The organism is Tenacibaculum sp. 47A_GOM-205m (genome assembly GCF_000518405.1).
Lineage (GTDB): Bacteria > Bacteroidota > Bacteroidia > Flavobacteriales > Flavobacteriaceae > Polaribacter > Polaribacter lutimaris.
In genome coordinates this window covers 57,672-173,014 of the sequence record NZ_JADN01000003.1, presented here as the reverse complement: position 1 = coordinate 173,014, position 115,343 = coordinate 57,672, and the positions used below count along the sequence as shown (strand labels likewise).

Genomic DNA, 115,343 nt, shown 5'->3' with positions numbered 1-115,343 from the left:
ATTGATTCTTGCAACCATAAAGAAGTCACCTTTATTCCTTTTGTATTGCTCGTGTTAAGCTCTTTTTCTATATAAACCTCCAAATTCTTAAGATCTACTTTTAAGTTCTTATTAAAAAGATTGTTCGTCTTTGGATATCCTGTTGCTTTACTCCATTCTTTAGAGTCAATAAAATACCCTGTCTTTCTCTTAAAAGAAATACTCTTACTCAAAGACAACCTTAAATAGATTTGAGAATTACTAGATTTTCCCTGTAGAATAAACTTAATCTTTGCCATATCGTTTTTCAACAAAGATAACAATATTTAGTCAGCATTTAGTCAGCCATTCATTTATTCTATTTTATCTTATTTAATAAATAAGTAAACAAAAAGCACCAAAAACCCCGTATTTATTAGTATTAATGTTTTTCAATAATAAAATAGAATTAAATAAAACAAAGTATTGTAGTCTCGGCGTCTCCACTTTTAATCCTTACAAACCCAGTGTTTGTAAGGGTTTTTATTTTTAAACCATAATAACCCATTTCTTCACTATCAATACAGTTAAAACTATTTTAATTCAACATATGCTTTCTTCCATTTTTTTTAACGTTTCCTCTTCTTACCTTAAATGAATTATTAAGTATTTTTACAAACTGATTGTTTAATTAGTGAAGTTCTTAAACAGGCACCTTAACCTTGTTCAGTTTTTAAAGACAATTTTCTAACTAAAAAATCAACCTAATTTTTTATTATTCAAATTATATTATGAAAAAAACAAGCCTTTTTTTAATTGCTTTTTTAATCTTACTTCCTGCTTCATTATTTGCCAATGAAGGAATGTGGTTTTTAATGCATATCAAACGTTTAAACGAACGTGATATGCAAAAAATGGGACTTCAGTTAACAGCTGAGGAAATTTACAGCATTAACAACCAAAGCCTTAAAGATGCTATCGTTCAATTTAACGGTGGTTGTACTGCTAGTATTATTTCAGATAACGGTTTAGTACTTACAAACCACCACTGTGGTTATGATGCTATTGCAGAATTATCTTCAGAAGAGCAAAATCACCTTAAAAACGGTTATTGGGCTAAAACATTAAAAGACGAACTTAAACCAGAAAGTCTTTTTGTAAGGTTCTTTGTTAGAATGGATGATGTTTCAGAACGTATCCTATCTAAAGTAAACGATTCTATGACAGAAAAAGAACGTGAAGCTACTATTAACAAAGAAATTGCTAAAATCGAAAAAGAAAACAACGAAGGTGGTAAATACACAGTTTCTGTACGTTCTTTTTTCCAAGGTAATGAATATTACTATTTTGTTTACGAAGATTATAAAGATGTACGATTAGTAGGTACACCTTCTGATAAAGTTGGTAAATATGGTGGAGATACAGACAACTGGGAGTGGCCTCGTCACACAGGAGATTTTTCTTTATTTAGAGTGTATGCCGATGCTAAAGGAAATCCTGCTGAGTATTCTGAAAACAACGTACCATTAAAAGCAAAATACCACTTACCTGTAAATATTAAAGGGGTAAAAGAAAATGATTTTGCAATGATTTTAGGATATCCTGGTAGAACAAACCGTTGGATGCCAGCTGAAGGAATCGAGCAAAACGTAAACTACGCATATCCTGCTTGGGTAGAAGGATCTAAACTTAGTATGGATGTGATGAAGAAATATATGGATGAAGATGCATCTATCAACTTAATGTATGCTTCTCAATATGCTAGAATTGCCAACTATTGGAAGAACAGACAAGGTATGATTGACGCTTTAACAGCTCATAAAACTGCCGAAACTAAACGTAAAGTTGAAAAGAAATTTGACAAATGGGCTAACAAAAAGTCTAACAAAGCTACTTACGGAAATGTTGTTACTAACATTAACAATTACTACAGCTTAACCAACAACAAGGCAAAACACGACAACTACTTAATGTTATTATTACGTTCTAGTAAATTCGCTGTTTTACCATATCAAATTGGTAAAGGATTAGAATCTTATATTAATGCTAACGAAGCTGCTCGTAAGAATTTAATGCCTAGATTGAATGCTTTTATAGAAAGTAGTTACACAAACTACCATTTACCTTTAGAGAAAGAAATTTTAGCTGAGCAACTTAAGTTATATGCAGCTAAAGCAAATTACGAATTGCCTGAGATTGTAGCTAAAATCGCTAAAGATGGAGACATTAATGATTATGTAAATTCTATTTTCGAATTAAGTATTTTTACATCTAAAGAACGTGCAACAGCTTTCTTAAAATACCCAAATAAAGAATTGTTAGCTAACGACCCATTATATATCTTATCTTCTCAATTATTAGGTAAATATAGAGAGCAACCTGAAAACTTAATACAACCTTTAAACGATTACCAAAAGTCATTTAGATTATTAGTAGATGGTTTACGTAAGTCTGGTTTAAGTAATATTAAATATCCAGACGCTAACTCTACTTTACGTTTAACTTACGGAAAAGTAAGAGCATTACCTAAAGACCCTAGTAACGATGCTAGCATTAACAACTACACAACGTTAAAAGGAATGGTAAAAAAATACAAGCCAAACGATAGCGAATTTGATTTATCTAAAGATATGTTAGACATCTATGAGAAAAAAGATTACGGAAGATACGCTAACAGTAAAGGTGAATTACCTGTTAACTTCTTGTCTGATAATGATATTACAGGAGGAAATTCTGGTTCACCAGTTTTAAACGGAAAAGGTGAATTAATCGGTTTAGCATTTGATGGTAACATTGAAGCAATGGCTGGCGATGTTATTTTCGATTCTAACTTACAACGTACCATTAATGTGGATATTAGATATGTACTTTGGTTAATCGACAAATATGCCGGTGCTAAACGTATTGTAGACGAATTATCTATTGTAGAATAATTTAAATTATTATTAAAAATAATAAGAACCGCAACCAAATTGGTTGCGGTTTTTATATTCTATTAGATTGCAACTAACTTTCTTTTTTCTGAAAAAAGTTTTCACTCTGTCATTTCATTAATAATCTCTAACGCTTCAAGCCCAATATTACGTGCTTTAATTTGATTATTAAAATCTAATTCTTTCCATAAAGAAATAGGCAACTTTTTTGCTTCTTTACTTAAAGCCTCTAACTTATTAAACACTTCTTTATTTTCAATTATGTTTTTTTGCTTTAGTACTAATTCTAATCCTATTGAAACATCATTTATCAAGTAATAATCCCTTAAATCTGTATTTTCAACTGATAGCTTTGAAATAATAATCTTCATGTTAAATATTTTTAAAATTCATAAAAGACAAATAACTAAAGAACTTACTTCTTAAAATAGGACACTAAATTAACCCTAAGGAAAATATCTTTTTATTTATAGAATAGCTTACTATATGGCACTCCTACAACAAAAAACGCAACCAAATTGGTTGCGTTTTTTCTATTTTATATAGTTTTAAAACTATTCTTCTTTAAACAATTGCTCTTTATAAGCTGCTTTTTGCACTTGAGCTCTTTTAGTTACAGAAGGTTTAGTGTATTGTTTTCTCTCTCTCAACTCTTGTAAAACTTTTACATCTCTAAACTTACGTTTATAACGTTTTAAGGCTCTGTCAATATTTTCACCTTCTTTTACAACTATTCTTAACATATGATGTGATTTTAATTATTAGACATTTTAATTTTAAATCATACAAATTATCTCACAGTACTACACAATGCAGCCTGTGATTTTATACGATATTATTTTAGATTAAAAATTCTATTGAAAATGCTTTATAAAGCAACTGAAGACTAAAAAACTGAAGTAAAAACAGATAGATAGTACAAAGACTCGTAGATTTTCTCCTGAAAAAGGAATAGAACATTAATACCCTACAAAGGTAGGGTTTCTTTATCGGCTCTACAAGAATTCCGAGTTCTAATTCTATTTTGATAAAAAAGGCGTTATTATTTCTGATTACTATTACTTAGTACCCTATCCAATACATTTGTTTATATTTAAATAAGTCAACCCCTTATACAAAAAAGCTTTACTTAAAGGGTAAAAGCTTATGTATAGTTCGAGAATCGAATAGTTTTTTTCGATGAAACATAAAAAAAGCTGTATCAAGAAGTTTATAAATTATATTCTCAATACGTTTTTATTCCGTTTCATTCCACAAAAAACACTCAAATTAATTATAACTAACTTATCATGAATTATATTAAAACCAAAACAAGCTGTATAGTTATCCCCCGTAAATTAAATTTTATAAATTATTTTTTAACTTTTGATAAATACTTTCTATAAACATACTTAGTCGGTGTAAAAACTGTAAATTTATACTTGTTTTCAATCTGATTTGATTTTTTGTTATTTGAAATCACAGACACCTGAATAATATTTTCTGTTTTTTTATTGACATATATTTTCTCTAATATATTTTCTGTTTTTATCTTGGTCTCAACCAAAATAAAGTCAGGGTATTTCAAATCACTATTTAATTCCTTAAAATAATCTTCCTTTATATTTTCCACGAATACCGTGTTCGTTTTTTTGGACACAATAAATCCTGCAACGACATCTTTTTTATTAACAAACGAAATGGTATCTGTTTTGCTATTTGTTTTAGCACGGAGGAAAGAGAATTGATTTCCATACATGTACTCTTGAAACTCTTCTAAATTTAACTGGTTTAACTTAATCAGGTTTTCGAGCTTAAGATTTTGTGCATGTCCCTTTGTAAAAGATAAAATGCAAAGAAAAAATAGTAAGATTAAATACTTGTATTTCATCATAATTAGTCTGTTAAACGGTTTAGTCTAAGTTTCAGTTTAGTTATTAATTTATAAAAACAATGACCACAAAACTTAGCTATTTGTAGCCATTGAATTCACATCTTCTCAGTAAAAGTTAATTCTTTGTAGATCGTTCATAACTGAACCCTCCTCCATTATCATATATAGACCAAGCTGTAAATTTAATATCTATGTAAATATTATCAGTTATTAAATGAACAACCAAATCTTGATTCACTATACTATCCGGGTACGGGTAACTATTTTTCATGTCTTCCCAGTATTGAAAAGTTAAGCTCCCAATATCTGCTGTTGTTCCAATTGCCCATTGAGTATCTGATGGAGGGTTTAAAGCCCTAGTATAATAATCTTCTACCGCAATATTAAAAATACCATGATAATCTGCTCTAGTAATCCAAACATTGTCAGTTATCCTATCTTGGTTTGCTTCTTGTGTCCAGTCAGCATTATCTTCTTTTGTAAAAGTAATTTTACTCCCCTGCCAAACGGTATTAGGATTTAGAGTGGCATTTGTATCATCAATATCATCTGAATTAGAAACGAAGTTTTCTGGCTGAGTACATGATAATTGAGTTACTTCAGAGTTCCCAAAGCCATCTTTGTCACTATCCTCATACCAAACAGACTCAATACAAGAGTCATCACTATTACTGCATGAACTAACGGTAAAGACTATTACTAGTATTGCTAGTATTTTAATTTTCGTCATTTTTATAAATTTAATTGATTCAGCTTAATCTAATTTTCGATCTTTAAGTTTTGTTTTTTAACTTTAGTAAAAAATAAATAGCAAAAAAAACAGTAAGACTAAGCACTTCTATTTCATCATAATTAATTTGAAAAAAGAGCTAAAATCTCATTTGTTATTTTAGCTCTTTTAAGTTTAATAAGTAAAAGACTACTTTTTATTTGGATTATGCTTTAAGTTGTTCTCCATATCAAGATACTCATCATCGCTTTTCAATTTATAACCTTTTACACGAGCTGTAACAAAAAACCTTTTACGTTTTTGATCAACCATAAATACAGGATTCAACACACCATCTGCTCCACTTTTTATAGCTGCCTTTTCTGCTTCCATAAAAGCAGCCTCTTTTAATTGATCTACTGTGTATTTTTTAAACCTTTTCTTGTTCACCACAGTTCCTGTAAATGGTTTCTCAATCAAACTATAATCACTTCTTTTTAACTTTGAATCTACTCGTTGAGTTTGAGAATTAATTCCAGTTTGATATGGTGTCACACTACCACAAGAACCTAACATAGTCGTTGCTAAAATCAGTATTGTTAATCTTAGAAGTACTTTTGTTTTCATCATTTTTTTAATAATTAGTTTGTTAAACATTTTTTAAGAATTGAATTTTGTTAAATTATACATGAATAAATACAAATGTTTTTTGTTTGAATTTATAGGTTCAAATGTACAGGTGTTTCATTATTTCCCTTTGGTAAAAATCATGCAAAAACTTGGTGTTTTTTACGCATTCTTCAATTAAAAAAAACCATAAAACAATAAATACCAGACACATAAAAAAAACAGACTTGATAAGTTTAAAAACTTATCAGGTCTAAAATTTTGTAAAATTAATACGCTAAATGATGTGTTTTATCTTTTTACCGAAGAAGGCGAAAAGCCAAAATGTTTTTTGAAAACCTTACTAAAATAAACTGAATCTTTAAACCCGACTTCCCAAGTAACATCTGCTACACTCTCACCGTTTTTCAATAGTTCAACAGCCTTTTCTAAACGAATATTACGGATGAAGTCGGCAGGAGTTTTTCCTGTGATAGTTTTAAGCTTTCGAGTAAGCTGACTTACTGACAGAAATACGTCTTCTGCCAAAACATTTACCCCAAACTGTAAATTGGAAATATTTTTTTCTACTGATTGTGTTATATCATCTACAAATTTTCTATCTCTGCTATTCAATTCTGAAGTTTCTTCTGCCGTAGGAATAGTATTTCCTTCAAATTTTTTACGGAGCAATTCTTTAAAACTCAAAATATTTCTTACACGGAGCTTTAGCTCGTTCAGTGAAAAAGGTTTAGTCAAATAATCGTCAGCTCCTGTTTCCAAGCCAATAAGTTTATCTTTTTGTTCTGCTTTTGCAGTCAATAACATAATTGGAATATGAGAAGTAACCACATTACTTTTTAGTGTTTCACACAATTCAAAACCATCTGTGTCAGGCATCATAACATCACTGATAATCAAATCGGGTAATAATTCTTGTGCTAACCTAATTCCGTCTTTACCATTTGACGCTTCTAAATAACAGTATTCATCTCCTAGATTTTGAACTATGAAGCTCCTTAATTCAGATTGATCTTCCACAACAAGCACCAAAGGAAGCTCTGTACCTCCTTCTTCATCATTAGTAATATTGTTTTCTTCTTTAATTGGAAACGCAATATTTTGAGGAGTTGATGCTGTACTTTCGACATCTTCAGCCTCTGAACTTTCTAGCCAAAAAGTAAAAACACAACCTCTTTCGGAAGGAGATTCTACCATAACATCACCTCCGTGCAGCATTACCAACTCTTTAACCAAAGCTAGTCCGATACCTGAACCAGCATAAGCACGTTGTCCTGGTTCATCCACTTGATAAAAGCGATCAAAAATTTTAGGTAAATGTTCCGCTGAAATACCTTTTCCTGTATCAGAAATACTTACAAACAACTTGTCATCCTTATAATCTATAGTAGCCTTTACGCTTCCTCCATAAGGCGTATATTTTATAGCATTAGAAATTAAATTAGTTATAACAACAGCTAAAGCTTCTGGTGAGTAGACAAACGAGGTTTCAATCAAAGTTTTTGCTCTTTCGGTTTGTTGCAGTATAAGCGAAATTCCGTGTTGTTCTGCATACGAATGAAAAGATTGTACCAACATACTTACTTCGTTCAGTACATTTCCTTTTTTGTATTTCAACTTATATTGTCCGCTTTCCATTTTCGAGAGGTCAAGCAACTGATTGATTAAAGTAAGAAGCCTTTTTCCGTTTTGTTCCATTTCATCAAAATGAGAAAAATCTTCTTTCCGCCCGTTTTCTTTTAATACTTCTAGGTGTCCGTTAATTAAAGTAAGCGGTGTTCTAAACTCATGTGAAATATTTGTCAAAAAACGAGATTTAAACTGCTCGGTTTCCTTAATAGTTTCCACCTCTCTACGTTGCAATTCCAGGTTCTGTTTCTCTACTTTTATTTTTTTATTTCTCAACCTGAAAGAATAAACGCTAAAAAAGGCTAACACTACCATAACCCCTAAACCTGCATACGCTACGTTGCGCTGTAGTTTTTTAGTTTTAAGTTCTGCTTGGATAACTGCAGTCTTTTTCTCGTATTCGTACCTTATAGATGCTTGTAGACTTTTCTTTTCGTTTTCTTTGTTAATTAAGCTGTCGCGATATACAATGAACTGCTTGTGGTTTTCGTAAGCATTTTTATAATTACCTAGGGCGCTATCTGCTAATGTAAAATTGTAATAAACGTCTCTGATAAGACTATTCATTCCTATTTCTCTAGCAAGAGTTAAGGCTTTTTCGAGGTGTTGATTAGCAGAAGCCAGTTGGTTTAATTCTATTTTAACAAGCCCAATATTATTATTAGCTCGTGCTATTCCCGATTTATCCCCTATTTCTTCACTTATTTTTAAAAATTTAAAATAATTTTCCATTGCTTCGGGGTACTTACCTTGCTCTTTATAAATAACTCCAATGTTATTATAGGCACCTGCTATTTCCTGCTTAATACCCAGTTCTTCTTTTATTTTTAAAGATTTTAATTGATTCTTCAAAGCTTCAGAGTACTTACCTTGAAGTTGATAAACATTCCCGATGTTATTGTAAGACATCCCTATTCCATGTTTATTCCCTATTTCTTCATACATTTTCAAGGCTGCAAAGTAATTTTTTAGTGCTTCTGGATACTTACCTTGATTTTTATAAATAATCCCAATGTTATTGTAAGCATTAACAATTCCTTTTTTATGTCCGAGTTCTTCAAATCTTTTTAAGCATTCAAAATAACTTTTTATAGCTTCAGGATAGTTCCCTCTATACATATTAGTAATCCCGATGTGGTTATATAAATTTGCTATCCCCCATTTATCATCAATTTCTTTAGATATTTTTAAGCCTTCGAAATAATTTTCTAGAGCTTCCGGGTACTCGCCTTTGTACACATTAGCAATCCCAATGATATTGTAAGCATTTACTTCATCAATTTTAAAACCTAGCTTTTTTGATATTTTTTTTGCTTTTTGAGCATAGCTTATCGCTGAATCTAATTGCATTTCCCTTACCAAAAGATGAGCAAGTGTGTTCATTCTGATTACTGTCAGACTATCTGAAAAAGATTGTTTATCAAGAATAGCCGTAAGCGAGTCTATCTTTTTTTGTTGAATCTGACTTTTTTCTTGCGCAAAGAGTGTAAGGTTGATTAAAAAAGTAAAAAATAATATACTATAACGAATGGTGTAGGAGCTAAACATAGTTAATCTTTTTCAAAAGACTAAATTAAATAAAAAACTAGTTGAAAGAAAGGTAATATAAAGGCTTGTCGATTTTTTTTTGAAATAGGGATAAAAGATTAACGCGCCTGAAAATCAAGGTTTATTTATCCGCTCTATAGGGTTGTAGAGGCTTCTTTTTCGATAAAATAAAAACGCTACCATTTGGTAGCGTCTTCTTATTAAATTGTTTCTCCTAATTCTTTTAGTTTAGAAGTATTTTCTGCGAGCATTAACTCGTCTATAATTTTCTGAATATCTCCATTTACAATGTTTGATAAATCGTATAAGGTCAATCCAATTCTATGATCGGTTACACGTCCTTGAGGGTAGTTATACGTTCTAATTTTTGCAGAACGGTCTCCTGAAGTTACCATCGAACCACGTTTTGCAGCATCTGCTTCCTGCTTCTTCGCCAACTCCATATCGTATAAACGAGAACGTAATACCTTAAACGCTTTCTCTTTGTTTTTATGCTGCGACTTTTGATCTTGACATTGCGCCACTAACCCAGTGGGAATATGCGTTAAACGTACTGCTGAATACGTAGTGTTTACCGACTGACCTCCTGGTCCTGATGAACAGAAGAAATCGATACGTACATCTTTAGGGTTGATCTCTACATCAAACTCTTCTGCTTCTGGGAATACCATACAGGTTGCTGCTGATGTATGTACACGTCCTTGAGTTTCTGTTTGTGGTACACGTTGCACACGGTGTACACCTGCTTCAAACTTTAACGTTCCGTATACATCTTCTCCTGTAACTTCAAACTGAATTTCTTTAAATCCACCATTAGTTCCTTCAGAAAAATCTACCGTAGAAACTTTCCACCCTTTACTTTCACAGTATTTGGTGTACATTCTAAACAAATCACCTGCAAAAATACTCGCTTCATCTCCACCAGTACCCGCACGTAATTCTACTACAGCGTTTTTAGAATCTTCTGGATCTTTTGGAATTAATAAAAACTTAATCTCTTCTTCCAATTCAGGAATACGAGTTTTTGCTTCATCCATTTCCATTTTCGCCATTTCAACCATTTCTGCATCCGAACCGTCTGCTATAATTTCTTTGGCTTCTTCTATATTGTTTAATAAAGTTTCATACTCGTTTGCTTTTTTTACAACCTTTCCTAAATCTTTATATTCCTTATTTAATTGTACATAACGTTTCTGATCAGAAATAACATCTGGTTGGATGATTAAGTCTGAAACCTCATCATAACGTTGTTTAACTATCTGTAATTTATCTAGCATAGTATCTTTTCTTGGGGTGCGAATTTACGATTTTTTATCTAATTTTATTCATATCTTTAGTTCATTAAGTCTTTTGTTATGCGAATTTTAATCTTATTTTTTATTTGTACACTACTTTTTTCTTGTCAGCAAGAAAAGAAAATCACAAAACCTACTTGGTTGTTTGGTAAATGGGAACGTGTTCATAACGAAGCTGATAAAAGGACTTACGAGTTTTGGGAAAATGATTTTTCTGGAATTGGTTTTTCCTTACAAAAAAACGATACTGTATTTAAAGAGATCTTACACATCATTACTAAAAACGATTCGTTGTTTTTACAAGTAACTGGTGTAAATGAAAATCCTACTTTATTTGCCTTTACACAACAAACAGATACTTCTTTTACTGCGGAAAATAAACTGAATGAATTCCCTACTTCTATCCATTACTGGAAAGAGAATGGTCAACTAAAAGCTACCGTAGCTAACGATGAGTTTTCTATTGATTTTGTTTTTGATAAAATGAAATAAAAAAATCCTCAGATTTCTCTAAGGATTCTATATTACTTTTATCTTGTTGAATTAATATTCAAAAGTTCCATATTCACTTTTAATAGTTAATTGCTTTTTATCAGACGCCTCTACTCTACCAACAACTTGTGCGTTTACATTAAATGATTTTGAAATAGCAATGATATCTTCTGCTACTTCTGGAGATACATATAATTCCATTCTGTGACCACAATTAAAAACTTGATACATTTCTTTCCAATCTGTTTTTGATTGTTCTTGTATTAGTTTGAATAATGGTGGAATTGGAAACATATTATCTTTTACAATATGTAAGTTATCTACAAAATGTAAAATTTTTGTTTGTGCTCCTCCTGAACAGTGAATCATTCCATGCACATCTTCAGAAGAATATTTTGATAAAATTTCTTTAATAATAGGTGCATACGTTCTTGTTGGTGACAACACTAACTTACCCGCATCAATTGGTGAATCTGCTACCTCATCTGTTAGTTTTGTATTTCCTGAATACACTAAATCTGACGGTACAGATGCATCAAAACTTTCTGGGTATTTCTCTGCTAAATATTTATGAAACACATCATGACGTGCAGAAGTTAATCCATTACTTCCCATACCCCCATTGTATTCTTTCTCGTAAGTAGCTTGTCCGAAAGACTCTAAACCAACAATTACGTCTCCTTCTTTGATATTTGCATTATCAATTACATCAGCACGTTTTATACGAGCAGTTACTGTAGAATCAACGATTATTGTGCGAACTAAATCTCCTACATCGGCAGTTTCACCTCCTGTTGAATGAATCGTTACTCCGAATCCTTTTAACTCATTAATTAACTCTTCTGTTCCGTTAATAATTGCTGATAAAACTTCTCCTGGAATATTGCTTTTATTACGTCCGATTGTAGATGACAACATAATGTTATCTGTAGCACCTACACATAATAAATCATCAATATTCATGATTAAAGCATCTTGAGCAATACCTTTCCATACAGAAATATCTCCTGTCTCTTTCCAGTACATGTAAGCTAAAGACGATTTTGTTCCTGCACCATCAGCATGCATTATTAAACAGTAATCATCATCATTTGTTAAGTAATCAGGAACTATTTTACAAAAAGCTTTTGGAAATAATCCTTTATTAATATTCTTGATTGCGTTGTGTACATCTTCTTTAGATGCCGATACTCCGCGTTGTGCGTAGCGTTTAGATACTTCGTTACTCATGTGTTGTGTTGTTGTTGCCGCGAAATTACTTTAAAAACAGGAAACTATCAAAGTAAATATTGTTTTTTACTTCGTCTTTCATACAATACGGTATCTCTCCACACTCCATCTAATTCTGCTATTTTTTCTCGATAACCTATCTTTCGAAAGCCATATTTAACATGTAGTTTAACACTTGCTTCGTTTTCGGGAAATAAACTTGAATATAACGTCCAAATACCATTGTTTTCTGAAGATTTTACAACAGCATCCATCAATAAACTTCCTATACCTTTTCCTAATACTCCTAACTTCACATAAACACTTACTTCTGCTACTCCTCTATATTCAAATCTTGTTGATACTGGGGCTATAGCACACCAACCTAATACCTTGTTATCCTCAATAGCTATAAACCGAGTATGTTGATGATGTGAGGTGTTCCATTCCTCCCAACTAGGAACTTTTGTTCTAAACGTAGCATTTTTTGTAGCGATACCTTCTTTATAAATTTCAGCTACTTCCTTCCAATGATTTTGAGTAAGTTTAACTACCTCTATCATATTATTTACCTTAAACTATTTAGTTCAATGTTTTTTTAAAGCATATACTTGATTCTACAACTTTATAAGGGCCATAGTTTGGTATAACATCATATTCATTTTTCTTATACAAATGTACCGCTGGCTGCATGGTTTTACTAGTTTCTAAAACAACAGAGCTAAACTTCTCTTCTCTTGCCCATTCTTCCAGTTCTTTTAAAATCAAGGTTGCTATATTTTTTCCTCTGTATATTGGTTTAACGTACATACGTTTAACCTCAACAGTTCTATTATCAATTCGCTTAAAAGCACCACAACCTGCCGCTACCTTGTTTATGTAACACACCACTACATACTGTAGTTTATCTATCGTGTTAAATTCCTTAAAAAAAGTATTTTGATCGCCGTTAATTCCTGAGAGGTATTCGTCTAGTTCTTTTACTAGACGAATAAAACTCTCGTGAGTGGAATTTAACCTTTCTAAACTTATTTTATCACTCATTACCTAGTAAACAATAACTCTCTATACTTAGTTAAAGGCCAAAGGTTATCATCAACCATTAACTCTAACTTATCACAGTGATAACGAATTTCGTCAAAATAAGGTTTTACTTTGTTACAATATGCATCTGCATTTTTCTGCCCTTCCAGCTTATTGGCTTTTTTGCGTTCTTCAATCATATCTTCAACTTTTGAATTTATTTCAGCAATATGAAGCGATATTTTTTGAATTAAATCGATTTGCTCATTGGCATATTTTTCAAAATTATTTCCAAAAATCTCTTTCAATCCTCTTACATTTTCTATCAACGTATTTTGGTATTGAATAGCTGTTGGTATAATATGATTTCTAGCGATATCACCCAATACTCTACTTTCTATTTGAATCTTTTTTGAATACTCTTCTAATTCAATTTCATGTCGTGCTTCAACTTCTACTTTATTCATTACTCCCATTTCTTCGAAAAGTGAAATTGCTTTCTTAGAAATTTTTGCTTTTAAAGCTTCTGGAGTTGTTTTATTATTTGATAAACCTCTCTTTTTTGCTTCTTTTTCCCAAGCTTCTCCATACCCATCTCCTTCAAATCGAATACTTTTTGATGCTTTAATATATTCTCTTAACACATTAAATATCGCCTCATCTTTTTTAAGTTTCTTTGTATCAATTAACTTATCAACCTCTTCTTTAAATTCATTTAATTGTCTAGCTATAATCGTATTTAGTACTGTCATAGGTCCTGCACAGTTAGACCATGAACCTACAGCACGTAACTCAAACTTGTTTCCTGTAAAGGCAAAAGGTGAAGTTCTATTTCTATCTGTATTATCTAATAAGATTTCAGGAATCTTACCTACAATATTTAGTTTTAGATCTGTTTTTTCTTCTGGTGATAATTTTCCTTTGGTAACGTTCTCTAATTCATCCAATACCTCAGATAATTGTGAACCTATGAAAACTGATATGATTGCTGGTGGCGCTTCATTTGCCCCTAAACGATGATCGTTACTTGCACTTGCTATAGACGCCCTTATTAATTCTTCATAATCATGAACCGCTTTAATGGTATTTACAAAAAAGGTTAAGAATTGTAAATTCTTCATTGGAGTTTTTCCCGGACTTAATAAATTAACTCCTGTATTGGTAGATAAACTCCAGTTGTTATGCTTTCCTGAACCATTAATTCCTGCGAACGGCTTTTCATGGAATAACACTTTAAATTTATGACGTTGCGATACTTTTTCCATGACATCCATTAATAATGAATTATGGTCTACCGCTAAATTGGCTTCTTCAAAAATTGGTGCTAATTCAAACTGATTCGGCGCTACCTCGTTATGACGCGTTTTAACTGGAACACCTAACAGCATACATTCATGTTCTAAATCACGCATAAAGTTCAATACTCTTGTAGGTATTGATCCAAAATAATGATCATCTAACTGCTGACCTTTTGCCGGAGCATGTCCTAGCAATGCTCTTCCTGTCATCATGATATCAGGGCGTGCCGCTGCTAATGCCGTATCAATTAAAAAGTATTCTTGTTCCCAACCTAAGGTTGCGTTTACTTTTGTTACATTCTTATCAAAATACTTACACACTGCTGTAGCAGCAGTATCTACAGCTTGTAACGCTCTTAATAATGGTGCTTTATTATCTAACGCTTCACCTGTATATGCTACAAAAACTGTTGGAATGCATAAGGTAGTACCATAAATAAATGCTGGTGATGTTGGATCCCATGCCGTATAACCACGTGCTTCAAAAGTATTTCGGATTCCTCCATTTGGAAAACTAGAGGCATCTGGCTCTTGTTGCACTAACTGACCTCCTCCAAACTTTTCCATCGCACCTCCATCAATAGTTTCAAAAAATGCATCGTGTTTTTCTGCCGTAGATCCTGTTAATGGTTGAAACCAATGTGTATAATGTGTTGCTCCTTTAGATAAGGCCCAATCTTTCATACTTACTGCAATTTGATCTGCAGTTGTTCTATCTATCTTCGTCCCAAACTCAATTGCATCCATAACACTTTGGTAAGCTTCTTTTGTCATATGTTGACGCATCGCTTGTTCGTTAAATACGTTTTTGCCAAACAATTCCGAACGACGTTCTTTTTCTTCTAAAACGATAGGTTTTCTATGTAAAACCTCTTGTAATGCACTGAATCTTAAAACTGACATATATAATAAGGTATAAAAGTTAAACATTTCAAAAATACATAATTTTTTATCTTCAAAACACATACCCCTAAAAAAACAGGGGTCAAATTAACTTAAAGTTAATTTTAAACAATAATACCCCTAAAAATTTTGCTCTAATAAAAAAAATACTCACTTTTGCATCGTATTTAATTCCATAACAACACAAAAACAAAAATCATGAGTAAATCAAAATTAGAATACATTTGGTTAGATGGTCATGAACCAACTCAAAACATGCGTAGTAAAACTAAAGTTGAAGAAAACTTTAGCGGTAAATTAGAAGATTGCTCTATGTGGTCTTTTGACGGAAGTTCTACTGAGCAAGCATCAGGAGGAGCCTCTGACTGTTTATTAAAACCTGTTGCTATTTATCCTGATCCTGCGAGAGAAAATGGATACTTAGTAATGGCTGAAGTTTTAAATGCTGATGGAACTCCACACGCATCTAACGCTCGTGCTACTATTGACGACGACAACAATGATTTTTGGTTTGGTTTTGAACAAGAGTATTTCTTAATGGACACTAAAACTGATTTACCTTTAGGATTCCCACGTGGTGGATTCCCTGGACCTCAAGGAAAATATTACTGTTCTGTAGGTGGAAGATACACTTGGGGAAGAGATTTTGTTGAAGAGCACGCTGATTTATGTATCAAAGCAGGATTAAATTTCGAAGGAATTAATCAAGAGGTTGCTCCAGGACAATGGGAGTTCCAATTATTCGCGAAAGGAGCTAAAAAAGCTGGGGATGAAATTTGGGTAGCTCGTTATTTATTAGATCGTTTAACTGAAAAGTACGGTTACTACATTGAATACCATCCAAAACCAATTAAAGGAGACTGGAACGGTTCTGGTATGCACGCTAACTTCTCTAACACTACTTTAAGAACTTGTGGTTCTAAAGAAACTTATGAAGCTATTTGTGAAGCATTCAGACCTGTTGCTGAAAAGCATATTGATGTTTATGGAGCTTATAACGATGAGCGTTTAACTGGATTACATGAAACTGCTCACGTATCTGATTTCAGTTATGGAGTTTCTGATAGAGGTGCTTCAATCCGTATTCCTATTATCACAGTTGAAAAAGGATGGAAAGGTTGGTTAGAAGACAGAAGACCTGCTTCAAATGCTGATCCATATAAAGTAGCTGGAAGAATTATCAAGACTGTAAAAAGTGCTAAGATATAATTAACATACACCAACAACACAACTAACTAAAAAAAGCCGCTTAAAAGCGGCTTTTTTATGTCTTGATTTTATCTTTATGAGATTGTTAGATATACAAAAATGATGTAAGAAGCCAACAATAAAACTCCATCTCTCCACCCTAAACGTAATCCTTTAGGAATAAACACTAACGGTAATATTGCAAACGAAACACCTAACATCCAATAAATATCATTATTAATTAAACTATAAGCATCTGGTTTTACTTCTATTGGAGTAATCATTGCCGTAATTCCTAATACAGCTAAAATATTAAACACATTAGACCCTACTAGGTTACCCAATGATATTGCTTTTTCTTTCTTTAATACTGCAATAATTGATGCAGCTAACTCAGGAACACTGGTTCCTACCGAAACAACTGTAACTCCAATAATCGCATCACTCACTCCAAAATGTTGTGCCATAGCTACCGAACCATTAATCAATAATTCTGAACCACCCCATAATCCTACTCCTCCAATAGCTAAAAACAACACTATTTTATACAATGGTAAATCCTCATCATCTTCAGGCATTTCATCAACAACTGCTTGCTTTTGAAAACGTAAAAGGTAAATTAAAAAAACTATAAGTGTTGTAAACAGAATCACTCCTTCATAAAATTGAATTGTTTTATCATTTACAATAAAAAAATACAACATAATAGAAGCAATCATCATCACTGGCCAATCAGTCTTGTAAAAACTTTTTTCTACATCAATTGATGATAGTATTACTGTTATACCTAATACTAAACCTAGGTTAGCTATATTAGACCCAATTACATTTCCTACAGCTAATCCTGTAGCTCCATCTAAAGCTGACTTTATACTTACTATTAATTCTGGTGCTGAAGTAGCAAAAGACACTACCGTCATACCTATTACAATTTTTGGTATATTTAGTTTTAGCGACAAACCTACCGCTGCTTTCAACAGCCAATTTCCTCCTAAAACCAACAATGTTAAACCAATAATAATGTATAGAATGCTCATAAAATATTTTTTGGGCGAAGATAAGATTTTTAGCAAGCAAATATGAAAACAAATTCAGCTACTACCTCTAAGAAAAATGTTAATTAACAGTCTTTTTTAATCGTTTAGTTTTTGAGCTATAAACCTTATACCCTGTGATTAATAAAATTAAAGGTACCAAACCTGATATGAACACTAAGACCCTACCTAATACCCCAACTATTTCTCCTATATGTATTGGATAAAACTGAGCTGCTATCCTATTATTATTTGGATCAAAATCAAAACTTGATAACGTTCGTAACTTACCTTGTTGATTTAGCTCCATTTCTTTTGTTCTTCTAAATCCTGATTTGATAAATCGATCTTTTATATATCTTAGTTTATAAACTCCTAAACTGTCTTTTGGATAATAAATAGCTCTTAATACATATTTCCCTTCGGTTTGTAATACTGCCTCTTCCAAGGAAAAAATCTTATCTTGTTTAGCTTCATCATCCAAGATTGTTTTATCTGAACCATTAAAAATAGATAAAGCTGATTTATAGGTTTTATGATACGTGAAGTAACCTCCTGTAAATGCAATTATCATTAATGGCAGCAAAAAATAAATTCCGAATACTTTATGTAAATTGAAATGAAAACGTTTCTTTTTAGGTTTCCACTTCATCGTAAATCCTTTTGATAGATTATTTTTATATGCTTTCCACCACATATAAACCCCTGTTGTTAACAAGAAGAAACAGAATAACAAAGCACTTGTGCCTATAATATACTTACCTATTGTAGGTATTCCTAATGTACGGTGTAACTTCAGAAGTATTTCAAAAAACTGTATTGACACCGATTTTTCACCTAAAAAAACTCTTGTTTTCGGGTGATAATACAATGTTTTTCCGTTTTTATAATTTATTGAAATTGTTTGCTGCTCTCTGTAAGGCAAAAAAACTTTATTTACTTTTCCTTCATTCTGCGCAGCTAAAAAATACGCAGAATTTAAAATTGTTTTTTCTTTTATTTTAGAAAAATCTTCAACCTTTAATAATTTGGAATTCAATAATGAAGTTATTTCAGGTTGCCAAACATACAATGATCCCGTTAAGCCTGAAAATGATGCAATAATCCCACAGCTAAGACCCAGCCATAGGTGTATTTTCCAAATTATTTTATGTATCTGCTGCAATTGATATCTTTTATTTTTAAAACCCAGAGTCTAAAATAAAATAGACACTGGGTTTATAATTTTGCAAATGTAAGATGTTATTAACTCTCTTAGAAGTTATACAATACACTTAATTTAGCGTTTGTTCCTTCACCTGTACCAGTAAAAGTTCTTAAAGGTGCTGCCCATTGTGATCTTGCTGGTAAATAATATTCGTTTAACAAGTTATTTACCGCTAATGAAACTGATATATTTTCTTGCAGTTTATAGTTCATAGACCAATTAAGTAAAGTGTATCCTTCTACTGGAAATTGTGTATGTCTAAACGTATAATTATCGTTTGTATCTAAATACGGATTAAAACGACTTCTATTTCCTAAATTAGTCATTCGTAAAGAGGTACTTATTTTGGTTGTTGGTAACCATGTTACATAAGCCGTTAACTTAGGTGCTGAAATAACATCTCCTCCTAAATAAGTTAAGTTGTTTTCATCCCCCACGTTGTGAGTAACACCTTCAACGTAAGAATAAGATGTTCCTACTTGTAATTTATTATCAAAAGCAGTATAGTCAATTGCTACTTCTCCACCATAAATATTCTGTGGCTTTTTTGATGGCACAAAAGAATTTATATTTTCATCAAATACAACCCCTGTTCCTAAATTAGAAACACTGTAATATCCTACAGCCTCTAATCTAAAGTTTTTGAACTTTGATAAAAACCCGAACTCATAATTTTTAGTTACAGCTGGTTCTAATTGAATATCTTCAATATTATCAGCCGTTGCAGAACGTAAAACAGAACCTAAATCAGCAATTGAGAAACCTTGAGAGTAGCTTACATAAGGAATAAACTCTTGATGTTTAATATACCTAACACCAGCATTGAAAGCTAAATTATCAAACCCTATTTCTCCTCCCTTTACTGCCACAGACGAATTAAAATTACCGTCTCCTAAAGGTGAATATGGTAAGGTATTATAATCATCTATTGTAAGATTCATATCGTCATATCTTAACCCTACCTTTAAAACCCATTCATCGTTAAATTTAATTGTAGATTGTACGTATTGTGCCCAACTAAACATATCAATATTTGGCACCCATAATCTACCATCTAACAATCCTTGATTGGTTTTATCTTTTAACAAATCCAAACCATAGGTTAATGTGATTTCAGTTGATTCACTTGGAGTAAGTGTAGTGTTAAAATTTGGTCTTAAACCATACTTTTCTGCATTAATTACTGATTGACCTCCATTTTCAAATTTGTCTGAATAAAAGAATATGTTTTTTGTTTTTTGATAATACACATCAGCTGTAAAATCTGTTGTTCCATCAAAAATATTATTTAAGTTATATTTTAAATTACCATTATACAATTTAGACCCTGTTGGTTCTTCTCCTTCAATAGATCCTTCAACACCATAACCAGGTTTCAAGGTATAATCTCCATTCTCATTATATACTTCAAAAGATCCTGGAACAGGTATAAAAGGTGTGTCTTGTAAAGAATTATATAAATTTCCTCCAATACTTATTTTTTGCCTATCAGATATTTCATACTCTAATTTAGCTAAAGCAGTATAAATTCTTGTATTATCCAACCCATAAGTAGGAAGTATAACTTTACCATTTGCATCATACTTATTTCCTGTTTCCTCATAACTTCCACTTACATAATAGTTGAATTTATCTATTTTTCCACGCAGTGATTGATAAGCTCCAAATCCAAGAGCATCTTTGGTTTTTGCCAAATTAGAAGTTCCCCAAATATTGGTAGTTCCTTCAATTTTTTTACTTGCATTTGGCTTCTTGGTAATATAATTTATAAAACCTCCATTTCCTCCATTTCCAAAAATAGACGTTGCTCCTTTAATAACCTCTACTCGACTAATATCGTTAGGACTTACCGATTTTATTCCTAATTGACCATTACGTAACGGAGTAGATTGCGGAACACCATCAATCATCACCAACAAAGAACGACCACGTAATGTTTGTCCCCAGTTAGAAAAAGTTCCTGTAGATACTGCTAAACCAGGAACTGTAAATTCTAATATTTCATTAATATTGGTTGTTGAATTTGATAAATCTACTAACTGTTTTTGGTTGACAACAGTTATTGATGCTGGTATCTCTGAGAGATATTCTGAACGCCTACTAGCTGAAACAACAACTTCGTTTAAACTCTCTTCATTTTCTTTTAGTACTTGTACTATCTCAACTGTACTATTTTGAGTAAATGTTATCTCTTTTGTTATAGTTTGAAATCCTACCATACTAAATGTTACCTTCCAAACACCTTCTTTAATATCTGTTAATAATAAGTTACCGTTAGAATCAGAAGTTGTTCCTTTTTGAAGATCTGATATAAATACATTCGCTCCATAAATTGGTTGACCTTGCTCATCTTTTATCTGCCCTTTTAAACTAGATTGAGCAAACAGCCCAGAGGTTAATAATAACGTAGTTATAAACACGTAAATTCTCATTAGTTTTTATTTAGATTTAATTTAAATTGCAAATATATCTTCTCTGAATTTATTAGCAAACATTAATTAAAAAAACTTACTTCTAACCTGAAACAAAAAAATCAAACCACTAAAAATGAGGTAAAAAAAAGAGCTTATTTCCTTTACTTTTCAAACTAACATAAAAAACACCCTTTAAAACATTACTACTTAAAACAACAAGTAAGCTTTTTAATTACAAATAAAAACCTTGTTAAAGATTTTATAGTTACATATTAAAACCATAATAACTTTTTCAACTTCAATTATATATTTAAATTAATTAAATCCTATCTAAAAATTTGGTAAGCATATTCTCCTTGCTATATATTCATAAAACAATTCCGGAATTGATAAAGAATTATCAACTAAAAAATATTAAAATTTAAATGATTACAATCGCATTAAAACTAATACTCTTAACAATTAAAATTGCTTACTTACTATTAGACTTGATTTTTTAATCTTTATTATTATTTGCAAAACAATGTCATTTTGAGCGAAGTAAAGTAAGCTTCGCTCATCATAACTAATAATTTTTCGTTATTTTTGATATAGAATCAACAACTAATGAAAAAAAGCATTTTTAAGTTATTAGCTAAACTAAACAAAGCGCTATTACCCTCTTTTACTAAAAAAGAGCTGGATGTTACCAAAGCCTCAAAATTTCAATTAGCAATTATTGGATGGCGAGCTTATATTACAATAAATTCGTTGGATTAAAAATTTACCATTATGAACATGCATATTAAAGTTTTCTCAGGATCTCAAATCTTTGCAAACAGATTAAGTCAATTACTTGATGAAATTGAAGTTCCCTATTTAGTAAAAGATAACAAAGAAGCTGGAAGAGTTGCTGGTTTTGGAACTTTAGGTAATTCTGTTGACGTATATATCTATGAATCAGACCTTGAAAAAGCTCAAAACACTATCGACGATTTTAAACAAGAAATAGAAGCTGACAAATAATTGAAAAAGGTTGAAAAAAAATTATTTTTTTGCTTTAGATTTTAAAAAACATTCTTATATTTGCACCCGCAAAAAGGCCTCGTAGCATAACTGAATAGTGCACTTGATTACGGCTCAAGAGGTTGCAGGTTTGAATCCTGCCGAGGTCACAAAAAAACCCTTTAAAACATTGATTTTAAAGGGTTTTTACTTTTTTAGGCGGCAATATTGGTGGCAGTCAGATCAATTTATTTAAAAAACACTTCCATAATAATAAATGAATCATTGTCTATAGGCTCTCTTTTGTACTCATTAATATCAGAACCAGACCCAACCCTCCATATATCTATATCTCTATACCTGATTGCCATCAACATCGAAACTAACGTAAAAGGTTTAGGCCCTAAAGGCGCTATGATAATACTATATTCATTCTTTAGCAAATAATACAATGAAGTTAACTCTCTCTCTAAGAACCTTAAATCGTTAATAGGAAAACTTATTACATTTTCACTCCTGTTCAATAAAGCTAAATTATTTTCTTTTATTTTTTTAGTAAACCTTTGATCAAGAGCTGGTTCAGAATAAAAAATATAATATTCTTTAGGATCCAAATGCTCTATAATACCTTCAGCTTTACTTTGTTCATAACCCAAACAAACAATCAAAGCTTTTGGTTTATCTGTCGGTACAATATATTTACCTGGTAAAGGGGCTATTTCAGTATTTGATTTTGGAGGTTTTGGTTCATTATACTTTGAAGGTGTATATACAAAATAAACCTTAATAGAGTTAAAATCAGTTCTTTTTTTCTTCAAGTAGAGTATAACAGTATAATACCATGATTTTGTCATGCAAGAATAATCAACCACCATTACAAACTCATCTAAACAACTACCTCCCAACTCCTTATCCAACAAACCAGACACCTGTTGATGCCCTTCTATAATTACACTTTCAAACCCTTCTTTTTCCAATTCAATACAATTTCTTTCATAAGAAAGAGAAACTGTCTTTAATATTTTATTTTTTTTATTTATTTTTTCATAAGCTGTTAAGACTCTATCTTCATGATTACTAGCCAACAAGAACAAATCAATTTTTTCTCCTATCAGTTCTTCAACTTCAAGTTGTTTTCCATACTTTATATTCATTTTCTCTCCTAATTAAATAATGAAACCTGTTTAGTAGAATCATTTTCCTCCAAACAATCACTTAACTTTACAGGATTGTAACTTCTAAGAGGTAAATTATACAATATATAAAACAAGTAAGACAATTTAAATCTCTTACCTCTTACTTCAAAATCAAAAGAGTTATCATTTGAATCTAACAATATAAAAGCTCCTTGAGATACTCCTTTATTAATTAACTCTATCAAACTTTCATGAACTTTCCTTTCATCTTCATCTACAATAAATGTACCTCTAGGATCCATTTTAAAATCTCCTCCTAAAATTTCATTTTTAAAATACTCCCCAATTCTATCTATAATCTTAACCATATTTACATTGCTATTACCTACAGGAATATTAGCAATTACATTCTTAAATCTCTTAGACGCATTTAACAATTCATTATATTGATCTTCTTTACTGATCTTTGAATCAATTTCATTTCTTTTAGAAATTAGCTGACTAATTATACCTATTAACCACCTTGGATTACCATCACAAACCTTGGAGATAACTTCATATCCATGAAAGAGATCTATAGATTTTTTTCTACTCCTGTACTTTGGATGTTTGTTTATATTACTTAAAAGAAAAAATTCTCTGAAATAGACTATCGGCTTTATTTTTCTAAACAAAGTGTCTTTTTGGCCTTTCAACAATGGAACTGGATTAACCAAATCTACTCTCTTATCCTTTAAAAATAACATAAAGGACTCATCTTTATCAATTAGATTCAATAATTTTTTATGAAAAGCACTTCCTTTAACATAGGAGTTTTGAGACTTATTATATATCTCATTACTTCCTAAAACCTCTTTAACATCAAGATCTCCTCCTAAAAAAGAATTTATTATTTTTTTTGAAAAATCTTCAGAGTCTGCTGATGCCCACATCTTTATCATATCAACATCATTTCCAGATGTAGGACTATATTCTCCCTTAAATAACTTTTCAATTTTAGACGGTAAAATTGGACTAGCGCTCAGCTTATATAGTATGTATTGCGTCCTACTTCTCAAAGAAGCAAACAATTTCTCTTGCAACCAAATAGGCGCGAATTCCAGTTCATCAAAACATAGAGCCCATTTCTTAACTCCTTCTATATTATAAATCCTTTCAAACTTTGGTATAATCAGCTCTAATGAAGACTCAAATGCTAAGTTGAAAAAGTCTGGGTAAGGAATTTCATCTTCTGGTTTAAAGTTAAATATTACGTCTTGAATAAATTGATTTACAGTATCTATTCTCTCATTTAACGCCTCCCTTATAAACTTTATTTTAGGCACTACATAATCTAACTTCCAAGCTTTAATTAAAGCAACTGACAATTCAACTTCTTTTCTCTCATCATAATCATTTATTTCCGTGCTTATAATATTTATAAAAGTATCACACAATGAAATAAAAACATTACTATTCACTGAAAAATGAGAAATCCTATCAGCAAAGTTTCCATACCTCTCCAACTGTGCTCCATAAGTTTGATTTTTAACATTCCAATAAATATCTGTTGACACATATATTCCATAAAAAGGAATAGTACTTCTAATATTGGAAGACAAAGGATCATTCTCCCAAGAATACAAAGCTGGAATTGTTAACATTTTCATTAAAGTTGTTTTCCCACAACCTCTAGCTCCCAATATAATTGAATGATTATTTTGTACTAATCTTTGAAAATTATTAGAATATATAAATGTTTTAGCTACATCACTTGGAGCTAAATGTCTAGCATTATAAGTATTATGAAATGACTCTTTCATTCTCCTAATTTGATTTAGTATTAAACAAATACTCTGGTGATAAAGATATATTAGAACTTAAAATAATTCCTTTATCATTTAACAACTTCTCCAACTCCCTAGCTTCGCTTGGCACCAAAAATTGAACCCCTGGAACAACCTTGATCAAATCCTCCCATTTCATCATCTTTTCCTTTTCTAAATAGTTTTCAATTTCGCTAACCAGATTTACTATCTCTCCTTTAAAACCAAATCCCGTATATGCATCAAACCCACCTTCATCTCTCATCATACTCCAACCGCTTCTAGGCATAAAAGTCCATGTTTTTACCTTCCCTAAAGCTCCATTCCCATCTTCCTTTATAACATCTATTATATGGAAATTATTTCTTTTTCCTGTCCAACTTAAATTACTTGTTGAAGAAAAACTTCCTGATGATAATACAGGTAATTTATATGTGGTCTCATAACAGCTATGATACCTAAGAAGTGGATCATGTTTATGTCCATGTACAAACAAATCAAATCTATGCTTCCCTAAGATTTCAAGCAATCTATCTGCATTACTTATTTTATCATACTCCCCTAAACTTAGTCTTGAATGATCAATTGGATGATGGTGGGACATAACAATTGATATTTTTTCCTCTTTCACCTTATCCATGTATTGATCAACATAATCAATCAAATCATCATCTACTCTTCCTCCAATGGCTGATTCTCTATTATAATGAAAATGAGAACTATTAATTACCAAAACCCTGTAATCCTCTTTTTCAACAAAAACACAACCTCTAGACCAAAAAACATCTCTATAATCTGAATCTTTAATAGGAAAACCTTTTTTTATCCCTTTTGCTAACTCTATACTATAACTAGAGTTAATCCCATAAACATCTACATCATGATTACCAATTGTTGCAATAATTTCATTAGAATTTAATGCATTATTTATCTCTAGAGAAAAATCCCAACCAGATATAAACCCTTGCTTATCTGACTTATTTGTAAAGTCCCCAGGACAAAGAGTTAAACACACTTCTAACTCATTACTTTCAATTAATTGAATTAAACTTTCAACTGGATGGTCATTTGCAGGAGTTCTCAACATATCCGTTTTTAAATAGGAGTCATCCATTACTCCCCCTTTATTATCTTTACTTTGACTATGATGACAATGTAAATCACTAATTATAGCAATCTTAATTTTTTTTACACCCATATGATAAACTTACAATGGTCGAGTATTATAAATTATTACCTCATTATACATTCCTCTTGTTTTATTTCTTCCCCCAACTTGACTATACCTAGACAATGTATCTATTCTTCCCACTCCATTATACAAGTCTCTTATAGACTCATGACTAGCGTTCGTTAAAATAAAATATGCTCCTAAGTTTGATATCTCCTCTATGAATTTTTTCAATTCAACTTGATCTTCCCATGAAAAAAGTTTTTGATTATATTCTATAAACCCATTATTCTCATGTGCAACAGTATAAGGTGGGTCTATAAAAACTAAGTCACCCTCTTTTATTTCACCTAATCTTGATTTATAATCAGAACAAATTAATTGTACTGATTGTAAAGAATCACTCACTTCTCTCAATCTCTTTTCGGTAACAATGTCTACATTTTTCCTTCTTCCATATGGTACATTATACTCACCTTTAGAATTTACTCTATATATACCATTAAATGAACATCTATTCAAATAGATAAACTTTGCTGCCCTTGTATGAGGTCTTAATAATTTAGATTTTCTAACCTTGTAATACTCTTCTTCAGAATTTTTAAATTTTTTAAGTGTATTGAGAACTAAATCTAAATTATCTCTAATCTCCTTGTAAGTTTCAATTAATTCAAAATTTATATCAGACAAAAAAACCTTCCCCTTAGGATTTAAATAAAAAAAGACAGAACCTCCCCCTAAGAAGCATTCATGATAACTATTATATTTTTCCGGAAGATAGTTTTTAAATTCATCGCGAACCAACCAAGACTTTGAACCAGTCCATCTTAAAAAAGGCTTACCCCTTGAAGTTTCATTTTTTAAAACAGTATTTGATTTCGACATATTTTATAAAGTATGATCAAAGATATAAAAACTACATAAATGTTACCATAAATAATATTTTTAGTTATTTTTCTAAAAACACTAAAAATTCACCCTATAATTACCAAATTATGATAAAATAGCTTTTAATTTGACATAAGTTTATTAAACAAAACTCATTATCAAACAAATCAAAAATGGACAACATTGCTAAATCAATAATAGACGCCTCTAAAGAAAAAATTAGAAACCCTTTTTTGGGAGCTTTCATGTTCACTTTTGTTATATATAACTGGAAAAAAGTAGCTGTTTTTATTCTTTCCAATAAAGATATTGAAGATAGAATTTCAATTATAATTAAAGACTATAACTTTTTTATCAATTTTATAATCCCCTTAGCTATTTCAATAGTTTTAATATTTGCATTTCAAGTCCTAAACCTTTTGATTGAAAAGTATTCTTCTAAAATAAAAAAAGAAAGGAAAAATATTCTTTTAGATCTTCTAAAGCACGAATTGGAGAGAAAAAAAGCAATAGCTAACCTTGAAGGAGAAATCATAGCCATTAAAACACACAATCAAGAAATGAAAAACCTCATTGAGAATGTAAACAGTTTAGAAGGCAAAGTTAATTTACTTGAAAATGAAAAAAAAGAAACTCAAAAAGTAATATCCCAAAAAGATAACACATATAAAAACACCCTAAGAGTCAATGAGCTTCTTACTGGAGAAATAAAAGAACACAAAAGTAGAAATCAAGAAAACTTTAAATATATTAATGAGTATTTTCATTTTAGAAATTCTAGTTATTTTAATGATTTCTTAAAAATGGCTATAACCATTTTAAACAGCGGAACTCTCCCAGAAAATAAAAAATCAATTGAGTATTTTTCAAACAACAATTATATAATAGAAACAAAAAAAGGTTATGAATTCACGCATAAAGGAGAATATTTTTATGACATATACTTGCACGAAAAATTATACTCTTCCAATTAGAAAATAACTATTTTTAATTATATTTGAGTATCTCCAAACACTTTTTGGAGGTACTTTTTCTTTTTCATAGCAATTTACCCACTCTTTGAGTGGGTTTTTAGTTTTAGTCATTTTAGATTTTATTCACTTTCTCTTTTAAATTAAGTTAACGAAGTGAAACAAGCAAAGACTTGAGATAAGGAACGGATGTGACTTAGCGTTGGTTTTGCGAAGCATGAACGAGATAACTCAATTTAAAAATTGACACTATCACTAAGTTTGTTTTTATATAACAAAAAGAAAACCCCAGCACTTGCTGGGGTTTTAGAATTATAAATCATACCAATCAACCGAAGCCTTTTTTTCTGTTCTGACTCCATTAGAGTCAATAAAAATAAATTTTACCTCTCCTTTCTGAGGCTGCACGCCTCCTTGTTGGGTAATAGCAAACCTACCTTCCCTAAAAGTTCCCATATCTAACACTTCACCTGGACCAATAATTTTTCCTGTATTATATTCTGTCAAACTTGTTGATCCTAGACCACTTGTCTCATAATAAAACTTATATGTTAAGGCTTGATTTTGTACTTCAGGCGGGATAATATTAAAACTTGATGATAAATCAAATTGATAAAAATTAGAAAGATCATTAGAACCCAATGTAACTTCAAATTCTGTTGGTAAAGACTCAAAATTGACTACTACCTTCTTCATTACTCCATTTGAAGCTTCAATCTCAAATTCAATCGGGTTATCATTTATTTCAAATGCTTTATATTCCATAGAGAAACGTCCTCCATGAGTATTATAAACACTCCCATTCATAAAAGAGTCACTCCCTCTCACTAGCTTCCCTTGCTGACCTCTGAAAGTTAATTTATAATTTAAGGCTTCCGTACCATTTGATAATATTTCGAAATCAAATCGAGTTAGCTCATTTACATAGTTTTTACTTTTAGAAGGATAAACCTTAAACTCAAAATTTGTCTTTTTAACTAAAAAATTAACTGCCACTTCATGTTCTTTACCATTTGAAGCTTTTACTAAAAAAGTTAAACTAAAGTCCCCTGCCTCTTTGGCTTTAAAAATTGTAGAGATCTTACCTTCAGGTAAATTATTAAGCAACTCACCTTCTTTAAGTTCATTGCCTCCAATCAATAAATTACCAGATAGAGAACTTCTAATATATTTAAATTCATAAGCTAAATTTTGCTCCAACTCATTTGCAAGTTTTTTAATATTAAAATCAATAGCTACATCTTCTTTAAAATAAACTTCATTAGCTGATTTTGTCACGATGACTTGAAAATCATTTAAACCAACTATTTTGTAGGAGATTAATTTTTCTACTTCTAAATCGCTATCATTTTTTACAACTACCTTTACTTCGTTTGATTCTAGTTCTTCAGCTATATAAACAATTTCTGTCTCTAAAGATTTCAACTCATATTCCTCTCCTGGTATTAAGGTTAAACCATCCATCTTATATAAACCTTTCCCTTTATTTAGTTTGTAAGAAAAGTAATATTTTGTTCCTTTTACGATTCGCTCTGGATTTATTTTAATAGAAGTTTTTATTTGTTCGCCTATGCGGCTAATTTCTTTTTGTTCTGTGGTAATATCAAAATCAAAATTGTCTTTGACTATTACATCTAAACCACTATCACATGATATGAACATTATTATTAATAAGGTGTATAAAAGATTTTTCATAATTATTTTTTTTAAAAGATTACATATTTTAAACCTAGACCAATCATAAATTTAGACTTGCCAACTTCACTGTTTGCATGATAAAAATGAGTATATCTTCCTAGCAAATGAAATCTATTAGATATGAATAAATCTGCTTGTACAGCTCCAAAACCCCCATAAATAGCACCTCCTTTACTTGTTATTAAAGCTCCGTTAGGCAGCTCGTTATTTCCATTATTTATACTTTCTTTTCCTAAAACCCCTCCAATTCCCACATAAGTACACACTAAACCATTTAAAGTTGATAAAGGCTCTATTCTCTTAAAGTAACCTAGATTTACACTGTGTACATTTACATTGACATTGTATTCTGTTTTTCTTTCCTTAAGGTAACCTGAATACACACTTGCTTCAAGGAAGTCGTATTTTATATCGTTAAACGAATAGGAAAAACCAAAGAGTGTAGCTATTCCGTCATCTGTGTACCCCACAAATCCAGCGAGATTTTTTTGACTTTGTGCATTTGAAACTGGGATGTAGAGTATGAGAATTAATCCCAAGAGTATTATTTTTCTTAATTTATATGACATTTCTATAATATTTTTAATTAATGTTAAATTTGTTGAGTAAGATGGTAAGTACCAGTTACCATCTTACATGACATTTCTTAATGTTGGGTAGGACGTTATCTAATAACTCCTACCTTTTTTCTTCTTACTATTTATTCATTGGCTATTATATTTCTATATTAAATTTACTCATAATCTGTTGTTTAACCCTTGTAAAATCTCTGTTTTTAGGGGTTTTGCTTTTCTCTCCCTATCAACAGGCGATTTGCTAAAACTTTATAAAATCATCGTCTTCAGAAGTTTTTACTGAGGTTGGTTCTAACAAAATAGATTTAGCCTCTTCAATTATTTTTCGGTAGTTTTTTTGCACATCTTCTTCAGAAGCTTTGAACTCAAATTCTAAATCTGTAGCTTCAATATCTTCATCTACTAAAAATTTGGTTTTAAGAAGTTCTTTTTTATTTCCTTCAGCTATAAATCCATAAAACTCTCCTGGTTCTAAATTCATTATATCTGTACTTTTTACTCGATCTCTTTCCTGTATGGTTTCTGACATATTCTCACTGGAAGAGTTTACATGTTTTCCAAAGAAATCTGAATCATGGAAAGAATCACCTTTGCTTTTTGTTTGGTATTTTTTATCAGCTCTACCAAACATTTGAGTTATCATTCTAGCAGTATTATTATTGACAGTTCTTCCAAAAAATTGATTTCCCATGTTACTTAGGATAACTTGAGCTTTGTCATTTTTATACCTATCGACAAGCTGACTAAAATCTTGCGCCCCATAAACAGTAGCTACTTTATTACTACGTGCGGTTGCTGGTATCTGTTCAAAATTTGGAATGTATAATGTAGGTGCCTCATCCAAAACAATAATAGATTTATGCTTATTAGGCTGATTCATTTGCTTAGCTGCTACAGAGATAATTAAAGAAATGATTGGGGCATAAGTTTCGGATAGTGTACTTTCATTACCAATACACACAAACTTAGGATCGTTAGGATTATTAATATCTAAATCAATGTCATTTCCTGATAACACCCAGAAAATATCTGGAGTATTAATTTTTGATAGATTTGCTTGTAAAGTACTTACTACTCCCGCTACCTGTTTTGACGCATTGTTTTTGATTGCTTGATTCAAACTTGCTACCAATCCTGCTGTTTCAATGTTTTCTGCTATTTTTTCTAAAAGAATATTGATATCACTATACAGAACCAAAGAAATAATATGTGGTAACGTACAAAACCGAGGATATTCCTTTTTGAGATACCAAATAATCCCTGTAAGAACACTTTTTGCATCAATCATAAAGTAATTCTCATTCTTAATATTGCTAGGGGAAAGATTATAAAGCAATGTCTGAGAATACTCATGTGCATAGGCTGTTTTAACCATTAAATTTGGGTTTAATGGATTTATCCTCACACTTTTTCGAGCTTCTTTAAAATCTACGAAATAAGGCTTAACATTTGATTGATTTCTTAATATTTGACTAATCGTGAAGCTTGATAATTCAGGACTTTTAAAGTCATACAACAAACCTGTGAATCCTTTTTTTGCAGCCTGTTTTAATATAGGATATATCAAACTAACACTTTTTCCTGATCCGGCTCCTCCTTGTACAAAAACACCTCTAAAAGCGTTGTTCAATATTACATTTCCTTCTTCTGTTAAAAACACAAATGCATCATCACTTATTTTGTACTCTTCTTCTTTTTCTCCTACCTTCTTATTTTTCTTATTAGGTTTAGTAGAGAACATTTTAAACAAAGTATATCCAAGAATATACACAGGTACTGTGATGGTAAATGGAATTATCATTGCAGGAACAAATGCTATTACAACTCCTATCATAAAAGGAAGCTTAGCTTGTTTCTGTAAGAATATGGCGTAAATTCCAGTAGTTATAAAGATATTTATCACTCTATAAAACCCTAGCCAGTAAACATATTCGTTAATAAATTGATTCATGTTAATATGATATTTGATTATTATTTTGCTTCTCTTTTTGTTGTTTTTCTGTTTCTATACGTTTTCTTAGTTCTTGTTTTTCTTGAAATGTTCCATTTTTCAAAGTTCTTACTACCTCAAACTTTTCTTCAATGTCTCTTGTGTAATCAAACTTTTCATCAAATGATTTCTCATTGAGAAGTTTATAGTTACTTCTGTCAAAACCTCCCTTGACTGACCTTGAGTTTAACACGAGGTTTTTACTATTCCTAGCATTAGCTAAAGGACTTAAACTAACACGGTAGTCTTTATGCATTCTTGAAATAGTTATATGAACATGACTATTTAAACCACCTTTTAATTCTCCACTTTTGGATAATCCTTTCTTTACTTCTTCGTCATATCCTTTATATCTTCTTTGATGCTCTACTTTAGCATGCCAGACAATATCATCTTTCGCTATCTCTTTATTGAAATTACTAGCGTAATTTTCCATAGCCTCTTTGGTATATTCTCTAAGAAGTTTGTTGTATTCTTGATATTCTTTCTGAGTTAGCTCTTTAACTTCAGATATATCTTTACCTGAAACTATCTTTGCCAAGTGTTTTAATTCTTTGCTACTAAAGTTTAAAGTGACTGTGAAGTATTTATCTTGAGCTTTTTTCAACCCTTTTCCTTTAGCATTTTCATCAATCATACTTATTGCATTTACCGTAGATATTTTATCTTCATATTGATTAAAAAAGAAGTTCTGTTTCTCAGGAATTCCATCTTTTATATACTCTGAATTTTCCTTGTTCAAGTAAAAACCATATTTAGAAGAACTTCCTTTATTGTTGTCTGACGTTTTATGAATGATTGTTACAGGCATTTGACTTTTTAAGATTGCTCTTTTATCTTTTGAAAAATTTTATTTAAATTCTGAATCAACTTTTCAAATAACTCTTTTGTCATATCCCCATTATCTTGAATTTGCTGTCTCATCGGATAAAGTATATCAGCTTCTTGTGTTTTAAAGAATGAAACAATTCGACGATCAATCACCTTTATCATTTCTGTGGTACTTTTTCCTTTAATAATTCTTGGATCAGTACCCGTCTTTTTGAAAAACAAAATCATTTCTTCTGTAAAACCTCCAATACTTCTATTGTGATCTGACGCTAATTTTTTTAATTCTTTATGACCTCTTTCAGAAATTACTATGCTTTTTTTCATCATTAAAACTTTATCCAAAAGTCAAGATTTTTAGCCGTGAAGATTTTGCACTTTGAAGAGAAGTGCAATTTTAGAATTATAAGTAACTAGATATTAAACTTTTGCAAAACAAGTTGTTTTGATATTAAGTGCAACAGGTTTTATAAAACTTAACACTAACAATCAAGTAGTTAGCCACACCTTTATATCTTTTTTATAATTGGTTATAATTTTTAAAAACCTAGACAAGTCAGGCGTAGCCTTCAAGCTCGATGCAATCGCGAGCGGGAAAATCATCGCGCAGCGTGATTCCCGCTCGCTATTCTTTGAAAAAGAATAATCTTCGACAAGTGAAATTTTATTTATACTATTGTAAGAGATATAGCAACCTAACAATTAAAATATTTTTATGGTTTATGAAAATGTCTTGGCTGGTTCTTTTATTTACGCTCTAGGAGCTTTAGCAGGAAAAACGGCAGAACCCAATGAGATTATAAAAGATAGTGTTAATTTTTTTCAGCAAACTCCAAGCGATCAAAAGTTATCAGATCTTCTAGCTAATTGGAAAGGGAATAACTTTTTAATCGAATTTAAAAGGACTATCAAGGACGTTAATAGAGAAATGGAGAAAAATCAAAAAGTAAAATTAATTTCTGAACTAAAAAAAAATAACAAGCTTTTAATCAACTCTAAGAAATGTCATTTTATTTGTTATGGCCTCTATAAACCAGCATCAGATAACAAAATTACAACTGACATTTGTTTTAACTTTTACTTAGACGCTTTCTCAAAAAACATCAACAAAGGCGTAAATTGCAACAATTTTATAAGTACTATATTAAACGGAAAATTAGGTATATCGGATCAAAAGGAATTTAATGAATATCTTAATTTTTTACTAGAAATAGAAGAGTCGGAGAACCTAAATTCAGGTTCTTTTGTAAATAAAAAACAAAAACCAATAAAAGGTATTTTGACTAGTATTACTAACGATGGTAAAATTATATTCATTGAATATTCAGGATACAGAAACTTAATCCTACAATTGAACCAAAAACATAACTTACTTCAATCTTTATCAATACAAAACAATAAAGAAATATCAGCTGTAAAACACAAAGTAAGAACTAAAGGAAAAGGACCCTCCTTGTCCTAAAACAGAGAACCCACAACCTCATTAAACAACATAACTTTCACACATCAAAAACCTAAACAGGCAAAATATTCACAACTCTAACCAATGCGGCAACTTTTCCACACCGAAAAAACATCTCTATTTTACTTTTCTTGTTTTCAATTTTTCGTTCAGAATTCACTTTTTGAAACCAAAATCACTTAAAAATCTACTAACTTGTAATATTATTGTAGGTTAACCTTATTGTACTCGCTCTACAGCCCTTTGATATCAATGGTTACAGGAAATAAATCACACTAATTTACTACTAAAAAAAGTTGAATTCACACCAATTTACTACTAAAATCACACTAATCTACCACTAAGCCACTTTATTTCACACTCTAAAAATCAGAAGTGTGATTACATTTTATAAAAAACGGTGCATCTTTTCCACACCGTTTAAAAACCCTAATTACTAACTCCTAACTCAGGAAGAATTACAAATCTTAATAAGTTATAAATATCTGCTTTACTCTTTTTAGCAGAAGTAAAATCATCATCCAATCTACAAAATCGGTTGTAAGCCTTATTAATATAACCTCTCTTAGCTATCTCCTCTGTAAAAATAAAAGCAGAGTTATCTTTGTTGTTAGGGAAGAAAAGCAATAAAAATCTATAGACATAATTATACTCTTGTTCGTTCACAGTTATCTCTATATCATTCTCTAAATGTTTATTTCTGTGTATTTTAATATTTATATAATCATAACTCCTCCCACCTCTCTTCTCTAAAGAATAATTAAAATATAAATCTGCTTTTTCTTTTAGTTCTCTCTTTGCAACCTCTAAAACTTTGTTTCGTAAGTGAGCTATCTGCTTATACTTATCCTCAACCTGCAAATAAACCCTAAAGGATATTAAATCACTATTAAACCCTCCTCTATCTACCCATCTACAACACAATTCATAAAGTATTTTAGAGTGTATAGAATTAAGGTTTAATGCTATATTTTTTTGAATAGCTGTAAACCCTCCTCCGATATAACAAAAGAAAACACATGCAGTTGATGGAATTACTAACGTTATATATTTAGACCTTACTTCGTATTCTAACGCCCCAACTATAAAGGATAAGTTTTTCCTAACCTTATTCTCTTTTGGTATTACTAAATCAAACTCAACTGGTTTTGTCGCCAAGGATTTAACCGCCTTCCTAATATTGGAGTAGTTTTTATTTTTATCAAGCTTACTGAGTTCTAGAGTAATTTTTTGCTCTTTATACACTTCAAATGGATCTTTAGACTTAACCTCCTGAAGTTTCTCTATAATATGATAAATTATATTTTTTTCAATACAAGTATATCGGAACTTTGCTGTAGAAACATGATTAGGTTGTATTATAAAATGACCTGTTTTAGAGCGAGTCATAACACAACCTATTTACCCGCTTTAATTAACTTTCTGTTCTTTCTTGCGACATCAAGAAGCTCTTTTTTTGAATAAAAAATTGCTCTACTTCCTGGCACTTGGTAAAAAGGCACTAGGCTTTTCTTTTTCCAGCTAATCAAACTAGTTACTGAAATTCCTAAAAATTTAGCCGCTTCTTTTTGAGTCAACCTATCTTCTTCAGGCGTATTATTGAAATCACTTACTACTTCTGTTTTCCTAATTTCATTTAGAATTAATCTAACAGCTCTTACTAAATCTTCTTTATTATGTGTGTAGAAAAGTACGTTTGACATATTTAAACTTTTTTAAATTCAACTTGTGTTTACACTGGCTAAATTCAGTTTAAATACGTCTCTTAAATTTGCACCTAAGTTTTGAGTGCAACTAACTTTTATTTTTTTATCTAGCTTACTATAGAGCTAGAAGGTTTATTTTTTTTCGACAAGTGCAATTTTACATCATAACAAGCTTTGCTATTCTCATATTTTTTCAACACCTCTTCATTAGAATAGAAAACTGTACTAATTAAGTTCTGCCTTTTGTTAGCCTTTCCTGCTTCTATTTCATCAGAAAACATAAAGTAATTATCTTTTTTAACCTCTCCTTTTAAAGTTCTGATTCCAAAACCTAAATCTTCATTTTTATTTAAAAACTGTGACAGTATTGTAATTGCATCTGTTTGATTATTTAAAATATACCCCGAATAAGAAAGAAACACAAAAAACTTAACAAAATCTACTCTATTTGCCTTGTTCTTTTTTCCTTTTAAAAAGACAAATTCTTCGTTATTAAATGAATTTACATCTCCTTTTAAAACATAATCAATAAACCCTTTAATTAAATCATTTAAATTCTCTGGAAAATCTATATTCATAGACCTTAATAGTTCCGTCAAACCTTTAAGTAAAACGGTTTTATTACTCTCATTAGATAATATTATTTTTAATTCATTGTTTTGCCTATACTTAAATTTAGCATCTAATTCCTCTATATTAATTTCATTTAAAAATTTTATATATTCCGAAATATTTTTTCTTTCGCTTATATTATACCCCATCACACTACCCCCTTCTTTTTCTATTAAATAAGTACTATCTTCAACCCTAGCATTATATACTTCAGAACTTTTAAAAGGCTTTTCTATGATTACTTTTAGCTTTAACAATGTATTAATCATCTGTTGCCTAATCAATTCACCACTATAACCTTTTCCATTGATGTTTTCAAGCACAGAATCTTTCCATCCTTCAAACCCACTTAAAAAAGGAGAAACTAAAAACAAACTCTCATCCTTGACAAAATAAGAATTATTATGATCTGGTCTCAAAATAATCTTATTCTCTATAATTGAATCACAAAGATTTTGTATTTCAATTGAAATATATCTTCGAAAAGCATCAATATCAACCATCTCGAAAAAATCAAATTGATACTTTATTATTTCAACCAAAGAAACCAATTCCTCTGATTCAAATTCAGAAAAAAGTACAGTTTTAGCTTTAAATTTTTCACCCAACAAAAACACCTCCCTCTCTACTATTTCCATATTCTTTCTATACCTACTCAATACTTTTTCTTTGAAAACAATTAATTTCAGCAACAACTTTGACTCTTCAAACTCTTTCCTCCTATTTTTAAAAAAAATCTCTCTTATGTTCTTAAAATCAGAAAATTTACTATACTGCACACAACAAGCATCCTCTCTTTCCAACACAAAAACTCTTGTATCATATTCAATCAAAAAAAGCAAATAAATTAACTCTTCTTTTTCATTACTTTCATCTATTTTTTTTAACTCAGGTAACACTTTAGCTAATAAATGAATGTATTGATAAAAAGTTAAGCTCCTTAACAATCTTTTTATTCTCTTTTTCTCACTTATATCTATATCATACTTAAAGAAGTTAATTAGTTCTTTTATCTCATAAGTTTTTAAATCAAAGCTTTTCATTTTTATTATTTTAACTTATCCCAAGTATTATCCATTTCTTGTTTCTTAAAGTCTTCTGCAATTTTTACATAACGCCTAAAGGATTCTTCCTTTTTATGCCCTGTAATGTTACGCACAACCATTTCTTTCATTCCAAGAATAAGAGAATTCGTCACAAACGTTTTTCGAGCTGTATGCGTCGTTATAAGTTCATGTTTAGGAACTGTCTTATCAATTCTCTTTTTACCTACAAATCTTGTTGTAGAAGTTGGCGTATTAATTCCAGCTAGCTCACAACATTCTTTTATGTACTTATTCATTTTCTCTCTGGAGATAACTGGAAGAGGTTCATAGATTGTCTCCTTATATTTATCTAGAATTTCTTTAGCAAAGCGATTCAAAGGTATTTTATGATCTATCGTTTTTGTCTTTTGAATATTCAACTTTATATAATCATCAAAAACATGAGAAGAGTTTAGCTGCTTTAAATCTGAATATCGAAGACCACTAAAGCAACCAAAGCAATAAGTATCTTTTGTGTGCTCTAACCTTGGAGATTCAAATTCATGCTTGTAGAGCTGCATTAATTCTTCCATTGTTAGATAAACTACTTCTATTTCCTGTTCTGGAGCTTTAAATTTTTGATATGCTATATTTTCATGATATCCTCTATCAAAAGACCAATTCATAAAAGTCTTTAATACTGAAACCAACTTAGCGAAGTAGTTATTTAACGTATTTCTTTCTTCAAAGGCATAATCTCTAAAATCCTCAAAAAAATCAATCGTTATATTATCGAAATGAAGCCTGAAGTTTTTAGCTTCAGAAAAATCTTTATAAAAATTAAGTGCAGTTCTATAACGTCTAAGAGTTCCATCTGTTTTAATATTCTTGCCTTTCTCTATAAACTCTTCAAAGCAATCAACAAAATCATGAGTCAAGTTTACTTCTAACCCTGAATTAAGCTTATCTAAAACAAACTCTTTTGTAGGCTCAATGTTATTCAACATCAAATACCTAAAAATGCTTTTTACAACCCCCTCTTGCTCATCTAACTTCTTATTGTACTCTACATGATAATTATATTCTTCCGATTTCGTAGACGGCTTTATTCGTTGGTCTTTTGCCTTCCAATGCTTTTCTTTTACTCTTACGTCTTTTACGTCCTTCCTTACCCTTTCTCCTTTAAACGTAATCGTCATTAAAACTGGCATAAATCCACTTTTGTTAACCTTATTCTTTCTTAAACTAAATGAAACTTGCATTCTTATTTAACTATGTTTAAACGGATTAAATTGGTGTCATTTATGGTGTCAAATTTTAAACAAAAACTAATAAAAGTTAATTTAACAAGACAACACTAATCCCAAATATAGTAATAAAGAGAGAGTTAAGTAAGTAAAATTTTAATTAAAAATAAATGTACTCCTGCCGAGGTCACAAAAAAACCCTGTTAGATTTCTAACAGGGTTTTGTTTTTATATTACATCATAAACGTTTTAAGATTAAAATCACAGAGTTTTACTAACTTATCAATATTTCTTTATCTTAAAACATGTAATCTCACCTTTCTTAAACTAACTTAAGTTTTAACTTTACGAGGAGTAATACCTTTGGTTTATAAAATTTAAAACCATGAAACAAAGACTAAACATTCAAGAATTAGAACCTAATGCTTACAAAGCTATCTTAGAAATTTTTAAATATCTTGAAACAACATCCCTTTCAAAAAACATTAAGAACCTTATAAAAATAAGAAGTTCTCAAATTAATTCTTGTGCTTATTGTATAGAAATACACACTACTGAAGCTTTAAAAAATGGTGAGAAACAAAACAGAATTTTTGCTTTAAGCGCTTGGAAAGAATCTCCTTTATTTTCTGAAAAAGAAAAAGCCTTGTTAACGGCTACTGATGAAATAACACAAGTAAGTAATAATGGATTAACAGAAGATACTTTTCAGAAGCTTAAAAGTTACTTTAGCCACAATGAAATAGCACAAATTATTATACAAATAGGAGAAATTAATATTTGGAATCGTATTGCAGTATCTACACTAATGTTTCATCACCCATCATAAAAGTTTACAATAACATTTTACCTAAATTTCCAATAAAGCTATTCTGTTTGAGTAGCTTTATTTGTTATCTCTCATTATGCCCTTTACCTTTAAACATTTTAGGTATAGATTTTTCAATTCTTGACAAACGTGTTTTTGATTGTTCTGCTTAAGAAAAATACAATAAATAACTTTTTTGTCTTCCTGGTGTTAATGCTTCAAAAACTGATTTTACATTTGAGTTTCTTTCTAGAATTTCTTTAAACTCACCTACAATTTCAAATTCTGAAGTTTTCTTAGTTTTTACTTTTAAACCTGCTTTTTCAACTTCTATTGCTTCGAAAACATAGGCTTTAATAGTTGATGCTAAATCAACAACCTCTTCTGGTTTAGTAAACCTAATTTGACGAGCAGATTGTACATTTTCTGTTTGTTGAATTAAAATTCCGTCAGTATCTTTTAACAAAGCTCCTTTATAAAAAAGTAATGCACAATAATCTTTAAAACCATGAATTAACACAATGTTCTTTCCTTGAAAAGTGTAACAAGGATGCTTCCATTTAAAGTCTTCTTCAAGACCACTGTCCAAACAAATTTGACGTAGCAATATTGTTTCTTCTTTCCATTTTTTTATATTTCTATATACTTATCTACTTTTTCCATTGCAACTTTATTTGTGTTCACTTTAAATATATAACTTCATTTAAAGTTATTAATTTTCTTAAAAGTATGATAAAACAAAAAAAGTGTAACGATTTTAAAATTTCGTTACACTTTTTTAAAAATTAGTGATTAGACGTTTCGTCTGCTTTTACCTCACCTTTTAAACTCATTTCCATATTGTGATCGTATTGACAACATCCTGGTAAGTTCCCATAAGCTTCTTCACTACTAGCTACTTTATCAGTATCGTAACCAGATGCTGCAATTGCGTTATGAATAGCATCTAAATTAGTCTTAGAATCATCAAACGATACGTTGATTTGCTTTCTTAATTTATCCCATTCTGCCGATGCTACTCCATCAACACCATTTACTGCCTTTTCAATTGTGTTTTTACACATTCCACAGTTACCTCTTACTCCAAAAGTTGCGTCAGTCATTGCTACTTCTTTAGTAGTTTGCTCTGTTTGTACTTCTTTTGTTTCTGTTTCTTTTTTAGCTTCGTTTTTACAACTTACTAAACCAATAGTAGCCAACATAGCTACTCCTAAGATTGCTCTTTTCATTTTGAATTGATATTTAATTATTATTAATTGTTTCTTTTACTTCACCACATTTTAGCATCATATCACCAAAATACGGATTTAACACTTGTTTTTCTTTACTTAACCAATAAGCTCCTTTATCACTATCTGCCATAGGACAGTACTGTTTATAAGCCACCTCATTAATCCCGAAAGATTGTACTGCCACAATAAAATGTTCTGACAATACTTTAAAATACTTTCGTTGTGTATCTACATCTGTTGTTTTTGCTATTTCTATGTTACTTGACTTTAATGCGGGAATTAATTGCATCCACTGTTTGTGAGCTTCTTCGTTAGTTAACAACTTCATATCAACTAATGTTAACTCTTTTTGTAAGTTTTCTGCACTTGTTTTGGCTGCATTTGCATCAGTTTTTACTAAAGCGTCTTTTAAACCTATATATCCATCATAAGCTTTTTGTAATTGCTCTTTAAATGCTTTAGGAGTACTAAAAGATTCTATAATTTCTTTTGTATGATTCATCATTGACTTTTTTCCTTGCAATTGTGCTGAAGCGTCTATGGTAAATATTCCATTCGTAACAATTTCTTCTCCTGACTTTAACCCTTTTTCCACTTGATAGTTGTCTCCTGCTTTTCCACCTAATACTACTTCTCGCATTTCAAAAACTGGTTTACTTTCATCGGGTTTTACATATACAACTGAACGCTTTCCTGTCCATAATACTGCTGTTGCAGGAATACTTAATTGTTCCTTTGTCTGTTTCTCTGTAGCTTCCACTTTTCCTGTAACAAACATGGCTGGTTTAAACTTCCCTTTACTATTGTTTAGTACAGCACGCATAGTTACTGTTCGAGTTTCTTGATTTAACACAGGGTTTATAAACGAAACTTTTGCTTTGAAAGTTTCATTAGGATAGGCATTTGTAGTAATTGATATGTCTTGACCTACTTTAAAGTTACTGATTTGATTTTCATACACATCAAAATTTGCCCATACTGAATTCAAATTGGCTATTTTTAGTAATGCTTGTCCCTGACTTACATAATCACCTTGCTCAACTAGTTTTTCAGATACTGTACCAGAAACCGTAGCATATACAGGAAAGTTTTCTTTTACTTTTCCTGTTTTTTCTATTTGATTGATTTGATTTTCAGAAAGCTTCCATAGTTTCAATTTATTTCTAACTGCATTGTACAATGCTGGTTGACTTTCTTTTACTGAAGCTGCTGTTAACAATTCTTGTTGTGCTTTTACCAATTCTGGAGAATATACCGTTGCTAACAACTGACCTTTTCTTATTTTCTCTCCTGTAAAATTCACGTTTAAACGTTCTATCCTTCCTGCAAAATAGCTTACCTGCACTGCATTTGATTTTTCGTTTTCTGCTATTTTTCCGGATAATGTAATTGTATTATCTGTACTTATAGCATTACCAATCACAGTTGTTTGTACATTAGCCAATGCCATTGCATTTTTAGTCAATTTAAACTGATTTGCAGCTAGTCCTTCAGCTCCTGCTTCCGCAGGGATTAAATCCATTCCACAAATAGGACAATCCCCAGGTTCTGGTTGCATAATTTGTGGATGCATAGAACAGGTCCACATTTTATTTCCTTCTGCTACTTCACTTGCATGGTCATGACTTCCTCCTTGTGAAGAACCTCCAAAGAGTAACCATCCTAACGCTACCCCAACAATTAAAATTACTATATAAACTATATATTTTTTCATCTGTTTATTTTATTAAATAATTAATAATGGTACTTTGTGTGTAATAAGTTACTTCTGATGTAATCATGTTTGTTTGAAACTTTAATTGTAACTCTTGAATATCTAACACATCGTTAAAATCGATTGTACCTGTCTCGTAACTTTTAACTAAAATTTGTTCAGCATTTTTTGCTTGTTCTAAATTTTTAAGTTGTGTTTGATGACTTATCATTGCTGCGTTTCTGTCTGATACAGCTCTATACAATACAGTCTCTAACGTATTGTATCGTTGTTGTTTTTGCGAAAGAATTTCTTCTTGCTGTAACTTATTTTGCTTAGTTATAGATTTATTCTTCTTATTGAATATAGGGATTGATAATGACACCATTGGCATTACAATATCCTTCCCATTCTCTGGCATATCCATATCTGTACGTTTGGCTACATTTACATAATCAAGACCAAAACCAATCATAGGTTGTTTATCTTTTTGATTTAACAACTCAGATTTCTCCACTGAAGTATACATTTTATCAAACTTAACCAACTCTGGGTGCAACTGTAAATTACTCGGCTGTATTTTAGCAGCCTCCGCTGGAATCGGTAAACTATCTACAACCCTAACAGAAGTTCTAATATCCTGATTTAACAATTTATTAAATGCTTTTTCTATACCTGAAAAAGTTTCTGCTAGTACTTCATTTTGCTGGTTTAATTCATTTCGCCTTATCTGTAACCTTAACACATCTACCGCAGATGCTTTACCTACTTCTACCGAAGTTAATGCAAGTTTCTCATACGTCTTCAGCAATTCTATATTTTCATCTAATACTTTTTGCTTTGCTTTAATTTCATAGAGTTTATAATACAATTGTGCAACCGAAGTCATCAACTTACGTTTTACAACCATCATATCTTGATAACTAGCGTCAGCTAATGATGACACATAGTTTTCTCGTGCAGATATAGTTCCAAAAAAAGGAATCATTTGTTTTACTGAAAGCTTAAACTGCTGTGGACCTGTACGTGTTTCTGGTTCACTTACAAAATATCCTGCTCCAAACTCTGTGTTAGGCAAAGTATTTACTTCTTCCTTTTTTTCTGAAATACGTTTGTATTGCGCCTCAAACTGCTGTACTTCTGGATTGTTTTCTAAAGCTGTCTCAATATATTCCTGTAGGTTTTGTCCTTGCATTGTAAAAGCAAAAAACACAAAAGCTAGAAATAAGATTGCTTTTTTATTATTTATTTTAAAACTCATCTCTTTTCGTTTTTCGTTTTAATAAAAATTCTTCACGCCAACTATACAGTACTGGTACAATAAAATACGAAGTCACATCTATAATCATTCCTCCAAAAGCAGGAATAGCCATTGGAATCATGATATCACTACCTCTTCCTGTTGAAGTTAATACTGGCAACAAGGCTAAAATGGTGGTTGCCGTTGTCATTAAACATGCTCTAATACGTTTGTTTCCTCCATGTAATGCAGATGCTCGAATAGCTTCAATTGTTTGAGGTTTATCTCTATTAAATGTTTGTGTTAAATAGGTAGCCATTACTACACCATCATCGGTTGCAATTCCGAATAATGCGATAAATCCTACCCAAACAGCAACACTTAAATTTATTGGATGCATTTGAAATAATTCTCTCAAGTTTTCTCCAAATACACTAAAATTCAAGAACCAATCTTGTCCGTATAACCACATCATTATGAATCCACCTGCAAAAGCTACAGTAATTCCTGTGAATACCATTAATGAAGTAGCTACTGAACGGAACTGAAAATACAGTATTAAAAAGATAATCATCAACGCCAATGGCACTACTACTGATAGTGTTTTTTCTGCTCTTAATTGGTTTTCATAAGTTCCTGTAAACTGATATGATATTCCTTTTGGAACAGTTAGCTCTCCTGAATCTATTTTTTGTTGAATTACTTTTTGAGCTGCTTCTACCACGTTTACCTCAGCAAAACCATTTAACTTATCAAACAATACATATCCGATTAAAAAAGTATCTTCACTCTTAATCATCTGTGGTCCTTGCTCATAACGAATTGTTGCTAATTCGCTTAATGGAATTGGCGATCCGTTAGCTACTGGTACATAAATATTTTCTAAGTCAGTTGGGGATGAACGTAGTTCTCTTGGATAACGAACTCGAATTCCATAACGCTCTCTTCCCTCCACCGTTTGCGATAATTGCATACCTCCTACTGCTACTTTCAATACATCTTGTACCGTTTGAATAGCTATTCCGTAGCGTGCCAATTTTTCTCTATTAATATCAATTAATAAATACGGTTTCCCTACAATTCTATCAGCAAAAACTGCTTCTTTTTTAACTCCTTCAACCTCTTTTAAAATTCCTTCGAGTTCTACTCCGAAAGCCTCAATTTGTTTTAAGTCTTGTCCTTTTACTTTAATTCCCATTGGAGCTCTCATTCCTGTTTGCAGCATTACCAATCGAGTTTCTATAGGTTGTAATTTAGGTGCAGACGTTACTCCTGGTAACTTGGTAACTTTTACTATTTCGTTCCAAATATCATTTGGTGACTTGATGTTTGGTCGCCAATTACGATAAAACTCACCATCTTCATCTTCTATTAATTCATTTGATGAAACCTCATAAAAAACAACTTCTGATGTCTTATCTGTCAAACTTGGGTTCGCTACCGTTTTACCGTTTTTCAACAGAAACAATCCGTCCTCATTTACCCTATAACGTTGACGTTTTCCTTCAGAATTTAACGTATATTCTGGCTTGTAGTTAATCACATTCTCATACATTGATAAAGGAGCTGGATCTAATGCTGAATCTGTTCTTCCTGCTTTACCTACAACCGTTGCTATCTCTGGAATGTTAGCAACCGCCATATCTAATTGCTGTAATACACGTTTGTTTTCTTCCACCCCTGAATGCGGCATAGAGGTCGGCATCAATAAAAATGACCCTTCATTTAATGAAGGCATAAACTCTTTTCCTGTATTTTTAAAAATTAGGAATCCACAAGTTAATACTGTTAACGGGATAGTTAAAAACAGTAATTTGTTGTTCAATGCCCATTGTAATATTTGATTGTAATATTTTTGCAGTAAGCTAAAAAAGCCTAACAGCCCGAAACAAACAAGTGCTACAAATAAAAGATTGGTAACAATACTTTTATCTACTCCCAGAGGTCTCCAGTATTCTGCTAACAAACCAACAATTGCCAATGCAGATATAATGATATTAATGGTATTTACTGACAATATGAAATTATAGTTGAAAAACGAGAAATGAATTGTTGTCTTACCTGAATAATTACTCCAAAACTGTATAGCTCCATAGGCAACTAACACAATACCTAACCAATATCCATAAAAAAGTGCAATGCTTCCTAAAGTTATTAAAACTCCATTTATAATATATTTAAAGTTTTTTGTTAACTCTTTTTTCTTGAATAGAACAGCCGCAAATGGTGGTATTAAAAACAAGGCAACTACAATAGCTGCTATTAAAGCGAAAGTTTTGGTAAATGCTAATGGGCGGAATAGTTTTCCTTCAGCTCCAATCATTGTAAACACAGGTAAGAAACTAATAATAGTTGTCATTACCGCTGTAACAATTGCCCCAGAAACTTCTGCTGTTGCATTGTAAACCAACTTATTTATTGGCAACTTGTTCTCGTCTTTCTCTAAATGACTAATGATATTTTCGGAGAGTATGACTCCCACATCTACCATGGTTCCAATAGCAATAGCAATTCCTGATAAGGCTACAATATTTGCATCAACTCCAAAGGCTTTCATTGCAATAAAAACCATCAATACTGCCACAGGTAATAATCCTGAGATTAACACGGAAGCTCGTAAATTGAAAACCATCACTACGATTACTAAAATGGTGATCAGTATTTCTAGCGTAAGCGCCTCATTTAAAGTGTCTAAAGTTTCATGAATTAACTCTGTACGGTCATAAAACGGAACAATTGTTAGTTGAGAAGTTCTACCATCTTTTAACTCTTTACTTGGTAAACCTGCACTTAGTTCTTTAATCTTTTCCTTTACATTAGTAATTACTTCTAAAGGATTTGCTCCATAACGGGCTACTACTACACCTCCTACTACCTCAGCTCCTTCTTTATCTAAAATCCCTCTACGAGGTTCTGCTCCTAACGATACTTTTGCAATATCTTTTACTCGTATTGAAGTATAATTTTTAGCAGTTACTACAGCGTTTTCAATATCTGCTATTGACTTTACATATCCTAAACCACGGACTAAGTATTCTGCTTGATTTATTTCTATAGTTTGTGCTCCAATATCCTGATTACTTTGCTTTACCGCTGCCACAATTTGCTGTAAACTGATATTGTATTGACGCATTAGTTCTGGCTTTACATCAATTTGATACTCTTGAACATATCCACCAATAGAACTTACTTCAGATACTCCATTTGCAGACGAAAGAGCATATTTTACATAATAATCTTGTACGCTACGCAATTCATTCAAATCCCAACCACCTGTAACATTTCCTTCTTCATCACGCCCTTCTAATGTATACCAAAAAATCTGCCCCAATCCAGTGGCATCTGGCCCTAATGAAGGACTTACTCCTTCTGGTAGTAAATTACTTGGTAATGAATTTAACTTTTCAAGAATTCGAGAACGACTCCAATAAAAATCCACTCCTTCATCAAAAATGACATAGATACTTGAAAGTCCAAACATAGAAGAACTACGGATAGTTTTTACTCCAGAAATTCCTAATAAAGATGTTGTTAATGGGTATGTTATTTGGTCTTCTATATCTTGCGGAGATTGTCCGTCCCACTTTGTGAAAACAATTTGTTGATTTTCACCTATGTCTGGTATTGCATCAACAGCTACAGGATTGCTTGGTAAAAAACCTGTATCTAAATTAAATGGTGCATTTACAGTTCCCCATCCTACAAATAAAACAAGTAATATAACTGCTACCAGTTTGTTTTCTATTAAAAATTTGATGCTTTTATTTAGCATAAAAAATGATTTTAAACAATATTAAACATTGATGTTTTTAAAAACATCGAATACGACAAATCATCCTATTGAAATTCTCAAAAGGACAAATAGTTATTGCTTAAAAATCATATTAAATATACTTCATCAAGTACATGAATATCCTTGACGACGAGTGGAGGTGTATAATCTTTGAAAGGAATTACTTTATCGTGAATTCCTTCAAATAAATTAATGTAGCTATAGTAAAATGAAGCTATAAAAACTTGTTGATCAAAAGGCAATTGATCAAAAGAAGTAAGCTTTAGAGTATCTTGTCCTTCAACTACAGAAGCAACATCTTGACAGCAATCTTTCTTTATTACAGAGCACTCATCAGACCTTTTTTCTTGTTGCATATCCATACCACAAGATTCGGCCTTAACAAAATAGCTTGTAGCCACTAACATATCACCACAAAAGTGACTATTAATGGTAAATGACATTGTAGACAATAATACTACAAAAGACATTAAAATAGATGCTATTTTACCAAATGTTTTTTTCATTTTACATCACAAAAGTACAAAAAATTAATTTTCAAAAACTTAAACAATCCTTAAAACCATTTCTTATGTTTAAAATAGCCCAACATTATTAAAACGATTAGCAGAATAACAGCTAACATCGTGAAATATCCATAACGATATTTTAGTTCTGGAATATACTCAAAATTAGTTCCATAAACACCTGCTACAAATGTTATTGGTATAAAAACAACCGAAAAAATAGTGAGTATTTTCATTATATCGTTTAAACGATTGTTCACATTGGTTGAATATACAGTAAGTTGTTCGCTTAACATATTTTTGTAATTTTCAACCAAATCATAACTTCGTTGAATTAAATCTTGTAAATCATTAAAAAAGGGCTGTTCTTTTTTAGTAATCAGATCCGTTTTAAATTCTTTGAAATTACTTATTGCTTCACGAGCTGGTCGTATTGCTTTTCTAAAATAGTTAAGTTCTATCTTATTTTTATTAATCTCTTCTAAAATATCTTTATTAGGTTCTAGTAAAATTTTATCTTCTAAATCCTCTACTTTTTCACCAAAAGTTTCCATTAAGAAATTGTAATTGTCTACTATCAAATCTAATAAACAATATTTTAAATAGGTAATGTTATAATTACGAACTCTTCCTTTTTTATTGCGTAATCTTTCTCTTACTGGCTCAAAAATATCTCCTTGCTTTTCCTGAAATGTAATCAGTATATTTTTTGTTAGGTACATGGAAATTTGTTCCGCTTCTAGTCGGTGTTTTTTCTCATCTAAAAACATCATTTTAATACTCGTAAAAATGTAATCTTCACCAATATCTACTTTTGGTCTTTGACCTGTATTTGCAATATCTTCAAGAACAAGTGTGTGAATAGAAAAAAGTTTTCCTATTTCTCCAAGTAGTTCAACATCATGTAACCCATCAATATTAATCCATACTTTTTCATACTTATTTAAAAAATTTGAAAGTTCGTTTATAGTTTGCAATTCTACTTCAACTATTGTATCTGTATCATAACCAATTAATCGTATTCTTGTATTTTCTTCCTTTTGATTTCCAACAAAAATTGGGTTTCCAGGAATTACATGTTTTGTATGTTTTTGTTTGGTGATAAATCGCGTCATCCTCTTTTTTTAAGCAAGCTTAAACAGCTTATATAATTTAGCAAGAATAATAAGTTCTGATTTATTTTTACCTGCTGTAGAATTAGAGATTTCGTGTGCAGCCACCAACAAATTATGAATTACATCTTTAGAAAACTCTTCTTGATGCGTTAAATAGTAGTTTTTAAAATTCTCATAAGCTTCTTCTGAACTTGACTTGTCTTTAATAAGACTTCGTAAAGTTTCATAAACTTGTTCGCTACCAGATTTGTTTGAGTTAGACCAGTTTTTTTCAACTCGTTTAACAATACTCTTTTTCTCTTCTACGGTCATGTTTTTATCTGCCATTGAAACGGCATAAAACAAATTGGCCAAACCTTCGTAAAATTCTTCTGTAAAATTCATGATTAAACTATTTCTGGTAATATTAATATCGGTATTTTACTATGAAATGCCGATTTTTTTATTACATTTTCTTCTAATAAACGGTTAAAGAAATTGTGTTTATGATTTAACAACACCAGCAACTCACTTTGGGTTTCATCTATATGTTTTTCTATAGTTTGAGTTTCTGAACCTTCCAAATCTATCTTTTTATAAGTCACATTTAAATCTTGCAGTAACTCTCTTAACTTCACTTTATTTCTTTGCTGATTTTCTGTTAAAAAAGTTTCTTCTGATAAATTTACAACTTCTAATCCACACTTTTTCACAAGACTTAGGTTAATTAAAAATTGTAATTCATTTTTCACGTACGATCTTTTATAATTTGTTGAGAATATAATTTGACCTAGTGGCTTGTATTTATAGTTCATTGGAACTACGATTAAAGGACAGTTTTCAATAGCATTAATCATTTTCATAGTATTGGTTCCTATAAAGGTTTCTGCTAAACTTTTAGCCCCTTTGGTTCCTGTAACAATTACATCAATATTCTTTTCTTCAATTGTTTTGGTTACTGCTTTAGTTAATGAATTTGATGCTACCAAACTTTTGTAAGTAAACGAACTTTCTTCTCTATTTAAAACCTCTAATAAATATTTTAGCTCATCCTCAATTTCATTATCCATTTCATTAAACCATTTATCATTTTTTTCATCACTTAACAATTCAGAAGGCTGACTTACATACACATCTAATAAATAAATAGTTGCTTCAACTCCTTTAAATAATTGTTTAGTATAATTCAACGCATTGATAGCTGCTTCAGAAAAATTATACGGAATTAAGATGTTTTTCATAATGAAATAGAATTATGATTACCTATCAAATATAATTTTTTATTTCGATATTATATTTACGAAACCAGAAGTATATTTGTATTAAAAAAACTTAATCATGAAAAATCGTTTTTTAGAATTGTCTTTCTACAATCCATTTATACAGTTCTTGCTTTTAGTAGCAACACTATTTTTTTTGATTTATATTACCAAAAAACTTACTAGATCGTATATCGTAAAAAACGCTATTGAACCTCATAGGAGAAAGCTAATATTAAACCTAAGCTATTTTTTATATTATACATTAGCTCTCTTTATTTCATTAATTATTTTTGGTATTAATTTTAAAGAAGTAATTGTTTTTGCTTCTTCAATACTTGCTGTACTGGGAGTTGGTTTCTTTGCTCAGTGGTCAATTTTATCAAATCTAACAGCTAGCATCATCTTATTTTTTTACCATCCAATGCGTATAGGTGACACCATAAAAATTATTGATAAAGACTTCGATTTACAAGGTGTGGTAAAAAACATTACAGGTTTCTACGTTCTTTTATACATGCCAGAAGAAAAAAGAGAAATAACTGTGCCTAACACAATTATATTATACAAAGGAATTGAACTTATAAAGAAACAAAACAATAGTTAAACCACTGTAAATTAATTTTTTAAAAAAAATAAAAAAAAGTTTGTTGTATTAAAAAATAGTTTACATTTACGACATCTTATTATATAAGTCGAATGTTACGTTTTACTTATTTCGGTAATAACTTTTACGGGAAGATTAAGAGTTGTTTAGTGTTTTGGAAACACAACGAAAAAATTAAGGATTCTTCCATTCCTCAATACTCTCTACCACTGAATTTTTATAAACAGTGCGGTGATTGCTTAGCTTTAAGAGTCTAACTATTCATATTATTTTGGTCTAACAATCTTGTTATAAACAACAATGATACTTGTTATACATTTTATTTAAAAAAATTTTGGCGCATGCCTTAACTGCTTTTTGAATAATCTTTCTGTACTTAAAAAACAGATACAACTAAAAATAATAATGAATACTAAATATAAAGACTTAATAGAACAAACGTTTGATTTTCCTCAAGAGGAGTTTCACACAGAAAACAACAATTTATTTTTTCACGACATTGATTTAATGCAGTTAGTGAAGCAATACGGTGCGCCATTAAAGTTCACTTATTTGCCAAAAATATCAGAAAACATAAATAAAGCTAAGAACTGGTTTCATAATGCTATTGAAAAGCACAATTACAAAGGAAACTACAATTACAGCTACTGTACTAAAAGTTCTCATTTTAAATATGTGTTAGATGAAGCTTTGAAAAACGATATTCATATCGAAACATCTTCTGCTTTTGATATTGACATTGTAAAATCCTTAAAAAAAGAAGGAAAATTAAAAGACGATGCCTATGTATTATGTAACGGTTTTAAACGCGATCAATACATTGCTAATATTGTTAGTTTAATTGATGGTGGACATACAAACTGTATTCCTATCATAGACAATTATGAAGAACTCGATTTAATTTTAGACGAAACTAGAAGTAAATTCAAAGTAGGAATTCGGATAGCTTCGGAAGAAGAACCAAAGTTTGAATTTTACACTAGCCGTTTAGGTATTGGATACAAAAACATCGTATCTTTTTACGAGCGTGAAATCGCTAACAACCCTCAAGTTGAATTAAAGATGTTACACTTCTTTATCAATACAGGAATTAGAGACAACGCTTACTATTGGAACGAATTAATGAAATGTTTAAGTGTATATATTAAACTAAAAAAAGTATGTCCAACCTTAGATAGTTTAAATATAGGCGGAGGTTTCCCTATTAAAAACTCATTAGCTTTTGAGTTTGATTATGAGTATATGGTAGATGAAATCATCAATCAAATTAATGAGGCATGTAAACAAGCTGAAGTAGATGTTCCAAACATTTTTACAGAATTTGGAAGTTTTACTGTTGGAGAAGCTGGAGGTGCTATTTACGAAGTTTTGTACCAAAAAAGACAAAATGATCGTGAAAAATGGAATATGATTAATTCATCTTTCATTACCACTCTACCTGATTCTTGGGCTATTAATAAACGTTTTATCATGCTTCCTGTTAACAAATGGAACCATAGATACGAACGAGTGTTATTAGGTGGATTAACCTGCGATAGTGATGATTATTACAACTCAGAGCAACACGTAAATGCTATATATTTACCTGTATACGAAAAAGAATCTCCTTTATATGTAGGTTTTTTCAACACAGGAGCTTATCAAGAAACTATTGGTGGTTTTGGCGGATTACAACACTGTTTAATACCAACACCAAAACACGTGTTAATTGATAAAAACGAAAATGGTGATTTCACCACTAAATTATTTAAAGAACAACAAAAAAGCGAAGAACTATTATCAATCCTAGGGTACTAGTTTAATATTAATAAAAATGGAAAAAAGAAATTACGCAGGTATTCCTGATCAATACGCAAAATTAGAAACTGCTAAAGTAGTACTAATCCCTGTTCCTTATGATGGAACTAGTACTTGGCAAAAAGGAGCTGACAAAGGTCCAGAAGCGTTTTTAAACGCTTCTGAGAACATGGAATTATACGATATAGAAACTAATAGCGAAGTATATAAAGAAGGTGTTTATTTAGCTCCTGCTGTTACCGAAAACACTTCTCCAGAAGCAATGGTTGAAGCAGTACATGCAACTACCAAGAAATATATTAACAAAAATAAGTTTGTTACTCTTTTTGGTGGAGAACATTCTATTTCTATAGGAACCATTCGTGCATTCAACGAGTGTTTTAATAACTTAACAGTATTACACATCGATGCACATGCCGATTTACGTAAAGAATACGAAGGAACAAAGTGTAACCATGCTTGTGCTGTTTACGAAGCAAGTCAAACCACTAACTTAGTACAAGTAGGTATTCGTAGTATGGACATTACTGAGAAGTCTTCTATGAATATGGAAAAAGTATTCTTTGCTCACGATATGGCAGTAAACGAATATTGGATGGACGATGTAATTGATCAATTAACAGGAAACGTTTTTATTACGTTTGATTTAGACGCGATTGATCCTTCGTTATTACCAAGTACAGGAACACCAGAACCAGGAGGGTTATTCTATTATGAAACATTAGAGTTCTTAAAGAAAGTATTTACTGAAAGAAACGTAGTAGGTTTTGATATCGTAGAATTATGTCCTAACGAAAATGAGAAGTCTTCAGACTTTTTAGCGGCTAAATTATACTATAAAATGTTGAGCTATAAATTCACTTCTAACATGGAAGATGAAGAAGATTACAGCGATGATGACAGCTCACCATTTAATAAATTATCAAAGTTTAAAAGTAACGACGACGATTATTAAAATGCGCTTAGAAACCATTGCGTATCATTTAGAAAAGCGGATTTTACTCAGTCCTGTCCGCAAACAATTTAAATCGTTCAACTTAGTAAAAAGAGAGCATTCCTTTTTGCTATATAGAACTGAAAACAACTCGTATATTTATGTAAAAGACTACGGAAGTGTTGTTTTCATTAATTGTGAAGATGTTTTAATAAATGAAGTTGTTAATTTTTTAGCTGGAAAAGAAACAGCAATCCTCAGTCAATTACCTTCAGAAAAGTACGCGATTTCTTTTTCTGATACAATTGAAGTTGATTTTGGAAGCATTCTAATTAAAGAATTAAACGATGATGTAGCGCATACCATCATGCTCAATTTAGCACAATCAGTAGCATTGATGAATTATGTAAACAAAACATCTGATTTGCACGATAAAACATTAGTATACTCGAAGCAATTAGAAAGAACAGGAAACTTTAAACTTTCTAAAGTTCAAATGAGAAAATTTATTGGGAAAACCTTAAATTTAAAAAACAACATTGCAGAGAACCTATTTGTTTTTGACTCGCCAGATGTAGCTTGGAATAACAAAGATTTATCTGATTTAGATTATAAATTAAAAGATGAATTAGACATTATAAAACGCCATCAAGGAATTGAAAATAGTTTAAACGTAATTAAAGAAAATTTAGATTTATTCAACGATATACTACAACACAGATATAGCAGTATGCTAGAATGGATTATTATTATTTTAATTCTTTTTGAAGTGGTACAAGTTATTATTGAAAAATTAATTTAAAAACACAAGAGTTTATGAAATCATCCCTCCTAACATAGCAGAAGTAATTTCATAAACTGACAAAAAACAATAAAATGGACAAACCTATAACCAATTTTATAGAAAAATACTTCTTACACTTTAACGCTGCAGCATTAGTAGATGCCGCTAAAGGGTACGAAGCACAATTAGAGCAAGGATCTAAAATGTTAGTTTCTCTAGCAGGAGCTATGAGTACTGCAGAATTAGGAAAGATTTTTGCAGAAATGATTCGTCAAAATAAAGTCGATATTATTTCTTGTACAGGTGCAAACCTTGAAGAAGACATCATGAATTTAGTTGCGCATTCTCACTACAAAAGAGTTCCTAACTATCGTGATTTAACTCCGCAAGATGAGTGGGATTTATTATTAAAAGGATTAAACCGTGTAACAGACACATGTATTCCTGAAGAAGAAGCTTTTAGACGCTTACAAAAACATATTTTCAAAATTTGGAAAGATGCGGAAGAAGCTGGTGAGCGTTACTTTCCACACGAATATATGTACAAACTTTTACTTTCTGGAGTTTTAGAAGAGTATTATGAAATCGATTTAAAAGACTCTTGGATGTATGCTGCTGCTGAGAAAAACTTACCAATCGTAGTTCCAGGATGGGAAGACAGTACAATGGGTAACATTTTCGCTTCATATGTAGTAAAGGGAGAATTAAAAGCATCAACTATGAAATCGGGAATTGAATACATGACTTTCTTAGCTGATTGGTATACTGACAACTCAGAAAAAGGAATCGGATTCTTCCAAATTGGAGGTGGAATTGCAGGTGATTTCCCTATTTGTGTGGTTCCTATGTTATACCAAGATTTAGAAAGAGAAGACACTCCTTTCTGGAGCTATTTCTGTCAAATCTCTGATTCGACAACTAGTTATGGTTCATATTCTGGTGCAGTACCTAACGAGAAGATTACTTGGGGTAAATTAGACATTGATACTCCAAAATATATTATAGAAAGTGATGCAACTATTGTTGCTCCGTTAATTTTTGCGTATCTTTTAAACATGTAAAACATGAAACGAGTTATTGTAGACTACTCAAAGTTAACTACCGATATCTTGGATTTATTGGTAGAAAAGTATCCTGACGGATATGATCATTCAGACATTATCTCTTTTAAAAACAGTAAAGGAGAAACCGTAAAAGCTGTAGAAGTACGCACTGACGATACCTTATTTTTGGTAAAAATCAGTTCTCAATTACAGCAAACCATGGAAGACTATGATTCGGATGACGACGATGATGATAGAGATGATGAGTTTGATGAAATTGAAGTGTCTGATAATTTCGATAATGAATAGTTAACAAATTATGAACCCAACATTTCACATGTCACTTCCTTGTTTAAGTATTGAGGAAACGATAAAATTTTACACTGATGAATTAGGCTTTAGTGTTGGGAGAACAACAAACGAATGGGTAGATATTAATCTTTTTAATAATCAGCTAACTTTTGTGTTAGTTGATCAATTTAAATTCGATTATCCTAACTACCAGTTTGAAAACCATGCTTTACCTACTTTTCATTTTGGCATAATTGTAAATAGTGATGTATGGGAAAAAATGTACGACAGAGTTAATTATTGGTTATCAGATCACAGCGTAAAAAAAACGTTTTTAAAAGATAAACACGGAGAACATGCATCCTTCTTTATAAAAGACCCAAACGGATATACTTTAGAACTTAAAACCTTTATAGAAGACGACGAAATGTTTATGATGTAAACGCTAATAGTAATGGCTTATTACAACTCACAACAAACAGTTACCTTAGTCGGCGTGTATCAAGGATACACAAACGGCTATTACGTTTTTGAATTGGAAAATGGTGATATTATCGATTTTGAACAAATTAATAAAAAGAATCTTGAACATTTTGATTTAAAATCATCAGCCTTTAAAAACAAAAAATTTGAAATAACTTATAAAGAAATTTTTGATGATGTAGATGATGAAGATTTAGTTATCTTTAAATTACACGATCTACAATTACTTTAAAAAAAATCCCATTCTATTCAGAATGGGATTTTACTTTTTTATAAGATGTTTAGTATCAATTTATACTGATCAAGATCTATTTTTCCACTAAATATTTTCGTAGTTTTCTTAATTATTTCCTCAGCTCTTTCTTGCGAAAAACCAAGCTGGATAGCATATTTTAAAATTAATTTTAACTCTGCTTCTTCTATTTGATGATCCGAGTAAATTATTTTAAATAAATCTAGTAAACGCTCAAGTCTATCATCTGTCTTTGCTTGCGGCAATACTGGATATTTTTTCGAATTTTTCAGTATCTCTTCATATTCTGTTTCTGTGATATCTAACTTCCTCGAAAAACGATTTATTAATGTTTCTTCATTTTCATTTAAATCACCATCAACCATAGCTATATTAACTATAGCACTAAAGTGAGCTACATTGTTTCTATGTTTGCTTGACTCGTATAAATCTACTATACTCATAAATTATTCTATTAGTTTTATTGTTTGTAATACAGGAACTTCAACTTCATCATCACTATCTGTAATTCGATAGTCATAAGTAATCTCAAATTCCTGATCTATAAATTTATTATCTTTTAAATTATAAGCACTTAATATCTTTTCTGAGACTATTTCGAAAGTAATTACTTCTTCATAATCATCTTCGTTTAAAAACGAAAAGGTATATCCATTTTCATCATACCCATTAAAAGTTGCAACCTCTTTTTGGGGTTCTATTGAGTGCTCTTTGTTTATTGTTAATGCTAAATTTACACCTATGAATAATATAAAAACTGCTTTTAAAATTCCTTGTTTCATTTCCTTTATAAATTATAATTAATACTTTTTAAATTAACTTGGTTATTAACCACAACAAGCCCAAGTTGCTTTTAGCATAAATCCTCTATGGTTATACTCGTGGATATAAAGAAAATGATGTTACATAGGCTTCTTTCTATTTTTGCTTACTAAAGATACGTTATTTTTCATTGAAATAATAGACCTTCAGTAACTTTTTAGAAAAAATAACGTTTAATTAAAAAAGACCAAGAACAAGAGTTCAAGGCCTTTTTCGTCTAACCAAACTTAGTATAAAAACTAACTACTACTATTTTTAATATCTTTTACTTTTTCTATTCTTATGCTTACATTGTATATGACACTCTTTTTTTTGTCTGGTCACATAAGAGTAAAAAAAAACTCAAAAAAGTTTTTTTGAGTTTTCTAAAATACATTTAATACAAATATTTTCTTAACACTATTCTATGTTCAGGAATAGATTTATCGTAATTGTCAACCAACAACTCAAGTATCTCAGGTGGCTTTTGCCCTATTTCTTTTTTTGAGTTGAATTTAGACACGTATAAATTATAAGTTAACTCTGTACCTTTATATTGTTTTTCAAAAATTAAAAAATGTTGTTCATTTAATTCTGAAAAACAAATATCATTTTCTTGAAACGTTCCAGAATTATCTATAAAAAAACCTGAAAACTCGTAATACCTAAAAACGTTTTCCATTCTTAAACAATCTCTGCTGATAAACCTAATTCTAATAACTTAGAACATCTTGGTTCTAAATCTTTATATTCACCTGTTTTTACAGCACATTTACCTTTGTAATGCACTAAAATAGTACACTGCTCTGCTTGCTCTAATGTATGATCACATACTGTAACCAAACTATCAATTACAAAATCAAAGGTATTTACATCATCATTATACAAAACAATTTCGTGCTGTGTTGTTCCTTGCAATAAGACATCAAGTTCTTCTTGAATTTTTTCTATCGTACTCATTGGTTTTATTTTTGATACTGCAAAGCTACCCAATTATTTCTTTTTATGGTATTTTTTAATGTTAAACCATACTTAGAAACCTCATTATCAATCACTGGAATATCTTCGCTATAAAATCCACTTAATAATAAAACTCCTTCTTCATTTAAACAATCTGTATATGCTTTCATATCGTTTAATAAAATATTACGATTAATATTTGCAATAATTACATCGTAATTTTTACCTTCTAATAACGCAGCTTCTCCTTCATATACCGAAATGTGCTTACAATTATTTCTTTCTACATTCTCTAACGAGTTTTCATAGCACCAAGGATCTATATCGATTGCATCAATTGGGTGTGCTCCTTTCATTTCAGCAAAAATTGCTAAAATTCCTGTTCCACAGCCCATATCTAGCACTTTCTTACCTTCAACATCTAAACTAATTAAATGCTGTACCATCATGTGTGTAGTTTCATGGTGCCCAGTACCAAAACTCATTTTTGGCTCGATAACGATATCGTATGATAAATTCGGATTCTCATGAAATGGCGCTCTAACACTTACCAAATCATCTACCTGAATAGGTTTGAAATTCTTTTCCCATTCTGCATTCCAATTAGTTTGCTCTATTTCTTCAAACTTATATTGAATTGAAAACTCTTCTGAATTTATAACAAACACATTATCTAAAATATCTGATTTCCAATCTTCTTTTTGAATATATGCTACAACTCCATTATCGTTTTCAACAAAACTCTCAAACCCTAACTCTCCTAATTCAGCTATTAAAATTTCGGTAGTTGGTTCTTTTGGTGTTACTTCAAAAGTATATTCTATATAAATATTATCCATTAAATTGATTTAATTATTGAAACAAAATCTTCAGCTTTTAATGCTGCTCCACCTATTAAACCTCCATCTACATCTGGCTTAGAAAAAATTTCTTTAGCATTTGCAGGCTTTACACTTCCTCCGTATAAAATTGAGATAGCTCCAGCTGTTTTATTTCCGTATTCTTTTGCAAAAAGCTCTCTTACAAAAGCATGCATTTCCTGTGCTTGCTCTGGGGTAGCCGTTTCTCCTGTACCAATAGCCCAAACTGGCTCATAAGCTAAAATAATATTTTTAAAATCAGCTTCTTTTAAATGAAACAAAGCCTTTTTTACTTGACTCTCTACCACTGCAAAATGATTTCCTGATTTTCTATCTTCTAACAATTCACCGAAACAAAAAATTACTTCTAGCCCGTTTGCTAAAGCAGCATCTACTTTTTCTATCAACAATTCGTCGGTTTCACCAAAGTACTCTCTACGCTCAGAATGCCCTAGAATTACAATGTTTACTCCAATATTCGTTAACATATCTGCAGATACCTCTCCTGTATAAGCACCACTATTTGCTTGGTGCATATTTTGAGCAGCAACTTCTATAGTAGATTTTTTTGTCTTTTTAGCTGCATAGTGCAGGTTTACAAAACAAGGGGCAATTATTACTCTAGTACTATCTTCTAAACCAGCTTGTACTTCTTTCTTTATTCCCTTGATTAATTCTTTTGCTTCATCAAGGTTTTTATTCATCTTCCAGTTACCTGCAACTATTTTTTGTCTCACGTTTATTCTTTTTTCTGGTTATTGATTTTCTGTTTGCAAAATTACATTATTTCTAGGCTTTAACGAATTAATTTATCCGACACCTTCGATGACTTAAATACTTTAATATTTCTATCTTCATCAATTACTAAAAACCTTGGAATTGTTTTTAGGTTTAAAAACTCACCAAGTGTTCCTTTTCCTTTTTTTTGGATGTAATAGTGTTGACCTTTTACAGGAATGCTTTCTAAACCTCTTTTCCAATCATGATATGAATGATCTACTGATAGAAAAATATACGCAAGCTCTGGATTTTTCTTCTGAAAGTCGAGTACATCTTTAAAACTGCGTTGACTGTAAGGACAGTAAGTTGCAAATATTTGTACAAATGTCTTTTTGCCTTTATTTTTCTCTAAAACTTCTTTGAATAAAATTGATTTTCTATCTAAAGTCAGTAATTCTTCATTTAGAGGTTCAAACGTAAATTCTTTTGGTTGAAATACAGCACAACTTGATAAAAAAACTACGGTAATCAATAAAAAAAATATTCTCATCTATTGTAATCTTATTCGAGGGTCTAACCAACTATATAATATATCTACTAAAATATTTATGATTATAAATAATGTAGCAACTACTAAAACAGCTCCCATAATTACTGGTAAATCAAGCGTGTTTAACGAGTTTACTATTTCTTTTCCTAATCCGTTCCAATTAAAAATATACTCTACAAAAACTGCTCCAGCCAGCATCGAAGCAAACCATCCTGATATTGCTGTTATTACTGGGTTTAATGAGTTTTTCAACGCATGTTTTTTTATTACTTGATACATTGTTAGTCCTTTTGCTTTTGCTGTTCGAATGTAATCTTGACTTAAGGTTTCTAACAATGAATTACGCATTAACTGTATTACTACCGCAAGCGGACGAATTCCCAGTACTATTGCTGGTAATATTAAATTCTTCCATTGAATATGCATTCCTTCACCAAAATCATCAACTTCATATAAACTTCCCGTCATTTCTAAATGTGTATATTTATTCAACACAAACCCAAAAAACCAAGCAAACAATATAGCTGAGAAAAAAGAAGGTACACTCATTCCTAAAGTACTTACGACGGCTATAAGTCTATCAAAAAAAGTGTCTTTAAATAAGGCTGAAAATATTCCTAATACAATCCCTAAAAACAGTGCTATTGTTATTGCTACTATAGCTAAAACTGCAGTATTTGGTAAGGTTTCTTTAATTACTTCAGAAACATTTTTACCATTCTTTTGGAAAGATTGACGCAAATACGGAGTTTTTATGACTACCTCTTTATTCCCTAAAGAAAATAATGATTGAGCATTGTATTTTCCTTCAGATAAAAAAGTATAATTCTCTTTGTTTTTACTATGGAACGATAATGGTGATACATCATTTAAATAATATAAGTATTGTGTAAACACAGGTTTGTCAAACCCATATTTCTTTCGGATATTTTGTAATTGCTCAGTATCTTCTCGTTGATCTAACATCATACGAGCAGGATCTCCTGGTAAGATATTAAACAATAAAAAAATTACTGTTACCACACCAAACAGTGTTAAGAATCCGTAAAAAATTTTGTTGATGATATATTGAAACATATGTAACAAAGATAACAGAAACTGCTAAATTTATGTACTTTTGCCTAACTTTTACAACAACACATGACAACACAACAACTTGTATCTGAAATCCGAAAAAAGAAATCATTTTTATGCATTGGGTTAGATGTTGATTTAGACAAAATTCCAGCACATTTACTTCAAGAGGAAGACCCTATTTTTGCCTTTAACAAAGCAATTATTGATGCAACGCATCATCTTTGTGTAGCCTATAAACCTAACACTGCTTTTTATGAAGCATACGGTATTAAAGGTTGGAAATCTCTTGAAAAAACGATTAATTACTTAAACGAAAAACATCCTGAAATTTTCACAATTGCTGATGCTAAACGTGGTGATATTGGTAACACCTCAACTATGTATGCAAAAGCCTTTTTTGATGATTTAGCTTTTGATTCAGTAACTGTTGCACCGTATATGGGTAAAGATTCTGTTGAACCTTTTTTAGCTTTTAAAGATAAACATACTATTATGTTGGCGTTAACTTCTAACCAAGGTGCCTTTGATTTTCAAACAAAAACAGTTGATGGTAAAGAGTTATACAAACAGGTTATTGAAACTTCTAAATCTTGGAAAAATTCTCAAAACCTGATGTATGTCGTGGGAGCTACCAAGGCTGAATATTTAGCTGACATCAGAAAGATTATTCCTGAAAGCTTTTTATTAGTTCCTGGTGTTGGTGCCCAAGGAGGAAACCTAGAAGAAGTTTGCAAATACGGAATGACTGATACCATAGGTCTTCTAATTAATTCTTCTCGTGGAATTATTTATGCTTCTAACGGAAATGATTTTGATAAAGTTGCTGCAAGAAAAGCTACAGAACTACAACAGCAGATGAAAGCTATTTTAAAATAAAAAAAGTCAAGGTTAATGACTCCTTGACTTTGTATAACTAATTCAAATAATTACATCAATGAAAACAAAGTTTGATGTAAGTAGTGCAAAAGTATTAAGCTTAATACTTCATACTTACAACTTTGATTTGAATGACCTTATTTTTGATTTAAAAAAACAATATCTTAAAAGTAAAAAAGCTGAGAGTGTACTCTCAGCTTTCTTTTATTTAAGGGAAGATCTATTTTACCTATTATTGAAGTAAAGGGTTAGAGTCAACCGCTCTAGTTGGATAAGGTAAATTATAAGAAGTTTTTCCTTCTAACTTTAAATCTTGCCATCTTGTCCATTCAAAAGACATTTCTAAACGTCTTTCTTCTGCTAATGTTAATGAAGATTTTCTTGCTGTTTGTAATTCAGTTAATCTTGCCGTATTACCTGCTTCTGCAGAAATTAAATACATTTCAGCAATTCTAGAAACTAATAAATCTGAATCATCTTCTCTTTTATATTTTTTTGAATAAACATAACCTCCATTATCATCTTTACCATCAAAGTCAAATAAAATTCTACGAGTATCATTATCACTTACTAAGGCTGTTAAATCATCAGCTGCTGCGAAACAGTTCCAATCTTTTGCCATAGGACTCATAATCCATCCCCAAGAACCAACACCTTCAGCTTTGTTTCCTTTAAACATAAAGATTACCTCTGAATCTCTCTCTAAAGGATTTGCTGCTAATGAGAATTTACCTGATGTAATTAACTCCTCTGCCTCTATTCCTGCAGCTGCAATGTTACCTTGCACTCTATAAACTCTTGCTAAAAGAGCTGATGCAGCTTCTTTTGTAGGTGTTTTTTGACTTTCTAATAAACTAAGCCCATTAAAACTTACACTATTTTCTTTTGCATACTTTAAATCTTCAACGATAAAGTTTAACACATCCTCTTTTGAAGAAGGTGCGATAGGTGTTCTATCATAACTTTCATCAACTAAAGGAACTCTTTCAAACATATCATAAAGTCTTAAGTAACTTAAAGCTCTATTATAACGTGCTGCTCCTTTTTGAGCATTACTTGCTGAAGGTACTTTTAATATAGTATTAGCTCTATCAATACCTGCATAATAATCAGCATAAAAATAACTTAATAAGATATCACTTGCAGGAACTTTATTTTCATAAAAATTCTGTACTTGAAACCACTGAAATTTAACAGGCTTATAGTTATCACCCATAATTTCAGTATTCATTATTGCAAAATAACCATACACATTAGGATGTCTCATTTTTTTGTACAGCCCTGTTAATAATTTATCTACATCTTCTGTAGCTAAATTAGAATTCGCATCAAGAGATGCCTCAGAAGGTATGTCTAACTGATCACTACAAGATGTAGTTAACATCGCAAACAACCCTATAAAAAGTATTTTTGAAATTTTTTTAATCATCTTCATTTTTTAAAATTTAACATTTAAACCTACTAAGAACGATTTTACGTTAGGTATACCTCCTAAATCAACACCAGCTCCAACTTTACTTCCATCTGTTCTATCTTGGCTACTTTGAGCTGCTTGGTCTACATAACTTACTTCTGGATCTGCTCCTGAATACTTAGTAAATGTAAATGGGTTTCTTACCTGAGCATAAAGTCTTAAACTCTTTATAAACTTAACATCAGAATCTTTTAAGAAGTCAAAGTTGTATCCTAAAGTAATATCTGAAATTCTTAAATAATCTGCATCTTCTAAGTATCTTGTAGATCTTTGAGTGTTCCATGCAGAAATTTCAGAAGATAAATGTGGTCTTGGGTTAGAAGCATTCGTATTTGTAGGCGTCCAATAATCTAACATTTCTGTTAACATATTTTCAGAATAAGATGGTGCTCCAACTGCTCCTCCATTTAATCCATCTTCCTTGAAAAGTGCATATACTTTTTTACCTATAGAGTATTGACCACTGATTGCTAAATCGAATCCTTTGAATTCAACAGAAGTATTAAAACCTCCATAGATTGGAGCAATACCTCCTTCAAATACTTTTTTATCAGCATCAGTGATTTGTCCATCACCATTATGATCAACATAAATCATATCTCCAGCTGCTACTGTTTGACCGTCAGTACCATCAGCTTTTTTATATGTATAAGCTTCTGAAGCTACCCCTGCAGATTCTAAGATAAAGAACGAACCTAAAGGACTTCCTTCTTTAACAATAGATGCAAACCCTGTTGTATACTGTCCTGATTCAGCTCCTACTTTTAACACCTTATTGTCATTGTATGAAAAGTTAGCTCCAAAGTTCCACTTGAAATTATCTTTTTCAATAATTCTAGCATTAACATTAGCTTCAAAACCTTTATTAGAAATATTACCTACGTTAGCTAACATCGATACAAATCCACTTTCTTGTGGCACATTAATTCTACTTAAAAGATCTTGAGTTTCTTTTTCATAGTAGTCTAAATTAATGTCAATTCTGTTGAATAATGTAAGATCTAAACCTAAGTTTAAAGCTTCACCTTTTTCCCATTTTAAGTCAGGGTTAAAAATAGTAGTTGCTGCCAAACCTGGTGCTTGATCATAATTTTCTCCTGAACCAATTAAACTTTGTCCTGAAGCATAAGAAATACCTGTTTGGTTACCAGTATATCCAAAAGAAGCTCTTGCTTTTAATTCAGTAATAGCTGGTACATTGAAGAACTTTTCGTTAGAAATTGTCCAACCTAAAGATGCTGCAGGGAAACTACCCCATCTGTTTTCTTTTCTAAATTTTGAAGACCCATCGTATCTTGTTGATACCATAAAGTGATACTTAGAATCCCAAGACAATTGTAATCTTGTAAAATACGACTCTAATGCCATAGCCTTATAAAAACTATCTCCTTGATTAATTTCTCCTGCAGAAACTAACCAATTTAAATCACTTGACGGGAAGTTTTCACCAGCTACATAAGCACTTTCATAATCCCATTGTTGGAAAGAGTGACCTCCTAATAAAGTTAACTTTAATTTATCATTAGCAAACTTATCTGTATAAGTTACAGTATTTTCAATTAAGTAATCTCTATTATTTTCTGTACTATACAAACCATATCCTGTAGGTACACCATCTCCATTTAATCCTCTTCTTGTGTTAGGAGCGTCATACCTGTTATATCTGTTACTTCTAATGTTTCCACTAAAAGCAGAGTGCCATACAACACTTTCTATTGGCGTTACATCTAAAAATAATGTTCCACCTAAGTTTTGCCACTTATCAGTTACTTGTCTTTCAAAAGCAAACAATGGATTAACAAAATTATGAACAGCAATCTTACCTTCTGCATCGTAAGGACTAACATCTGGTCTTGCTCCTAATGCTCTTGAATATGGCTGATATGTACTATTATCATCAGCAAAAGGAGTAGCCTCTGAATATGAGAAATAAGAATTAACTCCATACTTTATGTAGTCATTCATTTTTTGCTCTAAATTTAACTTTACACGTCCAATTTTGTACGTATCTTCTTTTATGATACCTTCTTGATCGTATAAAGAAGCTGATAAATACGCTCTAGTATTTTCTCCTCCGCCAGATATACTAAACTGATGTCTTTTAACAGTTGCATTTTCTCTTAACACTAACTTTAACCAATCTGTATTGTAAGGACTATTAGGTAATGGAGTTAAAACTGTAGGGTCTTTTGGTGCGTCTAAAGCTCCAGAAGCAATATCTTGCTCATAGTTTACTCTTGCTGCATCTAATACTTGCTTGTATCCTTGAGCATCTAATAAATCTGGTCTTTTAATAATGTTTTGGAAACCATAAGAAGTGTTAAAAGATACAGAAATATCTTGTTGATACCCTCCTCTATTTGTTTGAATTAAGATTACACCATTTGATGCTCTTGAACCATAAATTGCTGTAGAAGCGGCATCCTTTAAAATACTAATACTTTTAATATCTTCAGGAGAAATACCTGACATATCTTCTTGAGGAACACCATCAATAATATATAATGCATTGTTTGATGCACTTAAAGAACCATTACCTCTAATACTAATTTGAGTAGCATCACCTGCTCTACCACCAGTACTTACAATTTGTAATCCTGAAGTTTTACCTTGTAAAGCCTGTGTTACGTTAGCTACTGGCTTATCTTGTAATTGTTCTACTCCAATTGTTGCTACAGATCCTGTTAAATCTTTTTTAGAACTAGTTCCATATCCAACAATAACGATTTCTTCTAATAAATTAGAATCTTCTTGCATTAAAACATTAAGTTCAGAACCTGATCCAACAGTTTTTTCTGCGGCTTGCATTCCAACAAAAGTAAACACTAAAACATCTCCTTGTTTAGCGTTTATAGAATACTTACCATCAAAGTCTGTCTCAGTACCTGTGGTTGTACCCTTTAAAATTACATTTACACCTGGTAAAGGACCTGAACTATCAGATACTACACCGGTGATTTTCTTCTCCTGTGCATTAATGTTTAGCAAAAAGCTAAAGAAGAATAATACACAGATCACATTTTTTAAATGTAGATTCATAAATTATTAAATTTTTATTAATTAACATTTGTAAAACTAAAGGCTATAAGTTTCTGTTAGTACTCGTTTGAAGTAAACAACTGTTTATTTGATGTGAAAAAACATTTTCAAGAAGTAAGTCAAAAACTTAGCTCTTATGCCACCTGTTAATTAATGTTAATTTTTTCAAAACCCCTTTATTTCCCTAGCTTTAGGAAGATTTTCTTCATTATTTTTGCAATGTAAATCAACATAATTATTAGTAACTATGGCATCCTTCAACCATTTTTAATAATTATCAACTTGACTTTTAACACACAACTCTGGGTTTAATAAAATTTTAACTATAATCAAAGATATTTAAGTTAGGGAACTACTTGATTTAATTGTTATAGTTATTCAGAAAACAAAATGTAATGAAGATATCGATTCTAATCGTTGATGATGAAAAGACTGCTAGAGCTAGGTTTAAAAAATTAGTAAGTGAGTATAGTTTTATAAAAATTGTTGGTGAGTGTTCCAATGGTGTAGATGCTATAGAGAAAATTAACTCCTTATCTCCTGATGTCATTTATCTTGATACAAAAATCAATGATATGACAGGTTTTGATATTATTGAGAAAATCACTTTACCTCAAAAACCTATATTTATTTTTACAGCTTCATCAAACGAACATGCTGTAAAAGCTTTCGATTATTTTGCCTTTGACTATCTTTTAAAACCATTAGAAGAAGATCGTTTTTACGCCTCTATCAAAAAGGTAATTAATTATAAAAAAATAGTTGAACTATCCAACTTAGACAATATTTTAAACTTTGTAAAAGACAAATCCCCTGTTGAAACACCTGTAAAAGGAACCAAGATCAACATTAAGTCTGGAAATAAAATAATCTTTTTAGAGCGTAATACGATCAAAAATATATCTGCATCAGGTTACTATGTAGAAATTTTCACTACAGACAATAAGAAATACCTATTGAGAGAGTCATTATCTAGCATTATCAAAAGATTAAACTCAAATCTTTTTGTTAGAATTCATCGATCTACCATAATTAACTCAAATTTTATTGACGAAATAATCACTTCTAACTACGGTGAAACTGACGTGAAAACGAACGATAATAAAACCTTTAGAGTTAGTAAGAGCTACAAAAAAGATTTTCAAGAATTAATGGGGGTTAAATAGTAGTTTTGAATCATTACTTTTGTGTAATGGATAACTCCAAAAAATATACTCGAATTATTTCATTAGTCCCAAGTCAAACAGAACTTTTAATTGATTTGGGACTTGAAGAAAACATAGTTGGGGTAACTAAATTCTGTATTCACCCAAAACATCTTTTAAAAACCAAGACTATTGTTGGTGGGACAAAAAATATAAAAATTGATAGAATTAAAAATCTTCAACCTGATATTATCTTGTGTAATAAAGAAGAAAATACTAAAGAAATAGTTGAAACCTGTCAACAAATAGCATTTACACATGTCTCTGATATATTTACACTTACCGATTCCTTAGAATTAATTTCTTTATACGGAAGTTTTTTTGAGAAGCAAGTTGAAGCTAAAAAAATGATTAACAAATTAGAGTCAAAGATAATCGACTTTAAAAAGTTTATTGAAAATAAAAAAAGTAGAAAAGTAGCTTATTTTATTTGGAGAAATCCTTGGATGGTTGCAGCAAGTAATACATTTATAAACCACCTGTTAGAATTAAACAAGTTTGACAATGTTTATGCTAACGCAAAAAGGTATCCAGAAGTTAACATAAAAGATATTCTTAAGAAAAAACCAGAATTAATTTTACTTTCTTCTGAACCTTTCCCTTTCAAAGAAAAACACATTACTGAAATTAAAGAATATACCAGTAACTCAACGCCTATATTAGTTGACGGTGAATACTTCTCTTGGTACGGTAGCAGACTGTTAAAAGCTTTTGATTACTTTAAGGAATTACACAGCAGGACTTGACATATCTTCATCTAAATATTTTATTCTATTTAGCTTTTCTAATATCTTCATTGCTTTGAATGCTGAGCGATCACTTTTACACTCATCTTCATATTTATAATCGTTAGCTGTCTCAACCAATCTACGATACCTCTCTTCAAGATGTTTTCTATATCTACGTAATTGATTAATTCTTGACATTTCTATTAAAATTTAAGCGGATTATAAATATACACAAATATTTGATTTACAACAACATGAAAACAAACTGAAATTTAAAATGGGGAAAATTCCTATTTTGACTATTACTGATAATAAAAAAAGCTCTAGATTTCTCAAGAGCTCTTTTTATGTTATTTATTATCCTGCAAAGCAAAAACCTGTCGTAATAACGCTGTATCACGCAATCCTACTTTATTACGTATACCTTTCTCTTCAACAGCAATCATTGTAAATACTCCTTCTAAAGCTTCAGTAGTAACATAGTCTGTCAAATCTGGATTTACTTTTTTTACAAATGGAATACTATTGTATTTTGATATTAAGTTTGACCAAATTTTATCAGCTCCAACCTTAGCAAATGAGTTTTTAATTACTGGATTAAACTCACTATATAAAGCTGTTGTTGTTTTCCCTTCTAAATAAGAAGTAGCTGCATTATCTGCCCCTAATAGAATGTTTTTGGCATCTGCAAATGTAATTTCCTTAACAGCATTTACAAAAATTGGAGTAGCTGTTTTTACCGCATCTTCCGCAGTTCTGTTAATCGCTTTTAAACCTTCATCAGCTAAATTACCTAAACCTATACTACGCAATCCTTTATCAACCGCTTGCAATTCTTCTGGTAATAAAATTTTTACAAGATCATTCTTATAAAACCCATCCGTAGCTGTTAACTTGGTTACCTGATGTTGAATACCATTATCTAACGCTTGACGTAAACCATTACCAATTTGTTCTTGTGTTAACACGCCTCCTTGCGGTAATTGATTTACTACTTTTTGCAACTCTGCACATCCTATAAAAGTAAGTACTATAAAGAATACTGTAATTTTTTTCATGTTTACTTGTTTGATTTTATCTATACTTTAGAAACAATAAACTAATTATTGTCACATTTATTTGAAGCTGTCGGTATTTTTATCATATCCATACGGACAGTGTTTACATCCACTTTTACAACAATACCCACGTCGTAAATGGTATGCTTCTTTAAAAACCCTATACCCTTGTTCATTGGTATAATATTCGTCAGGTGTAGGTTTTAATATCTTGTTTCTCATACTACAAATATCATAAAAAAATACGTTAAACAGCATTTCGTTTCTGCTTAACGTATTCATTTATTGTAAAGATAATCGTTACTTTTTCTCCTTTGGCGGATACTCTGCCATGATTTTAGCCACAAACTCTTTAATTCGTTCATTTTTCTTACCTGCAGTATTTATACTCAATGCTCCAGTACCTATTCCTTGCCATACGAGTTCTTTATTTTTAGCGTCAATAATATCTAAAAACAGTGTTCCTTCAGTGTATTGATTAACATTTAAACGGTTTGCTCCTCCCCACATCCATGGATTCCAACCCCAACCATAGCCTGCTCCCCAGCCAAAATTGTTGTCGTTTATATTAATTCGCTCTCGTGATTTGGTAAACATGCTTACCAATATATCTGGAGTAGCAGACTTTGTCATTCCTTTGGCGAGTAACTCTGACTCAACAGCTCGCATAATGCGCTTTTTATCTAAATCAGAAATCTGTGCTTTATCGATTCCTGTTTTATAAAAAGCAAATGTTTTATATTCTCTAAAATCTGCTTTTGTATCGTAATCAGTCATCACCTTCACAGAACTACATGATGTAATAAGCAGTGCTATAACTGGTAAAAAAAGTAATTTTATATTTTTCATTTTCTTAGGGTTTATATATTCTCTAACAATGCATCATCTACCAAATTAGGAAGTGTTACTTTAAGTTTCTTTTCAACTTCCATTGCACGTTGTATGGTAATTATCGCTTCATTGTTTCGTGCCCAACTACGTCTTGCAATTCCGTTATTTACATCCCAGAAAAGCATTGATTTTAAGCGTCTTGATGCATCTTTAGAACCATCAAGAAGCATGCCAAATCCACCATTAATTACTTCTCCCCAGCCTACTCCACCTCCATTGTGGATAGAAACCCAAGTAGCTCCTCTAAAACTATCTCCAATTACATTATGAATTGCCATATCTGCTGTAAAACGAGAACCATCATAAATATTTGAAGTTTCGCGGTATGGTGAATCAGTTCCAGAAACATCATGATGATCACGACCTAAGACTACTGGACCTATTTTTCCTTTCTTAATAGCTTTATTAAAAGCTTCCGCTATTTTCATACGTCCTTCAGCATCTGCATATAAAATACGTGCTTGTGAACCAACTACTAATTTATTTTCTTGTGCTCCTTTAATCCACTGAATGTTATCCGCCATTTGCTGTTGGATTTCTTCTGGAGAATTTTTCATGATTTTCTCCAACACCTTACAAGCAATAGCATCTGTTTTCGCTAAATCTTCTGGTTTCCCTGAGGTACATACCCAACGGAAAGGACCAAAACCATAATCAAAACACATAGGTCCCATAATATCTTGTACATAACTTGGGTATTTAAACTCTCTCCCTAATGTTGGATTTGGATTCATTACATCTGCTCCAGCTCTACTCGCTTCCAATAAAAAGGCATTTCCATAATCAAAGAAATACGTTCCTTTTTCTGTATGCTTATTTATGGCTTTTGCGTGACGACGCAATGTTTCTTGCACTTTTTCTTTGAACAACTCTGGTTGTTCTGCCATCATAATATTGGCATCTTCAAAAGAAATATCTACAGGATAATATCCTCCTGCCCATGGATTGTGTAACGACGTTTGATCTGAACCTAAATCGATATACACATCTTCTTCGGCAAACTTCTCCCAAACATCAACTACATTTCCTAAGTATGCTAACGAAACTACTTCTTCATTCTCTTTTGCTTTTCGAACACGTGCTACTAACTCATCTAAATCAGTAATCTTCTCATCAATCCACCCTTGATCTAAACGAACTTGAGTTATTTTTGGGTTTACCTCAGCACAAACTGTAATACAACCTGCAATGTTTCCTGCTTTTGGTTGCGCTCCACTCATTCCTCCTAAACCAGCAGTAACAAATAAGTTTCCTTTTGGTGACTTTCCTATTTTTCTAAATCCGTTTAATACTGTAATGGTTGTTCCATGTACAATTCCTTGTGGACCGATGTACATATAACTTCCCGCTGTCATTTGACCATATTGAGTAACTCCTAGGGCATTGAATTTCTCCCAATCATCTGGTTTAGAATAATTAGGAATCATCATTCCATTTGTAACTACAACTCTTGGAGCATCTTTATGTGATGGGAATAACCCCATTGGGTGTCCTGAATACATTACCAAGGTTTGTTTATTTGTCATTGCAGACAAGTACTTCATGGTTAATAAGTATTGTGCCCAGTTAGAAAATACTGCTCCATTACCACCGTAAGTAATTAATTCGTGAGGATGCTGTGCTACTGCATAATCCAAATTGTTTTGAATCATTACCATAATAGCCTTCGCTTGCTCAGATTTCCCTGGATACTCTTCAATAGGACGCGCGTACATTTTATAATCAGGACGGAAACGATACATATAAATTCGTCCGTACTTCTCTAGTTCTTCAGCAAATTCAGGTAATAATTCTTCGTGATGTTTTTTATCAAAATAACGCAACGCATTACGTAAAGCTAACTTCTTTTCTTCTTCAGTTAAAATTTCCTTACGTTTTGGTGCGTGGTTTATCGTAGTATCATACTCCTTTTTTGGAGGTAATGTAGTTGGTATTCCTTGTTTTATTTGTTCTTTAAAAGTCATTTTATACGGTTTTTAGTTTCCAGTAAAAGATGAAAACTTATTAATTTTAAATCTGTTGATAATCGTAAAAATGAAGAAACTATGGATAACGGATGTCTGCTCTGTGATACTGAGCTTCAATCCTCTTTTTATATTTTAAAGTTAAAAAATCCATCTTCTTTGAAGTTTGCACAAATATAAGTTTATACAGTTAAAAACTGCATCTTTAAAAAGTATAAATTTTTCTTCTTTTTGTATTTTTTCTGTTGTGCTAACAATAAATTGTACCTTTGGTAAGTTTATTGCATGAACAGGTTTATGATATTTATTTCAAAACATATAATACCAAAAGGATTTTCTGGAATGACATTGTATCCTTTTATCTTTTTAAAAAGAGAAGATTTAAAAGGTGATCCTGTTTTAATAAACCATGAAAAAATTCATTTAAAACAACAATTAGAATTATTGATTGTTTTCTTCTATCTATTTTATTTTTTAGAGTGGTTTATCAAGCTATTAATTTACCGTAACACTTCAAAAGCTTATAGTAATTTAAGTTTTGAGCGAGAAGCCTATAAAAACGAACATAATTTAGATTATATCACTACTCGAAAAAGGTGGGCATTCCTATCCTATTTATAATTGTTAAAACATCCTGCTATTTTTTAAGATTTCCGTAAATTGCGTACCCGAAAATTAAGACAATTTACGAATGGAACAAATAACTCCCTATAAACCTAAACACAAAGTACGAATTGTAACTGCGGCTTCTCTATTTGATGGACACGATGCTGCCATTAATATTATGCGCCGAATTATTCAATCTACCGGGGTTGAAGTGATTCACTTAGGGCATGATAGAAGTGTGGAAGAAGTAGTTAACTGTGCTATTCAAGAGGATGCGAATGCTATTGCTATGACTTCGTATCAAGGTGGACATAATGAGTACTTTAAGTACATGTATGATTTATTGCAAGAAAAAGGAGCTGGACATATTAAAATATTTGGTGGTGGCGGTGGAGTAATTCTACCTGAGGAAATCAAAGAATTGATGGACTACGGAATTACTCGTATTTATTCACCTGATGATGGTCGTGAATTAGGATTACAAGGAATGATTAACGATTTAGTGCAACAATCAGACTTTGCTATCGGAGATTCACTAAATGGTGAAGTAAACAAATTAGCGGATAAAGAAGTTGGTAGTATTGCACGTGTAATTTCTGCTGCGGAAAACTTCCCAGAAGTTGCTAAAGACGCTTTAGATGCTATTCACGAAAAAAATAAAAATTCTAAAACCCCTGTTTTAGGAATTACAGGTACAGGTGGTGCTGGTAAATCGAGTTTAGTGGACGAATTAGTTCGTCGTTTCTTAATTGATTTCCCAGAAAAAACTATCGGATTAATCTCTGTGGATCCTTCAAAAAGAAAAACAGGTGGCGCTTTATTGGGTGATCGTATTCGTATGAATGCTATTAACAATGAACGTGTGTATATGCGTTCGTTAGCAACTCGTCAATCAAACTTAGCTTTATCTAAATATGTAAATGAAGCAGTTGAAGTTTTAAAAGCTGCAGAATTTGATTTAATTATTTTAGAAACTTCAGGTATTGGACAATCAGATACTGAAATTATTGAGCACTCTGATACTTCGTTATATGTAATGACACCTGAATTTGGTGCGGCTACACAGTTAGAAAAAATCGACATGCTTGATTTTGCTGATTTAGTAGCTATTAACAAATTTGATAAAAGAGGAGCTTTAGATGCTTTACGTGATGTAAAAAAACAATACATGCGTAACAACAATTTATGGGATGTTCATATGGATGACATGCCTGTTTTTGGTACAATTGCATCTCAATTCAACGACCCAGGAATGAACTCGCTATACAAAGCGATTATGGATAAATTAGTTGAAAAAACTGGAGCTGATTTACAATCTACTTTTGAAATTACAAAAGAAATGTCTGAAAAGATTTTTGTAATTCCACCAAGTAGAACGCGCTATTTATCTGAAATCTCAGAAAACAACCGTGCTTACGATAAAAAAGTTGATGAGCAAGAAAAAGTAGCTCAGAAACTATACGGAATCTATCAAACCATCTTATCTGTTATTCCAAACGAAGTAACAGAATCATTCCTTACCAAAAACGGAATTGACCAAGATGAAATTCAGAAACAAGTTCAAGAGGAAGAGCAACCATTTGTAAAATTATTATTTGCTCAATTTGATAAAGTAAAACTAAATCTTGACCCGTATAACTGGGAAGTTATTTTAAACTGGCAAGACAAAGTAAAAAAATACAAAGATCCTATTTACTCGTTTAAAGTACGTGATAAGGAGATTAAAATAGAAACACACACAGAATCACTTTCACACACACAAATTCCGAAAGTCGCTTTACCAAAATATCAAGCTTGGGGTGATTTATTACGTTGGAATTTACAAGAAAACGTACCAGGAGAGTTCCCATATGCTTCAGGATTATATCCTTTTAAACGTACGGGAGAAGATCCAACACGTATGTTTGCTGGTGAAGGTGGACCAGAGCGTACCAACCGTCGTTTCCACTATGTAAGTTTAGGTATGCCTGCAAAACGTCTTTCTACTGCTTTTGACTCGGTTACATTATATGGTAACGACCCAGGACATAGACCTGATATTTACGGTAAAATTGGTAACGCAGGAGTATCTATTTGTTGTTTAGACGATGCTAAAAAATTATATTCTGGTTTCGACTTAAGCCATGCCATGACTTCGGTTTCTATGACCATCAACGGTCCTGCTCCGATGTTATTAGGTTTCTTTATGAATGCTGCAATTGATCAAAATTGTGAAAAGTACATCAAAGAACACAAGTTAGAGAAAAAGGTAGAAGCAAAACTTAAAGAATTATACGACGACAAAGGAATTGACAGACCAAAATACAACGGTAATTTACCAGAAGGTAATGACGGATTAGGTTTGTTATTACTAGGTGTTACTGGTGATCAAATTTTACCTGCGGATGTATATGCTGAAATTAAAGCAAATACCTTAGCACAAGTACGTGGTACGGTTCAAGCAGATATTCTAAAAGAAGACCAAGCACAAAACACGTGTATTTTCTCTACAGAATTCGCCTTACGTTTAATGGGTGATGTACAAGAATACTTTATTGAGAAAAATGTTCGTAATTTCTATTCAGTTTCTATCTCTGGGTATCATATTGCTGAAGCAGGAGCTAATCCAATTACACAGTTAGCCTTAACATTGGCAAACGGATTTACCTATGTAGAATACTACTTATCAAGAGGAATGGATATCAATAAGTTTGGACCAAACTTATCGTTCTTCTTCTCAAATGGTATCGATCCTGAATATGCTGTAATTGGTCGTGTAGCTCGTAAAATTTGGGCAAAAGCCTTAAAACATAAATACGGAGCAAATCCAAGAGCACAGATGTTAAAATATCATATTCAAACTTCTGGGCGTTCATTACATGCACAAGAAATTGACTTTAATGATATTCGCACAACGTTACAAGCATTATATGCGATTTATGACAACTGTAACTCGCTACATACAAATGCTTATGACGAAGCGATTACTACACCTACAGAAGAGTCTGTACGTCGTGCCATGGCAATTCAGTTAATTATCAATAAAGAATTAGGATTGGCTAAAAACGAAAACCCAATTCAAGGTTCATTTATTATTGAAGAGTTAACTGATTTAGTTGAGGAAGCAGTATTAACTGAGTTCGATAGAATTACAGAACGCGGTGGTGTATTAGGTGCTATGGAAACCATGTACCAACGTTCTAAAATTCAAGAAGAGAGTTTATATTACGAAACTTTAAAACACACAGGTGAATTCCCAATTATTGGGGTAAACACCTTCTTAAGTTCTAAAGGATCTCCAACAGTAACTCCGCAAGAAGTGATTCGTGCTACGGAAGAAGAAAAGCAGTTCCAAATAAAAACGAAAGAAAACTTAAACAAAGCACATGAAGATAAAATAGAACAACTTTTATCTGAAATGCAATCGGCTGCTATTAACAATCAAAACCTTTTTGAAAAATTAATGGACGCTACCAAAGTTTGTTCATTAGGTCAAATTACTGCTTCATTATTTGAGGTAGGTGGTCAATACAGACGAAACATGTAGCAAACAATGTTTGCAGATAAATATTCAAAGCCTCACAGAGATTTCTGTGAGGTTTTTTCTTTTCAAAAAAATTAAACTTTCTTGTAATAATTTTACTTTTCAGAATACATATCAAGAAAACCAAATTTTGAGTAACGATTTTTATATAACATCCATTTTACCACATGCTGGTATTATTATTAAAATATGTAGAGCTTATACGGACTCTCAAGAAGATTTTGAAGACTTTTATCAAGAGGCTTGTTTACAAATATGGAAAAGTAGAGATGCTTTTCAGAATAAGTCAAAATGGTCTACTTGGATTTACAGAATTACGCTAAATGTTTGTTTAACCTTAGCGAAGAGAAATGCTAAAAAAGAATATTCTTTAGAGAAAACTCCCATTTTATCAGAAGATAATAAAGCTTTTCAAAACGAAGATTTAAACTTGTTATACGATGCTATTAAAAAATTATCTGAAGTCGACAGAGCGATAATTTTACTGCATTTAGAAGAAAATCCTTACAAAGAAATTGCTGCAATTATTGGAACTAGCGCTAACAATATTGCAGTACGCATTAACAGAATTAAAAAACAATTAAAAATATTATTAGATGGAAAAATCAATTGAAAAAAGATGGAATGAAGCTTTTCTTGACGAACAATCATTAATAGCTCCAAAAATTAACGACATATACAACCAGAAGTCTAAATCGGTCATTAACAAAATTAGAAGAACCTACGAGTTTGACAATAAAGGATTACTTCCTATGGCAGGAATAGTAGTTATTGGAGGTATCCTTTTATCTGAAACTATTATTGCGGTTTACGGCGCTTTTTTAATCTTGAGTTTGTACTTTTTTAATACAAGATTGTTAAAAAGGTTTAAAACCATTGATGTTAAATCTGACAACCTAACATATTTAAAAAATTACAGAAGTGTAATTAACTCGGTATCTAAAGCCACAAAAAAGTTATTTATTTTTGCTATTCCTCTAGCCATTGTATCAATTTTCGCATTGGCCTATGGGGTAAAAGAGCAAAGCTTTTTATCGAACTATATTTCTAGCGAAACTTCCTTTATAGGCATCTTAAGCGTTGGACTTATGGTAGCTATAGCTACTGCAATGATTGGTTATTTTGTATATACAATTTCAACCAAAGTTTTATATCACAGCCTTATTTCAAAGCTCGATGATATTATTAAAGAATTAGAAGAGTTAAAAAATTATTAATCAATTATAAGCCAGAGTTGCTAATAACAATTCTGGTTTATTTTTTTGTTCTGGTTCGCTTACGAAGTTTAAAAATTCTATCATCATAATAGGCTTTCAATTCGGCTACAAATGACATTGGATTTTCATAGGTTGTTAAAACTTTATATGTATAACTCTCTAATAAATCATTCAATACTTTTTCTAATCGCTCAACTTCTTTTACTAAATATGAAGTACTATTGGTTGTTTTTTGAATTAGCGAAATATCTTTATCAAAACATATAGTCGTATTACCTCCAAAAATATGCGCATGAAAAGCTTCTAACTCTTCTAAACTTCCGTTCTGGTATATTTCAATAAGTTTTGTGGTAGTTTCTGTCGCTTTTTGTTGTTCGTTTTCTTGCATCGAAAATTTATCAGGGTGTACATGCAACATCGCTTCTTTATACAACCTTTTCTTCTCTTTTTGATGCTCTTTTTCTTGTGTTACTCGTTCTTTTGAAACAGGAACGACTTGAGTAACTTCCTTATAATTTTTACCTTTTCTTTTTTGCGCTAACCTTTTTTCTTTCTTAGCTTTTTTTTGTTCCTTAAACAACATAACCAACTCCCTTTCTTCTACAAGTAAATCAGAAATCTCATTACGTAATGATTGTTCAAAAGGAAACAACTTAGTTTCAACGGAAGTAATTTCAGTCTCAAGGTTTTTAATTTTCTCTTGCAGTCTTGAAACTTCATCTGATTTAGATTCTGTAGGAAAGTTTTCTTTACTCATATGTAATAAACTTATCGCTTCCTTTGTAAAATAGTTAATCCTACTCGTATTTTTTCATACGGAACTTTTTCTCCTAAAAACTCAAAATAGGGTTTTAAAGTTGTTTCGTTTTTCAATACTTTTTTTGCATTTGCAACAAGTGCTAAAGTATCAGCTTCAATAAATTCGTCTAAACTCACATCTTTTCCCTCTAAATAAAGCTTGGATAAATGAGAAAAAATGGTGGTAGGTTTTAATCCTCGATTTTCAGCTATTTCATCAATCGTAAAACCTTCTTTATACAACTTAAACGTTTCTAAAGTAGTGTCTTTTTTAGTTCGTTTCTTTTCGTTTAAAAAAGTTTTAATCTCTTCCATAAACTCAGCCCCATAAACTTCTAATTTTCGCTGCCCTACTCCACTAATTGCTAAAAACTCTTCGTCAGATTGTGGTCTTTCGTTTTCTATTTCTCTAAGAGTCGCATCATTAAAAACTAAATATGCTGCTATATCTTCTTCTTGAGCAATACGATAACGTAATTTTCGCAAACGTTCAAATAACGTATCCTTAACTGCTTTTTTCTTTTTCTCTTTTGTTACCGTTTTTACTTCTTTTGTAAACTCTACTGGTGTTGTTAATTGTACTTTTTCACCTTCAAAAAGCACTTTATTTGAGAACTCCGTTAGTTGCAAACTATTATTTAAATGAAAAGCAATTTGACAATACCCTTGATTGGTTAGCTGAATTAAATAATGTTGCCAATCTCTCCAAGAAATATCATTCCCTACACCATAGGTTTTTAGCTTATCGTAATTCTTGTCTAAGACGGTCGCATTTTTGGCTCCTCTTAATACGTCAATTACGGTTCCCATAGCTTCTTTTCCTTGCAATCGATAAATAGCCGAGAGTCCTTTTTGCGCAATAACAGTACCATCAAAAAACTGTGGTGGGTTTTTACATACATCGCAATTTCCACAGTTTTCTTCTATCAGTTCACCAAAGTAACTCAGCAATATTTTTCTTCGGCAAACCGTAGCTTCAGCGAATTGCTTCATCCTTTCTAGTTTTGCCTCTTGCACTTCTTTATTTCCTGTTTTTTCAATAAACTGGCGTAACTGTATAACATCTGCATAACTATGAAATAATAAAGCTTTTGCTGGTAAACCATCACGACCTGAACGTCCAATTTCTTGATAATAGCCTTCTATATTTTTAGGCATATTATAGTGAATTACCCAACGAACATTCGATTTGTCAATTCCCATTCCAAAAGCAATGGTAGCACAAATTACCTCGCAATCATCTTTGATAAAATCTTCTTGTGTTTGGGCTCTTTCTTCAAATGATAATCCTGCATGGTACGCTTTTGCATCGATGTTTTGTTGTTGTAATTTACTAGCTAGTTGCTCTGTAGCCTTTCTACTCAAACAATAAATTATTCCAGCTTCATTAGGTCTTTTCTGAATAAATTTGATGATTTGCTGCACTCTATCGTTTGCAGGGCGCACTTCTAAGGCTATATTCTCTCTATTAAAAGAACTAATAAACTGTCTAGCATAAGGTACAGCTAACTGTTCTAAAATATCTTGTTGCGTAGCTTTATCTGCAGTTGCTGTTAAGGCTACAATTGGAGTTTCTGGTAGCGACTTTTTAAGAAATGCTAATTGTTTGTATGAAGGACGAAAATCGTGCCCCCAAGCAGAAATACAGTGCGCCTCATCGACTGCTATGCAACTTATGTAAGATTGGTTCAATACATTTTGGAGTAATGATAAACTTTCTGGTGCTACATATAATAGTTTTATGCTTTTTGAAGCTATTGCATCGAACACTTCTTGCTGCTCTTGGGTAGATTGACTACTATTAAAAAAAGTTGCGGGAATTCCGTTTGCCTTTAAACTATCTACTTGATCTTTCATCAAGGCTATCAACGGAGAAATAACTAAAGTAACTCCTTCAAAAAACAGGGCTGGTAATTGATAACAAATAGACTTTCCTCCTCCTGTTGGCATAATAACCAACGTATCTTTTTTTGCTAATATATTTTCAATAATAGCTTGTTGCTCTAAACGAAAACTATCGTATCCAAAATTTACCTTTAATTTTTCTAACAATTCTTGTTCTGTAATCTGCATCATTTGGCAAAAATAGGAATAAAAAAAGCGCAGAGTTTAAACTCTACGCTTGATCTTATTTCTAGTTCTTATTACTTAATATCTTGTAACAACACTTCAACTGCTTTCTTTAATTGAGCATCTTCTCCTCTAGCCTTCCATCCTGGTGCATTTTTCACTAAATAATCAGGAGTTGCTGGTGCTTCATTTTCCATGTTCTCTCCTGTTTTCTTTACAAACCATGCTCTAAAAGGCATACGAACCATTCCGTTAGCTAATCGCTTACTTCCTGTAGATACAACTGCTCCAAAAGTTGGCTGACCAACTAATTTTCCTAATCCTAAACTTTTGAATGCATGTGAAAAAATCTCAGCATTTGAATAACTATTCTCATTACACAGCGCTACTACTGGCTTTGTGTTTACTGATAAAATAGCACGTTCATTAAACGGATAATGATCAGCAAATTTCTCGTGATTCTTTAAACTGTTAACGGCTCCTCTTGGAATTGTATACGCATGTTGATCTACATTTAATACCGCCATTAATCGATCAGTAGTCCATCCACCACCATTATAACGCACATCAATTACAATTCCTTTTTTACCATAACCGCTGGCTTTTAATTCACGTTCAAAACGCTCAAAACTTGGCATGTTCATTCCTTGAATATGAATGTATCCTAATTGACCGTTAGAATATTCATCTACTAACTTCTTTCTTGAATTTACCCATTCTTCATATTGTAAATTTCTAAGAGATCTTTCTGGACGTAATACCACTTCATTTCCTCCATCTAAACTTAACAATATCTCTTTTGATTGCGTGTTTTTTAATAAGCTGTAAAAATTTGTATTCTTTTCAATCTGTTGCCCATTAACAGCAGTAATAACATCACCTACTTTTAATTTACTGTTTGATTTATCAGCTACTGAATTTGGTAATACATATAATATTTTTACTCCTTTTTTGGTATTTTCAACCTCTAATCCTAATACTCCTACTTTATCACTTTCATTTCTTGGAGCACTTCCTCTATACCCCATGTGACTTGCATTTAACTGCCCTAAAAGTAAGTTAAACATATAGGTATAATCTTCGTGTGTTGTTGCTGATAATACCCAAGGTTTGTACTTTTTCACTAAAGCATTCCAATTGTATCCGTGGAATTCAGGATCGTAAAAACCAGCTGTTAAAGCACGTATTCCTTCTTCAAAAACTTGTTGATTTAGCTTTTCAATATCTACTGTATAAGTTGCGCTATGAGGAAGATTTGTAATTTTGTCTGATTTAGTATCTAACTGAGCTAACTTTCCTCTTGAAGTAAAGTAAACTTTCCCTTTATTATCTGAGAAATTACCTGCGTTAGTTACCCCTTTTACTAGTTGAGGCTTACTTCCATCCCATTTTACCTTATAAGTACTTCTCTTTTGTGTTGCAGGATCTGTAGCAGAGAAATAAATAAACTCACTATCTGCACTAAACACAGGGCTATACTCATTGTCTTGTAAAGAAGTAACTTGCACTAAACGATCATAAATTTTGTCTTCGTCAATTTTTACTTCTACCTTTTTCTTGGCTTTTTTATCCTTTTTATCTTTTGAAACTTCTTCCTTTTTCTCAGGATAATATGCTCCTTCTTCACGATCTAACTTTGTTTTTTCCCAGTCAGATTTTTCTAACCAAACCATCCATACGTCATAGTTGATACCGCTTCTGTTTGATAAAAACGCTAATTTTTTACCATCTGCACTCCAAATAGGATTACGATCACTTCTTGGATGCATTGATACATTCATTTTTATTGCTGGATTTGCTATCGACTGAATAAAAATTTCACTATCAAAATTTAAATCTTCTTGAGAATACGCTATGTATTTGCTGTCCGGACTCCATGAAACACCTTCTGTCTCTGCCCAAGAATTAGAATATTCTTTTGCGTTCGTAATTTTTCCTTTTTTAATATCACCAATCATTAAAACACCTCTTCCTACTTGGTAAGCAATCTTTTTTCCGTCAGGAGATACTAATGAATATTCAACATCTTCTTTACTGTTTGTTAATTTTGTTACTTTAGTTTTTAAACTACGGTGTAAGCCAACTAAAGTATCTGTTGACACAGCGCTATACAACTCAAAATGTCCATCTCTATCAGAAGAAAATACTACCATTTTATTATCTAACCACTGTGGATTGATATCTCTATAAGGGTGCTTACTAACATTGTTTGAGTACTTTTTCTCTTTGTTATTTTCTTTTACGAAAATTTCTCCATTAATCTCTAAAGCAACACTTTTCCCATCAGGAGAAATAGCATAATTACTTATTTCATTTGAGACTGTTTTTGTTTCTTCTTCTGCAAAACGATTATCAGAAACAATCTTTAAATCAATTTTTTCTGCTTTTCCATTCTCTAATTTATAGGTGTCAATTCCGCTTATATAAACAATCGTTCCATTATCACTCACTGAAAATGTTTGTACACCATCTTTGGTGTGTTTTGTTAATTGTGTAGCTGTTCCGCTTGTTGTTCCGTTTGTAGAAATTGTTTGTTTATAGATATTATAACGCCCACTTTCAGCACCTATATAATACAAGTTCCCAGCAGTATCCCAAGCTGGTGAATGATCATTTTTATTACTAGTTGTTATTTGATTGTATTGGTTTGTCTCAGTATTATAAATCCAGATATCACGTTGAGCTGAACCTGTATAATCTTCACGAGATATACGACAAGCTCCTTTAGTAAAAGCTATTAATTTTCCGTTAGGAGATACTACTGCCATTTCTCCATACGCAGTTAATAAACGACGAGGAGTTTCTCCTTTTTCATTAACTACATACATTTGTTTATCCCACTCAGGACCTCTTAATACACGACCTGTGGTAAACACAACATCTCCTTCTTTTGTCCAATCCGTAGGCGTGTTTGTTGTTGGATAAAACGTTAATTGCTTTGGCACTCCTCCATTTACAGAGGTTATAAATACATTATCATTTCCTTTTCTGTTAGAAGAAAATGCAATTTCTGTTCCGTTATCATTCCATACAGGATCACTTTCATACCCTTTATGAATGGTTAATCTTTTTGTTTGTTGATTGTTGAAATTGTACAGCCAAATATCACCGTAATAACTAAATGCCATTTGAGAAGCATCAGGGCTAATCGCTGGCTTACGTATTAACGTAGTTTGAGCTGACAAGAAATTCCCCGCTAAAAGTGCAAGTCCTAAAAATATTTTTTTTGTCATGTTGTTTGATTTTAAATGACCAAATTACTTGTTTAAGACTATAAACACATAAAATTTAGCAATTCCTTAACAATTGTAACATTATTTTTTATACTTTAGTACCAAAATGACATCCTATGAAAATAATAAAATATATTCTTTTAGTATTCACTTTAATTATTTGTGACCAATCTTTTTCTCAAGAACAAAATGAAATTTATATAATAGTGAAGGGAGAAGACAACAACCCCATACCAGATGCTATCATACTATTTGATGATATCAAGCAAAAAAAAAGAACTAATTCAAAAGGGATTTTCACAATAAAAACAAAAATTAAACCAAAAAAAATAACTGCTTTTTCACCTATACATGGTATAAGCACTATTGATTACAATAAAAAAAAATACAATAGAATTATATTAAAAAATTCAGGGAAAAACATCATCGTTACAGAACAAAAACCTTCAAATGTTATAGCTGAACAATCTTTATCATCTTTTCAGTACAAAAACATATACGAATATATAAGAGGTCAGGTTCCTGGTGTGAGAGTTACTTCCGGCAATACTATAATTATTAGAGGTATTAACTCTGTAAATGGATCCATTGAACCTTTATTCGTAGTAAATAAAGCAGCTGTAAGTTTAACCTCTTTTGCAAACATAAACCCTGCTGACATAAAGAAAATAACTGTTTTAAAAGGACCTGATGCTGCTATTTATGGTCTAAGAGGTGCTAATGGTGTAATCGAAGTTACTACTTATTAACAACTGAACTTATAAAAGTTTTTATCCCTCCCCTCTTTAATAAACTCTTTATAAAAGCTGATCCTATTATAGCTCCATTCATATAGTTACAAGCAATTGTAAACGTTTTATTGTCTGAAATACCGAAACCAACAATAAGCTTACTATTTAGATTCATTGTTTTAATCCTGTTAAAGTAAACTATTTGTTCTTCGGAAACTTCTCCTTTAGCTCCTGTGATAGATGCTGAAGCAACTACATAAATAAAAGCTTTGGTTAAACTATCAATCTTACGAATGCGTTCTTCGGAAGTATGTGGCGTAATTAAAAACACATTAGTTATTCCGTATCTATCAAACAATTGTTGATAATGATTTTCAAACTCAACCATAGGTAAATCTGGGATAATAACAGTATCAATCCCGCAATCTTTTACTTTTTTACAGAATTTATCTTCTCCATATTTAATAATTTGGTTCAAATAGCCCATTAATACCAAAGGCGTTTTATTTGAATCTCTAATCGAGGTTAATTGTTGAAAAACCACATCGAGGTTCATGCCGTTTTTCAAGGCGACATCACTACTATACTGAATAGTTGGTCCATCAGCTAACGGATCGGAATATGGCAAACCTACCTCAATAAAATCTACACCACTTTTACCTAACTCTTCAATAATTTTTGTGGTATCGTCTAATTTTGGAAAACCTGCTGTAAAGAAAATTGATAGTAAATCGTTTTCTTTTTGATTGAATATATGTTGAATTGAGTTCATTTCTAATAGCTTTTAGCCATTAGCCAGAGGCTATTAGCTTAAATGTTTTATATACGTTTCTAAATCTTTATCTCCTCTTCCTGATAAATTTACCACCACAACTTGATCTTTTTGTAAATTCATTTTTGGTAATACTGCCAAGGCATGCGCACTTTCTAACGCAGGAATAATTCCTTCTATTTTTGTTAGCTCGTAGGCTGCATCTAAAGCTTCCTTATCAGTAGCATTCATAAACGTTGCACGTTTTGTTTCATATAAATAAGCATGCAAAGGACCAACTCCTGGATAATCCAATCCTGCTGAAATCGAATACGGTTCTACAATTTGTCCGTACTCATCTTGCATTAAAATGGTTTTACTTCCATGAATAACTCCTACTTCTCCTAATTGTGATGTCGCAGCACTTTCTCCAGAATTCACTCCTAATCCTGCTGCTTCAACTGCAATTAATTCCACTTCTTCATTCTCTAAATAATGATAAAAAGCACCTGCAGCATTACTTCCTCCTCCTACACATGCTATAATGGTATCTGGATTCTCTTTCCCTGTTTGCTCCTTTAATTGGATTTTCATTTCTTCTGAAATTACTGCTTGTAAACGTGCTACCATATCCGGATATGGATGTGGCCCCACTACAGAACCTATCAAATAATACGTATCTGGGTGTTGAATCCAATAACGAATCGCTTCATTGGTGGCGTCTTTTAAGGTTTTACTTCCACTCGTTGCTGCGACTACTGTTGCTCCTAGCATTTTCATACGTGCTACATTGGGTGCTTGACGTTTAATATCGGTTTCTCCCATAAAAACAACACACTCTAAGCCCATTAAAGCACATACTGTTGCCGTAGCCACTCCATGTTGGCCTGCCCCTGTTTCTGCTAAAATTTTAGTCTTCCCTAAATGTTTTGCTATTAAAATCTGACCAATGGTGTTATTTACTTTATGCGCTCCTGTATGATTTAAATCTTCTCGCTTTAAATAAATAGTCGCTCCGTATTTCTCTGATAATCGTTTTGCTAAATACAACGGACTCGGACGACCAACATAGTGTTTTAATAAGTCTTTATATTCTTGCTGAAAAGTTTCAGACTCTATAATTTGTATATAATTGTCTTCTAACTCTTTTACATTTGGGTATAACAATTCTGGAATAAATGCTCCTCCAAATTGTCCGTAATACCCGTTATTATCTGGTTGAAATTTCATATGATTAGCTTTTAGCTGTTAGCTTTTGGCAATAAGCCTTAAACTGTTCTATTTTTTTTACTGATTTTATTCCTGGCTTTGTTTCAAACTTGCTGTTCACATCAATAGCATAGCAATACTTAGATGCTGACGTTTTAAAAAACGTGGTTAATTCATCTACTTCTTCCAAACCTATTCCACCGCTTAAAAAGTACCCTTTTGTTGAATTATAATCTTTTAAAACTTGCCAATTAAATGTTATCCCGTTTCCTCCGCGCTCTTTTCCTTTAGTATCAAACAAAAAGTAATCAACTACTTCTTCGTACGGTTTTAAAAGCTCAAAATTGAATGCTCCTTTAATTCCAAATACTTTTATGATTTCTACTTTTGGTAGATGTTGTTTTAACTCTTTAATATACGCTACAGATTCATCTCCATGTAACTGAACTGCTTCTAACTGATATTCTTCAACTAATGAAACTACTATTTCTACATATTCATTTACAAAAACGCCTACTTTTTTGATTCCTTTGGGTAGTTTCGGAATGATACCTTCAAAATTTCTTGGAGATTTTTCATAGAAAATAAAGCCTAAATAATCAGGTTGTAATTCAGCTACTTGCTGAATATTTTCTACGAACTTCATCCCGCAAACTTTTAGTTTCATATTATCTAATTTGATCGATAAATTCTTGACATGATTGTCCAGGGTTATCTGTTTTCATAAAATTTTCTCCTATTAAAAAACCATGAAAACCATGTTCTTTTAACCCCGTAATAATTCTTGGATCAGAAATTCCGCTTTCAGAAACCTTCACAACAGTATCAGGGATTTGATTTGCTAAGTTGATAGAGTGTTCTAAATCAACTTCAAATGTTTTTAAGTTTCTATTATTAATTCCTATAATTTTATTGTCTAAATCTCCTATTTTATCTAAATCTTCTTGTGTATGTACTTCGTACAATACCTCTAAACCTAAGTCTGTAGCCAACTGTCCGTAATTTTTCAACTGTTCTGGGGTTAAACAAGTAGCTATTAACAAAACAACATCGGCTCCAATAGCTTTTGCTTCCACGATTTGAAATCCGTCAACAATAAAGTCTTTTCTCAAAATTGGTTTTTGTTGGTTGATAACTCTCGCTTCCATCAAATCTGCCATCGTTCCTCCAAAGAAAGAAGTATCGGTTAAAATAGATTGTGCTGCTACATTAGCATCTAAATATCCGTGGGTTACTTCTGCAACTGTTGACTTGTCATTGATAATTCCCTTGGAAGGTGATTGACGTTTAAACTCGGCTATAATTCCTGTTGAATATGGCTCTAACAATGATTTTTTTAACGAGATTGGTTGTCTTTTAAAATTTGGACTCTCCACCAGTTTTTTAACAGCAACCTCAGCTTTTATTTTTGCTACTTCTTGTTTTTTAAAGGCTATTATTTTATCTAGTATTGTCATGTAATTAATTATGAATTTTTAATTATGAATTACGAATTGTCTTCTGGATACTTCCAATAATCTTAAGTATTTCTTCAATATCATTTAAAAATGGTTGTGCTTCTTCTTCCGAAAAGAAAACTAGTATCTTTTAACAAACGAATCCAATAATGTGTTTCTCTTGCTTCTTTATACGCTATGGTTAATTTAGCATAAAAATCTTTTCTACTTTGTCCACCAATTGCTTCTTCTATATTCGCTCCAATTGATGTACCTGAGCGTAATAATTGTTTACTTAAAACAAACTCCTTTTTCTCTTGTGATAAACGCTTATATAACTTTACTATTTTAACAGCAAAATCATAGCTCTTTTCCTGAATAATATTATCCTTTTTCATAATTAACAATTTATAATTCGTAATTACTAATTCGTAATTAAAGAATGTAAACATTCTTTTGCTCTTAACCCTAATAAAGAGTCTTTTGCTTCTTCAAAAGCAGTTTCAAAACTCTTCTCTTCATCAAAGGTTTTTAAAGCAAAAGCAGCATTGGTTAATACCACATTGTTTTGTGCTTCTGTTCCTTTTCCATTTATAATATTCACAAATATTTCGGCAGCTTCTTTCACTGTATTTCCTCCAAAAATGGCAGATGGTGCAATTTGTTGTTGTCCTAAATCAGACGGGGAAACTTGTTGCTCTGCTTCTTTTGTAAATAATTTAAAATCTCCTGTGAGTGAAATTTCATCATACCCGTCTAGTGCGTGTACCACCCCATAATTCACATTCGATTGCTGTAACATATAATTGTATACTCTGGCTACTTCTAAATTGAATACGCCTACCAACTGGTTTTGTGGTCGACTCGGGTTCACTAATGGCCCTAACATATTGAAAAATGTTTTTACTCCTAATTCTCTTCGGATGGGAGCCACTACTTTCATCGCTGGGTGAAATAACGGCGCGTGTAAAAAACAAATATTCGCTTCCTCTAACTGACGCTTTAAAGTGGTTTCATTGTTTGTAAAGTTATACCCTAAAAACTCTAACATATTGGATGATCCTGATGCTGAAGACACTCCATAGTTACCGTGTTTTGCAACTTTATGTCCTGTCCCTGCTACGATAAATGAGGTTAATGTTGAAATGTTAAACGTATTTTTTCCATCACCTCCTGTTCCACATAAATCAATGGTGTTAAAATCTGACAAATCTACTTTTATTGCTAATTCCAACAAAGCTTCTCTAAACCCTGACAATTCATCAACTGAAACTGGACGCATTAAAAACACCGTAATAAATGCAGCTATTTGCGAAGCATTGTATTTTTCTTGTGCAATGTTCATCAACACTTCTTTCGATTGTTCTTTCGTTAATCGTTTTTGTTCAAATAGGGTGTTTAGTATTTTTTTCATTTCTCTTTTTATTTTTCTTAGAATGAAGCAGTTCTCTTATAACAAATTTCTTGCTTCGCTCGAAATGACATTATTTATTTACACTTTCTATAAAATTCTGAATCATTTTTTTCCCTTCTGGAGTTAAAATACTTTCTGGATGAAACTGTACTGCTTCAATTGCAAATTCTTTATGACGTAACGCCATGACACTTCCATCTTCATCAATTGCTGTTATTTCTAATTCCTCTGGGAAATTGTTATGAGAGGCAATCCAAGAATGATAGCGTGCTGCTTCAAATGTTTCTGGAATACCTATAAAGGTTGTAGTGTCTTTTTTAGTCACTTTCATTTCAGTAGCTACCCCATGAAAAACTTCGCTTAAGTTTTCTAACTCACCTCCAAAAACTTCAGTAATTGCTTGCAGCCCTAAACACACTCCAAAAATTGGGATTTTACCTGCATATGTTTTTATGGTTTCTTTTAAGATACCCGCTTCATCTGGAATTCCTGGTCCCGGAGATAAAATAATAGCATCATAAGTTTTAATCTCTTCCAAAGAAATTTCATCGTTACGATACACATCAGGCAACTTTCCAGTAATATCTTCTACATAATGCACCAAATTATAGGTAAACGAGTCGTAATTATCTAATATTAATATGTTCATATGTTTTAGTTTTTGGCTCTTGGCTATTAGCAAAAATCTAACAGCTAAAAACTAATTTATATTTCTTCTGCTAACACTAATGCTTTTTTTAATGCTGCCAATTTGTTATTTACTTCTTGTAATTCGTTTTCTTCTTTTGAGTTGATAACGATTCCCGCTCCTGCTTGGTAATACAACGTATTATTTTTACTTACAAAAGAACGAATTGCTATAGCTTGGTTTACGTTTCCATTTAACCCTATAAAACCAACACATCCACCATAAAATCCGCGGGTTTGATTTTCATACCTATCAATTAATTCCATTGCTTTATATTTTGGTGCTCCACTCAAAGTCCCTGCAGGAAAAGTATCTCCTACAATTTCTATCGGATTTCCTGTAATTTTTCCTGTTACTGTAGAAACTAAATGAATTACATGACTAAAATACTGTACTTCTTTATAGGTTTCAACTGTTACATTAGTAGCATGTTTACTTAAATCGTTTCGCGCTAAATCAACTAACATTACATGTTCTGCATTTTCCTTTGGATCGTTCGCCAATTCTTTAGCCAAATCTCTATCTTTTTCATCATCACCTGTTCTTCTAAAAGTTCCCGCAATTGGGTTAATAATCGCCTGACCTTCGTTTATTTTAATTTGCGCTTCAGGTGAAGACCCCATCAACTTAAAACTTCCGTAATCAAAATAGAATAAATAAGGTGAAGGATTTATAGAACGTAATGCTCTGTACACATTAAATTCATCTCCTTTAAACTGTTGCTGAAATTGGCGCGATAGTACTAATTGAAAGACATCCCCTCTTTTACAGTGTTCTTTTGCTTTGGTTACACTCTGCTTAAATTCTTCATCTGTAATATTTGAAGTTTCTTCTCCTTGAAAAGTGAAATTGTATTTAGCAAACGACTGAGAATTTACCAAGTTTTCAATTTCTGATAATCGAGACTCTTCTCCTTCAGGAATATTTTCTATCAAAATCATTTCGTTTTTAAAATGATTGATTGCTACTATAAATCGAAAAAAACTGTATTGTAATAACGGAATGTTAGATGGTGCTTTTTTAGAATTAATTTGTATGGTTTCAAAATACTGAACAGCATCAAATGTGGTATAACCATACAACCCATTGAATGATTTGATTTCTTCTGAACAATCAACATCTATTAAATTACTATATGTATCAAACTTTTGGTAAAAATCTCTTTGAATCGGTTCTTTTTTCAATTCTTCTTTTTGATAAGACAATAACAACTCATCATTTTCAGCTTTGATAGTTACTAAAGGTTCTATACATAAAAATGAATAGCTATTTTCTTTACTATGATAGTCTGAACTTTCTAACAGTAAACTATTCGCATACTTATCTCTAATTTTCAAGTACAAACTTACTGGCGTAACCATATCTGCCAATTGTTTTTTTGCTATCGTTTTAAATTTTATTTTTTTCATTTTAGTTTGATGTATAAAAACAAAAAAGGCTTATCATGAGATAAGCCTTTTCGTTGTATTATAGATATAACAAGATGGTCTCACTAACGTAAGTTATGAGTTTTCCACCACCAGTTATTTAATTGTTGATTCATCATTATGGTACAAATGTATAAAGTGATTTTGAATTGACAAATTTTTTTAGATTAAAAAATTTACTCGCAACAAAAAGCAAATTAGTTAATTGAAAAATCTTCTTTAGAAAAAAATATATCTATTGGCGAGTTTCCTACTCCTTTTACAGTTTTAAAAACAGAAGCATCTTCATTATAAATTACTAAAATACTTTTATCTGTATCAAAAAAGTCTTCTGCCCCTAAAACATATATTTTTCCTGTTGTGGGATGCTCTCTTACTATGGTGGTAAGCATTACTCCATCTGTCATCGGGTTTACAAATTCTGCAGCTTCTTTACTCTTCATATTAAAACGATGAATTGAACCTGTGTTTACCTCCACCCAATAAATAGTATTACTAGAAAAATCCATTGTAAGCATACTTGTTTTGTATAAATTAACCACATCTAGAGTGATTGTTTCTGCCACAGAATAATCATTCGATAGACTTACAAATTGTGCTTTTTCTCCTACTCTTTTTTCGATTCCAACCCAAATTTTGTTGTTTTTATCTTTTAGGATTCCTGAAATAACATCTTCAAATATTACTGCAGTTGTTAAAGACTTATCTTTCGTATTTAACACTTTCAACTCTTTATCATCAGCAATCAATACATTTTCTCCATCTACTAAAAGACCTGACTTCGAAAACAGTACTTTATCAGAGATTCCTTCTATTCTATCTTTTACTCCTTCATTAATATTAAAAAATGACAAGCTGTATGTTTTACTTCTTCCACTCCCTGCAGTTGAAATCATCAATCCTTCAGTTTCAGAAAACATTGTTAAATATGAAGGATCAGTTACCGCAGAAGTTGTTACTACTTTTTCTACAGCTAAATTCTGTAAATTAAACTTTGTAACATAATCAGGACCTGATTGTGACACAGCAAACAATTTATTTTCATATTCTGAAAAAGATATTGTGTTTTTATTTAACGACTCAAAAACACTAGATGTAAAAACCTGGTCTTCATCTAAATGCCCTATTACTGTTTTATCACCTTCATATCCTACTATAAAAGAGTTATCATAAATTGGAGTTGGTTCATGTTTTATTGAATCACTTGAACAAGAAAAAAATGTCATAAACAGACATAACAATGCAATACCGTAAATACGTATCATCTTTATAATTAATTTAAAATTTCAGAAAATAAAAAACACTTTCAAGTATTATACATTTTAAATACTTGCGTGTATTATTGTTAATCCTTTTAATCCCGAAAGAATAACAACAAATAAAATTTTGGCAGGTCTCCTGACTAACATCTTATTACTACCTTCCCGTAAAAAACAGTGGTGTAAGAAATAATAAGTATCTATTTATAATAGACGTAGCTTACAGTTGCGGGTACAGTTTAGGACTTTCACCTAATTCCCTTTTAATTTTCTTTTCTTAAAAGAAAAACCGCGGCAAATATATTTTAGTCTTAGTAAAGAATCATAAACTTTAACAATAATAATCTATGTTATTATTTTTCTACAATCTAACTTTATACACATCAATCTATTGCTAAAAAAACTAAGTAATAACAGCTTTTATCCCAAGAAACAATTACAAATAATTACATTTTTTAAATTTATAGTTTAAATTTTAAACCAATAAACAATATACGATTTACAAAAAACAACATCATTAGTTTATTTGCATTGCAATAATTAATTAAAAACAAAAATTATGTGTGGAATTGTATGTGCTTTCGATTTGAAAGAGAAATCTGAGAAACTAAGACCTCAAATTTTAGAAATGGCTAAGAAAGTTCGTCATAGAGGTCCGGATTGGAGTGGAATTTACAGCGATGAAAAAGTAATAATGGCGCATGAGCGATTAGCAATCGTTGATCCAGCTTCTGGTCAACAACCATTATTTAGTTATGATCGTAGATTTGTGTTAGCTGCCAATGGAGAGATATACAACCACAAAGAAATTAGAAAACAACTTAAAGAACAACACGAGTTTTTAACACAATCTGACTGTGAGGTTATCTTAGCTTTATACAAAGAAAAAGGTGTGGAGTTTTTAGATGACCTAAACGGAATCTTCGGCTTCGCTGTATATGACTCAATGACTGATGAATATTTAATAGCTCGTGATCATATGGGAATTATCCCTTTATACATGGGGTGGGATAAACATGGAACCTTTTATGTTGCTTCTGAATTAAAAGCTTTAGAAGGAGTTTGCAACAAGATTGAAGTATTTCCTCCTGGGCACTATTACACTCGTGAAGATGGATTACAAAGATGGTATTCTCGTGACTGGATGGAATATGAAGCTGTTAGAGATAACCAAACTTCTATTGATGAAGTACGTGATGCTTTAGAAGCTGCTGTTCATCGTCAATTAATGAGTGATGTACCTTACGGAGTTTTATTATCTGGAGGATTAGATTCTTCTATTACCTCTGCAATTGCTAAAAAATATGCGGCGAAGCGTGTAGAATCTGACGACAAAGATGCCGCGTGGTATCCACAACTACATTCGTTTTCTGTTGGGTTAGATGGATCTCCTGATTTAGCTGCAGCAAAAAAAGTTTCAGAACATTTAGGTACTATTCACCATGAAATTACCTTTACCATTCAAGAAGGATTGGATGCTATAAAAGATGTAATTTACAACCTAGAAACCTACGATATTACAACAGTTCGTGCTTCTACTCCTATGTATTTAATGGCACGTGTTATTAAATCAATGGGTATAAAAATGGTCTTATCAGGTGAAGGTGCTGACGAACTTTTTGGAGGATATTTATACTTCCACAAAGCTCCAGATGCTGAAGAATTTCACAAAGAAACAGTACGTAAATTAGATAAACTATATCAATATGATTGTTTACGTGCTAACAAAAGTTTAATGGCTTGGGGAATTGAGGGACGTGTTCCATTCTTAGATAAAGAATTTATGGATGTGGCTATGCGTATTAACCCTGAAGATAAAATGATTAACGGTGAACGTATGGAAAAATGGGTATTACGTAAGGCTTTTGAAAGTTATTTACCGAAAGAAGTTGCTTGGAGACAAAAAGAACAATTCTCTGACGGAGTTGGGTACAACTGGATTGACACTTTAAAAGAAGTTGTTGAGGCTGCGGTTACTGATGAAATGATGGAAAATGCTGCACACCGTTTCCCTACTCAAACACCAAGAGCAAAAGAAGAATATTACTATCGTACCATTTTTGAAGAACATTTTCCTAGTGAAGCTGCTGCATTAACTGTGCCTTCTGTGCCTTCAATTGCGTGTAGTACACCAACTGCATTAGCTTGGGATAAAAGTTTTCAAAACCAAAACGAACCTTCTGGTAGAGCCATCAAAGCTGTACACGAAGATGCTTACTAAGAAAAATCTTAGTTCAGATTTTAGTTGTGTAAAACCTCGCCAATTGGTGAGGTTTTTTTATTCAAAATCTAAAATACTATCTGCTTTTATTAAACTGATCAGAGCATTAATTTTCTGCATCATTTTATTATAGAACTTATTTTGCTCTTTTTCTCCAGAAGTATTTAAAAGTTTCGAATGCTTAATTTGATTCTCCATGTAGTTTTTAGCTTCTAAACATGTTTCGCTATCTGCTGTTTTAAAATATGAAAGCATAGAATTTGGGACAAATAGAAGCTGTTGCTCTTGGTTAAACACCAGTACATTGTTATTCATCAATAAAAGTTCATTATAGTAAAGTTCAAATCCTTTATTTTCTAAAACCTTTTCAGAAATACTATTCAACAACACCTTTAACTCTCTACAAAGACTCATTGCTTCAATCGCAGAGATTTGCCCTGCTTCATAATAAAAGTAAATCTGCTTTAGCGTACTATTGATAGTTGTTGTATCCCAAATTTCAGACACATTCAAAAAGCTGTAAAAATCTCCAAGCCGCTTTCCTGATTGTATAGTAGATAGTTTAGGGTAGAAACTATCAAAACAAACATTTCTAAATTCTACACACAGCAACTTCATCCAAACATATATTTTAAACCTGCTTAATATCGAGTCATCAATTAAATAAAACAACGGGATGTCTTTTGCTGAATAGTAAATTTTAAAACTTTTATCTTTTGCTGTTTCAACTAATAAATTATAAGAGGTATCAAAATATTCTCGCAAACTATCTTCATCTTTTATTTGAAGTGTTTTTTCTACTGACACATAATTTTTCACTACTTCTCCATATAATGTATCTAATGAAAAGTTAAAATGTTTAGCTAACAAAACTGCCTCATCTAAAGAAATCTTGCTTTTTAAACTCGTCCTTCTGTGCGCAGCATCATAACTAATCTGTAAAACAACAGCCAATGTATCGTTAAGTGATTTGCCTCTTAACTCTTTTTTTATTCGCTCTAATAAAACCTTCTGAAACATTTTTAAAAGTAATCATTTTGTGATAATCACAAAAATATTTTTATGAAACCGCTAATCAAACAATTAAAACTTGATTAATCACAATAATTTTACCGTAAACAAAATCAATAAATTATGAAAAATATTTGCTTACTATTGCTAGTTTGTTGCTTAACTACACAAGCGCAAAGCAGAAAATTTAGAGCCCCTATTTGGACAACTCATTCTAAAAACACAGATATTACTGGTGTATCAATCGGCACTTTTCCAAAATCAATTTTTACAGACTCTACACTAACCAGAACATTCGGGGTACGATTAGAGATTCCCGGTCTTGGTATACTTCTGCCACTTATACCTAAATCTCCTTTATCAACCAGTTTAACAGAATTTGAAAATAAACTTGATTCAGAACCTTCAGAAATTGTATATGGAATAAATCTATCATCTGGATCAACAGCAGAAACTCAAGTTAATGGTATTTCAGGTGCTTTCATTGGTCAGTATTTCATAAAAATGAACGGGATAGCAATTGCAGGAATAGGAAATATAATTGAAAAACAAAACGGAATGGCATTAAGTATTTTAGGAAATGACAGCTACGTTATAAATGGTCTCAGCGGAGGCTTCATTGGAAATCATACACAAACTTTAAACGGAGCTCAAATTGGAGGATTTAACGTTTCAGAATTCACCAATGGAATCCAAATTGGAATCCAAAATAACAACAACAAAAAACAAAACTTAACTAATGGAGCCCAAATAGGAGTTTTGAACTACACAGAAGACCTTCAAGGTGTTCAAATTGGATTAATTAACAACACAAAATCATTAAAAGGTATTCAAATTGGTTTATGGAATAAAAATGAAAAGAGCTCGCTCCCTATCATAAACTGGAACTTTTAATTTGAGATTAAAACTAAAACAACCTTAAAATCCTGTTAAATCTGATCTATTAATGTTTTATGAATCATTTTTAATATTAAAAAGAACAATTTTGATACCCGCGTCTAAGTTAAGTCCTTAATTTTGTTACTCCCTTAAATTAACTATCACTCACTCTCCCCTTTTATTATTTAACCATAAAACTTAGTACCATGAAAAAATTAGTATTTGGTTTATTTCTTCTAGGTCTAACCAACCTAGCACACTCCCAAAATGATGTGCAAAAAAACATTATTTTAGAACCTGTTACCATCAAACCTTTAAATTTAAGCTACCTTAAGGAAGTTCAACGTGAAGACACTCCTGAATTTACTGTAAACCTACAAAATGAAGCTGCTAGGTATGATATTACTGAAGACCCAATTTTTGACAAAGAATTTGAAGCTTATGAAGTTATCTTTAAATCAAAAAATGATGAAACATCTGGTTTAATTACTGCTACTTATGACTCTAAAGGTAAAATTATGAGTTCTATTGAACGTTACAAAAACGTTTTACTTCCAAAAACAGTTAGAACAGCTATTAATAATAAATATCCTGGATGGATTATATACAAAGACGTATACCTTGTTACCTATAGAGACAATAGCAAATCTAAACAAGTATTTAAAGTTCAGATAAGAAAAGATGGAGATAAGAAAAACCTAAAACTTGATTATGAAGGGAATATTCACTAAACTGAATGCTAACTAAAACTTATCTCAAAATTAAAAAAGCATTTTACAGTACTGTAAAATGCTTTTTTAATTTCCCTAAAACACCCCGTTTTTTCCCTGTTTAACATCTACTTAACTATTCTGAACCCATCTATTTATTAACTTTACATATGTCGGTTTATTTGATTCAACATATAACAACTAACAAAACAGCAGTAGATTTAGCTATTGCTTTTTATTCCAAACTTCAACTAACACTTTTTAAAAAGTGCATCAATTGTTGGGTTGACTACAAAAAGAACAGTGTTTTTTATCTGATAAAAGCAACTGACAAAAATGACATCAAAAAGCTATATTACAAATCTATTAATCTACTTCCTTATAAAATTTCATCTGTAAACAGTCATTTAGCTTATGCTCTTTTAAAAAGCGAGCAACAACTTAATGTTATACAGTCAGAATTTAATTATAATTTTCACGAGCATTCTGTTTTATTTTTAGCAAAAGCATTCAATAAAAAATTACTATTATGTAAATTAAAAAAGCATAAAGTTCATGAAACATTATTATATAAAAAAACAATTATTCAAAATCTAATTCACTCATATGGTGGAAGTCAAATCGAAACTAAAGAAGAGGCTTTTATAGCTTGTTTCCCTTCTTTTAAAAAAGCTTTTGATTGCTCTGTTTCGATTCAAAAAAGACTAAATAAAAAAATTGATTGCTTTCCTGTTAAAATTATTTTACACCCTTACGATTATAATCAAGAAACCAGTTTTTCACATTCAACTATCAGCAAACTTATTGAGGTACTTTATTTTATAAAAACTAAAAAGCAACTCATTATTTCATCACAAATAGTAAACTCTAGTGCATACTCAGAATATACATATTTTAAAAATGACAATATATCCTTCAGGCTAAACTCTGAAACTGAAAAGTTCTTACTTTCTTTATTAGACACAATTTCAAAAAATTATCAAAACCCTAATTTTAACATTCCTGATATTGCTTCTCTTATGATGATGTGTAAAACCAAACTATATAGAAATTGTAAAGCAGCAACAGGAAAATCCATCAATCAAATAGTTAAAGAATTCAGACTCCTAAAATCTATAAAATCAATAACAGTAGGAACTTCTGACATAAGTCAAACCTCTATTGAGGTAGGCTTCAATAGTTCTTCTTATTTTTCTAATTGTTTTAAAAAGAAATTTGGAATTTCTCCCACAACCTTACAGAAACAGCAAGAAGAGCTTAACATCCCGTATTATATCTAACCCTCCTAAAAGTCGTTATTCTCTATATTTTTTATCAAATCAACTCCTTTTCCCTTTAAAAAAAACAACTTCTAAGGCTTTTTTACATTCATCAACCTCAGCGGCTAAAGACAAAAAGCAACTCTCTTTATTTAACCTTGTTTTTAGACGTTTTAAAGCACTTTTGTCTTTTTAACAAATGTTGATAATTTCTATTTAAAACCACTTAAAAACTTTATTTTAAAATCAAAAAATCGTAAATTTGTAAGACTACAAGAGTCGCTTTCGGGCGATTTTTTCATGAAAAGATTTTAATTTAATTCACTTGATAATGAGCGAAGAAAAAAAACATAATTATTCTGCCGATAGTATCCAAGCACTGGAAGGAATGGAACATGTACGTATGCGTCCGTCGATGTATATTGGTGATGTTGGGGTACGTGGCTTACACCACTTGGTATATGAGGTAGTAGATAACTCTATTGATGAAGCTTTAGCTGGTCATTGTGATACCATTGAGGTTACCATCAATGAAGACAACTCAATTACCACAAAAGATAATGGTCGTGGTATTCCTGTAGGGATTCATAAAAAAGAAGGAGTTTCTGCTCTTGAAGTTGTAATGACCAAAATTGGTGCTGGAGGTAAATTTGATAAAGATTCTTATAAAGTGTCTGGTGGATTACACGGTGTTGGGGTTTCTTGTGTTAACGCACTTTCTGATCACTTAACTGCTACTGTACACAAAGAAGGAAAAATTTGGCAACAAGAATACGAACGAGGTAAAACTTTATACCCTGTAAAAACCATTGGAGAAACTGATTTTACAGGAACTATCGTTACCTTTTTACCAGACAAATCTATCTTTCAACAAACTACAGTATTTAATTATGATACCCTAGCGACTCGTATGCGTGAATTAGCGTACTTAAACAAAGGTATCACCATTACGTTAACAGATAAACGTAATAAAGATGATGAAGGGAATGATATTGTTGAAGTATTCCATTCTGAAGAAGGATTATCAGAATTTGTAAAGTTTTTAGACGGAACAAGAACACAGATAATTCAAGATGTAATTTCTATGGAAGGAGAGAAAAATGGAATTCCTGTAGAAGTTGCAATGGTATACAACGATTCATATGCTGAAAACTTACACTCATACGTAAACAACATTAACACACACGAAGGAGGTACACACTTATCAGGTTTCCGTCGTGGGTTAACTCATACCTTAAAAAAGTATGCAGATGATTCTGGTTTACTTAAAAATGTAAAGTTTGAAATTTCAGGAGATGATTTCCGCGAAGGATTAACAGCTATTGTATCGGTAAAAGTTGCTGAACCTCAGTTCGAAGGACAAACTAAAACTAAATTAGGTAACCGTGAGGTTAGTGCTGCCGTATCACAAGCAGTTTCAGAAATGCTTACAGATTACTTAGAAGAAAACCCGAATGATGCTAAAACCATTGTTCAAAAAGTAATCTTAGCAGCACAAGCACGTCACGCAGCTCGTAAAGCTCGTGAAATGGTGCAACGTAAAACAGTAATGAGCATTGGTGGTTTACCTGGTAAATTATCTGACTGTTCAGAAACTGATCCTGCAGAATGTGAAATCTTCCTAGTAGAGGGAGATTCGGCAGGTGGTACTGCAAAACAAGGTCGTGACCGTAATTTCCAAGCTATTCTCCCATTAAGAGGTAAAATCTTAAATGTAGAAAAAGCAATGCAACACAAAGTTTTTGAAAACGAAGAAATCAAAAACATGTTTACAGCACTTGGTGTTTCTATCGGTACTGAAGAAGATCCTCGTGAGTTAAACTTATCAAAATTACGTTACCATAAAGTAGTTATTATGTGTGATGCCGATGTAGATGGTTCTCACATTGCTACCTTAATATTAACATTCTTCTTCCGTTATATGCGTGAAATGGTTGAACAGGGATATATCTATATTGCCACCCCTCCTTTATATTTAGTTAAAAAAGGACAAAAACGTGAATATGCATGGGACGATAACCAACGTGATTTAATTGCTCAAAAAATGGGTGGTGGGGTTTCTATACAGCGTTATAAGGGTCTTGGAGAGATGAATGCTGAACAATTATGGGACACTACAATGAACCCTGAATTTAGAACATTACGTCAAGTAACTATTGACAACCTAACAGAAGCTGATAGAGTATTTTCTATGCTAATGGGAGACGAAGTTCCGCCTCGTAGAGAATTCATTGAAAAAAATGCTAAATATGCAAATATTGATGCTTAAACCGATTTCTTAACTTTAAAAAAGCTCAATAATATTATTGAGCTTTTTTTTTATTTTATACTTTTATCAACTGAAAACATAACCCCACATTATGAAAAAAATACTATTACCTCTATTTACTTTAATTATAAGTTTTAGTGCTAAAGCTCAAGAATTAGAAACTATTTTATTAGCCAAAGATGACGCTAACAAACTAACCAACGCTTATTTAGATCCTGCCATGAAAGGATTCATTTACAGTATGAACAATGGTTGGTATCACACTGCTAAAGTTCATAAAAAGTTTGGTTTTGACATTTCTATCGGAGCTAATGCCTCTTTCATCCCTTCTGAAGATGAAATGTTTAATTTAACTAAACTAGGTTTATCTAATAATACAACCTATAACCAAAATACTACAGCTACAGTTGCTGGTAGCAATTCTACAACTCCAGCTGAGTTAACATATACCACTACTATAAACGGACAACAGGCACAAGCCAACTTTACCATGCCAGAAGGTATTAAAGAAGATTTACCTGCAAACGCTGTTCCTGCTCCTTCTGTTCAAGTTGGTCTTGGTCTTCCTTTTAAATTTGAAGCAATGCTTAGATATTCTCCTAAAGTAGGTTCAGATGATGTAAAAGGTGGTTTATTTGGTATTGGTGTAAAAAAAGAAATTACTGATTGGTTTGGACCAATGGATAAAACTCCTCTACATATTTCTTTACTAGCTGCCTATACAAATATGAATGTAGATTATACTATTGGTAATGTTGATGGAGATATTGAAGCTAGAAATGCTATTACTGAATTTAGATTAAACTCTTATACAGTTCAAGCTATCGCTTCTTTAAATTTTCCTGTAATTAACATTTACGGAGGTGTGGGTTACAATGGAGGTAATACAAGCCTAGATATGAGAGGAGATAGCTTTTTTGCTAATTACTCTACTCCATTAGGTAATGAAAGAGTAGACCTAGGAACAAACCCATTATCGCTAAGCACTAGCTCTGGTAGCTTTAACACTACATTAGGTGCTCGTTTAAGCTTAGGTTTCTTTAAACTTTTCGGAAGTTATACTTTACAAGAATACAATTCTGTTAATGCTGGTATTGCTTTTAGTTTTAGATAAAACATTTCTTAAAAAAATACTACATAAAAACCCGCTGAAATATCATCGGGTTTTTCTTTTATATCCATAGCCAAATACCTATTTTTGTGCATCTTGTGCGTAATACGCACTTATAAACATATTAATTACAAAAAACATATATAAAATGAAAGTAACAGTTGTAGGAGCAGGTGCTGTAGGTGCAAGTTGTGCTGAGTACATTGCTATTAAAAATTTCGCTTCTGAAGTTGTTTTAGTAGATATTAAAGAAGGTTTTGCTGAAGGTAAAGCTATGGATTTAATGCAAACTGCTTCTTTAAATGGTTTTGACACTAAAATTACAGGAACTACAGGTGATTATGGCAAAACTGCTGGATCTGATATTTGTGTAATTACTTCTGGTATTGCACGTAAACCAGGAATGTCTCGTGATGAGTTATTAGGCATCAACGCTGGCATTGTTAAAACTGTAGCTGCTAGCTTAGTAGAGCAATCTCCTAACACTATCATCATCGTAGTATCTAACCCAATGGATACTATGACCTATTTAGTTCACAAAGCAACTGGATTACCTAAAAACAGAATTATTGGTATGGGTGGTGCTTTAGACTCTGCTCGTTTCAAGTATCGTTTAGCTGAAGCTTTAGAAGCTCCTATTTCTGATGTTGACGGAATGGTTATTGGTGGTCACTCTGATAAAGGAATGGTTCCTTTAACTCGTTTAGCTACTCGCAACTCTGTTCCTGTTTCTGAATTCTTATCAGAAGAAAGATTAGAGCAAGTAAAACAAGATACAAAAGTGGGTGGTGCCACCTTAACAGGTTTATTAGGTACTTCTGCTTGGTATGCTCCTGGTGCTGCTGTATCTGGAATGGTACAAGCTATTGCTTGTGATACAAAAAAGATTTTCCCTTGTTCAGCTTTATTAGAAGGTGAATACGGTTTATCTGGTTTATGTATTGGTGTACCAGCAGTATTAGGTAAAAACGGAATTGAAAAAATCGTTGAAATTAACTTAAGTACTGAAGAAAAAGAAGCTTTAACTTCTTCAGCTGAAGCAGTTAAAAACAACAACGCTGCGTTAACTTTCTAAGAAGTTAAGAGTACATAATTTTAAAAGTCCTGAGCAATTTTTTGTTCAGGATTTTTTATAAAAAAATGTTAAAATTATTACGCAAATGTAAGATTTTTAGAATCTAAACGTCTTTATAGTAGAGAAACATTAGTAGTGTTTCTTTTCATAGTTTTTCATAGCAATTTTCCCACTTCATCCTCTTGAAGTGGGTTTGTTTTTTTATACTATACCGCTTGTTGAACTACTTCAAACAACTCCCCGCCTTCACACTTAATTACTTTTTGTTTAAACTTTACAATTAATTGATAATCGTGAGTTGCCATAAGAATCGTTTTTCCACTCTGGTGAATCTCGTTCAACAATTCCATCACTTCAAGTGATGTTTTCGGGTCTAAGTTCCCAGTAGGTTCATCGGCAAGAATTAATTCCGGGTCATTTAATAATGCTCTTGCAATTGCTACACGTTGTTGCTCTCCTCCTGAAAGCTCAAAGGTTTGCTTGTAGTATTTTTCCTTCATTCCTACTTTATCTAAAACCTCATGAATTTTGTTTTTCATCTCAGTTTTATCTTTCCAACCCGTAGCTTTTAATACAAACTCTAAATTTTCAAAAACACTTCTATCATTTAACAATTTAAAATCTTGAAAAACGATTCCTAGTTTTCTTCGTAAAAAAGGAATATCTTTTTCCTTCAACTTCTTTAAGTCAAAATCAACAATACTACCCAAACCACGTTGCAAACGTAAATCGCCATACAAGGTTTTAAGCAAACTACTTTTACCACTTCCTGTTTTTCCGATTAAGTAATAAAAGTCACCTTTATTCAACGTAAAATTCACTTTTGACAACACTAAATTGTCTTGTTGATAAATATCAGCATTTTCAAGGTGTAAAACAGGATTTTCCATGGAGTATATGTTTTTTACAAATCTAAAATTTTATAACGTAATTCTATAACATTTCTTACTTTTGATAAAATGTCTCCCAACAAAAATAAAAAACTAACGTTATAGTTTCTAGATAACTAAAAAATATGAGATTTAATTGTTTCAAAAAAAGCTGCTTTTTATTTCTTTTTTTAACCTTTACAACGATAATAATAGCACAAGAATCGGCTATAAATAGTCATGCAAACGCCGATTTTCATAAAGCGATGCGTTTGTATAATAATAAGGCTTACGCTGCATCTCAGGAAGTTTTCCGAAAGATTTCACATAATTCAGAAGAACATCATAACCTAAAGGCAGATGCTGATTATTATGATGCTATGTGTGCTATAAAACTACAACAAGATGATGCTGACAGTAGAGTTATTCAATTCGTTGAGAATTACCCTTACAATAACAAAACAGAAAAAGCGTACTTAAATGTAGGTAACTACTATTTTGCTAATAGAAAAGCGGCTCACTCTTTAAAATGGTATCAAAAAGTAAATGAGAAATTACTAAATCCGGAAGAAAGAAATGAGTTAAACTATAAAATGGGGTATGCGCTTTTAGTATCTAATTATTTAAAAGATGCTAAAGAACGTTTTCAAACTTTATTAGGAAATCCTATTTATGGTAATGATGCTCGTTATTACTATGGTTTTATTGCTTACAAACAAGAAAATTTTGGCGAAGCTGAAGACAACTTAAGTCAATTAGCAAACGACGCTACCTACCAAGCAAAAGCAAATTACTACATTTTAGATATTAGTTTTAAAGCAGGAAGGTTTGATAAGTCAATTCAAATTGGAGAAAATTTATTAGAAACGACTAAGGACAAAAAAGAAATTTCTGAAATTTCTAAAATAGTAGGTGAAAGTTATTTCAACCTTAAAAAATACGACAAAGCAATTCCATACTTAACAGAATATAAAGGCAAGAATGGTCGTTGGACGAATACTGACTATTATTATTTAGGATATGCTTATTATCAACAAAAAGATTACGAAACTGCTATTAGCAACTTCAACAAAATTATTGGAGGAAACAATAAAGTTGCTCAAAATGCTTATTATCACTTAGCTGAATGTTATTTAGAATTAGATAAAAAACTAGAAGCCTTAAATGCATTTAAAAATGCCAGTGAAATGGATTTTGATGCTAAAATTACAGAAAGTGCTTCGTTAAACTATGCTAAATTGAGTTATGAAGAAGGTAATCCGTACGAAAGTGTTCCTGATGTTTTAAAAGGATTTTTAACTAAATACCCTACCTCTCCTAATACAGCTGAAATTAGTAATTTATTAGTTACTTCATACTTACACCAACAAGACTATCAGGGTGCTTTAGACTTTTTAAGCACTTCTGAAACTCCTGAAAGTAAAAGTATTATTAATGAAGTATCGTTATACAGAGGCATTCAGTTATTTAATGAAAATAAAATTGCCGAAGCTAAGCCTTATTTTACTAGTGCTACTCAATCAGAAAATACAACTGTAAGTAACAAAGGTTTTTATTGGTTAGCTGAAACCGAATACTCTTTAGGAAACTATCAAAAAGCCTTAAATAGCTTCCTTTCTGTTACCAATAAAGAAATAGAAGAAGCTAAGATGCTTAACTACCAAATTGGATATACTAACTTCAAATTAAAAAGTTACCCTAACGCTGCGAAATACTTTCAACAATTCTTGGAGCAGAATTTAGATGATAATGATTTGAATGATGATGCTTCTAATCGTTTAGGAGATTCTTTTTATGCTTCAAAAAATTATTCAAATGCTATAAAAGCGTATAACAAAGTAATTCAAGAAGGTGGTGTAGGGTCAGATTATGCACAATATCAAACAGCAATGAGTAACGGTTTTTTAGGTAAGAATGACATTAAAATTCAAGATCTAGAAACATTAATTAATGAATACAGCGAATCTCAGCTAAAAGATGATGCTTTATTTCAATTAGCTACTACATATACCACGACAAACAATACCTCAAAAGCTCAAAAAACCTATGAGCGGTTATTAGCTAATTATCCTACAAGTAATTACGTTCCTAATGTTTTATTACGTCAAGGACTATTATACTACGGTAGCAATAACAATAGAAAAGCTATTGAAAAATATAAAGAAGTAGTTGCAAAACATCCAAATTCTAACGAGGCAAGACAAGCAGTTACAAATATTAAAAATGTGTATATCGATTTAGGAAAAGTTGATGAGTATGCTGCTTGGGTTAAAAACATACCTTTTGCTAATGTTACCAATGCTGAATTAGACAATGCTACTTACCAATCTGCTGAGAACAAATTCTTAGAAAACAACAACTCAAAAGCTATTGAAGGTTTTAATAAGTATTTACAATCATTCCCTAACGGAATAAATGTATTAAAAGCTCATTTTTATTTAGCGCAAGCCTATAACAATACTAAGTTATTTGATAAAGCTATTCCTCATTACTCTTATGTAACAAAACAAAATAAAAATGAATTTACAGAAGAATCATTAACAAAACTTGCTAATATCTATTTAGAAAAACAAGATTGGAATAATGGTATTTTAGTACTTCAACAATTAGAGAAAGATGCTAATTATCCACAAAACATCATTTTTGCTCAAAGTAATTTAATGAAAGGATATTACAACAAAAATGATTATGCTAACGCAATAACCTATGCCGAAAAAGTATTAACTACAGGTAAGGTTGACACGAATATTGCAGAAGATGCTAAAATAATTTTAGCACGTTCTTCTTTTAAAAAGAATGACTTTTTAACTGCCGAAGAATACTTTAATGAAGCTAGCAAAAAAGCTACAGGTGAGTTAAAGGCAGAGTGTTTATATTACAATGCTTTCTTTTTACATGAGAATAAAGAATACGAAGCTTCTACCAAAGCTGTTCAAAACTTAATTGCTAATTATTCTTCATACAAATACTGGGGAGTAAAAAGCTATATTATCATGGCGAAGAACTATTATGCTTTGAAAGATGCATACCAAGCAACTTACATCTTAGAGAATATTATTAAAAACTTTACTCAGTATAAAGATGTAATTGAAGAAGCTAAAAATGAGCTTCGTACCATTAAAAACAAAGAAGCCAAAACAAACGAATCAGTAACTACCCAAAACTAAAATTTGTTAACAACAAACGAAAGTTAAATGATTAGATCGATGAAAAAGCACCTAAGTTTACTTGCTTTATTTGTGATAGCCTATGCAAATGCACAAGAAAAAAATGTCACTAACAAAGCAAAAGATACTATTATAAAAACAGAAGTTGTAAACGTAGTAACTTCGTATGTTCCTAAAATTACCGATGCTTTTAAAATAAAGCAAAAACCAGTAATTGAACACACTAAAGAAACTCAGAAAAAAGCATTAGAGTATCAAATATTTTCTGTTCCTGTAGCTTCTACTTTTATTCCTAAAAGTGGTACCATGAAAAAAGTAGACTTAGGAAAAAGAGAAAAGTTATACGACAACTACGTGTCTGTTGGTTTTGGAAATGTATTGTCACCTTTTTTAGAAGCCTATATGAGACGAAGCCAAAGCTACAACAGTGAATTAGGAGCTCATGTAAAATTCCTACTATCTTCTGATCCAGTTACTGATACTGAACTAAGCAGTACATTTTATAACATCGATTTAAACTTAAATTACACACAACAAGAACGTTATTTTCAATGGTCTGCTGGTTTAGACGCTGAAAAAGATAAATACAACTGGTATGGTTTACCATCCAACATCACGTTTACCGAGTTTACCTTGAGTACTATTGAAGAATCTCAAAGCTATAATCACTTTAAAATCTTCGGACAAATAAAACCAGATGATTCTTATTTAGATGAAGCTAACGGAGCTATCTCTTATTTTTCTGATTCTTTTGAGAGTTCAGAATTTTTGATAGATGGAAATGCACAGTTTCGTTTTCCTTTAGATAATTTTCATCGTCAACTAAATGACTTATACGTAAACACTACGGTTAGTTATTTAGGAGGAAGCTACGCTTATGCTTACGATGCTATTACTTCTATAAATTATAGCTTTATTACTTTAGGAGTACACCCTACTTACAAGTTTAATCTACAAGATTTAGCCATTAAACTAGGTGCAAAAAGTTATTTTTCTATGGATACAGAAAATAGTGAATCTAACTTTTTTATTTATCCTGATGTTGAAATCTCATATCCTATCGTAAAAGATTTTGCAAATGTATTTGTTGGTGCTTCAGGTGATTTAACCACAAACATGTTCCAATCTTTTACCGATGACAATCCTTATGTATCTCCTACCCTTGATATGCGTCAAACAAACAAAAAGTTTGATGTTTTCGGAGGAATTAAAGGAAAGCTAAGTCATCAATTTAGTTATAACACAAAAGTAAGTTATGCTGATATTGAAAATAATCCATTTTTTGCTTTAAATCAATCAAAATCTGATGGTGATAATATTGCCGGAACAAATGGATTTACCTTCTACGGATATGAATACGGAAACTCTTTTAAAGTAGTTTATGACGATATTAAACTGTTAACTTTCTTTGGAGAAATTGCTTTTGATGGCATCAAAAACCTTAACATTGGAGCCAATGCACAATTCAACAAATTTACACTAACTAACGAAACAGAAGAAGCTTGGAACACTCCTGAAATAAAAGGAGAGCTTTTCGGAACTTATAAAACTGATAAATGGTATGCTGGCGCAAATCTTTACTTTGTAGGAAACAGAAAAGGACGTGTGTATGACGCCTTACCTGCCAATACATATACAGCAACAGACTTAAAAAGCTATTTTGATGTAAACTTTAACGGTGGTTATCATTTTGACGACTCATTTTCTGTGTTTTTAAACCTTAACAATGTACTAAACAACAGCTATCAACGATTTAATAATTTTAACGTACAAGGGTTTCAAGCCATGGGAGGCTTAACCTGGAAGTTTGATACATTATTTTAAAAAAGTGAAGTTTTTACTACACTTAACACTTTTTATAATACTAACTACCCTTACACAAATTGGTGGTCTTGTTTATCTTTTGGCTATAATCATTGCTAAACTAAAAAGACTCCCAATTTTAGGTAGTTTTCTTTTGTTTTGTTCAATTTATTTAGTGACTATTTTCACAATAGTTCCTTGGGTTTCTTCAAAAGCGTTTGGAAGGATTAAAATTGAAAATAATCAATTAGTTAATTATCATAATATATTAACTGTTTTATGTAACAGAAACTATGTAAAACCTGAGTTAAATAATATGCTCAAAGAAATTGGATATCAACTCAATAAAAAACATCCCAATCTTAAAGTTATTTATTTAGATGCAAACTTCCCTTTTTTTGATGGCTTCCCGCTTTTTCCTCACTTAAGCCATAATGATGGAAAGAAAGTTGACATTTCTTTTATTTATAAGGATTCTTCAGGAAAAGAAACAAACAGTAAACCTTCTAATAGCGGTTATGGTATTTTTGAAAACCCTTCACAAAACGAAACCAACACTACAGCTATTTGCAAAGAAAAAGGATACTGGCAGTACGATTATCCTAAATACCTAACACTTGGAACTAACAATAAAAATCTCACCTTTTCTAACAAAGTGAATAAAGATTTTTTAGAAATAATTACCAATCTACAACAAACTCAAAAAGTATTTATTGAACCACATCTTAAAACACGTTTACATCTAAAAAGCTCTAAAATTAGATTTCAAGGATGTAAAGCTGTAAGACACGACGACCATATTCATCTTCAAATTAACTAAGTTTTTATTCTTTTTTATGTAGATTTATCTCCCTAATTTACACTATAAATATGAAAAAACTAACCTTTCTACTTACAGCAAGTATCTTCTGTTTTGCTTGTAAAACAGAACAAAAGCAAGACTCACAAACTACAACCTATAATAAAACAGCCTACAAACAAGACTCTGTTCAAGTAAAACAACTATTTAATTCCGCATTAACTGAAGGAAAATCATACGAGTGGTTACGTGACCTAACTCAAAATATCGGAAGCCGTTTATCAGGATCTGAAGGAGCAGCAAAATCGGTGATTTGGGGAGAAAAATTGATGAAAGAAGTTGGTTTAGATTCTGTTTGGCTACAACCTATTATGGTACCACATTGGGTGCGAGGTGAAAAAGAAATAGCTAACTATGAATTCAACGGAGAAAAAATCAATGTTCCTATTTGTGCTTTAGGAGGTTCAATTGCAACTCCAACTAACGGAATTACTGCACAAGTTGTTGAAGTTAAAAACATTGAAGAAGCCAAAAATTTAGGAGATAAAGCTAACGGGAAAATTGTATTCTTTAACGGTGCTTTTGATAATACACTCATCAATACCTTTCAAGCTTATGGAGGTTGCGTAAGTCAACGCTATGGAGGAGCTTCTATAGTTGGGAAATTTGGAGCGAAAGCAGTCATTGTTCGTTCTATGACCAATGGAATTGACGATTATCCACATACAGGTTCTATGGGGTATGGTGATATTCCAAAAGAAGAATATATTCCTGCAGCAGCTATTAGTTCTCGTGCTGCGGAAAATTTGAGCAAGCATTTAAAAGAAAATCCGAACTTACAATTTTACTTTAAACAAAGCTGTAAAAATCTTCCAGACGCTCCTTCTCACAATGTAGTTGGTGAAATTAAAGGAAGTGAATATCCTGAAAAAATAATGGTTGTTGGCGGACATTTAGATTCTTGGGATTTAGGTGAGGGTGCACACGATGACGGAACCGGAATTGTACAGTCGTTAGAAGTTGCTTATTTATTCAAAAAGAATAATATCAAACCTAAAAACACCATCCGAATTGTCTTTTTTATGAATGAAGAAAACGGTTTACGTGGCGCTACTGAATATGCTCGTTTAGCAAAAGAAAATGGTGAACTACACATTGGTGCTTTAGAATCTGATGCAGGTGGACACACACCAAGAGGTTTTTCTATTGATGCGAATAAAAGAAATTTACAACTTGTACAAAGCTGGAAAAAATTATTAGCTCCTTACGGTTTACACGATATTACTGCTGGTGGTGGTGGCGCTGATATTGGCCCTTTAAAAGACGACCATGTTACCTTAGTAGGTTACCGACCAGATTCGCAACGCTATTTCGATTATCATCATGCAGCTACAGACACTTTTGATAAGGTTAATAAACGCGAATTAGAATTAGGAAGTGCTTCTATGGCTAGTATTATATATTTAATGGATAAATATTTATACAACGAAGAAACTTTAAAGCCTTAAAAAAGTATAAGATGAGTAGTAGATTAAACAAAGAGTACTTTGAAACTAAAAGAAAGCACAAAGAGGATTATAGAAAAAAGAAGTTTACTTTTAAAAAAGCCATTTTTAATTTAATTATCACCTTTATTATAATTATCTTATATAATATTTTTAACTACTATTTATCTAAGAAGACTGAACAGAATAAAAAAGAAAACTCTTCATACTTATATATTAATCCAGTAATAAACTCAGTTAATGAATGCATTAATATTAGTTCTTAGAATTATATTCGGAATATTTTTTGCCTTTGCAGGAATTATGCACTTTGTAAAGCCTAAAATTTTCAATCGATTTATCCCTAATTTTCTTCCAAAATTAGTTGTAAATTATATAGCTGGCTTATTAGAGTTAGCAATTGGTATAGGATTACTAATCAGTCAAACCAACAAACAAGCAGCTTTAGCTATGTTTATACTTATGTGGATTTTCTTACCAATCCACATTTGGGATGTTTTCAGAGAAAAACCTGCAATTGGATCTAAGAAAATAGCTATTATAAGAGTTCCTCTTCAATTTTTACTATTATATATCGCTTACTTAATTTATACACACTAATGAAAAAAGTACTACTTCCATTACTAGCTTTTAGCTTACTGTTTTCTTGTAAACCTAAAGAAAAAGTAGACATGCTTGTCATCAATGCAAATGCTTACACTGTGAATCCTAACTTTGACAAAGCGGAAAGCTTTGCTATAAGAGATGGAAAGTTTATAGCCATAGGAAGCAACGAAGAAATCCAAGAAAAATACACTTCTTTAAATACTGTTGATGCAAATAACGGTGCTATTTATCCTGGTTTTATTGATGCACATTGTCATTTTTATGGCTTAGGATTACAACAGCAAAAAGTAGACCTGGTAGGAACAGAAAGTTATGATGAAGTACTTCAACGTTTAATAGATTTTCAAAAAGAGAAAAACACCACTTATATCACAGGTCGTGGTTGGGATCAAAATGACTGGGAAGTAAAAGAATTCCCTACTAAAAAAAAGTTAGACAGTATTTTCCCTAATACCCCAGTAGCTATTCGCAGGATTGATGGTCATGCTATGTTAGTAAACCAAGCTGCTATTGATTTAGCTGGAATTACTACCGATTCTAAAATAGATGGTGGTGAGTTTATAAAAAAAGATGGTAAACTAACAGGAGTACTTATTGATAATGCAATGAATTTTATCAATAATCCGAAACCATCAAAAAGGGAACAGATTCAAGCGTTAAAAGATGCTGAAAAAATCTGTTTTGATTTAGGATTAACAACCGTTGACGATGCCGGTTTAGATAAAGAAGTTATTGAATTAATTGACAGCTTACAACAATCGGGTGATTTAAAAATGCGTATCTACGCTATGATTTCAAACAATCAAAAAAACCTTGATTACTACCTCAACAAAGGCATTATTAAAACTGATAGGTTAAACGTTCGTTCTGTAAAGGTTTATTCTGACGGCGCTCTAGGATCTCGAGGAGCGGCTCTTAAAGATGAATATTCTGATAAAAAAGGGCATTTTGGTGCTTTAGTTAATTCGTACGAAAATTTACAAAAAGTAGCGAAAAGAATTGCAGATTCAGACTACCAAATGAACACCCATGCTATTGGAGATTCTGCAAATTACGTGATGTTAAAAACCTACAACGAAGTATTAAAAAATAAAACTGATAGACGTTGGCGTATTGAACACGCTCAAATTGTAGATCTGAATGATTTCGATTTATTTAAAAATGTTCTTCCTTCTATTCAACCTACCCATGCTACTTCAGATATGTATTGGGCAGAAGACCGTGTAGGGTCAGATAGAATCAAAGGAGCTTATGCTTATAATGATTTATTAAAAGAATACGGAAAAGTTGCATTAGGAACGGACTTTCCTATTGAACACGTAAGTCCATTATATACATTTTACGCAGCAACCATCAGAAAAGATTTAAAAGGATACCCTGAAAATGGCTACCAAATGGAAAATGCTTTATCTAGAGAAAATGCTTTAAAAGGAATGACCATTTGGAATGCTTATGCAAACTTTGAAGAAAACGAAAAGGGAAGCATCGAAGTTGGTAAAGTTGCTGATTTTATCATCTTAGATAAAGATATCATGACGATTGATGGAAAAGAAATTCCAAATACAAAAGTTCTAGCAACCTATATAAACGGAGAAAAAGTAAATTAAAAATGCATCTTTTTCTTTTCGTTGTAGTCTGATTTATAAAATCAACAAATTATGACACAACTACAACGAAAACAACAATTTTACAAACAATTAACTTTAGCTAAAAAGGCACTTAAAAGTAAACACTTTCAGGTGTCTTTTTATCATTTAGAGAATGCTCATATTTTAGGACAAAAACATGTTTACAGGCACACTTTATCTCATTACTGGATGTTAGTCTACGGAATAAAAACATATAGTCTTAAAGAAATTGTTGGTCAATTTTTCAGAATTATAGCTTCAATTTTATTTACTTTAATTTGGGTACCTACAGGAAATACAGGTGGCTCTAACATATCTGCAATTAAACCTATTCCTGTTAGAAAAGAACTTCAAAAATATTTTTGACAATAAATGCATCTTTTTACACTTTTTCTTGTCTGTTATATGAAAACAAAAAACAGATAATATCATGAAAAATAAAAATCAATGTACTTGTACTTGCGAAGGATGTAAAACAGGTGACTGCTCAGATTGTACATGTGAAAACTGCACATGTAACAACTGTAACTGTTAATTAAATCAACTTTTAAAATTCTTGTCACTCTGAATACAATGAAAACAAAATATTCGTTTTATTCAGCGTGGCATTT

104 protein-coding genes, 1 tRNA gene, 1 pseudogene and 1 riboswitch (1 of these 107 only partly in view) are annotated in these 115,343 nt (G+C 31.5%); of the genes and pseudogenes, 40 read left to right on the top strand and 66 right to left on the bottom strand.

Annotation, left to right across the window (positions count from 1 at the left end; genetic code table 11):
* Positions 1-212: the 5' portion of a hypothetical protein gene (locus tag N534_RS0100860; RefSeq protein ID WP_231517290.1), read on the bottom strand. Its footprint begins 220 nt before the window's first position; only the first 212 of its 432 coding nucleotides appear in the window; the start codon lies at positions 210-212; the stop codon falls past the left edge of the window.
* 537 nt (positions 213-749) lie between these two features.
* On the opposite strand from N534_RS0100860, the gene N534_RS0100855 reads away from it, so the two are divergent.
* Complete coding sequence (locus N534_RS0100855; RefSeq protein WP_028890672.1) at positions 750-2,891, top strand: S46 family peptidase; 2,142 nt, start codon at positions 750-752, stop codon at positions 2,889-2,891.
* A gap of 101 nt (positions 2,892-2,992) precedes the next feature.
* Here the strand turns inward: N534_RS0100855 and N534_RS0100850 are convergent, their stop codons facing one another.
* From N534_RS0100850 to prfA, 7 genes are all read right to left on the bottom strand, one after another.
* A complete protein-coding gene (locus N534_RS0100850; RefSeq protein WP_028890671.1) occupies positions 2,993-3,262 on the bottom strand; it encodes a hypothetical protein in 270 nt (89 codons plus the stop codon).
* A gap of 183 nt (positions 3,263-3,445) precedes the next feature.
* Positions 3,446-3,634 (bottom strand): 30S ribosomal protein S21, encoded by a 189-nt coding sequence (gene rpsU, locus N534_RS0100845; RefSeq protein WP_028890670.1) that lies wholly within the window; start codon positions 3,632-3,634, stop codon positions 3,446-3,448.
* 608 nt (positions 3,635-4,242) lie between these two features.
* Positions 4,243-4,764, bottom strand: a complete 522-nt coding sequence (locus tag N534_RS0100840; RefSeq protein ID WP_028890669.1) for a hypothetical protein — start codon at positions 4,762-4,764, stop codon at positions 4,243-4,245.
* Positions 4,765-4,879: 115 nt separating this feature from the next.
* A complete protein-coding gene (locus N534_RS0100835; RefSeq protein ID WP_028890668.1) occupies positions 4,880-5,494 on the bottom strand; it encodes a hypothetical protein in 615 nt (204 codons plus the stop codon).
* A 189-nt stretch (positions 5,495-5,683) separates the two neighbouring features.
* The gene (locus tag N534_RS0100830; RefSeq protein ID WP_147418485.1) at positions 5,684-6,103 is read right to left on the bottom strand and encodes a hypothetical protein; all 420 of its coding nucleotides are present in this window, start codon (positions 6,101-6,103) and stop codon (positions 5,684-5,686) included.
* Between the two features lie 288 nt (positions 6,104-6,391).
* On the bottom strand, positions 6,392-9,112 hold the full coding sequence (locus tag N534_RS0100825; RefSeq protein ID WP_028890666.1) for a tetratricopeptide repeat protein: 2,721 nt from the start codon (positions 9,110-9,112) through the stop codon (positions 6,392-6,394).
* Between the two features lie 365 nt (positions 9,113-9,477).
* Positions 9,478-10,554: a peptide chain release factor 1 gene (prfA, locus tag N534_RS0100820; protein WP_028890665.1), complete on the bottom strand. Its 1,077-nt coding sequence runs from the start codon at positions 10,552-10,554 to the stop codon at positions 9,478-9,480.
* Positions 10,555-10,632: 78 nt separating this feature from the next.
* Here prfA and N534_RS0100815 point away from each other — a divergent pair, with 78 nt between their 5' ends.
* A complete protein-coding gene (locus N534_RS0100815) occupies positions 10,633-11,064 on the top strand; it encodes a DUF6265 family protein (RefSeq protein WP_028890664.1) in 432 nt (143 codons plus the stop codon).
* Between the two features lie 51 nt (positions 11,065-11,115).
* On the opposite strand, the gene N534_RS0100810 is transcribed toward N534_RS0100815, so the two are convergent.
* From N534_RS0100810 to N534_RS0100795, 4 genes are read right to left on the bottom strand one after another with little or no spacing between them, the layout of a single operon-like run.
* The gene (locus tag N534_RS0100810; protein WP_028890663.1) at positions 11,116-12,294 is read right to left on the bottom strand and encodes an AIR synthase related protein; all 1,179 of its coding nucleotides are present in this window, start codon (positions 12,292-12,294) and stop codon (positions 11,116-11,118) included.
* A gap of 47 nt (positions 12,295-12,341) precedes the next feature.
* Positions 12,342-12,836: a GNAT family N-acetyltransferase gene (locus N534_RS0100805; protein ID WP_038005165.1), complete on the bottom strand. Its 495-nt coding sequence runs from the start codon at positions 12,834-12,836 to the stop codon at positions 12,342-12,344.
* A gap of 19 nt (positions 12,837-12,855) precedes the next feature.
* Positions 12,856-13,317: a GNAT family N-acetyltransferase gene (locus N534_RS0100800; protein WP_038005162.1), complete on the bottom strand. Its 462-nt coding sequence runs from the start codon at positions 13,315-13,317 to the stop codon at positions 12,856-12,858.
* Positions 13,317-15,497 carry a glutamine synthetase III gene (locus N534_RS0100795; protein WP_028890660.1) on the bottom strand — a complete coding sequence of 727 codons (2,181 nt, stop codon included), beginning with the start codon at positions 15,495-15,497 and terminating at the stop codon, positions 13,317-13,319. Before N534_RS0100795 ends, N534_RS0100800 begins: the two co-directional genes overlap by 1 nt.
* Before the next feature lie 198 nt (positions 15,498-15,695).
* Between N534_RS0100795 and N534_RS0100790 the strand changes: the two genes are divergently transcribed.
* Positions 15,696-16,706 (top strand): glutamine synthetase beta-grasp domain-containing protein, encoded by a 1,011-nt coding sequence (locus tag N534_RS0100790; RefSeq protein ID WP_028890659.1) that lies wholly within the window; start codon positions 15,696-15,698, stop codon positions 16,704-16,706.
* Between the two features lie 74 nt (positions 16,707-16,780).
* Here the strand turns inward: N534_RS0100790 and N534_RS0100785 are convergent, their stop codons facing one another.
* The 3 genes from N534_RS0100785 to N534_RS0100775 form a co-directional block, all read right to left on the bottom strand.
* Positions 16,781-17,722 carry a calcium/sodium antiporter gene (locus N534_RS0100785; RefSeq protein ID WP_028890658.1) on the bottom strand — a complete coding sequence of 314 codons (942 nt, stop codon included), beginning with the start codon at positions 17,720-17,722 and terminating at the stop codon, positions 16,781-16,783.
* Between the two features lie 79 nt (positions 17,723-17,801).
* Positions 17,802-18,884, bottom strand: coding sequence for a PepSY domain-containing protein (locus tag N534_RS14205; protein ID WP_051435803.1), 1,083 nt, complete (start codon positions 18,882-18,884; stop codon positions 17,802-17,804).
* Between the two features lie 89 nt (positions 18,885-18,973).
* A complete protein-coding gene (locus tag N534_RS0100775) occupies positions 18,974-21,358 on the bottom strand; it encodes a TonB-dependent receptor (RefSeq protein ID WP_028890657.1) in 2,385 nt (794 codons plus the stop codon).
* A gap of 588 nt (positions 21,359-21,946) precedes the next feature.
* On the opposite strand from N534_RS0100775, the gene N534_RS0100770 reads away from it, so the two are divergent.
* The 3 genes from N534_RS0100770 to N534_RS0100760 all read left to right on the top strand — a co-directional run bounded on the left by N534_RS0100770 (position 21,947) and on the right by N534_RS0100760 (position 22,494).
* On the top strand, positions 21,947-22,099 hold the full coding sequence (locus tag N534_RS0100770; protein WP_028890656.1) for a hypothetical protein: 153 nt from the start codon (positions 21,947-21,949) through the stop codon (positions 22,097-22,099).
* A gap of 12 nt (positions 22,100-22,111) precedes the next feature.
* Complete coding sequence (locus N534_RS0100765; protein ID WP_028890655.1) at positions 22,112-22,345, top strand: putative signal transducing protein; 234 nt, start codon at positions 22,112-22,114, stop codon at positions 22,343-22,345.
* Between the two features lie 75 nt (positions 22,346-22,420).
* Positions 22,421-22,494: transfer RNA gene (locus N534_RS0100760), tRNA-Arg, on the top strand.
* A 78-nt stretch (positions 22,495-22,572) separates the two neighbouring features.
* Here the strand turns inward: N534_RS0100760 and N534_RS0100755 are convergent.
* From N534_RS0100755 to N534_RS14200, 4 genes are read right to left on the bottom strand one after another with little or no spacing between them, the layout of a single operon-like run.
* Positions 22,573-23,478, bottom strand: a complete 906-nt coding sequence (locus tag N534_RS0100755) for a hypothetical protein (protein WP_028890654.1) — start codon at positions 23,476-23,478, stop codon at positions 22,573-22,575.
* A gap of 8 nt (positions 23,479-23,486) precedes the next feature.
* On the bottom strand, positions 23,487-25,262 hold the full coding sequence (locus N534_RS0100750) for a hypothetical protein (protein WP_028890653.1): 1,776 nt from the start codon (positions 25,260-25,262) through the stop codon (positions 23,487-23,489).
* Positions 25,263-25,266: 4 nt separating this feature from the next.
* Entirely contained in the window at positions 25,267-26,463 is a 1,197-nt protein-coding gene (locus tag N534_RS0100745; RefSeq protein WP_028890652.1) for a metallophosphoesterase, read from the bottom strand.
* A gap of 9 nt (positions 26,464-26,472) precedes the next feature.
* The gene (locus N534_RS14200; protein ID WP_038005156.1) at positions 26,473-27,321 is read right to left on the bottom strand and encodes a Dam family site-specific DNA-(adenine-N6)-methyltransferase; all 849 of its coding nucleotides are present in this window, start codon (positions 27,319-27,321) and stop codon (positions 26,473-26,475) included.
* 176 nt (positions 27,322-27,497) lie between these two features.
* Between N534_RS14200 and N534_RS0100735 the strand changes: the two genes are divergently transcribed.
* On the top strand, positions 27,498-28,298 hold the full coding sequence (locus tag N534_RS0100735) for a hypothetical protein (protein ID WP_028890651.1): 801 nt from the start codon (positions 27,498-27,500) through the stop codon (positions 28,296-28,298).
* Between the two features lie 309 nt (positions 28,299-28,607).
* Here N534_RS0100735 and N534_RS0100725 read toward each other — a convergent pair whose 3' ends face one another.
* The 5 genes from N534_RS0100725 to N534_RS0100705 form a co-directional block, all read right to left on the bottom strand.
* A complete protein-coding gene (locus tag N534_RS0100725; protein WP_081728251.1) occupies positions 28,608-29,990 on the bottom strand; it encodes a TraQ conjugal transfer family protein in 1,383 nt (460 codons plus the stop codon).
* A gap of 11 nt (positions 29,991-30,001) precedes the next feature.
* Positions 30,002-30,463, bottom strand: a complete 462-nt coding sequence (locus N534_RS0100720) for a conjugal transfer protein TraO (protein WP_028890649.1) — start codon at positions 30,461-30,463, stop codon at positions 30,002-30,004.
* A 346-nt stretch (positions 30,464-30,809) separates the two neighbouring features.
* Positions 30,810-32,519, bottom strand: coding sequence for a type IV secretory system conjugative DNA transfer family protein (locus N534_RS14195; protein ID WP_051435802.1), 1,710 nt, complete (start codon positions 32,517-32,519; stop codon positions 30,810-30,812).
* Between the two features lies 1 nt (position 32,520).
* Complete coding sequence (locus N534_RS0100710; protein ID WP_028890648.1) at positions 32,521-33,369, bottom strand: DUF5712 family protein; 849 nt, start codon at positions 33,367-33,369, stop codon at positions 32,521-32,523.
* A gap of 8 nt (positions 33,370-33,377) precedes the next feature.
* Positions 33,378-33,731, bottom strand: coding sequence for a BfmA/BtgA family mobilization protein (locus tag N534_RS0100705; RefSeq protein WP_231517289.1), 354 nt, complete (start codon positions 33,729-33,731; stop codon positions 33,378-33,380).
* Positions 33,732-34,101: 370 nt separating this feature from the next.
* Between N534_RS0100705 and N534_RS0100700 the strand changes: the two genes are divergently transcribed.
* Positions 34,102-34,848, top strand: a complete 747-nt coding sequence (locus N534_RS0100700) for a hypothetical protein (RefSeq protein WP_038005153.1) — start codon at positions 34,102-34,104, stop codon at positions 34,846-34,848.
* Positions 34,849-35,277: 429 nt separating this feature from the next.
* Here N534_RS0100700 and N534_RS0100695 read toward each other — a convergent pair whose 3' ends face one another.
* From N534_RS0100695 to N534_RS0100680, 4 genes are all read right to left on the bottom strand, one after another.
* Complete coding sequence (locus tag N534_RS0100695; protein ID WP_028890645.1) at positions 35,278-36,237, bottom strand: replication initiation protein; 960 nt, start codon at positions 36,235-36,237, stop codon at positions 35,278-35,280.
* A gap of 8 nt (positions 36,238-36,245) precedes the next feature.
* Positions 36,246-36,551: a helix-turn-helix domain-containing protein gene (locus N534_RS0100690; protein WP_028890644.1), complete on the bottom strand. Its 306-nt coding sequence runs from the start codon at positions 36,549-36,551 to the stop codon at positions 36,246-36,248.
* A gap of 110 nt (positions 36,552-36,661) precedes the next feature.
* Entirely contained in the window at positions 36,662-38,209 is a 1,548-nt protein-coding gene (locus N534_RS0100685; protein ID WP_028890643.1) for a hypothetical protein, read from the bottom strand.
* A gap of 5 nt (positions 38,210-38,214) precedes the next feature.
* The gene (locus N534_RS0100680; RefSeq protein ID WP_028890642.1) at positions 38,215-39,453 is read right to left on the bottom strand and encodes a site-specific integrase; all 1,239 of its coding nucleotides are present in this window, start codon (positions 39,451-39,453) and stop codon (positions 38,215-38,217) included.
* A 370-nt stretch (positions 39,454-39,823) separates the two neighbouring features.
* Here N534_RS0100680 and N534_RS0100675 point away from each other — a divergent pair, with 370 nt between their 5' ends.
* Positions 39,824-40,267, top strand: a complete 444-nt coding sequence (locus tag N534_RS0100675; RefSeq protein WP_028890641.1) for a carboxymuconolactone decarboxylase family protein — start codon at positions 39,824-39,826, stop codon at positions 40,265-40,267.
* Positions 40,268-40,415: 148 nt separating this feature from the next.
* Here the strand turns inward: N534_RS0100675 and N534_RS14190 are convergent, their stop codons facing one another.
* From N534_RS14190 to N534_RS0100630, 9 genes are all read right to left on the bottom strand, one after another.
* A complete protein-coding gene (locus tag N534_RS14190) occupies positions 40,416-40,880 on the bottom strand; it encodes a YdeI family protein (RefSeq protein ID WP_369791952.1) in 465 nt (154 codons plus the stop codon).
* A gap of 151 nt (positions 40,881-41,031) precedes the next feature.
* Positions 41,032-41,475, bottom strand: coding sequence for a heavy-metal-associated domain-containing protein (locus N534_RS0100665; protein WP_028890640.1), 444 nt, complete (start codon positions 41,473-41,475; stop codon positions 41,032-41,034).
* A 13-nt stretch (positions 41,476-41,488) separates the two neighbouring features.
* Complete coding sequence (locus N534_RS0100660; RefSeq protein WP_028890639.1) at positions 41,489-43,192, bottom strand: efflux RND transporter periplasmic adaptor subunit; 1,704 nt, start codon at positions 43,190-43,192, stop codon at positions 41,489-41,491.
* A 4-nt stretch (positions 43,193-43,196) separates the two neighbouring features.
* On the bottom strand, positions 43,197-44,432 hold the full coding sequence (locus N534_RS0100655; RefSeq protein ID WP_028890638.1) for a TolC family protein: 1,236 nt from the start codon (positions 44,430-44,432) through the stop codon (positions 43,197-43,199).
* Positions 44,422-48,183, bottom strand: a complete 3,762-nt coding sequence (locus N534_RS0100650) for an efflux RND transporter permease subunit (protein WP_028890637.1) — start codon at positions 48,181-48,183, stop codon at positions 44,422-44,424. The genes N534_RS0100655 and N534_RS0100650 overlap by 11 nt, the downstream gene beginning before the upstream one ends.
* Before the next feature lie 107 nt (positions 48,184-48,290).
* A complete protein-coding gene (locus tag N534_RS0100645; protein WP_028890636.1) occupies positions 48,291-48,710 on the bottom strand; it encodes a hypothetical protein in 420 nt (139 codons plus the stop codon).
* A gap of 50 nt (positions 48,711-48,760) precedes the next feature.
* Positions 48,761-49,825 carry a magnesium/cobalt transporter CorA gene (gene corA, locus N534_RS0100640; RefSeq protein WP_028890635.1) on the bottom strand — a complete coding sequence of 355 codons (1,065 nt, stop codon included), beginning with the start codon at positions 49,823-49,825 and terminating at the stop codon, positions 48,761-48,763.
* 9 nt (positions 49,826-49,834) lie between these two features.
* A complete protein-coding gene (locus N534_RS0100635; RefSeq protein WP_028890634.1) occupies positions 49,835-50,209 on the bottom strand; it encodes a hypothetical protein in 375 nt (124 codons plus the stop codon).
* Between the two features lie 2 nt (positions 50,210-50,211).
* Positions 50,212-51,045, bottom strand: coding sequence for a universal stress protein (locus tag N534_RS0100630; protein ID WP_028890633.1), 834 nt, complete (start codon positions 51,043-51,045; stop codon positions 50,212-50,214).
* Between the two features lie 97 nt (positions 51,046-51,142).
* Here N534_RS0100630 and N534_RS0100625 point away from each other — a divergent pair, with 97 nt between their 5' ends.
* From N534_RS0100625 to N534_RS0100590, 8 genes are all read left to right on the top strand, one after another.
* Positions 51,143-51,670 carry a mechanosensitive ion channel domain-containing protein gene (locus N534_RS0100625; protein WP_038005148.1) on the top strand — a complete coding sequence of 176 codons (528 nt, stop codon included), beginning with the start codon at positions 51,143-51,145 and terminating at the stop codon, positions 51,668-51,670.
* Positions 51,671-52,075: 405 nt separating this feature from the next.
* Complete coding sequence (locus tag N534_RS0100620; protein ID WP_028890631.1) at positions 52,076-53,467, top strand: arginine decarboxylase; 1,392 nt, start codon at positions 52,076-52,078, stop codon at positions 53,465-53,467.
* Between the two features lie 16 nt (positions 53,468-53,483).
* Positions 53,484-54,422, top strand: a complete 939-nt coding sequence (gene speB, locus N534_RS0100615; protein WP_028890630.1) for an agmatinase — start codon at positions 53,484-53,486, stop codon at positions 54,420-54,422.
* Entirely contained in the window at positions 54,343-55,203 is an 861-nt protein-coding gene (locus N534_RS14185) for an RMD1 family protein (protein ID WP_081728249.1), read from the top strand. The genes speB and N534_RS14185 overlap by 80 nt, the downstream gene beginning before the upstream one ends.
* 74 nt (positions 55,204-55,277) lie before the next feature.
* Positions 55,278-56,246, top strand: coding sequence for a deoxyhypusine synthase family protein (locus N534_RS0100605; protein WP_028890628.1), 969 nt, complete (start codon positions 55,278-55,280; stop codon positions 56,244-56,246).
* Positions 56,247-56,249: 3 nt separating this feature from the next.
* A complete protein-coding gene (locus tag N534_RS0100600; protein WP_028890627.1) occupies positions 56,250-56,537 on the top strand; it encodes a hypothetical protein in 288 nt (95 codons plus the stop codon).
* 10 nt (positions 56,538-56,547) lie between these two features.
* On the top strand, positions 56,548-56,961 hold the full coding sequence (locus tag N534_RS0100595; protein WP_028890626.1) for a VOC family protein: 414 nt from the start codon (positions 56,548-56,550) through the stop codon (positions 56,959-56,961).
* A gap of 12 nt (positions 56,962-56,973) precedes the next feature.
* On the top strand, positions 56,974-57,234 hold the full coding sequence (locus N534_RS0100590) for a hypothetical protein (RefSeq protein ID WP_028890625.1): 261 nt from the start codon (positions 56,974-56,976) through the stop codon (positions 57,232-57,234).
* Between the two features lie 38 nt (positions 57,235-57,272).
* On the opposite strand, the gene N534_RS0100585 is transcribed toward N534_RS0100590, so the two are convergent.
* The 8 genes from N534_RS0100585 to N534_RS0100550 form a co-directional block, all read right to left on the bottom strand.
* Complete coding sequence (locus N534_RS0100585) at positions 57,273-57,698, bottom strand: TerB family tellurite resistance protein (protein ID WP_028890624.1); 426 nt, start codon at positions 57,696-57,698, stop codon at positions 57,273-57,275.
* Between the two features lie 3 nt (positions 57,699-57,701).
* A complete protein-coding gene (locus N534_RS0100580) occupies positions 57,702-58,037 on the bottom strand; it encodes a hypothetical protein (RefSeq protein ID WP_028890623.1) in 336 nt (111 codons plus the stop codon).
* 416 nt (positions 58,038-58,453) lie between these two features.
* Positions 58,454-58,738 carry a hypothetical protein gene (locus tag N534_RS0100575; protein WP_028890622.1) on the bottom strand — a complete coding sequence of 95 codons (285 nt, stop codon included), beginning with the start codon at positions 58,736-58,738 and terminating at the stop codon, positions 58,454-58,456.
* Positions 58,739-58,740: 2 nt separating this feature from the next.
* The gene (locus N534_RS0100570) at positions 58,741-59,016 is read right to left on the bottom strand and encodes an ATP-dependent Clp protease adaptor ClpS (RefSeq protein WP_028890621.1); all 276 of its coding nucleotides are present in this window, start codon (positions 59,014-59,016) and stop codon (positions 58,741-58,743) included.
* 5 nt (positions 59,017-59,021) lie between these two features.
* A complete protein-coding gene (prmA, locus tag N534_RS0100565; protein WP_028890620.1) occupies positions 59,022-59,855 on the bottom strand; it encodes a 50S ribosomal protein L11 methyltransferase in 834 nt (277 codons plus the stop codon).
* Positions 59,855-60,613: a triose-phosphate isomerase gene (tpiA, locus tag N534_RS0100560; protein ID WP_028890619.1), complete on the bottom strand. Its 759-nt coding sequence runs from the start codon at positions 60,611-60,613 to the stop codon at positions 59,855-59,857. The genes prmA and tpiA overlap by 1 nt, the downstream gene beginning before the upstream one ends.
* A gap of 59 nt (positions 60,614-60,672) precedes the next feature.
* Complete coding sequence (locus N534_RS0100555) at positions 60,673-61,146, bottom strand: thioredoxin-like domain-containing protein (protein WP_028890618.1); 474 nt, start codon at positions 61,144-61,146, stop codon at positions 60,673-60,675.
* A complete protein-coding gene (locus N534_RS0100550; RefSeq protein ID WP_028890617.1) occupies positions 61,147-62,223 on the bottom strand; it encodes an ABC transporter permease in 1,077 nt (358 codons plus the stop codon).
* A 63-nt stretch (positions 62,224-62,286) separates the two neighbouring features.
* Between N534_RS0100550 and pyrF the strand changes: the two genes are divergently transcribed.
* Entirely contained in the window at positions 62,287-63,099 is an 813-nt protein-coding gene (gene pyrF / locus N534_RS0100545; protein ID WP_028890616.1) for an orotidine-5'-phosphate decarboxylase, read from the top strand.
* Between the two features lie 232 nt (positions 63,100-63,331).
* Here pyrF and N534_RS0100535 read toward each other — a convergent pair whose 3' ends face one another.
* Together N534_RS0100535 and N534_RS0100530 are read right to left on the bottom strand one after the other, a co-directional pair.
* Positions 63,332-64,534 carry a RagB/SusD family nutrient uptake outer membrane protein gene (locus tag N534_RS0100535; RefSeq protein WP_081728248.1) on the bottom strand — a complete coding sequence of 401 codons (1,203 nt, stop codon included), beginning with the start codon at positions 64,532-64,534 and terminating at the stop codon, positions 63,332-63,334.
* A gap of 3 nt (positions 64,535-64,537) precedes the next feature.
* Entirely contained in the window at positions 64,538-67,612 is a 3,075-nt protein-coding gene (locus tag N534_RS0100530) for a TonB-dependent receptor (protein ID WP_028890613.1), read from the bottom strand.
* Positions 67,613-68,007: 395 nt separating this feature from the next.
* Here N534_RS0100530 and N534_RS0100525 point away from each other — a divergent pair, with 395 nt between their 5' ends.
* Both N534_RS0100525 and N534_RS0100520 read left to right on the top strand, forming a co-directional pair.
* A complete protein-coding gene (locus N534_RS0100525) occupies positions 68,008-68,778 on the top strand; it encodes a LytTR family DNA-binding domain-containing protein (RefSeq protein WP_028890612.1) in 771 nt (256 codons plus the stop codon).
* Positions 68,779-68,804: 26 nt separating this feature from the next.
* Complete coding sequence (locus tag N534_RS0100520; protein WP_028890611.1) at positions 68,805-69,563, top strand: ABC transporter substrate-binding protein; 759 nt, start codon at positions 68,805-68,807, stop codon at positions 69,561-69,563.
* Here the strand turns inward: N534_RS0100520 and N534_RS0100515 are convergent.
* From N534_RS0100515 to N534_RS0100500, 5 genes are all read right to left on the bottom strand, one after another.
* Positions 69,546-69,743 carry a hypothetical protein gene (locus N534_RS0100515; RefSeq protein ID WP_028890610.1) on the bottom strand — a complete coding sequence of 66 codons (198 nt, stop codon included), beginning with the start codon at positions 69,741-69,743 and terminating at the stop codon, positions 69,546-69,548. The two genes, N534_RS0100520 and N534_RS0100515, sit on opposite strands and share 18 nt — an antisense overlap.
* A 152-nt stretch (positions 69,744-69,895) precedes the next feature.
* A complete protein-coding gene (locus N534_RS0100510; RefSeq protein ID WP_028890609.1) occupies positions 69,896-70,603 on the bottom strand; it encodes a DUF4197 domain-containing protein in 708 nt (235 codons plus the stop codon).
* Between the two features lie 57 nt (positions 70,604-70,660).
* Complete coding sequence (locus tag N534_RS15400; RefSeq protein ID WP_159432107.1) at positions 70,661-70,825, bottom strand: DUF5522 domain-containing protein; 165 nt, start codon at positions 70,823-70,825, stop codon at positions 70,661-70,663.
* Between the two features lie 78 nt (positions 70,826-70,903).
* Positions 70,904-71,452, bottom strand: a complete 549-nt coding sequence (locus tag N534_RS0100505) for a DUF4136 domain-containing protein (protein ID WP_028890608.1) — start codon at positions 71,450-71,452, stop codon at positions 70,904-70,906.
* An 11-nt stretch (positions 71,453-71,463) separates the two neighbouring features.
* Positions 71,464-73,458 carry a urocanate hydratase gene (locus N534_RS0100500; RefSeq protein WP_028890607.1) on the bottom strand — a complete coding sequence of 665 codons (1,995 nt, stop codon included), beginning with the start codon at positions 73,456-73,458 and terminating at the stop codon, positions 71,464-71,466.
* A gap of 297 nt (positions 73,459-73,755) precedes the next feature.
* Between N534_RS0100500 and N534_RS0100495 the strand changes: the two genes are divergently transcribed.
* From N534_RS0100495 to N534_RS0100480, 4 genes are all read left to right on the top strand, one after another.
* Positions 73,756-74,079, top strand: a complete 324-nt coding sequence (locus tag N534_RS0100495; protein WP_028890606.1) for a hypothetical protein — start codon at positions 73,756-73,758, stop codon at positions 74,077-74,079.
* Between the two features lie 70 nt (positions 74,080-74,149).
* Positions 74,150-77,590, top strand: a complete 3,441-nt coding sequence (locus N534_RS0100490; protein WP_028890605.1) for a methylmalonyl-CoA mutase family protein — start codon at positions 74,150-74,152, stop codon at positions 77,588-77,590.
* Between the two features lie 127 nt (positions 77,591-77,717).
* Positions 77,718-78,200: an RNA polymerase sigma factor gene (locus N534_RS0100485; RefSeq protein ID WP_028890604.1), complete on the top strand. Its 483-nt coding sequence runs from the start codon at positions 77,718-77,720 to the stop codon at positions 78,198-78,200.
* Positions 78,184-78,804 (top strand): hypothetical protein, encoded by a 621-nt coding sequence (locus N534_RS0100480; RefSeq protein ID WP_028890603.1) that lies wholly within the window; start codon positions 78,184-78,186, stop codon positions 78,802-78,804. The genes N534_RS0100485 and N534_RS0100480 overlap by 17 nt, the downstream gene beginning before the upstream one ends.
* Positions 78,805-78,841: 37 nt before the next feature.
* On the opposite strand, the gene N534_RS0100475 is transcribed toward N534_RS0100480, so the two are convergent.
* The 3 genes from N534_RS0100475 to N534_RS0100465 all read right to left on the bottom strand — a co-directional run bounded on the left by N534_RS0100475 (position 78,842) and on the right by N534_RS0100465 (position 84,905).
* Positions 78,842-79,561: a hypothetical protein gene (locus N534_RS0100475; protein ID WP_028890602.1), complete on the bottom strand. Its 720-nt coding sequence runs from the start codon at positions 79,559-79,561 to the stop codon at positions 78,842-78,844.
* Positions 79,562-79,572: 11 nt separating this feature from the next.
* The gene (gene recQ, locus N534_RS0100470; RefSeq protein ID WP_369791949.1) at positions 79,573-81,678 is read right to left on the bottom strand and encodes a DNA helicase RecQ; all 2,106 of its coding nucleotides are present in this window, start codon (positions 81,676-81,678) and stop codon (positions 79,573-79,575) included.
* A 68-nt stretch (positions 81,679-81,746) separates the two neighbouring features.
* Positions 81,747-84,905, bottom strand: a complete 3,159-nt coding sequence (locus N534_RS0100465; protein WP_028890600.1) for a S41 family peptidase — start codon at positions 84,903-84,905, stop codon at positions 81,747-81,749.
* Between the two features lie 116 nt (positions 84,906-85,021).
* Here N534_RS0100465 and N534_RS14920 point away from each other — a divergent pair, with 116 nt between their 5' ends.
* Positions 85,022-85,654 (top strand): TonB-dependent receptor plug domain-containing protein, encoded by a 633-nt coding sequence (locus N534_RS14920; protein WP_051435801.1) that lies wholly within the window; start codon positions 85,022-85,024, stop codon positions 85,652-85,654.
* On the opposite strand, the gene trpA is transcribed toward N534_RS14920, so the two are convergent.
* The 9 genes and pseudogenes from trpA to N534_RS0100415 form a co-directional block, all read right to left on the bottom strand.
* Entirely contained in the window at positions 85,644-86,408 is a 765-nt protein-coding gene (gene trpA, locus N534_RS0100455; protein WP_028890599.1) for a tryptophan synthase subunit alpha, read from the bottom strand. The two genes, N534_RS14920 and trpA, sit on opposite strands and share 11 nt — an antisense overlap.
* 33 nt (positions 86,409-86,441) lie before the next feature.
* Entirely contained in the window at positions 86,442-87,617 is a 1,176-nt protein-coding gene (trpB, locus tag N534_RS0100450; RefSeq protein ID WP_028890598.1) for a tryptophan synthase subunit beta, read from the bottom strand.
* A gap of 4 nt (positions 87,618-87,621) precedes the next feature.
* The gene (locus N534_RS0100445) at positions 87,622-88,242 is read right to left on the bottom strand and encodes a phosphoribosylanthranilate isomerase (RefSeq protein WP_028890597.1); all 621 of its coding nucleotides are present in this window, start codon (positions 88,240-88,242) and stop codon (positions 87,622-87,624) included.
* 22 nt (positions 88,243-88,264) lie between these two features.
* On the bottom strand, positions 88,265-89,053 hold the full coding sequence (gene trpC, locus N534_RS0100440; protein ID WP_028890596.1) for an indole-3-glycerol phosphate synthase TrpC: 789 nt from the start codon (positions 89,051-89,053) through the stop codon (positions 88,265-88,267).
* Positions 89,054-89,075: 22 nt separating this feature from the next.
* Positions 89,076-89,430 (bottom strand): annotated as a pseudogene (locus tag N534_RS14175) (four helix bundle protein).
* A 26-nt stretch (positions 89,431-89,456) separates the two neighbouring features.
* Complete coding sequence (gene trpD, locus N534_RS0100430; RefSeq protein ID WP_028890595.1) at positions 89,457-90,446, bottom strand: anthranilate phosphoribosyltransferase; 990 nt, start codon at positions 90,444-90,446, stop codon at positions 89,457-89,459.
* 70 nt (positions 90,447-90,516) lie between these two features.
* On the bottom strand, positions 90,517-91,095 hold the full coding sequence (locus N534_RS0100425; RefSeq protein WP_028890594.1) for an aminodeoxychorismate/anthranilate synthase component II: 579 nt from the start codon (positions 91,093-91,095) through the stop codon (positions 90,517-90,519).
* A gap of 56 nt (positions 91,096-91,151) precedes the next feature.
* Positions 91,152-92,543 carry an anthranilate synthase component I family protein gene (locus N534_RS0100420; RefSeq protein ID WP_028890593.1) on the bottom strand — a complete coding sequence of 464 codons (1,392 nt, stop codon included), beginning with the start codon at positions 92,541-92,543 and terminating at the stop codon, positions 91,152-91,154.
* A gap of 215 nt (positions 92,544-92,758) precedes the next feature.
* Entirely contained in the window at positions 92,759-93,826 is a 1,068-nt protein-coding gene (locus N534_RS0100415) for a hypothetical protein (protein ID WP_156025510.1), read from the bottom strand.
* A gap of 105 nt (positions 93,827-93,931) precedes the next feature.
* Positions 93,932-94,129, bottom strand: a riboswitch (cobalamin riboswitch).
* A gap of 250 nt (positions 94,130-94,379) precedes the next feature.
* Here N534_RS0100415 and asnB point away from each other — a divergent pair.
* Positions 94,380-96,041 (top strand): asparagine synthase B, encoded by a 1,662-nt coding sequence (gene asnB / locus N534_RS0100410; RefSeq protein WP_028890591.1) that lies wholly within the window; start codon positions 94,380-94,382, stop codon positions 96,039-96,041.
* Between the two features lie 57 nt (positions 96,042-96,098).
* Here the strand turns inward: asnB and N534_RS0100405 are convergent, their stop codons facing one another.
* A complete protein-coding gene (locus N534_RS0100405) occupies positions 96,099-97,061 on the bottom strand; it encodes a hypothetical protein (protein WP_028890590.1) in 963 nt (320 codons plus the stop codon).
* A gap of 114 nt (positions 97,062-97,175) precedes the next feature.
* Between N534_RS0100405 and N534_RS0100400 the strand changes: the two genes are divergently transcribed.
* From N534_RS0100400 to mdh, 6 genes are all read left to right on the top strand, one after another.
* Complete coding sequence (locus tag N534_RS0100400; protein WP_028890589.1) at positions 97,176-97,946, top strand: LA_2272 family surface repeat-containing protein; 771 nt, start codon at positions 97,176-97,178, stop codon at positions 97,944-97,946.
* A gap of 191 nt (positions 97,947-98,137) precedes the next feature.
* Positions 98,138-98,662, top strand: coding sequence for a hypothetical protein (locus N534_RS0100395; RefSeq protein WP_028890588.1), 525 nt, complete (start codon positions 98,138-98,140; stop codon positions 98,660-98,662).
* A 149-nt stretch (positions 98,663-98,811) separates the two neighbouring features.
* Positions 98,812-99,921, top strand: coding sequence for an AraC family transcriptional regulator (locus N534_RS0100390; RefSeq protein WP_028890587.1), 1,110 nt, complete (start codon positions 98,812-98,814; stop codon positions 99,919-99,921).
* A gap of 310 nt (positions 99,922-100,231) precedes the next feature.
* The gene (gene gyrB / locus N534_RS0100385) at positions 100,232-102,169 is read left to right on the top strand and encodes a DNA topoisomerase (ATP-hydrolyzing) subunit B (protein WP_028890586.1); all 1,938 of its coding nucleotides are present in this window, start codon (positions 100,232-100,234) and stop codon (positions 102,167-102,169) included.
* 91 nt (positions 102,170-102,260) lie between these two features.
* Positions 102,261-103,283, top strand: a complete 1,023-nt coding sequence (locus N534_RS0100380) for a DUF6588 family protein (RefSeq protein WP_028890585.1) — start codon at positions 102,261-102,263, stop codon at positions 103,281-103,283.
* Between the two features lie 145 nt (positions 103,284-103,428).
* Complete coding sequence (mdh, locus tag N534_RS0100375) at positions 103,429-104,355, top strand: malate dehydrogenase (RefSeq protein ID WP_028890584.1); 927 nt, start codon at positions 103,429-103,431, stop codon at positions 104,353-104,355.
* Positions 104,356-104,561: 206 nt separating this feature from the next.
* Here mdh and N534_RS0100370 read toward each other — a convergent pair whose 3' ends face one another.
* Positions 104,562-105,245, bottom strand: coding sequence for a cell division ATP-binding protein FtsE (locus N534_RS0100370; protein WP_028890583.1), 684 nt, complete (start codon positions 105,243-105,245; stop codon positions 104,562-104,564).
* 125 nt (positions 105,246-105,370) lie between these two features.
* On the opposite strand from N534_RS0100370, the gene N534_RS0100365 reads away from it, so the two are divergent.
* From N534_RS0100365 to N534_RS0100330, 8 genes are all read left to right on the top strand, one after another.
* Positions 105,371-108,391, top strand: coding sequence for a tetratricopeptide repeat protein (locus N534_RS0100365; RefSeq protein ID WP_028890582.1), 3,021 nt, complete (start codon positions 105,371-105,373; stop codon positions 108,389-108,391).
* Between the two features lie 39 nt (positions 108,392-108,430).
* A complete protein-coding gene (locus N534_RS0100360; RefSeq protein WP_028890581.1) occupies positions 108,431-110,215 on the top strand; it encodes a TonB-dependent receptor in 1,785 nt (594 codons plus the stop codon).
* Between the two features lie 154 nt (positions 110,216-110,369).
* Entirely contained in the window at positions 110,370-111,014 is a 645-nt protein-coding gene (locus N534_RS0100355) for a hypothetical protein (RefSeq protein ID WP_231517288.1), read from the top strand.
* 50 nt (positions 111,015-111,064) lie between these two features.
* Positions 111,065-112,501 (top strand): M20/M25/M40 family metallo-hydrolase, encoded by a 1,437-nt coding sequence (locus N534_RS0100350; RefSeq protein ID WP_028890579.1) that lies wholly within the window; start codon positions 111,065-111,067, stop codon positions 112,499-112,501.
* A gap of 11 nt (positions 112,502-112,512) precedes the next feature.
* Positions 112,513-112,764 carry a hypothetical protein gene (locus N534_RS15395; protein ID WP_028890578.1) on the top strand — a complete coding sequence of 84 codons (252 nt, stop codon included), beginning with the start codon at positions 112,513-112,515 and terminating at the stop codon, positions 112,762-112,764.
* Positions 112,739-113,098, top strand: a complete 360-nt coding sequence (locus N534_RS0100340) for a MauE/DoxX family redox-associated membrane protein (protein ID WP_028890577.1) — start codon at positions 112,739-112,741, stop codon at positions 113,096-113,098. Before N534_RS15395 ends, N534_RS0100340 begins: the two co-directional genes overlap by 26 nt.
* Complete coding sequence (locus N534_RS0100335) at positions 113,098-114,711, top strand: amidohydrolase (RefSeq protein WP_028890576.1); 1,614 nt, start codon at positions 113,098-113,100, stop codon at positions 114,709-114,711. The genes N534_RS0100340 and N534_RS0100335 overlap by 1 nt, the downstream gene beginning before the upstream one ends.
* Before the next feature lie 51 nt (positions 114,712-114,762).
* Complete coding sequence (locus N534_RS0100330) at positions 114,763-115,098, top strand: DUF3703 domain-containing protein (protein WP_028890575.1); 336 nt, start codon at positions 114,763-114,765, stop codon at positions 115,096-115,098.
* Positions 115,099-115,343: the final 245 nt, after the last annotated feature.

Coding starts and splice junctions, on each gene's coding strand:
- N534_RS0100855 (WP_028890672.1), top strand. CDS start 750: ATGAAAAAAACAAGCCTTTTTTTAATTGCTTTTTTAATCTTACTTCCT.
- N534_RS0100850 (WP_028890671.1), bottom strand. CDS start 3,262: ATGAAGATTATTATTTCAAAGCTATCAGTTGAAAATACAGATTTAAGG.
- rpsU (WP_028890670.1), bottom strand. CDS start 3,634: ATGTTAAGAATAGTTGTAAAAGAAGGTGAAAATATTGACAGAGCCTTA.
- N534_RS0100840 (WP_028890669.1), bottom strand. CDS start 4,764: ATGATGAAATACAAGTATTTAATCTTACTATTTTTTCTTTGCATTTTA.
- N534_RS0100835 (WP_028890668.1), bottom strand. CDS start 5,494: ATGACGAAAATTAAAATACTAGCAATACTAGTAATAGTCTTTACCGTT.
- N534_RS0100830 (WP_147418485.1), bottom strand. CDS start 6,103: ATGATGAAAACAAAAGTACTTCTAAGATTAACAATACTGATTTTAGCA.
- N534_RS0100825 (WP_028890666.1), bottom strand. CDS start 9,112: ATGAACACACTTGCTCATCTTTTGGTAAGGGAAATGCAATTAGATTCA.
- prfA (WP_028890665.1), bottom strand. CDS start 10,554: ATGCTAGATAAATTACAGATAGTTAAACAACGTTATGATGAGGTTTCA.
- N534_RS0100815 (WP_028890664.1), top strand. CDS start 10,633: ATGCGAATTTTAATCTTATTTTTTATTTGTACACTACTTTTTTCTTGT.
- N534_RS0100810 (WP_028890663.1), bottom strand. CDS start 12,294: ATGAGTAACGAAGTATCTAAACGCTACGCACAACGCGGAGTATCGGCA.
- N534_RS0100805 (WP_038005165.1), bottom strand. CDS start 12,836: ATGATAGAGGTAGTTAAACTTACTCAAAATCATTGGAAGGAAGTAGCT.
- N534_RS0100800 (WP_038005162.1), bottom strand. CDS start 13,317: ATGAGTGATAAAATAAGTTTAGAAAGGTTAAATTCCACTCACGAGAGT.
- N534_RS0100795 (WP_028890660.1), bottom strand. CDS start 15,497: ATGTCAGTTTTAAGATTCAGTGCATTACAAGAGGTTTTACATAGAAAA.
- N534_RS0100790 (WP_028890659.1), top strand. CDS start 15,696: ATGAGTAAATCAAAATTAGAATACATTTGGTTAGATGGTCATGAACCA.
- N534_RS0100785 (WP_028890658.1), bottom strand. CDS start 17,722: ATGAGCATTCTATACATTATTATTGGTTTAACATTGTTGGTTTTAGGA.
- N534_RS0100775 (WP_028890657.1), bottom strand. CDS start 21,358: ATGAGAATTTACGTGTTTATAACTACGTTATTATTAACCTCTGGGCTG.
- N534_RS0100770 (WP_028890656.1), top strand. CDS start 21,947: ATGAAAAAAAGCATTTTTAAGTTATTAGCTAAACTAAACAAAGCGCTA.
- N534_RS0100765 (WP_028890655.1), top strand. CDS start 22,112: ATGAACATGCATATTAAAGTTTTCTCAGGATCTCAAATCTTTGCAAAC.
- N534_RS0100755 (WP_028890654.1), bottom strand. CDS start 23,478: ATGAATATAAAGTATGGAAAACAACTTGAAGTTGAAGAACTGATAGGA.
- N534_RS0100750 (WP_028890653.1), bottom strand. CDS start 25,262: ATGAAAGAGTCATTTCATAATACTTATAATGCTAGACATTTAGCTCCA.
- N534_RS0100745 (WP_028890652.1), bottom strand. CDS start 26,463: ATGGGTGTAAAAAAAATTAAGATTGCTATAATTAGTGATTTACATTGT.
- N534_RS14200 (WP_038005156.1), bottom strand. CDS start 27,321: ATGTCGAAATCAAATACTGTTTTAAAAAATGAAACTTCAAGGGGTAAG.
- N534_RS0100735 (WP_028890651.1), top strand. CDS start 27,498: ATGGACAACATTGCTAAATCAATAATAGACGCCTCTAAAGAAAAAATT.
- N534_RS0100725 (WP_081728251.1), bottom strand. CDS start 29,990: ATGAAAAATCTTTTATACACCTTATTAATAATAATGTTCATATCATGT.
- N534_RS14195 (WP_051435802.1), bottom strand. CDS start 32,519: ATGAATCAATTTATTAACGAATATGTTTACTGGCTAGGGTTTTATAGA.
- N534_RS0100710 (WP_028890648.1), bottom strand. CDS start 33,369: ATGCCTGTAACAATCATTCATAAAACGTCAGACAACAATAAAGGAAGT.
- N534_RS0100700 (WP_038005153.1), top strand. CDS start 34,102: ATGGTTTATGAAAATGTCTTGGCTGGTTCTTTTATTTACGCTCTAGGA.
- N534_RS0100695 (WP_028890645.1), bottom strand. CDS start 36,237: ATGACTCGCTCTAAAACAGGTCATTTTATAATACAACCTAATCATGTT.
- N534_RS0100690 (WP_028890644.1), bottom strand. CDS start 36,551: ATGTCAAACGTACTTTTCTACACACATAATAAAGAAGATTTAGTAAGA.
- N534_RS0100685 (WP_028890643.1), bottom strand. CDS start 38,209: ATGAAAAGCTTTGATTTAAAAACTTATGAGATAAAAGAACTAATTAAC.
- N534_RS0100680 (WP_028890642.1), bottom strand. CDS start 39,453: ATGCAAGTTTCATTTAGTTTAAGAAAGAATAAGGTTAACAAAAGTGGA.
- N534_RS0100675 (WP_028890641.1), top strand. CDS start 39,824: ATGAAACAAAGACTAAACATTCAAGAATTAGAACCTAATGCTTACAAA.
- N534_RS0100665 (WP_028890640.1), bottom strand. CDS start 41,475: ATGAAAAGAGCAATCTTAGGAGTAGCTATGTTGGCTACTATTGGTTTA.
- N534_RS0100660 (WP_028890639.1), bottom strand. CDS start 43,192: ATGAAAAAATATATAGTTTATATAGTAATTTTAATTGTTGGGGTAGCG.
- N534_RS0100655 (WP_028890638.1), bottom strand. CDS start 44,432: ATGAGTTTTAAAATAAATAATAAAAAAGCAATCTTATTTCTAGCTTTT.
- N534_RS0100650 (WP_028890637.1), bottom strand. CDS start 48,183: ATGCTAAATAAAAGCATCAAATTTTTAATAGAAAACAAACTGGTAGCA.
- N534_RS0100645 (WP_028890636.1), bottom strand. CDS start 48,710: ATGAAAAAAACATTTGGTAAAATAGCATCTATTTTAATGTCTTTTGTA.
- corA (WP_028890635.1), bottom strand. CDS start 49,825: ATGACGCGATTTATCACCAAACAAAAACATACAAAACATGTAATTCCT.
- N534_RS0100635 (WP_028890634.1), bottom strand. CDS start 50,209: ATGAATTTTACAGAAGAATTTTACGAAGGTTTGGCCAATTTGTTTTAT.
- N534_RS0100630 (WP_028890633.1), bottom strand. CDS start 51,045: ATGAAAAACATCTTAATTCCGTATAATTTTTCTGAAGCAGCTATCAAT.
- N534_RS0100625 (WP_038005148.1), top strand. CDS start 51,143: ATGAAAAATCGTTTTTTAGAATTGTCTTTCTACAATCCATTTATACAG.
- N534_RS0100620 (WP_028890631.1), top strand. CDS start 52,076: ATGAATACTAAATATAAAGACTTAATAGAACAAACGTTTGATTTTCCT.
- speB (WP_028890630.1), top strand. CDS start 53,484: ATGGAAAAAAGAAATTACGCAGGTATTCCTGATCAATACGCAAAATTA.
- N534_RS14185 (WP_081728249.1), top strand. CDS start 54,343: ATGAAGAAGATTACAGCGATGATGACAGCTCACCATTTAATAAATTAT.
- N534_RS0100605 (WP_028890628.1), top strand. CDS start 55,278: ATGGACAAACCTATAACCAATTTTATAGAAAAATACTTCTTACACTTT.
- N534_RS0100600 (WP_028890627.1), top strand. CDS start 56,250: ATGAAACGAGTTATTGTAGACTACTCAAAGTTAACTACCGATATCTTG.
- N534_RS0100595 (WP_028890626.1), top strand. CDS start 56,548: ATGAACCCAACATTTCACATGTCACTTCCTTGTTTAAGTATTGAGGAA.
- N534_RS0100590 (WP_028890625.1), top strand. CDS start 56,974: ATGGCTTATTACAACTCACAACAAACAGTTACCTTAGTCGGCGTGTAT.
- N534_RS0100585 (WP_028890624.1), bottom strand. CDS start 57,698: ATGAGTATAGTAGATTTATACGAGTCAAGCAAACATAGAAACAATGTA.
- N534_RS0100580 (WP_028890623.1), bottom strand. CDS start 58,037: ATGAAACAAGGAATTTTAAAAGCAGTTTTTATATTATTCATAGGTGTA.
- N534_RS0100575 (WP_028890622.1), bottom strand. CDS start 58,738: ATGGAAAACGTTTTTAGGTATTACGAGTTTTCAGGTTTTTTTATAGAT.
- N534_RS0100570 (WP_028890621.1), bottom strand. CDS start 59,016: ATGAGTACGATAGAAAAAATTCAAGAAGAACTTGATGTCTTATTGCAA.
- prmA (WP_028890620.1), bottom strand. CDS start 59,855: ATGGATAATATTTATATAGAATATACTTTTGAAGTAACACCAAAAGAA.
- N534_RS0100555 (WP_028890618.1), bottom strand. CDS start 61,146: ATGAGAATATTTTTTTTATTGATTACCGTAGTTTTTTTATCAAGTTGT.
- N534_RS0100550 (WP_028890617.1), bottom strand. CDS start 62,223: ATGTTTCAATATATCATCAACAAAATTTTTTACGGATTCTTAACACTG.
- pyrF (WP_028890616.1), top strand. CDS start 62,287: ATGACAACACAACAACTTGTATCTGAAATCCGAAAAAAGAAATCATTT.
- N534_RS0100535 (WP_081728248.1), bottom strand. CDS start 64,534: ATGAAGATGATTAAAAAAATTTCAAAAATACTTTTTATAGGGTTGTTT.
- N534_RS0100530 (WP_028890613.1), bottom strand. CDS start 67,612: ATGAATCTACATTTAAAAAATGTGATCTGTGTATTATTCTTCTTTAGC.
- N534_RS0100525 (WP_028890612.1), top strand. CDS start 68,008: ATGAAGATATCGATTCTAATCGTTGATGATGAAAAGACTGCTAGAGCT.
- N534_RS0100520 (WP_028890611.1), top strand. CDS start 68,805: ATGGATAACTCCAAAAAATATACTCGAATTATTTCATTAGTCCCAAGT.
- N534_RS0100515 (WP_028890610.1), bottom strand. CDS start 69,743: ATGTCAAGAATTAATCAATTACGTAGATATAGAAAACATCTTGAAGAG.
- N534_RS0100510 (WP_028890609.1), bottom strand. CDS start 70,603: ATGAAAAAAATTACAGTATTCTTTATAGTACTTACTTTTATAGGATGT.
- N534_RS15400 (WP_159432107.1), bottom strand. CDS start 70,825: ATGAGAAACAAGATATTAAAACCTACACCTGACGAATATTATACCAAT.
- N534_RS0100505 (WP_028890608.1), bottom strand. CDS start 71,452: ATGAAAAATATAAAATTACTTTTTTTACCAGTTATAGCACTGCTTATT.
- N534_RS0100500 (WP_028890607.1), bottom strand. CDS start 73,458: ATGACTTTTAAAGAACAAATAAAACAAGGAATACCAACTACATTACCT.
- N534_RS0100495 (WP_028890606.1), top strand. CDS start 73,756: ATGATATTTATTTCAAAACATATAATACCAAAAGGATTTTCTGGAATG.
- N534_RS0100490 (WP_028890605.1), top strand. CDS start 74,150: ATGGAACAAATAACTCCCTATAAACCTAAACACAAAGTACGAATTGTA.
- N534_RS0100480 (WP_028890603.1), top strand. CDS start 78,184: ATGGAAAAATCAATTGAAAAAAGATGGAATGAAGCTTTTCTTGACGAA.
- N534_RS0100475 (WP_028890602.1), bottom strand. CDS start 79,561: ATGAGTAAAGAAAACTTTCCTACAGAATCTAAATCAGATGAAGTTTCA.
- recQ (WP_369791949.1), bottom strand. CDS start 81,678: ATGATGCAGATTACAGAACAAGAATTGTTAGAAAAATTAAAGGTAAAT.
- N534_RS0100465 (WP_028890600.1), bottom strand. CDS start 84,905: ATGACAAAAAAAATATTTTTAGGACTTGCACTTTTAGCGGGGAATTTC.
- N534_RS14920 (WP_051435801.1), top strand. CDS start 85,022: ATGAAAATAATAAAATATATTCTTTTAGTATTCACTTTAATTATTTGT.
- trpA (WP_028890599.1), bottom strand. CDS start 86,408: ATGAACTCAATTCAACATATATTCAATCAAAAAGAAAACGATTTACTA.
- trpB (WP_028890598.1), bottom strand. CDS start 87,617: ATGAAATTTCAACCAGATAATAACGGGTATTACGGACAATTTGGAGGA.
- N534_RS0100445 (WP_028890597.1), bottom strand. CDS start 88,242: ATGAAGTTCGTAGAAAATATTCAGCAAGTAGCTGAATTACAACCTGAT.
- trpC (WP_028890596.1), bottom strand. CDS start 89,053: ATGACAATACTAGATAAAATAATAGCCTTTAAAAAACAAGAAGTAGCA.
- trpD (WP_028890595.1), bottom strand. CDS start 90,446: ATGAAAAAAATACTAAACACCCTATTTGAACAAAAACGATTAACGAAA.
- N534_RS0100425 (WP_028890594.1), bottom strand. CDS start 91,095: ATGAACATATTAATATTAGATAATTACGACTCGTTTACCTATAATTTG.
- N534_RS0100420 (WP_028890593.1), bottom strand. CDS start 92,543: ATGAAAAAAATAAAATTTAAAACGATAGCAAAAAAACAATTGGCAGAT.
- N534_RS0100415 (WP_156025510.1), bottom strand. CDS start 93,826: ATGATACGTATTTACGGTATTGCATTGTTATGTCTGTTTATGACATTT.
- asnB (WP_028890591.1), top strand. CDS start 94,380: ATGTGTGGAATTGTATGTGCTTTCGATTTGAAAGAGAAATCTGAGAAA.
- N534_RS0100405 (WP_028890590.1), bottom strand. CDS start 97,061: ATGTTTCAGAAGGTTTTATTAGAGCGAATAAAAAAAGAGTTAAGAGGC.
- N534_RS0100400 (WP_028890589.1), top strand. CDS start 97,176: ATGAAAAATATTTGCTTACTATTGCTAGTTTGTTGCTTAACTACACAA.
- N534_RS0100395 (WP_028890588.1), top strand. CDS start 98,138: ATGAAAAAATTAGTATTTGGTTTATTTCTTCTAGGTCTAACCAACCTA.
- N534_RS0100390 (WP_028890587.1), top strand. CDS start 98,812: ATGTCGGTTTATTTGATTCAACATATAACAACTAACAAAACAGCAGTA.
- gyrB (WP_028890586.1), top strand. CDS start 100,232: ATGAGCGAAGAAAAAAAACATAATTATTCTGCCGATAGTATCCAAGCA.
- N534_RS0100380 (WP_028890585.1), top strand. CDS start 102,261: ATGAAAAAAATACTATTACCTCTATTTACTTTAATTATAAGTTTTAGT.
- mdh (WP_028890584.1), top strand. CDS start 103,429: ATGAAAGTAACAGTTGTAGGAGCAGGTGCTGTAGGTGCAAGTTGTGCT.
- N534_RS0100370 (WP_028890583.1), bottom strand. CDS start 105,245: ATGGAAAATCCTGTTTTACACCTTGAAAATGCTGATATTTATCAACAA.
- N534_RS0100365 (WP_028890582.1), top strand. CDS start 105,371: ATGAGATTTAATTGTTTCAAAAAAAGCTGCTTTTTATTTCTTTTTTTA.
- N534_RS0100360 (WP_028890581.1), top strand. CDS start 108,431: ATGAAAAAGCACCTAAGTTTACTTGCTTTATTTGTGATAGCCTATGCA.
- N534_RS0100350 (WP_028890579.1), top strand. CDS start 111,065: ATGAAAAAACTAACCTTTCTACTTACAGCAAGTATCTTCTGTTTTGCT.
- N534_RS15395 (WP_028890578.1), top strand. CDS start 112,513: ATGAGTAGTAGATTAAACAAAGAGTACTTTGAAACTAAAAGAAAGCAC.
- N534_RS0100340 (WP_028890577.1), top strand. CDS start 112,739: ATGAATGCATTAATATTAGTTCTTAGAATTATATTCGGAATATTTTTT.
- N534_RS0100335 (WP_028890576.1), top strand. CDS start 113,098: ATGAAAAAAGTACTACTTCCATTACTAGCTTTTAGCTTACTGTTTTCT.
- N534_RS0100330 (WP_028890575.1), top strand. CDS start 114,763: ATGACACAACTACAACGAAAACAACAATTTTACAAACAATTAACTTTA.